This is a genomic window from Ancalomicrobiaceae bacterium S20, from assembly GCA_040269895.1.
Taxonomy (GTDB): Bacteria; Pseudomonadota; Alphaproteobacteria; order Rhizobiales; family Ancalomicrobiaceae; genus Methyloraptor; species Methyloraptor flagellatus.
Genome location: CP158568.1, coordinates 4,556,962 through 4,670,291 on the forward strand (window position 1 = coordinate 4,556,962; position 113,330 = coordinate 4,670,291).

101 protein-coding genes, 3 tRNA genes and 3 pseudogenes (1 of these 107 running past the window's edge) are annotated in these 113,330 nt (G+C 68.3%); 54 read left to right on the forward strand and 53 right to left on the reverse strand.

Annotated features, from left to right (window positions below; translation table 11 throughout):
- The first annotated feature begins 67 nt into the window (after positions 1-67).
- The 4 genes from ABS361_20610 to ABS361_20625 all read left to right on the forward strand — a co-directional run bounded on the left by ABS361_20610 (position 68) and on the right by ABS361_20625 (position 4,666).
- A complete protein-coding gene (locus ABS361_20610) occupies positions 68-1,387 on the forward strand; it encodes a pilus assembly protein (protein XBY44387.1) in 1,320 nt (439 codons plus the stop codon).
- 272 nt (positions 1,388-1,659) lie between these two features.
- The gene (locus ABS361_20615) at positions 1,660-2,835 is read left to right on the forward strand and encodes an acetyl-CoA C-acetyltransferase (protein ID XBY44388.1); all 1,176 of its coding nucleotides are present in this window, start codon (positions 1,660-1,662) and stop codon (positions 2,833-2,835) included.
- 171 nt (positions 2,836-3,006) lie between these two features.
- Positions 3,007-3,732: an acetoacetyl-CoA reductase gene (gene phbB, locus ABS361_20620; protein ID XBY44389.1), complete on the forward strand. Its 726-nt coding sequence runs from the start codon at positions 3,007-3,009 to the stop codon at positions 3,730-3,732.
- A gap of 160 nt (positions 3,733-3,892) precedes the next feature.
- Positions 3,893-4,666, forward strand: coding sequence for an alpha/beta fold hydrolase (locus tag ABS361_20625; protein XBY44390.1), 774 nt, complete (start codon positions 3,893-3,895; stop codon positions 4,664-4,666).
- A 113-nt stretch (positions 4,667-4,779) separates the two neighbouring features.
- On the opposite strand, the gene ABS361_20630 is transcribed toward ABS361_20625, so the two are convergent.
- The 6 genes and pseudogenes from ABS361_20630 to ABS361_20655 form a co-directional block, all read right to left on the reverse strand.
- Positions 4,780-5,964, reverse strand: a complete 1,185-nt coding sequence (locus ABS361_20630) for an ABC transporter substrate-binding protein (GenBank protein XBY44391.1) — start codon at positions 5,962-5,964, stop codon at positions 4,780-4,782.
- 87 nt (positions 5,965-6,051) lie between these two features.
- Positions 6,052-6,498: a cupin domain-containing protein gene (locus ABS361_20635; GenBank protein XBY44392.1), complete on the reverse strand. Its 447-nt coding sequence runs from the start codon at positions 6,496-6,498 to the stop codon at positions 6,052-6,054.
- 67 nt (positions 6,499-6,565) lie between these two features.
- Positions 6,566-7,807, reverse strand: a complete 1,242-nt coding sequence (locus ABS361_20640; GenBank protein XBY44393.1) for a flavin-dependent oxidoreductase — start codon at positions 7,805-7,807, stop codon at positions 6,566-6,568.
- Between the two features lie 133 nt (positions 7,808-7,940).
- Positions 7,941-8,930, reverse strand: coding sequence for an AraC family transcriptional regulator (locus ABS361_20645; GenBank protein ID XBY44394.1), 990 nt, complete (start codon positions 8,928-8,930; stop codon positions 7,941-7,943).
- 174 nt (positions 8,931-9,104) lie between these two features.
- Positions 9,105-9,832: pseudogene (locus tag ABS361_20650) on the reverse strand (VIT family protein).
- 219 nt (positions 9,833-10,051) lie between these two features.
- Positions 10,052-10,137: transfer RNA gene (locus ABS361_20655), tRNA-Leu, on the reverse strand.
- 324 nt (positions 10,138-10,461) lie between these two features.
- Between ABS361_20655 and ABS361_20660 the strand changes: the two genes are divergently transcribed.
- The 3 genes from ABS361_20660 to ABS361_20670 all read left to right on the forward strand — a co-directional run bounded on the left by ABS361_20660 (position 10,462) and on the right by ABS361_20670 (position 12,467).
- Positions 10,462-11,046: a YqaA family protein gene (locus ABS361_20660; GenBank protein XBY44395.1), complete on the forward strand. Its 585-nt coding sequence runs from the start codon at positions 10,462-10,464 to the stop codon at positions 11,044-11,046.
- Between the two features lie 73 nt (positions 11,047-11,119).
- A complete protein-coding gene (locus tag ABS361_20665; protein ID XBY44396.1) occupies positions 11,120-11,674 on the forward strand; it encodes a disulfide bond formation protein B in 555 nt (184 codons plus the stop codon).
- A gap of 262 nt (positions 11,675-11,936) precedes the next feature.
- Positions 11,937-12,467: a hypothetical protein gene (locus tag ABS361_20670; protein ID XBY44397.1), complete on the forward strand. Its 531-nt coding sequence runs from the start codon at positions 11,937-11,939 to the stop codon at positions 12,465-12,467.
- Between the two features lie 123 nt (positions 12,468-12,590).
- On the opposite strand, the gene ABS361_20675 is transcribed toward ABS361_20670, so the two are convergent.
- From ABS361_20675 to ABS361_20685, 3 genes are all read right to left on the reverse strand, one after another.
- On the reverse strand, positions 12,591-13,148 hold the full coding sequence (locus tag ABS361_20675; GenBank protein XBY44398.1) for an HNH endonuclease: 558 nt from the start codon (positions 13,146-13,148) through the stop codon (positions 12,591-12,593).
- 202 nt (positions 13,149-13,350) lie between these two features.
- Positions 13,351-14,001 (reverse strand): prolyl oligopeptidase family serine peptidase, encoded by a 651-nt coding sequence (locus tag ABS361_20680; protein XBY44399.1) that lies wholly within the window; start codon positions 13,999-14,001, stop codon positions 13,351-13,353.
- A 119-nt stretch (positions 14,002-14,120) separates the two neighbouring features.
- Positions 14,121-14,765 (reverse strand): DNA-3-methyladenine glycosylase, encoded by a 645-nt coding sequence (locus ABS361_20685; GenBank protein ID XBY44400.1) that lies wholly within the window; start codon positions 14,763-14,765, stop codon positions 14,121-14,123.
- 266 nt (positions 14,766-15,031) lie between these two features.
- Here ABS361_20685 and gluQRS point away from each other — a divergent pair, with 266 nt between their 5' ends.
- The gene (gene gluQRS / locus ABS361_20690; protein XBY44401.1) at positions 15,032-15,934 is read left to right on the forward strand and encodes a tRNA glutamyl-Q(34) synthetase GluQRS; all 903 of its coding nucleotides are present in this window, start codon (positions 15,032-15,034) and stop codon (positions 15,932-15,934) included.
- Between the two features lie 22 nt (positions 15,935-15,956).
- Here gluQRS and ABS361_20695 read toward each other — a convergent pair whose 3' ends face one another.
- The gene (locus ABS361_20695; GenBank protein ID XBY44402.1) at positions 15,957-16,916 is read right to left on the reverse strand and encodes an AEC family transporter; all 960 of its coding nucleotides are present in this window, start codon (positions 16,914-16,916) and stop codon (positions 15,957-15,959) included.
- A 178-nt stretch (positions 16,917-17,094) separates the two neighbouring features.
- On the opposite strand from ABS361_20695, the gene ABS361_20700 reads away from it, so the two are divergent.
- Entirely contained in the window at positions 17,095-17,520 is a 426-nt protein-coding gene (locus ABS361_20700) for a response regulator (protein ID XBY44403.1), read from the forward strand.
- Between the two features lie 30 nt (positions 17,521-17,550).
- Here the strand turns inward: ABS361_20700 and ABS361_20705 are convergent, their stop codons facing one another.
- Positions 17,551-17,961, reverse strand: coding sequence for a hypothetical protein (locus ABS361_20705; protein ID XBY44404.1), 411 nt, complete (start codon positions 17,959-17,961; stop codon positions 17,551-17,553).
- Positions 17,962-18,185: 224 nt separating this feature from the next.
- On the opposite strand from ABS361_20705, the gene ABS361_20710 reads away from it, so the two are divergent.
- Genes ABS361_20710 through ABS361_20720 form a run of 3 tightly spaced genes read left to right on the forward strand, consistent with a single transcriptional unit; the run spans position 18,186 to position 21,149 of the window.
- Complete coding sequence (locus ABS361_20710; GenBank protein ID XBY44405.1) at positions 18,186-18,566, forward strand: L,D-transpeptidase; 381 nt, start codon at positions 18,186-18,188, stop codon at positions 18,564-18,566.
- A gap of 52 nt (positions 18,567-18,618) precedes the next feature.
- Positions 18,619-20,001 carry a lipopolysaccharide biosynthesis protein gene (locus tag ABS361_20715; protein XBY44406.1) on the forward strand — a complete coding sequence of 461 codons (1,383 nt, stop codon included), beginning with the start codon at positions 18,619-18,621 and terminating at the stop codon, positions 19,999-20,001.
- Positions 19,989-21,149 (forward strand): GNAT family N-acetyltransferase, encoded by a 1,161-nt coding sequence (locus ABS361_20720; protein XBY44407.1) that lies wholly within the window; start codon positions 19,989-19,991, stop codon positions 21,147-21,149. Before ABS361_20715 ends, ABS361_20720 begins: the two co-directional genes overlap by 13 nt.
- A gap of 31 nt (positions 21,150-21,180) precedes the next feature.
- Here the strand turns inward: ABS361_20720 and ABS361_20725 are convergent, their stop codons facing one another.
- From ABS361_20725 to ABS361_20740, 4 genes are all read right to left on the reverse strand, one after another.
- The gene (locus tag ABS361_20725; protein XBY46973.1) at positions 21,181-22,866 is read right to left on the reverse strand and encodes an acyl-CoA synthetase; all 1,686 of its coding nucleotides are present in this window, start codon (positions 22,864-22,866) and stop codon (positions 21,181-21,183) included.
- A 142-nt stretch (positions 22,867-23,008) separates the two neighbouring features.
- Positions 23,009-23,083: transfer RNA gene (locus ABS361_20730), tRNA-Val, on the reverse strand.
- 146 nt (positions 23,084-23,229) lie between these two features.
- A complete protein-coding gene (locus ABS361_20735; GenBank protein ID XBY44408.1) occupies positions 23,230-23,460 on the reverse strand; it encodes a hypothetical protein in 231 nt (76 codons plus the stop codon).
- 77 nt (positions 23,461-23,537) lie between these two features.
- On the reverse strand, positions 23,538-24,536 hold the full coding sequence (locus tag ABS361_20740) for a DUF2125 domain-containing protein (protein XBY44409.1): 999 nt from the start codon (positions 24,534-24,536) through the stop codon (positions 23,538-23,540).
- Between the two features lie 279 nt (positions 24,537-24,815).
- Between ABS361_20740 and ABS361_20745 the strand changes: the two genes are divergently transcribed.
- Positions 24,816-25,379 (forward strand): gamma-glutamylcyclotransferase, encoded by a 564-nt coding sequence (locus ABS361_20745; protein ID XBY44410.1) that lies wholly within the window; start codon positions 24,816-24,818, stop codon positions 25,377-25,379.
- A 14-nt stretch (positions 25,380-25,393) separates the two neighbouring features.
- Here ABS361_20745 and ABS361_20750 read toward each other — a convergent pair whose 3' ends face one another.
- The 5 genes and pseudogenes from ABS361_20750 to ftsE all read right to left on the reverse strand — a co-directional run bounded on the left by ABS361_20750 (position 25,394) and on the right by ftsE (position 30,072).
- Entirely contained in the window at positions 25,394-25,744 is a 351-nt protein-coding gene (locus tag ABS361_20750) for a hypothetical protein (GenBank protein ID XBY44411.1), read from the reverse strand.
- Between the two features lie 251 nt (positions 25,745-25,995).
- Positions 25,996-26,781, reverse strand: coding sequence for a lysophospholipid acyltransferase family protein (locus tag ABS361_20755; protein ID XBY44412.1), 786 nt, complete (start codon positions 26,779-26,781; stop codon positions 25,996-25,998).
- Positions 26,782-26,886: 105 nt separating this feature from the next.
- Positions 26,887-27,519, reverse strand: coding sequence for a YdcF family protein (locus ABS361_20760; GenBank protein XBY44413.1), 633 nt, complete (start codon positions 27,517-27,519; stop codon positions 26,887-26,889).
- Between the two features lie 202 nt (positions 27,520-27,721).
- Entirely contained in the window at positions 27,722-28,621 is a 900-nt protein-coding gene (locus tag ABS361_20765) for an FtsX-like permease family protein (GenBank protein ID XBY44414.1), read from the reverse strand.
- 792 nt (positions 28,622-29,413) lie between these two features.
- Positions 29,414-30,072: pseudogene (gene ftsE / locus ABS361_20770) on the reverse strand (cell division ATP-binding protein FtsE).
- Positions 30,073-30,122: 50 nt separating this feature from the next.
- On the opposite strand from ftsE, the gene ABS361_20775 reads away from it, so the two are divergent.
- The 3 genes from ABS361_20775 (at position 30,123) to ABS361_20785 (ending at position 32,520) form a co-directional block, all read left to right on the forward strand.
- Positions 30,123-31,478, forward strand: coding sequence for an MJ0042-type zinc finger domain-containing protein (locus ABS361_20775; GenBank protein ID XBY44415.1), 1,356 nt, complete (start codon positions 30,123-30,125; stop codon positions 31,476-31,478).
- A complete protein-coding gene (gene hpt, locus ABS361_20780) occupies positions 31,459-31,998 on the forward strand; it encodes a hypoxanthine phosphoribosyltransferase (GenBank protein XBY44416.1) in 540 nt (179 codons plus the stop codon). Before ABS361_20775 ends, hpt begins: the two co-directional genes overlap by 20 nt.
- 126 nt (positions 31,999-32,124) lie before the next feature.
- A complete protein-coding gene (locus tag ABS361_20785) occupies positions 32,125-32,520 on the forward strand; it encodes a response regulator (GenBank protein ID XBY44417.1) in 396 nt (131 codons plus the stop codon).
- A 40-nt stretch (positions 32,521-32,560) separates the two neighbouring features.
- On the opposite strand, the gene ABS361_20790 is transcribed toward ABS361_20785, so the two are convergent.
- The 4 genes and pseudogenes from ABS361_20790 to argH all read right to left on the reverse strand — a co-directional run bounded on the left by ABS361_20790 (position 32,561) and on the right by argH (position 38,565).
- Positions 32,561-33,487, reverse strand: a complete 927-nt coding sequence (locus tag ABS361_20790; protein XBY44418.1) for an alpha/beta hydrolase — start codon at positions 33,485-33,487, stop codon at positions 32,561-32,563.
- 299 nt (positions 33,488-33,786) lie between these two features.
- Positions 33,787-36,722 (reverse strand): annotated as a pseudogene (locus tag ABS361_20795) (TIGR02302 family protein).
- 75 nt (positions 36,723-36,797) lie between these two features.
- A complete protein-coding gene (locus ABS361_20800; protein XBY44419.1) occupies positions 36,798-37,019 on the reverse strand; it encodes a lipoprotein in 222 nt (73 codons plus the stop codon).
- 145 nt (positions 37,020-37,164) lie between these two features.
- Entirely contained in the window at positions 37,165-38,565 is a 1,401-nt protein-coding gene (gene argH, locus ABS361_20805; protein XBY44420.1) for an argininosuccinate lyase, read from the reverse strand.
- 102 nt (positions 38,566-38,667) lie between these two features.
- On the opposite strand from argH, the gene ABS361_20810 reads away from it, so the two are divergent.
- Positions 38,668-39,327 carry a TlpA disulfide reductase family protein gene (locus ABS361_20810; protein XBY44421.1) on the forward strand — a complete coding sequence of 220 codons (660 nt, stop codon included), beginning with the start codon at positions 38,668-38,670 and terminating at the stop codon, positions 39,325-39,327.
- A gap of 75 nt (positions 39,328-39,402) precedes the next feature.
- Here the strand turns inward: ABS361_20810 and ABS361_20815 are convergent, their stop codons facing one another.
- The gene (locus ABS361_20815) at positions 39,403-39,603 is read right to left on the reverse strand and encodes a hypothetical protein (protein XBY44422.1); all 201 of its coding nucleotides are present in this window, start codon (positions 39,601-39,603) and stop codon (positions 39,403-39,405) included.
- Positions 39,604-39,799: 196 nt separating this feature from the next.
- On the reverse strand, positions 39,800-40,261 hold the full coding sequence (locus ABS361_20820; GenBank protein ID XBY44423.1) for a 4-oxalocrotonate tautomerase: 462 nt from the start codon (positions 40,259-40,261) through the stop codon (positions 39,800-39,802).
- Between the two features lie 116 nt (positions 40,262-40,377).
- Here ABS361_20820 and ABS361_20825 point away from each other — a divergent pair, with 116 nt between their 5' ends.
- Entirely contained in the window at positions 40,378-41,232 is an 855-nt protein-coding gene (locus tag ABS361_20825; GenBank protein XBY44424.1) for a LysR family transcriptional regulator, read from the forward strand.
- Here ABS361_20825 and ureG read toward each other — a convergent pair whose 3' ends face one another.
- Genes ureG through ABS361_20845 form a run of 4 tightly spaced genes read right to left on the reverse strand, consistent with a single transcriptional unit; the run spans position 41,233 to position 44,291 of the window.
- Positions 41,233-41,889 carry an urease accessory protein UreG gene (gene ureG, locus ABS361_20830; GenBank protein XBY44425.1) on the reverse strand — a complete coding sequence of 219 codons (657 nt, stop codon included), beginning with the start codon at positions 41,887-41,889 and terminating at the stop codon, positions 41,233-41,235.
- Positions 41,886-42,716: an urease accessory protein UreF gene (locus ABS361_20835; GenBank protein XBY44426.1), complete on the reverse strand. Its 831-nt coding sequence runs from the start codon at positions 42,714-42,716 to the stop codon at positions 41,886-41,888. Before ABS361_20835 ends, ureG begins: the two co-directional genes overlap by 4 nt.
- The gene (locus ABS361_20840; protein XBY44427.1) at positions 42,640-43,659 is read right to left on the reverse strand and encodes an urease accessory protein UreE; all 1,020 of its coding nucleotides are present in this window, start codon (positions 43,657-43,659) and stop codon (positions 42,640-42,642) included. Before ABS361_20840 ends, ABS361_20835 begins: the two co-directional genes overlap by 77 nt.
- A complete protein-coding gene (locus ABS361_20845) occupies positions 43,593-44,291 on the reverse strand; it encodes a DUF29 family protein (protein ID XBY44428.1) in 699 nt (232 codons plus the stop codon). Before ABS361_20845 ends, ABS361_20840 begins: the two co-directional genes overlap by 67 nt.
- 268 nt (positions 44,292-44,559) lie before the next feature.
- Between ABS361_20845 and ABS361_20850 the strand changes: the two genes are divergently transcribed.
- Positions 44,560-45,081, forward strand: coding sequence for a MarR family transcriptional regulator (locus ABS361_20850; GenBank protein XBY44429.1), 522 nt, complete (start codon positions 44,560-44,562; stop codon positions 45,079-45,081).
- Positions 45,071-46,327: an HlyD family secretion protein gene (locus ABS361_20855; protein XBY44430.1), complete on the forward strand. Its 1,257-nt coding sequence runs from the start codon at positions 45,071-45,073 to the stop codon at positions 46,325-46,327. Before ABS361_20850 ends, ABS361_20855 begins: the two co-directional genes overlap by 11 nt.
- A gap of 154 nt (positions 46,328-46,481) precedes the next feature.
- Here ABS361_20855 and ABS361_20860 read toward each other — a convergent pair whose 3' ends face one another.
- Positions 46,482-46,769, reverse strand: a complete 288-nt coding sequence (locus ABS361_20860) for a hypothetical protein (protein XBY44431.1) — start codon at positions 46,767-46,769, stop codon at positions 46,482-46,484.
- On the opposite strand from ABS361_20860, the gene ABS361_20865 reads away from it, so the two are divergent.
- From ABS361_20865 to ABS361_20875, 3 genes are all read left to right on the forward strand, one after another.
- The gene (locus tag ABS361_20865) at positions 46,753-48,231 is read left to right on the forward strand and encodes a DHA2 family efflux MFS transporter permease subunit (GenBank protein XBY44432.1); all 1,479 of its coding nucleotides are present in this window, start codon (positions 46,753-46,755) and stop codon (positions 48,229-48,231) included. The genes ABS361_20860 and ABS361_20865 overlap by 17 nt on opposite strands.
- Positions 48,232-48,540: 309 nt before the next feature.
- The gene (locus tag ABS361_20870) at positions 48,541-48,933 is read left to right on the forward strand and encodes a DUF805 domain-containing protein (GenBank protein ID XBY44433.1); all 393 of its coding nucleotides are present in this window, start codon (positions 48,541-48,543) and stop codon (positions 48,931-48,933) included.
- A 181-nt stretch (positions 48,934-49,114) separates the two neighbouring features.
- Positions 49,115-50,167 carry an aldo/keto reductase gene (locus ABS361_20875; GenBank protein XBY44434.1) on the forward strand — a complete coding sequence of 351 codons (1,053 nt, stop codon included), beginning with the start codon at positions 49,115-49,117 and terminating at the stop codon, positions 50,165-50,167.
- Positions 50,168-50,265: 98 nt separating this feature from the next.
- On the opposite strand, the gene ABS361_20880 is transcribed toward ABS361_20875, so the two are convergent.
- Positions 50,266-50,802, reverse strand: a complete 537-nt coding sequence (locus tag ABS361_20880) for a CAP domain-containing protein (protein ID XBY44435.1) — start codon at positions 50,800-50,802, stop codon at positions 50,266-50,268.
- Between the two features lie 79 nt (positions 50,803-50,881).
- Complete coding sequence (locus ABS361_20885) at positions 50,882-53,575, reverse strand: DUF3772 domain-containing protein (GenBank protein XBY44436.1); 2,694 nt, start codon at positions 53,573-53,575, stop codon at positions 50,882-50,884.
- Positions 53,576-53,852: 277 nt separating this feature from the next.
- Between ABS361_20885 and ABS361_20890 the strand changes: the two genes are divergently transcribed.
- The 5 genes from ABS361_20890 to ABS361_20910 all read left to right on the forward strand — a co-directional run bounded on the left by ABS361_20890 (position 53,853) and on the right by ABS361_20910 (position 58,765).
- Positions 53,853-54,773 carry a YihY/virulence factor BrkB family protein gene (locus tag ABS361_20890; protein XBY44437.1) on the forward strand — a complete coding sequence of 307 codons (921 nt, stop codon included), beginning with the start codon at positions 53,853-53,855 and terminating at the stop codon, positions 54,771-54,773.
- A gap of 227 nt (positions 54,774-55,000) precedes the next feature.
- Positions 55,001-55,786 carry a pentapeptide repeat-containing protein gene (locus tag ABS361_20895; protein ID XBY44438.1) on the forward strand — a complete coding sequence of 262 codons (786 nt, stop codon included), beginning with the start codon at positions 55,001-55,003 and terminating at the stop codon, positions 55,784-55,786.
- Positions 55,786-56,505: a DUF1194 domain-containing protein gene (locus ABS361_20900; GenBank protein ID XBY44439.1), complete on the forward strand. Its 720-nt coding sequence runs from the start codon at positions 55,786-55,788 to the stop codon at positions 56,503-56,505. Before ABS361_20895 ends, ABS361_20900 begins: the two co-directional genes overlap by 1 nt.
- Positions 56,506-56,520: 15 nt before the next feature.
- Complete coding sequence (locus ABS361_20905) at positions 56,521-58,206, forward strand: histidine kinase (GenBank protein XBY44440.1); 1,686 nt, start codon at positions 56,521-56,523, stop codon at positions 58,204-58,206.
- Positions 58,166-58,765, forward strand: coding sequence for a response regulator transcription factor (locus ABS361_20910; GenBank protein ID XBY44441.1), 600 nt, complete (start codon positions 58,166-58,168; stop codon positions 58,763-58,765). Before ABS361_20905 ends, ABS361_20910 begins: the two co-directional genes overlap by 41 nt.
- A gap of 80 nt (positions 58,766-58,845) precedes the next feature.
- On the opposite strand, the gene ABS361_20915 is transcribed toward ABS361_20910, so the two are convergent.
- Both ABS361_20915 and ccrA read right to left on the reverse strand, forming a co-directional pair.
- Positions 58,846-59,475: a DUF3280 domain-containing protein gene (locus ABS361_20915; protein ID XBY44442.1), complete on the reverse strand. Its 630-nt coding sequence runs from the start codon at positions 59,473-59,475 to the stop codon at positions 58,846-58,848.
- 119 nt (positions 59,476-59,594) lie between these two features.
- Positions 59,595-60,890, reverse strand: a complete 1,296-nt coding sequence (gene ccrA, locus ABS361_20920) for a crotonyl-CoA carboxylase/reductase (GenBank protein ID XBY44443.1) — start codon at positions 60,888-60,890, stop codon at positions 59,595-59,597.
- A 374-nt stretch (positions 60,891-61,264) separates the two neighbouring features.
- On the opposite strand from ccrA, the gene ABS361_20925 reads away from it, so the two are divergent.
- Positions 61,265-61,582, forward strand: coding sequence for a hypothetical protein (locus ABS361_20925; GenBank protein XBY44444.1), 318 nt, complete (start codon positions 61,265-61,267; stop codon positions 61,580-61,582).
- 289 nt (positions 61,583-61,871) lie between these two features.
- Entirely contained in the window at positions 61,872-63,851 is a 1,980-nt protein-coding gene (locus ABS361_20930; protein ID XBY44445.1) for a protein meaA, read from the forward strand.
- Positions 63,852-63,937: 86 nt separating this feature from the next.
- Here ABS361_20930 and ABS361_20935 read toward each other — a convergent pair whose 3' ends face one another.
- Positions 63,938-64,363 (reverse strand): MerR family transcriptional regulator, encoded by a 426-nt coding sequence (locus tag ABS361_20935; protein ID XBY44446.1) that lies wholly within the window; start codon positions 64,361-64,363, stop codon positions 63,938-63,940.
- A gap of 596 nt (positions 64,364-64,959) precedes the next feature.
- Here ABS361_20935 and ABS361_20940 point away from each other — a divergent pair.
- Positions 64,960-66,672 carry a HAMP domain-containing methyl-accepting chemotaxis protein gene (locus tag ABS361_20940; GenBank protein ID XBY44447.1) on the forward strand — a complete coding sequence of 571 codons (1,713 nt, stop codon included), beginning with the start codon at positions 64,960-64,962 and terminating at the stop codon, positions 66,670-66,672.
- A gap of 39 nt (positions 66,673-66,711) precedes the next feature.
- Here the strand turns inward: ABS361_20940 and ABS361_20945 are convergent, their stop codons facing one another.
- On the reverse strand, positions 66,712-67,212 hold the full coding sequence (locus ABS361_20945; protein XBY44448.1) for a hypothetical protein: 501 nt from the start codon (positions 67,210-67,212) through the stop codon (positions 66,712-66,714).
- 209 nt (positions 67,213-67,421) lie between these two features.
- On the opposite strand from ABS361_20945, the gene ABS361_20950 reads away from it, so the two are divergent.
- From ABS361_20950 to ABS361_20980, 7 genes are all read left to right on the forward strand, one after another.
- Positions 67,422-68,255 carry a MurR/RpiR family transcriptional regulator gene (locus ABS361_20950; GenBank protein XBY44449.1) on the forward strand — a complete coding sequence of 278 codons (834 nt, stop codon included), beginning with the start codon at positions 67,422-67,424 and terminating at the stop codon, positions 68,253-68,255.
- A 251-nt stretch (positions 68,256-68,506) separates the two neighbouring features.
- Positions 68,507-69,511 carry an inositol 2-dehydrogenase gene (gene iolG, locus ABS361_20955; protein ID XBY44450.1) on the forward strand — a complete coding sequence of 335 codons (1,005 nt, stop codon included), beginning with the start codon at positions 68,507-68,509 and terminating at the stop codon, positions 69,509-69,511.
- A 5-nt stretch (positions 69,512-69,516) separates the two neighbouring features.
- Positions 69,517-71,448, forward strand: coding sequence for a 5-dehydro-2-deoxygluconokinase (gene iolC / locus ABS361_20960; protein ID XBY44451.1), 1,932 nt, complete (start codon positions 69,517-69,519; stop codon positions 71,446-71,448).
- A gap of 12 nt (positions 71,449-71,460) precedes the next feature.
- The gene (gene iolD, locus ABS361_20965; protein ID XBY44452.1) at positions 71,461-73,284 is read left to right on the forward strand and encodes a 3D-(3,5/4)-trihydroxycyclohexane-1,2-dione acylhydrolase (decyclizing); all 1,824 of its coding nucleotides are present in this window, start codon (positions 71,461-71,463) and stop codon (positions 73,282-73,284) included.
- On the forward strand, positions 73,281-74,180 hold the full coding sequence (iolE, locus tag ABS361_20970; GenBank protein ID XBY44453.1) for a myo-inosose-2 dehydratase: 900 nt from the start codon (positions 73,281-73,283) through the stop codon (positions 74,178-74,180). The genes iolD and iolE overlap by 4 nt, the downstream gene beginning before the upstream one ends.
- 14 nt (positions 74,181-74,194) lie before the next feature.
- On the forward strand, positions 74,195-74,992 hold the full coding sequence (gene iolB, locus ABS361_20975) for a 5-deoxy-glucuronate isomerase (GenBank protein XBY44454.1): 798 nt from the start codon (positions 74,195-74,197) through the stop codon (positions 74,990-74,992).
- A gap of 70 nt (positions 74,993-75,062) precedes the next feature.
- The gene (locus ABS361_20980; GenBank protein XBY44455.1) at positions 75,063-75,689 is read left to right on the forward strand and encodes a flagellar basal body-associated protein FliL; all 627 of its coding nucleotides are present in this window, start codon (positions 75,063-75,065) and stop codon (positions 75,687-75,689) included.
- 59 nt (positions 75,690-75,748) lie between these two features.
- Here the strand turns inward: ABS361_20980 and ABS361_20985 are convergent.
- Positions 75,749-75,825, reverse strand: a tRNA-Arg gene (locus ABS361_20985).
- Between the two features lie 288 nt (positions 75,826-76,113).
- Between ABS361_20985 and ABS361_20990 the strand changes: the two genes are divergently transcribed.
- Complete coding sequence (locus ABS361_20990) at positions 76,114-77,022, forward strand: thermonuclease family protein (protein XBY44456.1); 909 nt, start codon at positions 76,114-76,116, stop codon at positions 77,020-77,022.
- Positions 77,007-78,524, forward strand: coding sequence for a M48 family metalloprotease (locus ABS361_20995; GenBank protein ID XBY44457.1), 1,518 nt, complete (start codon positions 77,007-77,009; stop codon positions 78,522-78,524). Before ABS361_20990 ends, ABS361_20995 begins: the two co-directional genes overlap by 16 nt.
- Positions 78,525-78,533: 9 nt before the next feature.
- Here ABS361_20995 and ABS361_21000 read toward each other — a convergent pair whose 3' ends face one another.
- The 6 genes from ABS361_21000 to ABS361_21025 form a co-directional block, all read right to left on the reverse strand.
- The gene (locus tag ABS361_21000; protein XBY44458.1) at positions 78,534-79,400 is read right to left on the reverse strand and encodes an RNA polymerase factor sigma-32; all 867 of its coding nucleotides are present in this window, start codon (positions 79,398-79,400) and stop codon (positions 78,534-78,536) included.
- 376 nt (positions 79,401-79,776) lie between these two features.
- A complete protein-coding gene (locus ABS361_21005; GenBank protein XBY44459.1) occupies positions 79,777-80,388 on the reverse strand; it encodes a CarD family transcriptional regulator in 612 nt (203 codons plus the stop codon).
- A 547-nt stretch (positions 80,389-80,935) separates the two neighbouring features.
- Positions 80,936-81,274 carry a ferredoxin FdxA gene (gene fdxA / locus ABS361_21010; GenBank protein XBY44460.1) on the reverse strand — a complete coding sequence of 113 codons (339 nt, stop codon included), beginning with the start codon at positions 81,272-81,274 and terminating at the stop codon, positions 80,936-80,938.
- Between the two features lie 207 nt (positions 81,275-81,481).
- On the reverse strand, positions 81,482-81,787 hold the full coding sequence (locus ABS361_21015) for an RNA-binding S4 domain-containing protein (GenBank protein XBY44461.1): 306 nt from the start codon (positions 81,785-81,787) through the stop codon (positions 81,482-81,484).
- Positions 81,784-85,035, reverse strand: coding sequence for a helicase-related protein (locus tag ABS361_21020; protein XBY44462.1), 3,252 nt, complete (start codon positions 85,033-85,035; stop codon positions 81,784-81,786). The genes ABS361_21015 and ABS361_21020 overlap by 4 nt, the downstream gene beginning before the upstream one ends.
- Positions 85,036-86,410: 1,375 nt before the next feature.
- Positions 86,411-87,325, reverse strand: a complete 915-nt coding sequence (locus ABS361_21025) for a DUF3108 domain-containing protein (GenBank protein ID XBY44463.1) — start codon at positions 87,323-87,325, stop codon at positions 86,411-86,413.
- Positions 87,326-87,819: 494 nt separating this feature from the next.
- Here ABS361_21025 and rpmB point away from each other — a divergent pair, with 494 nt between their 5' ends.
- Together rpmB and ABS361_21035 are read left to right on the forward strand one after the other, a co-directional pair.
- A complete protein-coding gene (gene rpmB / locus ABS361_21030) occupies positions 87,820-88,107 on the forward strand; it encodes a 50S ribosomal protein L28 (GenBank protein ID XBY44464.1) in 288 nt (95 codons plus the stop codon).
- A 260-nt stretch (positions 88,108-88,367) separates the two neighbouring features.
- A complete protein-coding gene (locus ABS361_21035; protein XBY46974.1) occupies positions 88,368-88,967 on the forward strand; it encodes a VUT family protein in 600 nt (199 codons plus the stop codon).
- Between the two features lie 87 nt (positions 88,968-89,054).
- Here the strand turns inward: ABS361_21035 and ABS361_21040 are convergent, their stop codons facing one another.
- From ABS361_21040 to ABS361_21060, 5 genes are all read right to left on the reverse strand, one after another.
- Complete coding sequence (locus ABS361_21040) at positions 89,055-89,939, reverse strand: DUF3108 domain-containing protein (GenBank protein ID XBY44465.1); 885 nt, start codon at positions 89,937-89,939, stop codon at positions 89,055-89,057.
- A 227-nt stretch (positions 89,940-90,166) separates the two neighbouring features.
- Positions 90,167-91,255: an esterase-like activity of phytase family protein gene (locus ABS361_21045; protein ID XBY44466.1), complete on the reverse strand. Its 1,089-nt coding sequence runs from the start codon at positions 91,253-91,255 to the stop codon at positions 90,167-90,169.
- Positions 91,252-93,168 carry a cobaltochelatase subunit CobT gene (gene cobT, locus ABS361_21050; protein XBY44467.1) on the reverse strand — a complete coding sequence of 639 codons (1,917 nt, stop codon included), beginning with the start codon at positions 93,166-93,168 and terminating at the stop codon, positions 91,252-91,254. Before cobT ends, ABS361_21045 begins: the two co-directional genes overlap by 4 nt.
- A gap of 155 nt (positions 93,169-93,323) precedes the next feature.
- Positions 93,324-94,310 (reverse strand): cobaltochelatase subunit CobS, encoded by a 987-nt coding sequence (cobS, locus tag ABS361_21055; protein XBY44468.1) that lies wholly within the window; start codon positions 94,308-94,310, stop codon positions 93,324-93,326.
- A 350-nt stretch (positions 94,311-94,660) separates the two neighbouring features.
- Complete coding sequence (locus ABS361_21060; protein ID XBY44469.1) at positions 94,661-95,119, reverse strand: DnaJ domain-containing protein; 459 nt, start codon at positions 95,117-95,119, stop codon at positions 94,661-94,663.
- Positions 95,120-95,503: 384 nt separating this feature from the next.
- On the opposite strand from ABS361_21060, the gene ABS361_21065 reads away from it, so the two are divergent.
- The 6 genes from ABS361_21065 to ABS361_21090 all read left to right on the forward strand — a co-directional run bounded on the left by ABS361_21065 (position 95,504) and on the right by ABS361_21090 (position 101,694).
- Positions 95,504-95,764: a BolA family protein gene (locus tag ABS361_21065; protein ID XBY44470.1), complete on the forward strand. Its 261-nt coding sequence runs from the start codon at positions 95,504-95,506 to the stop codon at positions 95,762-95,764.
- Positions 95,765-95,866: 102 nt separating this feature from the next.
- Complete coding sequence (gene cysQ / locus ABS361_21070) at positions 95,867-96,718, forward strand: 3'(2'),5'-bisphosphate nucleotidase CysQ (GenBank protein ID XBY44471.1); 852 nt, start codon at positions 95,867-95,869, stop codon at positions 96,716-96,718.
- A 257-nt stretch (positions 96,719-96,975) separates the two neighbouring features.
- Positions 96,976-97,884: a sulfate adenylyltransferase subunit CysD gene (cysD, locus tag ABS361_21075; GenBank protein XBY44472.1), complete on the forward strand. Its 909-nt coding sequence runs from the start codon at positions 96,976-96,978 to the stop codon at positions 97,882-97,884.
- The gene (gene cysN, locus ABS361_21080) at positions 97,884-99,833 is read left to right on the forward strand and encodes a sulfate adenylyltransferase subunit CysN (GenBank protein ID XBY44473.1); all 1,950 of its coding nucleotides are present in this window, start codon (positions 97,884-97,886) and stop codon (positions 99,831-99,833) included. Before cysD ends, cysN begins: the two co-directional genes overlap by 1 nt.
- A 27-nt stretch (positions 99,834-99,860) precedes the next feature.
- Complete coding sequence (locus ABS361_21085; GenBank protein XBY44474.1) at positions 99,861-100,406, forward strand: DNA-deoxyinosine glycosylase; 546 nt, start codon at positions 99,861-99,863, stop codon at positions 100,404-100,406.
- Between the two features lie 148 nt (positions 100,407-100,554).
- Complete coding sequence (locus ABS361_21090) at positions 100,555-101,694, forward strand: hypothetical protein (protein XBY44475.1); 1,140 nt, start codon at positions 100,555-100,557, stop codon at positions 101,692-101,694.
- A gap of 22 nt (positions 101,695-101,716) precedes the next feature.
- On the opposite strand, the gene aroB is transcribed toward ABS361_21090, so the two are convergent.
- Together aroB and ABS361_21100 are read right to left on the reverse strand one after the other, a co-directional pair.
- On the reverse strand, positions 101,717-102,868 hold the full coding sequence (gene aroB / locus ABS361_21095) for a 3-dehydroquinate synthase (protein ID XBY44476.1): 1,152 nt from the start codon (positions 102,866-102,868) through the stop codon (positions 101,717-101,719).
- Positions 102,865-103,515: a shikimate kinase gene (locus ABS361_21100; GenBank protein ID XBY44477.1), complete on the reverse strand. Its 651-nt coding sequence runs from the start codon at positions 103,513-103,515 to the stop codon at positions 102,865-102,867. The genes aroB and ABS361_21100 overlap by 4 nt, the downstream gene beginning before the upstream one ends.
- A gap of 259 nt (positions 103,516-103,774) precedes the next feature.
- On the opposite strand from ABS361_21100, the gene ABS361_21105 reads away from it, so the two are divergent.
- The 5 genes from ABS361_21105 to ABS361_21125 all read left to right on the forward strand — a co-directional run bounded on the left by ABS361_21105 (position 103,775) and on the right by ABS361_21125 (position 108,518).
- Positions 103,775-103,918 (forward strand): histidine kinase, encoded by a 144-nt coding sequence (locus tag ABS361_21105; GenBank protein ID XBY44478.1) that lies wholly within the window; start codon positions 103,775-103,777, stop codon positions 103,916-103,918.
- Positions 103,919-103,943: 25 nt separating this feature from the next.
- A complete protein-coding gene (locus ABS361_21110; GenBank protein XBY44479.1) occupies positions 103,944-104,873 on the forward strand; it encodes a site-specific tyrosine recombinase XerD in 930 nt (309 codons plus the stop codon).
- Between the two features lie 17 nt (positions 104,874-104,890).
- The gene (locus ABS361_21115; protein ID XBY44480.1) at positions 104,891-105,619 is read left to right on the forward strand and encodes a DUF6602 domain-containing protein; all 729 of its coding nucleotides are present in this window, start codon (positions 104,891-104,893) and stop codon (positions 105,617-105,619) included.
- Positions 105,620-105,860: 241 nt separating this feature from the next.
- Positions 105,861-106,814 (forward strand): acetyl-CoA carboxylase carboxyltransferase subunit alpha, encoded by a 954-nt coding sequence (locus tag ABS361_21120; GenBank protein ID XBY44481.1) that lies wholly within the window; start codon positions 105,861-105,863, stop codon positions 106,812-106,814.
- Between the two features lie 318 nt (positions 106,815-107,132).
- The gene (locus tag ABS361_21125) at positions 107,133-108,518 is read left to right on the forward strand and encodes a murein L,D-transpeptidase family protein (GenBank protein ID XBY44482.1); all 1,386 of its coding nucleotides are present in this window, start codon (positions 107,133-107,135) and stop codon (positions 108,516-108,518) included.
- 291 nt (positions 108,519-108,809) lie between these two features.
- Here ABS361_21125 and secA read toward each other — a convergent pair whose 3' ends face one another.
- Complete coding sequence (secA, locus tag ABS361_21130; protein ID XBY44483.1) at positions 108,810-111,641, reverse strand: preprotein translocase subunit SecA; 2,832 nt, start codon at positions 111,639-111,641, stop codon at positions 108,810-108,812.
- 502 nt (positions 111,642-112,143) lie between these two features.
- On the opposite strand from secA, the gene ABS361_21135 reads away from it, so the two are divergent.
- The gene (locus tag ABS361_21135) at positions 112,144-112,965 is read left to right on the forward strand and encodes a peptidylprolyl isomerase (GenBank protein XBY46975.1); all 822 of its coding nucleotides are present in this window, start codon (positions 112,144-112,146) and stop codon (positions 112,963-112,965) included.
- A gap of 109 nt (positions 112,966-113,074) precedes the next feature.
- Here ABS361_21135 and ABS361_21140 read toward each other — a convergent pair whose 3' ends face one another.
- Positions 113,075-113,330 carry the end of a citrate synthase gene (locus tag ABS361_21140; GenBank protein XBY44484.1) on the reverse strand. Its footprint extends 923 nt past the window's final position, so only the last 256 of its 1,179 coding nucleotides appear in the window; the start codon falls outside the window, past its right edge; the stop codon is at positions 113,075-113,077.

A 113,330-nucleotide genomic window follows, 5' to 3' on the forward strand; every position in this document is an offset into this window, starting at 1 on the left:
CAATTCCTGCGGCATCGTTCGACAACCAAAGTCGAAGACTAGTCCCTCCGTCGCCGGTTGCAACGCGATGAACGAGTGTCCGAGCCCAGTTCCCAACCGCGCCCCTTGGTGGCGTGCGGCGGCGCGCCTGCGCGGGGTGGTGCGGCGGGCCGCTTCGGACCGGCGGGCCACCGTCTCCGTCATCTTCGCACTCGCGGTCGTGCCGATGACCGTGTCGGTCGGCTGCACCGCCGACTATTTCCTGTTCGTCGGCCAGAAGGCGCGTTTCGACGAAGCTGCGGATTCGGCCTCGCTCGCGGCGGTCAGCCGGACCGCGTTGGCGTTGACCGCCACCGACGCCCAGGCGCTGGCGCTCAAGGTTTTCAAGGCGCAGGCGGCGGCAAATGCGAGCGTGCCGGTCGGAACGGCGACGGCGGTGGTGACCGACACCAACGGCATTCGTTCCGTCACCGTCAGCTACACGGCGACCGGGACGACGAGCTTTCTCGGCATTTTCGGCCTGAAGACGCTCAATCTCGGCGGCTCGGCTGCGGCGACGGGCGCGATGCCGACCTACATCGACTTCTATCTCGCGCTCGACAACACGCCGTCGATGGGCGTGGCGGCGACCACGGCGGACATCTCCAAGATGGAAGGGCTGACCGGCGGTTGCGCCTTCGCCTGCCACATCACCGGTTCGACCAACGACAACTACGCGATCGCCAAGAAGAACAACGTCACGACCCGGATCGACGTGCTCCGGACCGCGACGCAGCAGCTCATGGACACGGCCAAGAGCACGGCGGTGGTGACGGGTCAGTTCCGGATGGGCATCTACACGTTCGGGACGTCGGCGGACACGCTCGGCCTGACCCCGATCTATGCGCTGTCCTCGGATCTCGACAAGGCGAAGACCGCGGCGGCGACGATCGACCTGATGACCATGCCCTATCAGGGCTACAACAACGACATGACCACCGATCTCGACGGCGTCATGGTGCAGGCGAACAAGGCGATCCCGACGCCAGGGTCGGGGGCGTCGAGCTCGGTGACACCGCAGAAGGTGCTGTTCATCGTCTCGGACGGCCTCAACGACCACTACAACAACAGCTGCTCGCAAGCCCCGCTCGGCGGCGGTCGCTGCCAGGAACCGATCACGGTCGCGAACTGCACCACGATCAAGAACCGGGGCATCAAGATCGCGGTGCTCTATACGACCTATCTGCCGCTGCCGTCCAACGACTGGTACAACACCACGGTTGCGCCTTTCGCGTCGAAGATCGGCGCCAACATGCAGTCCTGCGCCTCGCCGGGCCTCTATTTCGAGGTCAGTCCGAGCGGCGGTATCGCGCAGGCGATGAGCGCGCTGTTCCAGAAGGCCGTCCAGGCCGCCCGCCTCACCAGCTGATCCCGGTTTTCGCGCTGAAACGTGCGCGGATCCCCCCTGCGGCAAGCCTGCCGCAGGGGCGTTCGGTCGCGCGCCGTCAGACGGATTGACGAGCCGCAAAGCCACTTGCTCGCATTGACACTAGGGTGTGGCCCGTCTCTATTCGCGCCGAAGAGGACGACCGCGCGCGGGTGCTTGCGACCATCGCGCGATCGATCGGCACCATACTCGTCAGGTGGGCTCGTCCTGTGGCTCGCCCATCCGGCGCACGAACGGGTTCGGAGGAGGAATTCATGGCCAAGGACATCGTCATCGTCGGCGCTGCGCGCACGCCGGTCGGAAGCTTCTCGGGGGCGCTCTCGACCCTGCCGGCCCACCAGCTCGGCGCCGTCGCGGTCAAGGCCGCGCTCGAGCGCGCCAAGGTCGAGGCAGCGGAAGTCGACGAACTGATCTTCGGTCAGGTGCTGACCGCGGCGCAGGGCCAGAACCCCGGCCGCCAGACCGCGATCGCCGCCGGCCTGCCGGAAGGCTCGACCGCGTGGCTCCTGAACCAGGTCTGCGGCTCGGGCCTGCGCACGGTCGCGATCGGCATGCAGCAGATCCTGGCGGGCGACGCGAACATCATCGTGGCCGGCGGCCAGGAGAGCATGTCGCTGTCGACCCACGCCGCGCAGATGCGCACCGGCACCAAGATGGGCAGCGTCGAGTTCATCGACACGATGATCAAGGACGGCCTCTGGGACGCCTTCAACGGCTACCACATGGGCACGACCGCCGAGAACGTCGCCACCAAGTGGCAGATCACCCGTGACGAGCAGGACCAGTTCGCGGTCGCCTCGCAGAACAAGGCCGAGGCCGCGCAGAAGGCCGGTCGCTTCGCCGACGAGATCGCGCCGGTCACCATCAAGGACAAGAAGGGCGACAAGGTCGTCGACCAGGACGAGTACATCCGTCACGGCGCGACGATCGACGCGGTCGCCAAGCTGCGTCCGGCCTTCTCCAAGGACGGCACCGTCACCGCCGGCAACGCCTCGGGCATCAACGACGGCGCCGCGGCGCTCGTGCTGATGACCGACGAGGAGGCGGCCAAGCGCGGCCTGACCCCGCTCGCGCGGATCGCCTCCTGGGCGACCGCTGGCGTCGATCCGGCGATCATGGGCTCGGGCCCGATCCCGGCCTCGCGCAAGGCGCTCGAGAAGGCCGGCTGGAAGGCCGACGACCTCGATCTGATCGAGGCCAACGAGGCTTTCGCGGCGCAGGCGATCGCGGTCAACCGCGACCTCGGCTGGGACACCTCGAAGGTCAACGTCAACGGCGGCGCGATCGCCATCGGCCATCCGATCGGCGCCTCGGGCGCGCGCATCCTCGTCACGCTGCTGCACGAGATGGCGCGTCGCGATGCCAAGAAGGGCCTCGCCACGCTGTGCATCGGCGGCGGCATGGGCATCGCGCTGACCGTCGAGCGCTGAGCGCGGGGCGGACGTCTCATCATCGCGGCGGGAGCGGCAGCGCTCCCCCCGCATCGGGGTGCGCGCGGGTACGTGGGTTACCCGTCGGCGCAACCCGCTAGACCGATCGTCTCGCTCGACATCAACCGTCGGCGTGGCCAAAAGAAGCCATAAAACTCCAGGGAGAACAGTATGAGCAGGGTTGCACTCGTGACGGGCGGCTCGCGCGGTATCGGCGCGGCGATCTCGAAGGCGCTGAAGGCGGCCGGGTACAAGGTGGCGGCGAGCTACGCCGGCAACGACGAGGCCGCGGCCAAGTTCACCGGCGAGACCGGCATCCCGACCTACAAGTGGGACGTCGGTGATTTCGACGCCTGCGCGGCCGGTGTCGCCCGCGTCGAGGCCGAGCTCGGTCCGATCGAGATCCTGGTCAACAATGCCGGCATCACCCGCGACGGCTTCTTCCACAAGATGACCAAGGAGCAGTGGTCGGCGGTCATCCGCACGAACCTCGACTCGCTGTTCAACATGACCCGTCCGGTCATCGAGGGCATGCGCAACCGGGGCTTCGGCCGCATCATCATCATTTCGTCGATCAACGGCCAGAAGGGCCAGGCCGGCCAGGTCAACTACTCGGCCGCCAAGGCCGGCGACCTCGGCTTCGTCAAGGCGCTCGCGCAGGAGAACGCGGCCAAGGGCGTCACCGTCAACGCGATCTGCCCGGGCTATATCGCCACCGACATGGTCAAGGCCGTGCCGGAAGAGGTGCTGAAGGCGAAGATCCTGCCGCAGATCCCGGCCGGCCGCCTCGGCGAACCGGAGGAGATCGCGCGCGGCGTGGTGTTCCTCGCCTCGGACGACGCCGGCTTCGTCACCGGCTCGACGCTGACCATCAACGGCGCGCAGTACGTCGTCTGATCGGGCGCGGGGTCGCGGAACGCCGGATCTCGACCCTCGACGGGGGCGACGACCGGAGCATTTCGCAACGCCGCACCTTGTTCTAAAACTCTCGACGGGGGCCTTCGCGGCCCCCGTCGCCGTTTTCGCCGTCCCGTTCGTCAGCGCCATCGGAGCCCTCATGTCGACGATCCTGCCGCATCTCTCCGCCGGCCCCGAGGGGCGGACCCCGATCGTGTTCCTGCACGGCTTCGCCGGCGATCGGGAGAGCTGGCTCGCCCAGACCATCGCCTTCGAGGCGCGCCGGCGCGTGATCGCCTTCGATCTGCCGGGCCATGGCGCAGCGATCGACTGGCCGGAAATCGGCCATGCCGGGGTCTCGGCCAAGGCCGTCATCGGCTCGCTGTCGGCGATGGGCGTCGGGCGGTTTCATCTGGTCGGCCATTCGATGGGCGGCGCAACCGCGACCATCGTCGCGCTGAAGCTCGCCGAGGCGGACCGGCTGGCGAGCCTGACCTTGGTGGCGCCCGGCGGCTTCGGCGCCGAGATCAACCATCGCCTGCTGCGCCGGTTCGCGACCGCGACCGAGGCGCACGAGATCCAGGCGTTGCTGGAACAGTTCTTCGGCTTCGAACGGCCGATCCCGCGCTCGGTCGCCGAGCGGATGGCGGAGCGGCGGCGCGATCCGCGCGTCACTGCGACGCTCGCCCGTATCGTGGAGTCCATCCTCGACGGCGAACGGCAGAAGAGTTTCGACCTCGGAGCGCTGGCCGGCCTACCACATCCGGTCCGGCTGATCTGGGGCAATCAGGATCGGGTGCTGCCGACCCGGCAGACGCTCGGCGTGCCCGGCACCGTCGGCGTCCATCTGTTCGCGGGCGTCGGTCACATGCCGCACCTCGAAGTGCCGCGCGAGGTGAACCGGATCATCGCCGAAGTCACGGCAGCGGAGTGAAGACCGCAGCGTCAGAGCATCTGGTTAGCCGGCTCATCCGTCCGGCGGCGGGTGATGACACCCGCCGCCGGACGAGGTGATCCCGCGCCGTCAGGGGCGGCGCGGGACCGGACTCACATCTTGCATTCGGCCGCGTAGTTGTCCTTGTATTCGGTGAAGATGGTCTTCACGTAGGACGTCGCGAACTGGCCATCGGGGCGCTTCACCACCTTGGTCAGGTAGAAGTCCTGAATGGGGAAGTGATTGTCGCCGAAGCGGAATTTTCCGCGCGGCGAGGTGAAGGACGCGGTCTTCAGCGCCGCGCGCAGGGCGTTCTTGTCCTTGAGGTCACCGCCGGTCTTCTTCAGCGCCGCGTCGATCATCATCGCCGCGTCATAGGCCTGCACCGCGAAGGTCGCGGGCACGCGGTTGAACTTCTTCTCATAGGCCGTGACGAAGGCCTTGGCGTCGGGCGTGTCGAGATCCGGCGCCCAGTTCGATCCGGCCATGAAGCCGAGGGCGGCGTCGCGCTGCGCCGACAGCGTGGTCTCGTCGACGGTGAAGGCCGACAGGAACGGGATCGTCTCCAGCCCCGCCTGGCGGTACTGCTTGACGAAGTTGACGCCCATGCCGCCGGGCAGGAAGGCATAGACCGCGTCAGGCTTGGCGGCGGCGATCTGCACCAGTTCGGCCGAGTAGTCGAGCTGGCCGAGCGGCACGTAGGTCTCCAGCACCGCCTCGCCCTTGTAGGAGTGCTTGAAGCCGGCGAGCGCGTCCTTGCCGGCCTGGTAGTTCGGCGCGATCAGGACGACGCGCTTGTAGCCCTGCGTCTCGGCATACTTGCCCGAGACCTCGTGGATCTGGTCGTTTTGATAGGACGTCACGAACAGGTTGGCGTTGCAGTCCTTGCCGGCGAGGTTCGAGGTGCCGGCGTTGGTGCTGATCATGAACGTGTCGGCGCCGGTGACCGGCTTCACGATGGCGCCGAGCACGTTGGAGAAGATCGGGCCGATGACGAAGTCGACCTGGTCGCGCTGCAGCATGCGCTTGACCTTGGTCACGCCGACATCGGGCTTCTGCTCGTCGTCCTCGACGATGATCTCGGCGTCGAGGCCGCCGAACTTGTTGCCGAGCTTCTCGGCGGCGAGCAGGAAGCCGTCGCGGGCCTGCTCGCCGAGCACGGCGGCGGGGCCGCTCAGCGTGTAGATTAGGCCGATCTTCACCTTGCGGTCCTGGGCGTCTGCGCCGGTCGCGGCGGCACCGGTCATGAGGGCGCTCGTCGCGAGCAGCGCCAACAGGGCTTTGGTCGTCGTCTTCATCGGATACTCCACCTCGATCGGCAGGATGGGGCGCGTTCGATTCCGGTCGAGGCCGGATCCGACGCCGGGGCGTGTCGGGACGGGCAGTCAGCCTTGCGGCGGCGGCAGGAAGTCGACCTCGTGGAGGCCGGCGAGCCGGACCACCTCGGCCGGGTCGGGCACGCCGTCGATCTTCACGAACAGATCCCACAGCTTGGCGGTCGGCGAGACCCAGAAGATGCACTTCACCGGCTGATCGGACTTGTTGAAGATGCCGTGCGAGACGTTGCGCGGCAGCTTGATCAGCGCGCCGGCCTCGGCGACGACCTCCTTGCCGTCGAGCAGCAGGTCGAAGCGGCCCTCCAGCATGTAGATGAACTCGTCCTGCGTCGTGTGGATGTGGGGCGGCACGAAGGTGCCGGGCGGAAAGGTCGCGTGCCAGGACATCGAGCTGTCGCAGACGTGCTTCGGCACATAGGTCTGGCCGAGGATGTGCCAGACGATGCCGTCGACCGACTGGCCGGGCGCCGTCACGCCGGCTTCGAGAATGGTCATTGTCTTCCCTCCGTTGGATCAAGGCCCGATCGGAGCGCGTGCTCGGATCGCAGGCCGCGATTGATGGTCAGGCGCGTGCCCGATTGACCTGGGTGGTCGAGAAACCGGCAGTCGAGGCGTAGCCGCGCACGATCGCCTCGCGCTCGGCGAACGAGATCACCGCGTCGAGATCGGCGCAGCCGTCCGGCGCGCGCCGCTCGACCTCGTCGATGACGCCCTCCGGGCCGCCCTTGCGATTGAGGCGCACGATCTCCGCGGTCATGGGCAGCCGCGTCGCCTGATAGGCGGCGAGGCCGGCGCGGCCGTGCTCGGCGCCGGCGAGGCAATCGGCGAGCACGCGCGCGTCGATGATCGCCTGGCTCGCGCCGTTGGAGCCGACCGGATACATCGGATGCGCGGCGTCGCCGAGCAGGCCGACGCGGCCGTCGACCCACCACGGCAGCGGGTCGCGATCGCACATCGGATATTCGAAGAAGGTCTCGGTCGCGCGGACGAGGCCGGCGAGGTCGACGATGTCGATGCCGAACTTCTCGACATGCGGCATCAGTTCCTCGATCGTGCCGCGCCGGTTCCAGTCCTCGCGCTTCGGCGCCGGCGTGTTCTCGGTGCCGGGGCGATAGGTGACGACCCAGTTGTTCAGCACCTTGCCGGGCGTGGAGCCGGCGGCGATCGGATAGAGCACGAGCTTGTAGGTGAAGCCGCCGGCGACGATCATGGTGCGGCCGTCGAGGAACGGCTCGCTCTCGACCGCGCCACGCCACATCATGACGCCGTTCCACTTGAGCCCCGGCTCGTTCGGGAACATCTGCTTGCGGATGACCGAATGGATGCCGTCGGCGCCGATCAGGATATCGGCCTCGGCGCTGCGGATGGGCGCGGTGTCGGCGAAGCGGGCGACGGCGCGGCCCTCGTCCTGCGCGTAGCCGACGCAAGGCTGACCGGTCGCGATCGCGCCCGGACCGAGGCGCTCGACGACCGCATCGTAGAGCAGCTTCTGCAGATGGCCGCGGTGGATCGAGAACTGCGGCACGTCATAGCCGGCGTCGACCCCGCGTGGCTCGCGCCAGATCTCCTGACCGCGGCGCGTCGAGTAGATCAGCTCGCGGGTTCTAATGGCGACCGCGTCGAGCGCCGGCAAAAGCCCGATATCGACCAGTTCCCGGATTGCATGGGGCAGGACGTTGATGCCGACGCCGAGCTCCTTGACTTCCGGTGCGGCCTCGAAGATCTGACAGTCTATTCCGCGGGCGTGCAGCATCAGCGCCGTCGTCAGGCCGCCGATACCTCCGCCGATGATTGCCACGCGCATGCCGGCCTCGTTCGATGGGGATTTGCTTCGATGGGCCGATGCTATAGGAGCAAATACGTAACTCTATCGCCGGACCGCCACTCTATCGATGGGCCGCCAGAAAAAGCGGCATGCCCGATTTCGATGCGCCATTTCAGTGGGTGCGGCTGAGGCGGATGGTGTCCGACGGCAGCAAGCCGAAGCGGCTGCGGTAGTCGGCGGCGAACAGGCCCATGTGGTTGAAGCCCAATTCGGTGGCGATGCGGGTGACGTCGCCGTTGCCGGCCTTGCCGCTCGTCAGGCGGGCGTGCACGGCATCGAGCCGCATCGTCTTGAGGACCCCGAGCGGCGTGTCGCCGCGCACCTCACGGAACATCCGGTGCAGCGTGCGGGCACTGGCGCCGGAGGCGGCGACGATGTCTGTCAGCTTGACCGGCCGGGTCAGGCTTTCGGCCATGAAGGCTTCGGCACGCCGGATGATCGACGGCGCGATGGCGATGCGGCCACCCGTATGGGCACCCGTCCGGCCCTCGACAGGCGCGGCGATGTCGAGCGCGGCTTCGAGCGAGGCGATCAGCGTATCCTCGAGGTGCTCGGCGAGGCCGCCTTCGAAAAAGCCCTGTTTGCGGATCTCCAGCTCGCGCGTGGCGAAGACCGCGAGCTTGAAGAAGGCGCGGCCCACGCCGCTGTCGAGCGTCACCAGCCGGCTCGTGTGGGTGAAGCCGTCGACGCGCGTCTTGCCGCCCAGGATGTCGATCTGGCGTCGATCGAGATTGAGGATCAGCATGCTGGTGTCGGGTTCGAATTCGAGATCGATCGGCGCGTTGGCATTGACGAGCTGGGCGCTGGCGCCGGCGCGGCAGACGAGATCGCGGCCGCGCGGCTCGCGGGAGACGAAGGCGCCGGCGAGCGGGATCTGCAGGAGCGTCATGTCCTCGTGGGCATCGACGCCGATCCGGGCGGTCTCGCCCATGCGCACGAAGGTCAGCCCGAGCGAGGGCATGCGGGCGTGGAAGACCTCGGTGCGGTAGTCGCGCCCGAGTTTCCGCCCGAAACGGCACGGCCGCAGCAGGCTCGACATGGTCGCCTGGAACGCTTCGGGAGACGTCGAGAGCCGATGCGAAAAGCCGTTGTCCGCCATCATGACAGTGCCCCTCCGTCATAATTTAGATATAAAGTATCATCGGGTTTTCGCGTTGGAAAGCGGGAGAGAAACGGGGCAATACGGCGCAGTGTCTCGGCGCTCTTCCCGTTGCGAGAGCGTCGAGTTGCGGGTGTGATCTCGATGGCCGAGGCGCGCGCCGGCTTGTGTTGCTTGTCAGGTGGCCTTGCCGATCAGGGCTCCGACCCCGGCTGTGACACCCATCGCGAAGGCGCCCCAGAACGCGACGCGTACGGTCGGTTTCAGGATGTCCGCGCCGCCCGCCCGGGCACCGGCGGCGCCGAGCAGCGCCAGGAAGGTCAGTGACGTGCCGGGAACGGTATAAACGGCCACATGCGACGGCGACGCCATGGCCGTCAGCAGCGGGATCGTGGCTCCCAGCGCGAAGGTCAAGGCGGAGGTCAGCGCGGCCTGGATCGGCCGGGCCGTGGTGATTTCGTTGATGCCGAGCTCATCGCGCGCATGCGCTTGCAAGGCATCCTTGGCCATGAGCTGCTTGGCCACTTCCAGCGCGAGATCTGGAGCGACGCCTCGCTCGACATAGATGTCGGCGAGTTCCCGGGTCTCGAACTCGGGCTGGGTCCCCAGCTCCTGCCGTTCCCGGGCCAGATCGGCCTGTTCGGTGTCGGCCTGCGAGCTGACCGAAACATATTCACCGGCAGCCATCGCCATCGAGCCGGCGGCGAGGCCCGCGGCGCCGGCGACCAGCATTTCGCTCAGCGACGACGAGGCCGACGCCACGCCGACCATGAGGCTGGCCGTGGAAATGATGCCGTCGTTCGCGCCGAGGACGGCCGCACGAAGCCAGCGTTCGCGCCGAGGACGGCCGCACGAAGCCAGCCGATGCGCTCGACGAGATGACGCTCCGGGTGCAGATGATTCATCAGACGATCCAGGCTGTTAGGGATATCCGTAGGGTTGAAGGCGGCGAAGCGACACCATCATCGCTCCGGGCGATGACGTCCTGTCGGCAAACTTATCTTAAATTAGAATAATTCTAAAATTAAAAATGGTCGCAGGCGCATGATTGAGAACCTGGGCGATCCGCGGTTCGGCGGTTCCCCGGATTTCCAAAATGTCCGAACTGGTCGAAAATCGTGGTGTGGTGCCCCAGGCCGGACTCGAACCAGCACGTCGTCGCCGACAACAGATTTTGAGTCTGCCGCGTCTACCATTTCGCCACTGGGGCCCGGCCGGTATCGCGCAAGGCGACCGGAGGCTTTTGGCAAAGCGGGGCGCATCTTATCGATGGTCGGCGCCCCGTCAACGCGTCCGCGCGGACCGCCCACCGGAAAGTCGGGGCGCGGGTGCCCTGCCTTTCTGCCTCCCCGACGCCTGCAGATCGTTCGCCTTGGACCGTCCCGCGATCCGGACGCGCGGCCGCCGTAGACTGTCCCGCCGCCCTGGCGTTCCGCCGGCGCCGTGGCGACCGGCGGTCGCTCGCGGGCACCGACATCGTCGGGTCATCGCCGCCCGGTAGACGCAGCCCGATCGCTCCTGTAGATCGAGCCCCATGCTGAAACGCCTCTACGACTGGACCCTTTCGCTCGCCGCCCGCAAGTCCGCCGAGGTTTGGCTCGCCGTGATCGCCTTCGTGGAGAGCTCGGTGTTCCTGATCCCGGCCGACGTGCTCGTGCTGCCGATGACGTTGGCGCGGCCGGAGCGCGCCTATCGCTATGCGCTGATCGCGACCGTCGCGTCCGTGCTCGGCGGCATCGCCGGCTGGATGCTCGGCTACTACGCCTTCGACACGCTGGCGCGGCCGATCCTCGACTTCTACGGCAAGGCGGCGGCGTTCGAGCGGCTCAAGGACGAGTGGGGCAGCTCGGTTCTCCTGCTGCTGATCACCTCCGGCCTCGCGCACCTGCCGCCGATCAAGGTCGTGACGATCCTGTCGGGCGTGGTGAAGGTCGATCTCTGGCTGTTCATCGTCTCGGCGATCGTGGCGCGCGGCGCGCGCTTCTTCCTGATCGCCTTCCTGCTCCGCCGTTATGGCGAGCCGATCCGCGCGTTCATCGAAAAGCGATTGGGTGTGATCGCCGGCGCCGTTGCGGCCGCCGCAATTCTGATCTACGTCGGGCTTAAGCTCGCCCACTGAAGAGCTAACGATCCGGGCGCTCCGCCAGGGTGATCCGCCCCGATCCCGTCGAGAAGGCATGAAGCCGATGACCATGGCGTCCTCCCCCCTTTCGGGCACTCCGATGGGCGGCTTCGTTGCCCGTGCGTTTCGCGATCGGCCGACGCTGGCGTCGCTCGTGCTGCTGATCGGGCTTGCGACCATCGCCGGCGCCTGGGGCTTCGAGCTGATCGGCGGCTATGTGCCATGCAAGCTCTGCCTCGAGCAGCGCGATCCCTATTATTGGGGGCTGCCGCTCATCGCGATCGCGATCATCGCCGACCGGTTCGGCGGTCCGGCGTGGCTCGCCCGTGTGGCGCTCGTCGCCGGCGCGGCGATCCTCGTCTATGGCGCCGGTCTCGGGGTGTACCAGTCGGGGGCGGAGTGGGGGTTCTGGGCCGGGCCGACCGATTGCGGCGCCACGCGCGGCGGTACGATCCCGGGCTCGGCGACCGATCTGCTCGGCAGCCTCGACAAGGTGAAGATCGTCGACTGCACCAAGGTGCAGTTCCGCCTGCTCGGCCTCAGCTTCGCCGGCTGGAACGTGGTCGCAGCCTCGATCGTGGCGTTGGGCGCCCTGCGGGCCGCGATGCTGCCGCGCCGCGGCTGATCATCCGGGCTCCGGAGGGCTGTGGCATCGCGTAGCGAATGCTACGCAATGATTTTGCTTCAATCGTTACCTACATGTCATATCGGCGCGAGCCCAACGCTTGGGAACACGCCGATTGGACGCGCGTTCGCGACAGGGACCCCGAACCGGGATCCCGGACAAGGCCCCGGACCATGCCCCCGGACAAGGCCCCTGCGAAGGTGGTCGGGCAGAGGAGGGCCGGTCGCGACATCGCGATCAGGAAATTTCACTGGAGGATTCGATGAAGAAAATCGTTTCGACCGCCATCGCGTCGTTTGTCGTCGCGGCGGCGGGCCTGGCGATGGTTTCGCCGGCGGCGGCGCAAAAGTGCCCGCCGTCCTGCACGCCGACCAACCAGGACCGCATGCTGCCGGTGCCGCAAGACCAGAACCGCCGCCCGCCGCAGGTGAACCGCCCCTATGTGCCGCCGGCGCAGACCTATCATCCGCGCCCGAACTATGGCAGCCGCCCCTATTATGGCGGTGGGCCCTACTACAATCGCCCCTACTACAACAGCCGCCCGTATTATCACCGCCGCTATGACGACGACGGTGCGGGCGTCGCGGCGGCGATCATCGGCGGCGCCATCATCGGCAGCGCGATCACGCAGAACCAGGCGAACCAGCGCTACTACGACGACACCTACGAAGAGGAAGAGGTGATCGTCCGCCGTCCGCCGCCGCCGAAGCGGCAGGTGCCGGGCGCGATCTGCAAGACGATCATCAAGCACGACATGTACGGCAAGCCCTACGAGTACAAGGACTGCCACTGATCGCACGGCGGGTCGATCGGTGCATCGGTCGGCCATGAACGGCAAGGCCGCCGTCCCGGCAAGGGGCGGCGGCCTTTGCATTTCCGTGGTCCGGCCGGCGCGCCGCGCGCCCTGCGGTTCGCCTCACGGCTCCAGTTCGGTATCCCAGTAGAGATAGTCGAGCCAGCTCTCGTGCAGGAAGTTCGGCGGGAACATGCGGCCGTTGTTGTGCAGGTCGTGGACGCTCGGCCGGTAGGGCATCTGGAACGGATGCATGCCGATCTCGTCGGTCGACTTGTTGCCCTTGCGCAGATTGCACGGCGAGCAGGCGGTCAGCACGTTCTCCCACGTGGTCGCGCCGCCCTTGGAGCGCGGGATCAGGTGGTCGAAGGTCAGGTCCTCGCGCGAGCCGCAATACTGGCACTGGAAGCGGTCGCGCAGGAACACGTTGAAGCGGGTGAAGGCCGGCGTGCGCGACGGCTTCACATAGGCCTTGAGCGATACGACCGACGGCAGCCGCATCACGAAGGTCGGGCTGCGGACCATGAAGTCGTATTCGGAGACAATATTGACCCGATCCAGGAACACCGCCTTGATCGCGTCCTGCCACGACCAGATCGACAGCGGGTAGTAGCTCAAGGGACGGAAGTCCGCATTGAGTACGAGGGCTGGATGAGCTTCCGGCGAAACGTGGATCGTCAAGAGTACGCTCCTCGTTCCCGGCTCCCTGCAGGGGATGCCGGACGCGCTGGAGCGGTCCTCTCCGTACCGGTTCGGGCGCAGCGGACCGCTCGACCACGAACACGAGGGATATTGTATAGGCGCTGTGTCAGCCTTGTGAAGCCGGTGTCGTACGCAGCAGCCGGTGATTTTCTGCGTCCCGAAGCGGCCGATTTGTCACGGGTCACGCCAACACGCGCTCGAGGAAGCGTCCCGCGATCGCCAAGCCGACGTCGTCGATGCCGTGGCCGAGGCGATCGCGCGTGTGCCATTCCGCAGCGATACCGATTCGCGTCAGCGCCGCCACCGCGGCCGGCAGATGCGCGGGATCGACGACATCGTCGGCGCTGCCGTGGACGAGCAGGACCGGCGGGCTCGCGAGGGCCTCGGCCTCGATCGTCTCGGGTCCGGGCAGCAGGCCCGAATAGCCGACGATGCCGGCGACGCCGCCGATGCGGCGCAGGCCGACATGCAACGCCATCATCGCGCCCTGGCTGAAGCCGACCAGCGCCGTCGCGCGGTCGTCGAGGCCGAGACGCATCTGCTCGCCGTCGAGGAAGGCATCGAGCAGCGGCGTCGCGGCCTCGGCGCCGCGCCGATACTCGTGCGGATCGCGGAAGCTGAGCGGGAACCACTGATAGCCGAAGGCCGAGGCATCGCAGCGCTCGGGCGCATTCGGCGCGACGAAAGCGGTATCGGGCAGGCGCGGCGCCCAGGCGCGGGCGAGATCGATCAGATCGAGGCCATCGGCGCCGTAGCCATGCAGCAGCACCACCAGGCTGCGGGGCGGGCGGCCGGAGGCCGGGGCGACACGGGGACCGTCGAGAAGGGTCATCGGCTGCTCGATGTGGGAGGGCGGGGCTGAGCTTGCGGGACGTTCTGCGCGGGACTGGCGGCTGGGTGACGATGCGACGGCACACGACAAGGCGGTGCCGCCGTCTCGCCGTCGTCCATTCAGGTGGGCAGAACCTCGCGGCCGCCCTTGCGGACGCGATAATAGGCCCAGAACAACCGGGCCGCGACCCCGCGCCACGGCGCCCACGGCTCGGCGAGAGCGCGACACAGTTTCTCCGCCGGCCGGGTCTCGAGGCCGAAGGCGTCCTGCATCGCGTTCTGCAGCGCGACGTCGCCGCCGGGCCAGATGTCGGGATGACCGGCGCAGAACAAGAGGAAGATGTCGGCCGTCCAGGGACCGACGCCCTTCAGCGCAGTCATCTGCGCATGGGCCTCCTCGGCGGTCAGGCCGGCGACGGCGAGGAGATCGATCCCGCCGCTCGCGCAGGCCTCCGAGATCGCCTGCAGGGTGCGGATCTTCGGCTGGCTGAGGCCGGCGGCCTTCAGGGCTTCCGGGGCGGTCGCGAGATAGGCCGCGGGCGTCATCGCGCCGATCGCGGCTGCGAAGCGCGCCCAGATCGCGTCTGCCGCGGCGACGGAGATCTGCTGGGCGACGATGATGCGCGCCAGTCCCTCGAAGCCGGGCTCGCGCCGGCGCAGCGGTACCGGGCCGGCGACCTCGATCACGGCCCCGAGTCGTGGGTCCAGATCGCGCAGGGCCGCAATGCCGGCTTCGATGTCGTCGATGGTGTCGATCCGTCGCATGGGTTCAGGTGCTCTTCTTCTTGCTGGTCTGCGGTTCCCCGAAGCGAGTGTGAACCAGGGCGCCGCGACGCGCATCCCGAAAACGAACGAGGGCTCGTGGCTCCGCGCGGGCACATTCGCGCGAGCGGTGGCTGCTCGACGAGGGTACGGGTTCTCTTTCGCTCCGAGCCGGCCTAGTGCTTCGGTCGAAACGGGTTTGTCCGCCCGCGTCCGGAATCAGAAGATCGATCGCCGCCCCGTCGCGGTCGATCCGCCGAGTGTCGTCGATGACCGCCGAGCCCCGTCCCGTCTTCCGCTTCGCGCCGAGCCCGAACGGCGATCTCCACCTCGGTCACGCGCTCTCCGCGCTGGTCGACCACGCCATGGCGCGCGCCGCGGGCGGGCTGTTCCTGTTGCGCATGGAGGACATCGACGTCACGCGCTGCCGGCCGGAGTACGAGCGCGGCATCGTCGAGGATCTCGCCTGGCTCGGCATCACCTGGGACGGTCCGATCCGTCGGCAGTCGGAGCATTTCGACGCCTATCGCAAGGCGATGGACCGGCTGTGGGCGCGCGGGCTTGTCTATCCGTCGTTCCTGACCCGCACCGAGATCAAGGCGCGGGTCGAGGCGGCCGAGGCGCAGGGGCGGATCTGGCCGCGCGATCCGGACGGCGCGCCGCTCTATCCGGGCGACGATCGCGGGCTCGACGAGAAGGCGGTCGAGGCGGCCATGATCGCCGGCAAGCCCTATGCCTTCCGGCTCAAGATCGCCGAGGCGATCGCGGCCGCCAATGCGCTCGCCGGGCCGCTCGACTGGACCGAGACGGGCGTCGGGCCGGACGGCGAGGCCGGCACGATCGCGGCGCGGCCGGAGCGCTGGGGCGATGTCGTGATCGCGCGCAAGGAGGTGCCGACCAGCTATCACCTGTCGGTGGTGGTCGACGACGCGCTCCAGGGCGTGACCCATGTGGTGCGCGGGCTCGACCTCTTTCACGCGACCAGCGTGCACCGGCTGTTGCAGGTGCTGCTCGACCTGCCGGCGCCGGTCTATCATCACCACCGGCTGGTGCTCGACGAGACCGGCCGCAAACTGTCGAAGTCGTTCGGCGACACGAGCCTGAAATCGCTCCGGGCCGGCGGCGCGACGCCGGCGGACATTCGCAAGCTGGTCGGCCTGCCGCCGGGCTGAGGCGCGTGGCGGACCTTGCGGGTCAGTGCGGCAGGATCGCCAGCCAGAGCGTGATGGTGACGACGGCCATGAGCGTCGACAGGGCGATGGCGCTCGACGCGAGCGCGTGGCCGACGCGGAAGCGGACCGCGAACAGGTAGCTGTTCGCGCCCGACGGCGCGGCGGCCGAGATGGTTGCGACATTGACCCAGAGCTCGGGCAGGTGCGCGACCTTGGCGGTCAGGACCCACACGGCCAGCGGCATGACCGCGAGCTTCAGGGTCGAGCTCATCAGCGCGAGCGGCAGCGCGCCGCGGAGCGAATAGCGCGCGAGGCCCATGCCCATCGACACCAGCGCCAGCGGCGTCGCCGAGGCGGCGAGGCCGTCGATCATGCCCTTGGCGACCGGGCCGAACTCGAGACCCGAGATGCGCCAGAGCCCGCCGGCGAAGACCGCGATCACGATCGGACTGGTCGCGAGGTTTTTCACGATCCGACCGAGCAGCCGGCCGATCGACAACGGTGTCGCGTCGCCGGCATCGCGGCGGACCGCATGCTCGGTCATCAGCGTGCCGGCGGTCATCATGATCGGCAGATGGATCGAGACGATCACGAACAGCACGACCACGCCGGCCTCGCCATAGGCCGTGGTGAGCAGCGGCACGCCGATCACCAGCAGGTTCGAGAACGAGGCCGAGAGGCCGGCGATCACGCCCTCGCCGTGCGAGCGGCCGGCGAGGCGCGTCGTCATCATCTGCGCCAGCGCCCAGACCAGGCCGGCGCCAGCGAAATACGAGAGCCAGAGCGGGATCGGCGAGCCTTCCGGTAGGTGTGCCGTGCCGATGGTCCGGAACATCAGCACCGGGATCGGCAGCTGGAACACGAATTCGCCCAGCGCCTCGCCGACGCCCTCGCCGAACCAGCGCAGCCGCCCGGCGACCCAGCCGAGCAGGATCAGCCCGAACACCGGCAGGACGATTTCGGCGACGGTCGCGATCGGCAAGGCGCGGCTCCGGAAGGCGGGCGATGCCGGCTCGGCGCGCCCGGGATTGCGGCCGGCGCGGCGCCGGCCGGAGAAGGCGCCTGTTTAGTCGAGGATTAAGGGGAGTTCGATAGGAAAGTCGGGAGCGTGCCGCGTCCGGCCTGGACGGGGCGGGCGCGGGCATCACGGAGTGTCGAGTATGGTGCGCGGATATGAGCCGGCGGGACTGGCAAGGCGCGTCGGCGGGCTCGCCCCGCTGACCGGGCTCTGCGTCCTCGCGGTCGACGACCACGAGGTCGGGCGGTCACTCCTGAAAGCCATGGTCAGCGGCACGGGGGCCGACGTCGATGTGGTCGGCTCCGCGGAGGAGGCGATGCTGGCGGCGGCGCAGCGGCGCTATGACGTGGTGCTGGTCGATCTCGGTCTGCCGGACCGGCCGGGCGACCGGCTGGCCGAGGAGATCGCCCGGCTGCCGACCATGCGCGGCGTGCCGATCGTCGCGGTCACCGGCCGCGATCGGCCGCCGGTGGTGCCGCCCATGTTCGTGGACTGGATGACCAAGCCCTACGGCGTGCGCGATCTCTACCGCCTGCTCGCCGGCGTCTCGGGTCGCGCGGGCGTCTGAAGCCCGCCGCGACCTGACAAGCGAGGACCATCAGCCGCCGAGGCGCTTGCCGTCGATGGTGAGCGCCGCCTTGCCTTCCGCCTTCTCGACCCGCCAGCCGCGCGCGTGGCCGTCGTAGACCTTGCGCCAGGCGCCCTTGTCATTGGCGTAGACCCGGATCAGGCAGCCCGATCCGTCGCAGAACGACTGCGGCACGCCCCCGCACATGGCATCCGAATAATCGAGCAGCACACCGCGCCGGCCGTCGCCGCGGACGTCGACGAATTGTACGAAGCGCTGGCCGTAGCCGACCGAGGTGCGGCACAGCGCATGTTCGGTCGCGATCAGCTCGGGCAGCAGTGCCTTCGGCATGTCTTCGGCACGGGCGGGACGGGGCGCGAGAGCGACGATCAGGACGCCGAGGGCGACGATCGGAGCGCCGAGGGCGACGGGGAGGCGCATGGGGGATCGGGGTTTCATCGATAAAGGTTACTTTTCGATTGTTCTCGTGATTCGTCACAGTCAGCGTTATTAAGCTCGCAATGACGGCGTTGTCACGACTTTCCAGTCGATAATGTCCGTCTGTATTGAGGCGGTGAACACCGCGTTCGTTTCAGTCCATGTGTGGAAGGCGGGCTCAGATGCGCGTTTTCGGTCTTCTGCTTGTCGTTTTCGGATTGTTGTTCATGGTGCCGCGCGCCGCGGAAGCGGCGGTCGAAGCACGGATCGACGTGTCGTCGCAGCGTATGCGCGTCGTCGTCGACGGTCGATCCACTTACGAATGGGCGGTTTCGACCGGTCGGCGAGGCTACGACACGCCGCGCGGGGCGTGGAGGCCACAGGCGCTGCACGCGAAATACTATTCGCGCAAGTATCACAATTCGCCGATGCCCCATTCGATCTTCTTCACCGGCGGCGTTGCGATCCACGGAACCTATGAGACGCGCAATCTCGGCCGGCCGGCATCACACGGCTGTGTCCGGCTGGCGCCCCAGCACGCCGCGGTTCTTTACGGTCTCGTGCGGAGTCACGGGTTAAACAACGCCAGGATCGTGGTCTACGACTGATCGACGACGATCCGACCGTGCGTGGCCCTGTCAGGGCCGAAGGGGAGGATCGATGCCGATCCCGGGCGAGACAGCCGAGGACGACAGGACCGCGAACGGCGGGGCCGAACCGGCCCGGCGCATGGCGCTTGCTGCCTTCGCGGTCCGCGTTGCGGCAGCCGGGCTCGCCTATGGCCTGCAGGTCGTGCTCGCTCGCTCGATGGGGGGGCACGACTATGGCGTCTATGTCGTCGTCTGGACGGCGGTGACGCTGATCGGCCCGGTCTCCGGCCTCGGTTTCGAAACGCTGGTCGTCCGCTCGACGCCGAAGTTCATGGCCGCGCGCGCCTTCGCCTCGCTGCGCGGGATGATCACCGCGGCGCGGCTCATCGCCTTCACGGTCGCCTCGGCCTTTGCGCTCGGCGCGGTGGTCGTCGTGCAGGCGTTGCCGACGCTGATCGATCCGGATTGGCGGGTGCCGATCATGCTCGGCGCGGCCTGCCTGCCGCTCTTTGCGGTGACGGAGATCCAGGATGGCACCGCGCGGGCGCAGGACTGGCCGGATCTGGCGCTCGGCCCGACCTACATCCTCAGGCCGCTCCTGATTCTGCTCCTCGTCGTCATGTCGCTGGCAGCGGGCTCCGTGATCTCGACCGAGAGCGCGCTGATCGCCGCGATCGGCGCGACCTGGATCACCGGCGGTCTGCAGCTGTTGTTCCTCGGTCGTCGGCTTCACGTCACCGCACCGACCTATACGCCCGAGATGCGCATGGTGCGCTGGACGGGCGAGGCGCTGCCGATCCTGATGGTCGACATCGCCTTCGTGCTGATCACCGGCGCCGACGTGCTGATGGTCGGTCTCATAGCGGAGCCGAACGACGTTGCGGTCTATTTTGCGGCGGCGAAGTCGCTCGCGCTGGTGCAGTTCGTCCAATACGCGGTGCGCACTGCGGCTGCGCGCGAGTTCGCGACCCGGGTTCACGACGGTGATCGCGCGGCGCTGGCGGCGGCCGCGCTCAGGGCGAGCCGCTGGACGTTCTGGCCGGCGGCCGGCTTCGCGGCCGTGACGCTGGCGGCGGCGCCCTGGATGCTGGCGCTGTTCGGCCGCGATTTCGCCGGCGGCGAGATCGTCATGGCCGTGCTGGCGCTCGGGCTCCTGGCGCGCGCCTCGGTCGGGCCGGCCGAGACGCTGCTGACCATGTCCGGTCGGCAGGGACTGGCGGCGCTGGTCTATGCGGGTTCGCTCGCGACCATGCTCGGCTTCGGGGTCGTGTTGACGCCGATGTTCGGCATCGTCGGTGCGGCGACCGCGGCGGCGCTCGGCATGGGCGTCGAGGCGATCGCCTTCTCGGTCGCGGCGCGGTTCGCGCTCGGGCTCGACGTTTTCGTCTTCGCCGGCGCCCGGGTGGCGCCGCATGTTTCGCTCGCCAGGGAGGCCGAACCATGGGCCGGTTGAGTCCGGACTTCGTCGTTTCGACCGGGGGCCTCGGCGGCGAGGTGCATCACCTCGGCCTCGAAGCGGCCGCCGACGAGGCGGCTGCGATCGCCGATCTCGCCGGGCGTGCGCTCGAATACAACGTGTTCCGCGAGCCGGAATTCATGCTGCCGGCGCTCGGCTGTTTCGCGCCCAAGGCCGAGATCCTGACCGTGCGCCGCACCGGTCGGCTCGACGCGGTGCTGCCGCTCGCCCGGCAGCCCGGCCTGTTCGCCGGCGGGCGCGTGCCGACCGTGTTCGCCAATGAATTCCAGCCGCTCGGCACGCCGCTGATCGACCGCCGCGCGCCGGAGGATCTCTGGACCATGGCGCTCGATGCGGTCGCGGAGACCGCCTCCGCGCTGGTCCTGCCGCATCTGAGGCTCGACGGCCCGGTCTATGCGACGCTGGAGGCCGCGGCGCGGCGGCACGGGCGCTCGCTGTTCCTGACCCGCGGCGAGAGCCGGGCGGTCCTGACGGGCGGCCGCAGCTTCTCGGACTGGTGGAACGCGCACCCGCGCCATCGCCGCAAGGAGGATGCGCGGCTCTGGCGGCGGCTGCTCGAGCGCGGCGTGGTCACGAGCGGCGTGGCGACGGGGGAGGGCGCGCTGCTCGCCTTCCATGAATTCCTCGCGCTTCGAGGGCAGCGGCTGGAAAGGGCGGGGGCCACCGCGCTACGCGACGATCCGCGCGTGCGCGCCTTCGCCGAGACCGCGATCAAGGGGCTCGCGCGCCGCGGCCTGATCGCGATCGACCGGATCGATCTCGACGGACGGCCGATCGCCATGCTGATCCGGCTCGGCGGTCCGGTGCAGTTCGTGGCCTGGAAGATCGCCTATGACGAGGCCGAGAGCGTGTTCTCGCCCGGCGTGCGCGTGTTCGAACAGGCGACGCAGCGCATGCTCGCCGACCTCCGCTTCGCCGAGGCCGACTCGCTCGCGGTGGCGACGCATCCGCTCGCCGGCAGCCGCTGGCAGGAGCGGGCGCCGATGGGCACGGTGATCGTCGGGCTCGATCGCTCGGGGCATCGGGCGCGGCTCGCGGCGGCGGAGCTCGGCGCGGCGGCCGCGCTGAAACAGGCGGCCAAGGGTGTCATCGGCGAAATGCGCCGGCTCGGCGACCGCCGCTGAGGCCGGTCGCTCGGCCGGTGCGGGTGTCGCTTCAGCCGACGGAGACGGGCGCCCCGGTCACCTTGGCTTCGGGGACCTCTGCCTCAGTGACCTCAGCTTCCGTCTGCGCCCGTTCGCGGAAATGCCGGCGGATGACCTTGCCGGTCGTGGTCAGCGGGATCTCGTCGACGAACTCGATCTCGCGCGGATATTCGTGCGCCGAGAGGCGCGTCCGCACGTGGTCGCGGATCTCGGCCGCGAGCGCCTCGCTCGGCTCGTGGCCGTCGACCAGCCGCACGAAGGCCTTGACGATCTCGGTCCTGAGCGGGTCGGGCTTGCCGACCACGGCGGCGAGCGCGACCGCCGGGTGGCCGATGATGCAGTCCTCGATCTCGGCCGGGCCGATGCGATAGCCCGACGAGGTGATCACGTCGTCGTCGCGGCCGACGAAGTGGATGTAGCCGTCCTCGTCCATGACGCCCTGGTCGCCGGTGGTCATCCAGCGGCCGACGAACTTCTCCGCCGTGGCTTCGGGGCGATTCCAGTAGTTCAGGAACATGACCGGGTCGGGACGGGCGACGGCGATCTGGCCGAGCGAGCCGGTCGGCAGGACCGTGCCGTCGGCGGCGATGATCGCGACCTCGTGGCCCGGCGTGGTGCGTCCCGTCGCGCCGGCGCGCGTGACGCCGAGCCGGCCGCAGGAGCCGATCACGATGTTGCACTCGGTCTGGCCGTAGAACTCGTTGACGACGATGTCGAGTTCGGCCCGCGCCCACTCGTAGGTCTCGCGCCCGAGCGCTTCGCCGGCGGAACCGACCGTGCGCAGGTTCAGCGGGTATTTTTCGCGCGCGTTCGGCACGCCGCGCAGGATCTTCAGTGCCGTCGGCGGGATGAAGGCGTTGCGCACGCCGTATTGTGCCATCAGCCAGTAGGCGAGATCCGGATCGAACTTCTCGAACCGGCAGGCGACCACCGGCACGCCGAGCGCGAGCGACGGCAAGAGCGCGTTGAGCAGGCCGCCCGCCCAGGCCCAATCGGAGGGCGTCCACATCAGGTCGCCGTCGACGGGCAGGAATTCGTGTGCGAACTGCACGCCCGGGATATGGCCGAGCAACACGCGATGGCCGTGCAGCGCGCCTTTCGGCGGGCCGGTCGTGCCCGAGGTATAGATCATCAGCGCCGGATCGTCCGGCCCGGTCGGCACCGGCCGGAAACTCTCGGAGGCGCGGGCGAGCAGCTTGTGGAAGTCCGCCGCGCCGTCGGTCGCGCCGTCGACCGAGAGCACGGTCAGCGGTGCGACACGGTCGCGGATCGCGGCGAGCTTGGCGGCGCCCGCCTTGTCGGTGATGACCGTGGTGGCGCCGGAATCGCCGAGCCGATAGGCGAGCGCCTCGACGCCGAAGAGGTTGGCGAGCGGCAGCGCGATGGCGCCGAGCTTGTAGACGGCGAAATGGGCGATCGCGGTCTCGGGCGACTGCGGCAGCAGGATCGCCACGCGGTCACCACGGCGGACGCCCAGATCGACCAACGCATTGGCGAGCCGGTTCGAGGCGCGCGCGAGCCGGTCGTAGGACCAGCGGTCGGTGCGGCCGTCGGCGCGGCGGTGGATCAACGCGACGCGGTCCGGCTCGATCGCCGCCCACTTGTCGCAGGCGTCGACGGCCATGTTGTATCGCTCGGGCACGACCCAGCGGAACCGTGCCATGAGCTCTTCATAGGAGGACGCGTCGGGGAGCATCATGTGCCGCAACAGGTCGGTCGGGGAGGCGGACCTTATCCGATTTGATGCCGCGGTGCAGCATGACGTTTTCGTGTTTGCGCCAGACGCAGATCACGCTCGGATACGGTCTGTGGGACGACAGCTTGAGGCTTGGGTCGAATGGTGGGCGCGACAGGGATTGAACCTGTGACCCTTCGCGTGTGAAGCGAATGCTCTCCCGCTGAGCTACGCGCCCGATACCATCGGCGGCGCCCGCGAAGGGCGCCTCGGGAATGCGGCGATATAAGGGGGCTCGACCCTGCAAGTCAAGCGAGGCGGTGCGGCCATCCCCGAGCTTCGCGCCGGTCGCGGTTCAGCGCGGTCGCACGCGCCCGAAAATCGTCAGGCGGCGAAGGAGATCGACACGTCGGCGGCGGCGAACATGGCGATGATCTCCTGCCGCTCCGTCTCGGTCATGTGATGGCCGGCGTCGACCTGATCCATGATGTCGAGCAGGCGCTGAAGCTGCGGGACGCCGAGCCGGGACAGCACGTTGTCCCAGTCGATCTCCTGCTCGTCGCGGAAATCGAGTGTCGCACCTTCGAAAATCCGCGCTTCCGGCATTACGAACACGGCCCATCTCCTGAGATACCCGTGTTCCGATCGTGGCGCTGAATGGTTAACGCTAGCTTTATGACTTTACTGCAATATTAGGGATTGTAGACCGCCGGCAGCGTGCCGAGCGCCATCTTGCCGAGCTTCAGACGGCCCTGTTCGATGACGAGATCGAGGGCCCGGCCGCGCTTGTCGCCGGTCTCGACCGGCGCGCCCATGAACAGGAAGCCCGTGGCGACCGCGGCCAGTTCCGGCGAGAGCTTGCCGCCGCTCGCGACCCGCTCGAGGCCCGATGCGGTCAGCCGGATCCGGCCATCGACCAGGCCGTCCGGACGCGGGCCGAAGCTGCCGGTTCCCTCGACTTTCATCTCCTTCGACGTGACGAGCGACAGGTTGCGCAGTTCGACCTTGCCGCCGTTTGCTGCCCAGGCTTTGCCCGGCTCCGGCGCGCCCGGCGCGGGCACGCCGAGCACGGTCGCGTCGAGCGTGATGTCGAGTTTCTCGGGGCCGAGCGGCTTCGCGGCCTCGGTCAGGGTCGCGCGATCGAACTGGGCGGCGAGGTCGGCATCGAAGGGGCCGGTCGCATCGGCCGCATGGCGGGCATGCAGCTCGCCATGGGCCGCGACGAGCTTCACCGGCGGGCGATCGCCGCCGCTTGCGGCGATGTCGAGATCGTCGGCCGCGATCGAGACCCGCTCGGGTCCGCTGGAGCCGAGCCGGATGCTCGCCTGCAGCACCTTCCAGGACGCATCGACCGCAACGCCGTCGGGCCGGCGCAGGGTGAAGGGGCCGTCGAGTTCAACGATGACCAGGAACGGATTGTAGAGCAGCGTCACCGCGCGCAGCGCCTTGGCCGACACCGTGGTGCCGTCCTTTGCGGTCAGGCCGGGATCGGCGCAGGCGAGCTCGATCCGGAACGGGAAGCCGTAGACCGTGCGGTCCTTGCAGGTGACTGCGACGCCGCGCGCGGCCATGAGGCCGATCTGCCGGTCCATCTCCTCGACCACGCGCGTCCGGATCTGGCTCCAGGCGACGGACACGCCGATCGCGACGACAACGACGACGGCGCTGATGATCTTCGCGCGCTTGCTCATGCGGCCTCCCGGTTCGCCCCTCTGATACGAGGGCGCGACGACTTCAGTCCAGCGCCGCGATCACGGTCGCGAGATGCGGCGTTTCGAAGGCGGCGGCACGTGCCCCGGTCGTGGCCGGGAAGCAAGGCCGTGCCGACGCCGGCCTCGTAGCATCGGGCCGCTGCGGTTCTTGCACAGTCCGTCGCCGATCGGCGCGTTTCACTCCGACCGGACCTTGCTCTAAGAACGAAGGCTTGGGCGGGTGCCGGCCGCCGCGCACGACGGAGGACAGTCGCGCCGATGCAGGATCTCTGGGTGTTCGGATACGGGTCGCTGATGTGGAACCCGGGCTTTGCCTTCGCCGAGCAGGCGCCGGCGCGGCTCGCCGGCTGGCACCGGGCGCTGTGCATCTATTCGACCGTGCACCGCGGCACGCCGGAGGCGCCGGGGCTGGTGCTCGGGCTCGATCGCGGCGGCAGCTGTCGCGGGCTGGCGTTCCGGGTCGAGCCGGCGAACCGTGGGGCGGTCATCGACTACTTGCGCGAACGCGAGCAGGTGACGGCGGTCTATCGCGAGATCCACCGCCCAGTGCGCCTCGACGACGGCTCCGGCCGGGTGGTCGAGGCGGTCACCTATGTCGCCGACCGCGGCCATCCCCAATACGCCGGCCGGCTCGACGAGGACGAGGTGCACCGGCTGGTCAGCCGCTCGCGCGGCAAGTCGGGCATCAATCCGGATTACGTGCTGGCGACGGCCCGGCATCTGGTCGGGCTCGGCATCGCCGATCCGACGCTGGCGCGGCTGGCGGCGCGGCTCGAGCGGGAACAGGCGACGCCGGTCGTCGAACACGACGATATCGAGTGAGGGCCTCGGCTGAATCAGGCGCGGCCGGCGGTGAGGTCGAGCAGGATGGCGCGGCGCTCGTCGTCGGAGCCCGCGAGCAGGTGGACATAGGCGCGGGTCGGCCGGTCCTTGGCCTGGCCGACCGGCTGGCCGGACCGGACGCCCTCGCCATCGATCTCGCCGAGCCAGACGACCTGGTGCTCGCCGCGCATGTCGGTGGCGACGAGCAGCACCACGACATTGGTGAGGTCGTCGAGCGCCGCGGTCGACATCGAGGAAAACAGATAGCGACGGCCGCTCGCTCCGCTCCAGTAGCGGAAACGTTCGCCGAGCCCGATCGAACGGGCACTCATGGGCTGACCGACCATCTGCAACAAACCGCGCATCGCCCTCTCCAGGCGTCCCGTTCCAATCGGATGACTGGAACAAAGATAGAACATCATCGCATCCGGCCGCAAGGCCCATGGCGGGCAAGGCGGTCGGGGAAGCCGCGGGTCACGATTTGAACGAGGCCGAAACCGTGATTCGTGCCGACTTCCGCTATGACAATGATGTGGTGACGCAACGGGTCGGCCGCAAAGTGGCCACAAGGGTGCGGCGAGTTGTCGCAGGTCTGTGGATAATGGGTGGACCGTGATCAGGAGGCTTGCGTCAGCGCCGCGATCCGCGCCCTGGCGTCGGGGCCGAGCGGAAGCGCCGGCGTGGCCGCGACCGCTTCGAGCAGCAGGCGATCGGACGCGGTCTCGATCTCGCGCTGCATGCGCTGAAAAACTTCATCTGGCGCAAGGGCTTCGGGGATCGGCTGCAGGAACTCGACCACGATGGTTCCGGGGTAGCGGCGGAAGGTCCGGCGCGGCCAGAACAGGCCCGCGTTGAGCGCCATCGGCACGATCGGGACGCCCAGAATGCGGTAGAGCAGCATGATGCCGGTCTTGTACGCCGGCTCGGCGCCGGGGGCGCGCCGGGTGCCCTCCGGGTAGATCACGATTTGGCGACCGACTGCCGCCTCCTTGCGCGCGCGCTCGGCCATGGCGCGCAGCGCATCGCGGCCGCGGCCGCGATCGACCGGGATGCTGCGGCCCTTGGCGGCCAGCCAGCCGAACACCGGGATCCACATCAGCTCGCGCTTCAGGATGAAGGCGGGATCGTCGAAATAGTCGATCAGGCAGAGCGTCTCGAACATCGACTGGTGCTTGGATGCGACCAGCACGCCGCGCGGCGGCAGCCGTTCCGGATGGCGCACCTCGACACGAATGCCGGCGATTACGCGCAGCAGGAACCGTGTCGTCTTCGAGAAGGCGCGGATCATCGCCCACATGACCGACGCGGGCAGCAGCAGCGTCGGGATCAGCGCGATGAGCCAGAGGATCAGCGCGGCATAGAAGACGAGGTTGAAGGCGAACGAACGGATCAGCAGGATCATGGGCCGGGATCGTGAGCGCGAGGCGTCGGAGAGGGGCGTCGGGCGGGGGGCGTCGGGAGAGGGGGGCGTCGGTAGGCGATGCGCCGGCGGGTTCCCGCCGGGTGATCACCCGGCCGGCGCCGCCGAGGCCTTCGACATGGCCGGTCGCTCGATCGTCTCCACGCCCAGCCGAAGCCGGGCGAGCATATACTTCAGGTATTCGGCAGTGAGAAGCTTCAGCGTCCGCGGATGCACGTACCAGGTATCGAGATTGAGGTCCGTGCGCTTGACCGGGAACGGGATCAGCGTGACCTCCGGCATCGCCTGGCCGAGTTCGGCGAGCGAGCGCGGCATGTGATAGGCGCTCGTGACCACGATCAGGCTGCGGAAGCCCTGGCGGCGGACCCAGTCGGCGGTCTCGCGCGCGTTGCCGACGGTGGTCTCGGCCTTGAAGCCGAGGTCGACGCAGCAGCGGAACAGGGTCGGGTTCGATTCCGTGGCGCGCTGGATGTCCTCGGCGCGGGTCAGCGGGTGGACGCCGGAGATCAGCAGCCGCTTGGCGCGGCCCTCCTCGAGCAGGTCGATCGCGCCGTGGACGCGGTCGCGGCCGCCGGTCAGCACGACGATGCCGTCGGCGCCGACATCGGCCGGCGCCCGTGTGCTCGCCACCAGGGCGGTGAAGTGCAGGAAACTGCCGGCACCGAAGGCGATCAGCAGGAAGCCGGTGAAGAGCGTCATCTTGGCGACGAAGCGCAACAAGCCGCCGCTCCGCGCGCGGCGCGGAGCGGGGCCGATCATCCGGTGGGCCTGTGCCTCCCGGGCACAGGCGGCCCCGAATCGGGCTTCGGTTCCGCTCTCGATCGTCACAGGCAGGTCCAAACGTCGCTCCTGTCGGTGATTCTACTGTTCTCGCCGCCGCCGGTCGACTGCGCGACCGCGCCGCGGCGCGCATGGCGGCTCTTCATTCCAGTTGGCGCAGGTAGCTGCGCACGGTCCAACGGGAGGTCAAGGCGGTCAGGCCGGCGACCACGCCGACCACCACCAGGGCTCCGGCATAGCCCTCGAGCCCGACCGCGAAACCGCCGAACAGCGCGTGCGCCTGATCGCTGAGCGCGAGGCCGGGGGTCTCGCGCGTGAACCAGTCGGCGAGCAGGAACGAGACGAGCGCCGCGGCGCCGCCGATCGCGCCGCCCTTGAGGCCCATCATCAGGAAGTGGCGCTGGAACTCCTTGGCGATGAAGCGATCCTCGGCGCCGACGAAATGCAGCACCTCGATCACGTCCTTGTTGCCGGCCATGGCGGCGCGGGTCGCGAACACGACCGACAGCACCATGGCGACCAGCACCAGCACCACCACCGTGACACCGGCCGCGACCATGGCGCCGGCCATGGTCCTGAGCCGCCCGGACCAGACGCTGTGATCGTCGAGGACGGCGTTGTCGACCTCGCGCTGCAGCCGCGTGCGCAGGCCCTTGAGATCGGCGGCTTCCGGATCGGAGAGCTCGATCACGATCAGCCGTGGCACCGGCAGCGCGCCGAGATCGAGGCCCGATCCGAGCCAGGGTTCGAGCAGCTTGGCGCTGTCGCGGTCCGACATCAGCCGCACATTGCGGATGCCGGCCGTGTCGCGGGCGATCGTCATCGCCTTCTGAAGCTGCGGTTCGAGCGGCACGCCGTCCTGCGGCTTCACCTGGATGGTGATCTCGCGCGAGATGTCGAGCTGCCAGTCGCGCGCGGCCGAGGAGACCAGCGCCAGGCCGCCGACCGCCAGACAGGCGAGAAAGCACATGATCGCCACGACCAGCACCAGCGCCCGGCCGGCCACGGCCTGGGGCGGCACGATCGGGGTCGGCGAGGTCAACCGGTCGCCGAGCGCCTGCCTCGCGCCGGCGAGCCTCGCCTTGGCGGCGGCCTTCGCTCCGCTCTTCGCCCCAGTCTTCGGCTGCGGCCGGCGTGCCGGTTCGGCCGGATGGGTGCGGGCGAGCGCGGCGTCGGTACGCTGCGCGGGCTGGCCACGGTCGCCAGGGGGCGTGTGGGGCGCGGCAGCGGGGCGCGCCTGCGCCGGCTGGGCCTGGGGCGGATGGACCCGAGCCGACTGCGCTGGCGGGGCGGGGGAAGCGGCGGCGGGGCGCCGACCGGCCGTGCGGTCGGGCGTGACGGATCTTCAACCGTACCGGCGCGCGTCGGGTCCGGTCGGGCCTGATCGCCCCGAACCTGATCGTTCCGGCCCTGATCGCTCCGGGGTGTTTCGGGCCGGGGGCGGGCTCGGTCCGTTGCGGGGCGCCGGACGGCGCCTGAGGCCGTGCCTCCGCTGCGGTCGGGGCAGCGCGCGGCGCGGCGGCGGGTGGATCGAAGGTGACGGGCCCCGGCTCCGGCCTCGGCGCCGGCCGCGCGCCGTGCTGTTGACCGCCGCCGCGCAGGATCGTGGCCGGCCCGGCCGGCGAGCGCGGCGCGGCCGTCGTGACGCGCGCGGCCGGTCCCCGCGGCGCAGCCGGGACACCTCGCTGCGGCTCGGACGCGCCGCCGGGATGCGATGGGCGCTGCGGCTCGGGCCCGTCTCGTCTCTCGGGCCCGTCTCGTCTCTCGGGGCCGTCTCGTCTCGGTGGCGGCGCGCTGCGAGGGGCGCCGGGATCGTCCGCGGTCATTCGGCGCCTCAGTCGTAGATCTGGATCCGGCCTTCGGCGAGCACGAGCCGGCGCGCGTCGACCTGGTCCATCAGGGTGAGATCGTGGGTCGCGATCACGACCGACGTGCCGAGCCGGTTCAGCTCGATGAACAGCCTCAGCAGGCGACGGGCGAGCGGCGGGTCGACGTTGCCGGTCGGCTCGTCGGCCAGCAGGATCTCGGGCTTGGTGATCAGCGCGCGGGCGATCGCCGCGCGCTGCTTTCGCCGCCCGACAGGACCGGCGGCAGCACGTGCATGCGGTCGCCGAGCCCGACCCATTGCAGGAGATCGATCACGTCCGGACGGTAGTCGCTCTCGTTCTTGCCGAGCACACGCAAGGGCAGGGCGACATTGTCATAGGTGGTCAGATGGTCGAGCAGGCGGAAGTCCTGGAACACCACGCCGATCCGGCGGCGCAGCGGCGGCAGATCCTCGCGCGGCACGCGCGCGGTGTCGCGGCCGAACACCGAGATCAGGCCGCGCGTCGGGCGCAGCGACAGATAGAGCAGGCGCAGGAGGCTGGTCTTGCCAGCGCCCGAGGGGCCCGTCAGGAACTGGAACGTGCGCGGCGCGATCTCGAAGGTGAGATCCCGCAACACCTCCGGCCCCATGCCGTATCTGAGCCCGACGTTCTCGAACTTGATCACCTGTCGCCCACGCTCCCGCGCGCCATCGAACGACCTCGCGCCGGCGCCTGGTGGTTCGCTGGAAGCGGCGGGATCGGGCCCGCCGCGGTTGCTGCCGGCTTCCGGCGCCCGGCGTCTTCCGCCGACCAGTCGGCCTCGCGACCTCGCATCGGCCAAACGGCAGCCGACGCGAATCGCGCGTCCGATTCGCCGAGCCTGCGCCCCGCGGCGTTGACGTTTCATTAACGATACCGCATCGCGCCTCCGCCGACGGCCCGGAGTTTACGCGCCATTCAGCCCGACGGGCGCATGGTCTCGCGCAGAACACCGGCGTTTTCGAGGCCATGCGCGCAAGCTGTCCCAACTGCGGCACCACCTATGTGATCCCCGACGACCGGATCGGTCCGAAGGGGCGCAAGGTCCGTTGCGCCAAGTGCGAGACGCAATGGGTCGCCACGCGCGAGCTCGATCCGGCGCTCGCCGATGCCTTCGAAGCCGTCGGGGTCGACCGCCCGGTTCGCGCTGCCGCCCCGCCGCCCGCCGAGCCGCCGCGTCCCGCCACGCCGGTGATGGCGGCGCGCGCGAGCGCGGAGGAGGCGGAGCCGGCACCGATCCGCGTCGAGACACCGCCGGGCGCCGGCAGCTTCTTCGCCTCGGACGACACCTGGCCGGGCGCGAACGCGGATCCGTTCGCCGATGCGGGCTCGTCGGCGGCGACCGGCACGGACGAAACCGGTGGCGAGGACGCCGCCGCTCCGACCGCCGCCGAGGCGCCGGCCGCGGGCGAGGGCGGCATCGGTCGAAAACTCACGCGCCTGGCGACCAAGGCCGCCCCCGACATCGAGTCGCTGGCGCGCATCCGCTCGATCGGCGCCAAGGCGACCCGCAAACGCCGCCGTGTGAGCGACTTCATCCAGATTTCCTCACGGGTTCGGCCGTTCCTGGGCATGGCGGTTCTGGTCCTGTCGCTCGGCGTTGCGGCCGCATCGATCCTGATGCGCGAGGCGCTCGTCGCCCGCTTCCCCGATCTCGCCGGGCTCTATCGGACGATCGGCTTCGATGTGAACCTGCGCGGGCTCATCTTCGACAAGGTCGAGACCCTGCGCGAAATGGACAATGGCCAGCCTGTGCTCGTCGTCGAAGGCATCGTCGAGAACATCACCACCGGCTATCGCGCCGTGCCGGCGCTGCGCCTGGCGCTGCGCGGCGACGATCAGCAGGAGATCTATGCTTGGTCGATCGAGCCGAGAGCGGATAGGCTGGCCCCCGGCGAGACGGTGCGGTTCCGCAGTCGTCTCGCCTCTCCACCCGAGCAGGCGGCGGATCTCGCGATCCGCTTCACCGACCGCCGGTCCAAACCGGCAGCGCCGCATGCCGCCCCGAAGCCGACAGCCGACGAAGCCCCACATGACGCTCCCCACCATTGATGTACTCTTCGATGCCGACGCGATCGCGCGGCGGAACCGGGAGCTCGCCGCCGAGATCCGCGCTGCCGACTTCGTCGACAACGTGCTCGTCGTCGCCGTGCTCAAGGGCAGTTTCGTCTTCGCGGCCGACCTGATCCGCGCGCTGCATAGCGCGGGAATCTCGCCGCAGGTCGATTTCATCTCGCTGTCGAGCTACCGCGAGGCAACCACGTCCTCGGGCGTGGTCACGGTGGTCAGGGATCTGGAGACGGATGTCGCCGGGCGCGACGTGCTGCTGATCGACGACATTCTGGAGTCCGGCCGGACGCTGTCCTACGCCAAGTCGCTGGTGCTGGAGCGCGGCGCACGGCGCGCGGCGGTGGTCGTGCTTTTGGACAAGCCGGGCCATCGGGTCGCGGATATCGAAGCGGAGTTCGTCGGCTTCGAGTGTCCGGACAAGTTCGTGGTCGGTTACGGCATGGACGCGGCACACGCGTTTCGCGAATTGCCCTTTATCGGTTATGTAGTCGATAAGGGCTGATTCGCGCGGGGCATCGTTCGCGACTTTCCTCTACTCGTGGCTAAGTCGCGGATACTGAAGATCTGGGCTTGAGGACCCACGGAAGGCTACGCCCGAGCTGGCGGGCCGCCGGTCCGGGAGGACAGCATGGCGCGCATTCTGCTCGCGGAAGACGATGATTCGGTCAGGGCGTTCGTGAAGCGGGCGCTCGAGTTCGACGGGCACGAGATCCTGCCGGTCGAGGACGGCGCGACCGCGCTCGAAGTGCTCGCGCGCGAGAACGGCCGCTTCGACCTGATCGTCTCCGACATCAAGATGCCGGTCATGGACGGCATCGCGCTGGCGCTCAATTCGGCGCGCGACTATCCGACCCTGCCGATCGTGCTGATGACCGGCTTCGCCGATCAGCGCGAGCGCGCCCATGGGCTCGATCATCTGGTCCGCGACGTGGTGCTGAAGCCGTTCACGCTGGCCGACATCCGCAGGACGGTCGGCAGCGCGCTCGCGATCCAAGGCGAGGGCGAGGCGCGGCTGGCGGGGTGAGACCGGGAGGGACCTCGGTCGGCCCGGATCGCATGTAGGATCAGCCGCTGTTTTCGATCGGATTCGTCTCGAACTCGGATGCCCGTCGGGCCGTTCGGTTGATCGCTTCGATGATCGTCTGATCGAGCGTGCGCGGCAGGTCGTGTCCCATGCCGTCGATCACCATGAGCTCCGCATGGGGAATCGACGCGGCGGTATCTCTTCCGCAGGCGGGTGGTATCAGGGGATCGTCCTCGCCGTGAATGACGAGGCTCGGCGCCCGGATGGTCGCCAACCGCGCGCGCCGGTCGCCGGCACAGGCCATTGCTGCGAGCTGCCGACCGAAGCCTGCGGGATCGTAGGCGCGTCGGGCTTCCTCCCGAACCAGATCACAATGGGCTTCGTCGTCGAACGGGTAGCCCGTTCCCGCTAGGCGACGCGCGAAGGCGAGCCTGTGCGCGACGAAGGCGGCTTCGTCCGTGATGGGGTCGGGCGCCGGTCGCATCATCATCGCCATGACATCCGGCATGGCCTGCGGGAGCGCCGGATTGCCGGTGCTCGACATGATGGACGTCAAGGATCGTACCCGGCCCGGATGGTCGCTCGCCATGATCTGCGCGATCATCCCGCCCATTGATCGTCCGACCACATGGGCCTGCTCGATGCCGAGCGCGTCCAGCAGGGCGACGGCATCGGCGGCCATATCGGGCAGCGCGTAGGCGAGTTCGGGCTGACGCCCGGCCATGAGCGCGGCGACCAGAGCTGCGAAGTCAGGGGGCTGGTGTTCGCTCAGGTGGCTCGAGTAGCCGGCGTCGCGGTTGTCGAAGCGGATCACCCGATAGCCATACGCCGCCAGGGTCTCGCAGAAGGGCGTCGTCCAGCGAACCATCTGGGTGCCCAATCCCGCAATCAGCAGGATCGCGGCGTCGTTCGTCTGGCCGAAGCTCTCGCAGGCGAGATCGATCCCGTTCGCTTTCACGATGTCCATGGCATAGCCTCGCCGGCTCATGCCGGATGTCGTCGATCGGGAAGGCGAACGCATCGGCCTGGTCTCGTCAACCAATGGGCGGGGTGCCCGCTGAACCATCAGAAGGCCGAGCCACGACGCGATGCGGTTCGGGCGCGTCGAACCGTTGTTCGAATTCGGCTCCGGGGCCGATCGGTCGACGTCCGATATTAATATCCGGATAAAAATGAAAGTCAATATTACCCGTGTAATATTGCCGCCTGATCCCGTCGGTGATCGGGCTCGGAGTAGGCGGGACGACCGGCGCCGCGCGCCTCTCCTCACCGCATCTGCAGCAGTCGCTCCAGATAGTCGAGTTCGATGCGCGGCCGCGACGGGTCGCTCAGGCGACGGCGGATGTCTTCCAGCACGCGACGGGCGCGCTGGACGTCGATCTCGCCGGGTACGAGGTTCTTGCCGGGATCGATGTTGCCGGTGCGGTTCGGGCGGCCGAGCGGGTCTTCGTTGCTCGGGGCGTCGCCGGCCTGCATGCCGCCGGGCTGGCGGCCGGGCTGCTGCATCATCTGGTCGGCGAGCTGGCGGGCGCCCTGGCGCAGCGCGTCGAGCGCGCGGCCCTGGGCGTCGACGGCGTCGCCCGTCTCGCCCTGGCCGAGCGCCTCGCGCGCCTCGCCCATGGCGCCCTCGGCCTGGCCGAGCTGGCCTTCCGGGCCCTCGCCCTGTTCGCCGCCTTCGCCCTGCCCGCCCTGGCCTTGTTCACCGGGCCGGCCCTGGGCCTTGCCCTTGCCGCGCTGGGCCTGCTGGCCCTGTCCGTCCTGACCCTTGCCGTCCTGACCCTTGCCGTTCTGGTTCTTGCCGTTCTGGCCCTTGCCCTGTTTGCCCTGCTGGCCTTCGCCGCGCTGTTCGCGGCCCTTGGCCATCTTGTCGCGCAGCTCTTTCAGCGCCTGCTGCAGGTCGCCCTGGTTCTTCTGCAAGTCTTCGAGCGCCTGCTTCAGCTCCTCGTCGGACATCGGACCCTGGTCGCCCTGCTGACCGCGCTGCCCCGGCTGGCGCTGCGCGCCGTCGCGGCGGTCGAGCCGGTGGGTCTTGTCCATCAGCTGCTGCTGGCGCTGGATCATCTCGCCGAGCTTGTCGAGCGCCTCGGACTGTTCGCTCTGCTCGCCCTGCTGCTGGCCGCTCGGGTTGCCGGCTTGCAGGTTCTCGAGCATCTGCTGCATTTCGGCGAGCAGCTGGCGCGCGGCGTCCTTGGATCCGGTCTTCGCCAGATTCTCGATCCGGTCCAGCATCTTGTCGAGATCCTGTTTGCGCATCGTGCGCGCGTTCGGATCCATCGGCGAGCGCGCCTGCGGGTTGTTGCGCTGCTTCTGCGCCAGTTCGGCGATGTAGCGGTCGAGCGCCTTGCGCAGCTCCTGGGTGAGCTTGGCGATCTCCTGTTCGGACGCGCCGTTCTCGAGCGCCTTGCGCAACGCCTCCTGTGCGTCGCGCAGCGCCTTCTCCGCCAACGACAGGTCGCCGTCCTCGATCGACAGCGCCACGGTCCAGAGGAGATCGACGACGTCACGGAGCTGGTCGTCGGATGTGGCGCCGACGATGCCCTCATAGGCCATGCGCAGGCCGAAGTAGTGGCCGGACTTCTCGATGAAATGCTCGGCGCCGAGCGTCAGCGCGTCGAGCGCGGTCGCGACCTTTTGCGCGTCGTTGGCGTCGGTCGCGAGGATGCGGCGCTGTTCGACCAGGGCGCGGGCGAGCGGCTTGCGGAACGGCTTCGACGGCAGCGTGATCTCGACCGTGTCGGAGCGGCCCTCCTGACCGGCCTCGTCGCGGGCGACCAGGGTCACCCGCACCATGCCGCCGGCCCAGGGATGCGAGGTCAGGTCGCGAAACACCTGCGCCTGACCGGATTTCATGCGGCCCTGCGGCAGCGCGAGCGGGAAGTCCGGCGCGCCGACCAGCGGGCGCGGCGCGGCGCCGGTCGCGGTCTTGGCCTTGTCGGCCAGCGGCTCGATCTTCGCTTCCGCCGCGACGACACCGTAGTCGTCCTGGACCTCGTAAGCGAGCTTGATCGTGCCGGAGAGCTGCACCTCCGGCTCGGCGACGAAGCGGATCTTCGGCGGCAGATCGGGTTCGACCACGAAAGTCCAGTTGCCGATCTTTCGGCCGCCCGAGACGACGGTGATCGCGGCGTCCTTCCCCAGGGCATAGGTGTGTTCGACCGGCTGGCCCGGGCGCGGGGCGGCCGGCGCCTCCGCCTTGCCGGCCTTGGGCGCGGCGGCGGGCCGGCCGTTGCCGGGGGAGACCGGGGTCGCACCCTCGGCCGTGACGGTCGAGACCGGCACGGATCTGCTCTTGCCGGCGACGGTGGCGGTCACGTCGGTCGGATCGGCGGGCTTGTCGGCGGTCGGCGGCGAGGTGCGGACCACGACGACGCTGCCCTGCGGCACGCGAATCGCGCCATCCTTCTCGACCGGCACCCGGTTCTCGCCGGTCAGGAACAGGGGGCGCGGCCGGTGTAGCCGGGCGGTGTCACCCAGGCATCGACGCGGCTCGCCAGCGCGACCGGCAGCGGCGCGCCGCGAAACGCAGCCGCGATGCGGTCCCGATATTCACCGGCGCCGGCGAACAGGCCGACGAACAGCACGAGGCCGAGTGCGACGCGCAGGCCGTAGCGATCCGAGCGGGCGAGATCGGGATGCGGCACGCCGGGCGCCAGCGTCGCGATCGAGCGGGCGATCCGGGCGCGATGGGCGTTCCAGAGCGCGCGGGCGACCGGATCAGACGTGTCCGCGAGGTGGTCCTCGTAGGTCTCGAGCGGCCGATGGGGCAGGCCGCTCTTCAGTTCGACGCGATGCAGCGCCTCGTGGCGGGTCGGCCAGCGGAAATCCCGAAAGACGGCGAAGGCGCCGAGGAAGGCGAGCCCGAACAGGGCGACGAGCCCGAGCCGAAGCCCATCGGGCACGGCGGTCCAGAGGCCGAGCCAGGACACCGCGCAGAACAGCGCCGCGACGCCGAGCGGCCAGGCGAGCCGCGGCCACAGCCGCTCCCAGCCGATCGCCAGCCGCGCCCGATCGGCGGCGACCGCGATGCGCCGGCCGAGATCGTCGGCGCCGGGTTCGTTCGTGCGGGGATCGTTCGACGCTGTCTTGTCCAAACCCGGGGTCTCCGCGACCGTTCGGCCGTATGCGTCCCGCGGTCCCTCGGACCCGGACGTCTTCCCTCTCCCCCTGACCGAAACTGTCCCACGGCCGCGCGGTCTCGGCAAGCGCGAGCACGGCGCGACCTCGGGCCGCGCATCAAAGAAATGTGGGGAAGGGCGTTCGGGCCCGGCTCGACCGGCTCAGAGCAGCGGGTCGAGGAAGAAGTCGCGCTTCGGCTTTTCCGTCTTCTTCTGCACGGGAGCCGGGGTGCCGAAGCCGATCAGCGGATTGGCCTCGGCCGGCTGTTCGGCCTTGGGCACCTCGGGCAGCGCCTTGCGGCCGCAGCCGGATAGCATGGCGCCGGCGGCGAGCGCGACGACGACGGGCAGCAGGCGGTGCCGGAGCGAAACGGGGCGGGCCAAGTGACGATCCTCGGGATGTCTGTCGTGGTGCACGGGCCTCGCGGGGCGCGCTCCCCCCGCGTGCGTCGGGTGTGGGTGGAGCGGGCGCTCGAAGCGGGCGCATGATAGCGAGCCGATCCGCGCCCGTCTCTCTCTCGTTGGCCGTTCAGGCCTTCTTCGCGCGTTCCTTGGCGAGGCGGGCGATCCAGCGCTTGGCCTGGGCGCGGACGTTCTTCGGTGCGGTACCGCCGTAGGAGGTCCGGCTCGCGACCGACTTCGCCACGCTCAGCACCGAATAGACGTCCTCGGTGATGCCGGCATGAACCGCCTGCAGGTCGGCGAGCGGCACCTTGTCGAGCGTGATGTCGCGCTCCGCGGCGATCGCGACGATCCTGCCCGTCACGTGATGGGCCTCGCGGAACGGGATGCCGAGCGTGCGCACGCACCAGTCGGCGAGGTCCGTCGCGGTGGCGAAGCCCGAGCCTGCGGCCTTCTTCATGCGCGCCTCGTTCGGTGTCAGGTCGCGGACCATGCCGGTCATGGCGGCGAGCGACAGGGAGAGCGATTCGAGCGCGTCGAAGATCTGCTCTTTGTCCTCCTGCATGTCCTTCTGATAGGTCAGCGGCAGGCCCTTCATGACCATCAGCAGCGCGTTGAACGAGCCGGAGATGCGGCCGGTCTTGGCGCGCACCAGCTCGGCCGCGTCGGGGTTGCGCTTCTGCGGCATGATCGACGAACCGGTCGTGAACTTGTCGGACAGCTTCACGAAGCCGAACTGCGCCGAGGTCCAGATCACGATCTCCTCGGCGAAGCGCGACAGATGCACGGCCGCGATCGAGGCGGCGGCGAGCGCCTCGAGCGCGAAGTCGCGATCGGCGACGCTGTCGAGCGAGTTGGCGGTCGGCCGGTCGAAGCCGAGCAGCGCCGCGGTGGTCTCGCGCGCGATCGGGAACGAGGTGCCGGCGAGCGCTGCGGCGCCGAGCGGGCACTCGTTGAGACGGGCGCGGGCGTCGGCGAAGCGCGAGCGGTCGCGCGCGAACATCTCGACATAGGCGAGCAGATGGTGGCCGAAAGTCACGGGCTGCGCCGACTGCAGATGTGTGAAGCCCGGCATGACGGTCGCGGCATGGTCGAGCGCGCGGGTCGCGAGCGCTTCCATCAGCTCCTCGAACTGCGTGTCGAGCTGGTCGAGCGTGTCGCGCACCCAGAGGCGGATGTCGACGGCGACCTGATCGTTGCGCGAGCGGGCGGTGTGCAGCCGGCCGGCCGACGGGCCGATCAGTTCGGCGAGGCGCGCCTCGATGTTCATGTGGATGTCTTCGAGGCTGCGCTTGAACACGAAGGCGCCGCTCTCGATCTCTGACAGGATCGTGTCTAGACCACGGTCGATCGCTGCCGCATCGTCCGCGCCGATGATGCCCTGCTCGGCGAGCATCTTGGCGTGGGCCTTGGAGCCGCGGATATCCTGGGCGTAGAGCTTCTTGTCGAACCCGATCGAGGCGTTGATCTCTTCCATGATGGCATCCGGCCCTTCCGCGAACCGTCCGCCCCACATGCGATTGGACATGATCTTCAACCCCGAAATCTGATAGGCCGCTCGACGGCCTTCCGCCCTGCTCGTCCTGTCCGACGCAGCCGACCCGACCCGAATGCGACCCGAGTGCACGCCATGACCGAGACCGAACCGAAATCCGCCCCGCGCACCGCGACCATCGTATCGGTCGCCGTCGTCGCGGGCCTCGGGCTCGGCCTCGCGGCGGTATACGGGATCGGCGGCTTGCAGCGCAATGCGGGCGCGGCGGGAAACTGCTCCGCCTCGATCGCGGCGGCGGCGCGGATCAAGCCCCTCGTCAAGGGCGAGGTCGCCGCGCTGATCCCGGCCGATGCGCAGCCGCTGCTCGTCTCCGGGCTCGCCTTCAACGGCTCGGACGGCAAGCCGGTGGCGCTGTCGGCCTGGAAGGGCAAGACGCTGCTCGTGAACCTGTGGGCGACCTGGTGCGTGCCGTGCCGCAAGGAGATGCCGGCGCTCGACCGGCTGCAGGCCTCGTCGGGCTCGGACAAGTTCGAGGTGGTCGCGATCAACCTCGACACCAAGGATCCCGAGAAACCGAAGCAGTTTCTCTCCGAGATCGGCGTCGCCGCGCTCGGCTACCACGCCGACCCGACCCTCGGCGTGTTCAAGGCGCTGCAGCAGAAGGGCAAGAGTCGCGGCCTGCCGACCACCATGCTGGTCGGTCCGGACGGCTGCGAGATCGGCACCATGAACGGCCCGGCGGAATGGGATTCCGCCGACGCCAAGGCCGTGATCAAGGCGGCAATGGGGAATTGACGGCGCGGTCGGGCGATGCTGCGGCTGAAGGCAGAGACCTCCCGAGCGGGGCGATCGTGACAGGCGGGGATCGGCTCAGACGGTGACGTCGAGATTGCCGCCGATACCGGCGGCGAGGTTGGCCAGCTTGTCGGACTGGGTCGAGGCGGCCTGGACGAGGTCCGCGACGGCGCGATCGCTGGCGGCGTTCTGCTGGAGAAACTTGGCGGCGAGCGCGTCGGCCTTGAACGAGGCCTGCGCGGCGATCAGGCCGGTCGCGATCGAGACGGAGTCCATGCCGGAGGTCTTCTTACGCGGCGGGCGCCTGAAACGCGGCGAGCCCGGTTGGGGCGGGGGCACGCAGAACCTTCGAACCCCGCGAGAAGGACAGTCGCACGGGGGAGTAAACGAAGTGTTTCCCTCGGCAAACATTCTCAGGTGTTTCGCGCGACTGCGTCATCCTCCGCCCGTGACCACGGGTCTGCTCGGCGGATCAGCGGATGCCGAACTTCCGGAACGCATCGAGCGAGGCCGTCTCGCGCTCCGCCTGTTCGATCCGATCGGCGATGAACCGGTACTCCTGCGTCCGGCCGCCATAGCCATAGGCTTCGGCGCGGACATCGTGGACATGGATGTAGCTCTCCTCGTGGAGCGGGCCGAGCAGGCGGCTCATCCGATCGAATACGTCGGCGATGAAGGCTTCCTTCTCGGCCTTGGTGTTGGTGCCGTCGGTGACCCGGATCTCGACGAAGACGCTGGCCTTGTTCCAATCCGCGAGGCTGCGGCCGGCGATGAACCAGGCCTCGGGATCGATCCGGTCGGCGACGACGGCGGTCACGGTCGGCTTCTTGCCGAGGATATCGACCGTCGGCTTCATGACCGCGGCGACGATCGCGGCGCGGGTCGGTTCCTCGGCGCTGTTCGGGGTGGCGTAGCGAACCTGGATGATCGGCATGGGAGCCTCCTTGGCCGGCGTGATTGCCGTCTGGAGAGACGATGCCGCGGGCTCGATCATTTCTGAAACGAATGATATAGATATCTGAGATTTGAAATTGAAATGGGGCGCCGGCGATGACCGTGCTCGATATCGATCTCCTGCGCACGTTCGCCGCGGTGGCTGACCTCGCCAACTTCACCGAGGCGGGCGATCGGCTCGGCGCGACGCAGTCGGCGATCAGCATCAGATTGAAAAAGCTCGAGGATCGCCTCGGCAGGCGCCTCCTCGACCGCACGCCGCGGGCGGTGGCGCTGACGCCGTTCGGCGAGGCGTTTCTGCCGGACGCGCGCCGGATCCTCGCCGCGCATGATGCGGCGATCGCCCGGGTCGTCGAGGACGATCGGCCGCGGCATCTGACGTTGGGCGTCAGCGAGCACGCCGCCGGGCTGCGGTTGCCGGCGGTGTTCTCGGCGTTGCGCCGGGCCTTGCCGGGGGTGCGGGTGTCGATGACGCTCGGCCTGTCGGCGCCGATCCTGGCGGAGTTTTCGGCCGGCAAGCACGACGCGGTGCTGATCCGGCGGATCGGCACCGGCGGCGAGGGGCGGGTGGTCTATCGCGACGACCTCGCCTGGATCGGCGGTCGCGACCTCGACTGGCGGCCGGGCGAGACGGTACCGCTCGTCTCGGTCGCGCGGCCCTGCGCCGTCTGCAGCACGGCCGACTCGGTGCTCTCCGAGGCCGGCATCGATCATTTCGACGCGTTTTCGAGCCCCGGTCTCGCGGCGGTGCAGGCGGCGGTCTCGGCCGGATTGGGCATTGCCTGTCTCGGCCGTTCGGCGATCCCGCCGGATTGCCGCGAGCTCGATCCGGAGATGGGCCTGCCTGCCCTGCCGCCGAGCGAGATCGTCATGATCGCGCGCCGCGGGGATCGCGGCACGGCGGCGGCGCTCGATCGCGTGTTCGAGGCGTTCCGGAGCGGCGCGGCCTGATCAGGTCGACAGGCCGCCGGCGGTCTCGATGAAGCGGGCGACGGTCTCGACGCCCTCGCCGGTCTTGATGTTGGTGAACACGAACGGCCGCTCGCGGCGCATGCGCCGGGCGTCGCGGTCCATCACCTCGAGCGAGGCGCCGACCATCGGGGCGAGGTCGATCTTGTTGATGACCAGCAGGTCGGAGCGGGTGATGCCCGGTCCGCCCTTGGAGGGGATCTTCTCGCCGGCGGCGACGTCGATGACATAAATCGTGATGTCGGCGAGTTCGGGCGAGAAGGTCGCGGCGAGATTGTCGCCGCCGGATTCGATCAGGATCAGATCGAGGTTCGGAAAGCGCGTGCGCATCTCGGCGACCGCGGCGAGGTTGATCGAGGCGTCCTCGCGGATGGCGGTGTGCGGGCAGCCGCCGGTCTCGACGCCCATGATCCGGTCGGCGTCGAGCGCGCCGGAGCGGACCAGATAGTCGGCGTCCCACTTGGTGTAGATGTCGTTGGTGATCGCGGCGATGTCGTAGCTCTCGCGCAGGCGCTTGCAGAGCACGTCCATCAGCGCGGTCTTGCCGGAGCCGACCGGGCCGCCGACGCCGACGCGCAAGGGGCCGTGCGGCGACTTCGACAGCGGACGGCGGGCGGCGGATGCGTCGGCAAGGGTCATGAGCGGAACAGTCTCGTGTACTGGGTTTCGTGTTTCATCGAGGCGATGTCGGCGCGCAATACCGCGCCGCCGAGATCGTCGACGGATGCATGAAGCGCGCCGGACGCGGCCGCCTCGATCATCGGGCGCAGGGCCGCGACCAGGCGCAGGCCGTCGGTCTGGCCGAGCGGCACGGCGCGGACGCCGGCGGAAATGACGTTCTGCACGAAGGCCTGCAGGTAGGCCGGCAGCGCGAGATCGAGCGCGATGCCATGCGCGGCAGCCGCGACGCCGACCGCGACCGGGTAGGTCCAGGGCACGGCGCCGTCGAAACGAGCAGCGAGCAGGGGGAGCAGCCGGTCGAGCGGCTCGGCAGGGGCGGTGTCGAGGATCGCGCGCATGAAGGCAGCGCCTTGCGCGGTCGCCTCGAGCCGACGTTCCTTCGACGGCTGGAAGGCGGCGGCGCGCTCGACTGTGTCCGAGAGCGCGTCGAGGTCGCCGGCGGCCATGGCACGGTGGGCGAGCGCGAAGAAGATCGCGTCGTTGCGGCCGGCGCCGTGGCGGACGATGTCGGCGAGCCAACGCTCGAGGCCGGCGGTGGTCGTCACCGTACCGTCCTCGATCGCCCATTCCAGTCCGTGCGAATAGGTGAAGCCGCCGACCGGGAAGGCCGGCGACAGCCAGACCATGAGCTTCAGCACATCGTCGGCGCCGCGCCCGGACGGGCCGAGACCCGTGTCCGAAGTGGCTTCATCCGGCGAACGGCCGCCGTCAGCCATGACGATGGCCGTGCTTGCGGTCGTCGTGATGGTGCCCGTGATCGTGATCATGACTGTGGGCGTGGTCATGACCATGGGCATGATCGTGGCCGCAACCGCAGCCCGGGCCGTGCTCATGGTGCTCGTGGCCATGATCGTGGCCATGGGAGTGGGCGTGCACGTGATCATGATCGTGGTGGTGATCATGGTGATGATGGCCGTGCGCATGGTCATGATCATGAGCGTGATCATGACCGCAACCGCAGTCCGGGCCATGGACATGGGTATGCGCGGTGGCGGCGCGGGCGGCCTGCCGGGCCTTGCGCCGCTCGATCGCGGCGGCCAGTTCGGCATCGTCGATCGGCGCCTCGCCCGCGTGGGCGTGGCCATGATCGTGGTCGTGGTCGTGGTCGTGGTGATGATGACCGTGATCGTGATGATCGTGGCCGTGATCATGATCGCGGCCATGCGCATGACCGTGATCGTGATGGTCATGCCCGTGCTCGTGGTCGTGCTCGTGGCCCTGCACCTGGCCGTGGCCGTAGGCGCCGCCTTCCGGCACGAAGGCGGCCTCGACGAAGCCGATCTGGGCGGTGCCGAGCTTCTTCACCATCTCGACCAGCACGTAGTCGTCGCGGATGCGCAGCACGTCCGCGCGGATCTCCGTCGGGGTGTGGCGGTTGCCGAGGTGCCAGGCCACGCGGGTGAGCGCGAGCGGATCGGTGAAGCGGAACTCGACCAGCCGCTCGGGCTTCGCCTCGATCGTCACGACGAGGCCGTTGTCGAGCCGGTAGCCGTCGCCGTGCCCGATCGCGGGAACCTCGGCGAGGTCGACCAGGAATTCGAGGCCGTTCCTGCCCTTCATCGTCATGCGGCGGCGGCGGCGGTCCTCGAAATCGAGTTCGACGCTGTCGACGACCTGATCGGCGGCGAAGCTGCCGGCGAGAGCGGTGGCGGTGGCGCGCATCATGGGGAAGTCATGCCTTTCGGAAGAAAGCCCGGATCGAGCAGGCGCTCGAGAGGATAGGGACATTCCGCCGGAAACATGTCGAGGGCAAGGGCCGTCTCGCGCGCCGCCTGTTCCGAGGCTTCCGCATAGGTCCGCGCCAGAGAAGCGATGAGATGGTCGTGCAGCGACGGGCTCTCGGCGATCTTGGCGAGGATGCGCGCGCGCTCGGCCGTGACCACGCCGATCGTGCTCTCGGAGGTGCGTTCCGGCTTCATGCGCCACTTGAGCAGGCGGACGATGATCACCCGGAGCCGGCCGACCACCTCGCCGCGCAGCTTCAGCGCGTCGGCCTCGACCAGATCGGCGAGCGCCTCCCGGTCGATCGCTGCGACCGGGCCGCGCCTCAGTACGCGCGCCTGCGCCTCGGCCCAGGCGACCCGGTCCTCGGCGCGATCGGGCATCGTGGGCAATTCGGGTATGGCGCCGTCGGTCTCGGCCGCTTCGTAGAGATCCGGGCGCAGCGCCGCGCGCGAAATGCCGGTCGCGGCGGCGATCTCGGCGACGCGATCGGCCGGGATCTCCTTCCACTGGTAGATGGCCTGGCGCGTGAGTCCCAGCCGGCGGGCCAGGATCGGTACGCCTCCGACGGATTCGGCCGCGATTCGGATGATCTCGAGCATCGCCGCGGAAGGTAAGCGGTGGTTGGCGCCTGTCAACGACCGTCCGCGGAGCGAAGTCCGACGGCCTCGTGATCGGCGCCGCCGGGACGCGGTTGGCGAGGACGGGATCGCGGACCGTTCGCTCCCGCGACCGTCCCCGCTCGGGGGAACATGGCGGGATCGCGGACGTTGCACGGGCTGATCCGGCCGTCGATCGGCCCGCCGCGGCCCGCAGTCGGTCGTCCGCCGTCATCACGCAGCTGTGACCGGTGACGCCTGCGGAAAGCATCTTGTCCTTATCATAAGCATGCTTATTATAAGGTCCATGAAACACGCACACTGCACGCCGTCCGGCGATCCGCGCAAGGAGACACTCGTCCTGATCAAGGACGTGTCGCGGCTGATGGGAACCTACTTCGACCAGCGTGCCACCGAACACGGCATGACACGGGCGCAATGGGTGCTGCTCGGCCGTCTTTCGCGGCAGGAAGGCCTCACGCAGACCGAGATGGCCGAGATCCTCGAGATGCAGCCGATCTCGCTCGTTCGTCTGGTCGACAAGCTGACCGAGCAGGGGCTCATCGAGCGGCGGCCGCATCCGACCGACCGGCGCGCGAACCTCCTGTTCATCACGGATGCCGGCCGGGCGACGCTCGAGGCCGTGCAGCCGACCGCCGACGACATGCTCGGCCGGATCTTCGACGGCTTTTCGCCCGCCGATCTCGACCGCCTGAGTGTCGAGCTCGAACGGGTCAAGACCAACATCAAGGACGCCATGGCGCATTTCGCGGCTCAACGCGCCGCGCCGCGCCGGCACGAAGAAGAGAGAGAAGCCCATGTCCGCTGACGGCAATCCCGCCCGGGAGACCGTGCCCGCGGCGCCCGCCCCGAACAATCCGCCCTCTACCGATCGGGCTCCGAATGCGCCCGCTTCGGCGCCCGGCGCCGTCGCGCCGAGCGCGGTGGCGGCGGAGCCCTCCGGCACGCCGCCGGTGAAGCGCAGCAAGCGTTCGCCGGTCCGGTTCCTGCTGATGGTGGCGATCCCGCTCGCGGTCGTTGCCGGTGGCGCCTGGATGTATCTCCAGGGCGGCCGCTACATCACGACCGACAACGCACAGGTCGGCGCCGAGAAGGTGCTCATCACGCCGGACGTCTCCGGTCGGGTGATTTCGGTCGCCGTCACCGAGGGTCAGGCGCTGAAGCCCGGTGATCCGCTCCTCGCCATCGATCCGGTGCCGTATCAGATCGCCGTCCGCGAGGCGGAAGCCAAGCTCGACAGCGTCCGGACCGACTTCGCCAACCTGAAGGCCTCGTTCGGCAGCCTCGATCGCCAGATCGCGCTCGCCGACGAGACCATCAAGCTGCGCGAGGCCGATCTCGACCGCAAACAGCAGCTCGCCGGCAACCGCGTCGGCACGCAGGCCGATGTCGATCAGGCGCGGCTCGCCGTGACTGCCGCCCGCACCCAGGCCGAGTTGCTGCGCCAGCAGCGCGTCAATGTGCTGAACCAGATCGTCGGCGATCCGAACCTGCCGATCGTGAAGTTCCCGGCCTACATGCAGGCGCAGGCCGAGCTCGACAAGGCGCGGCGCGATCTCGACAACACGACGATCCGCTCGCCGATCGCCGGCACGGCGACGCAGGTCGCCTCGATCCAGCTCGGTCGCTATCTGACCGCCGGCACGGCGATCTTCGCGATCGTGGGCCGCGACGATACCTGGGTCGACGCCAATCCGAAGGAGACCGACCTCACCTACGTGCGGCCGGGACAGGCGGCGACGGTGACCGTCGACGCCTATCCGGATCGGGTCTGGCACGGCACCGTCGAGGCGATCGCGCCGGGCACCGGCGCGCAGTTCTCGATCCTGCCGGCGCAGAACGCCTCGGGCAACTGGGTGAAGGTCGTGCAGCGGATCCCGGTCCGCGTCGCCTTCGCGCCCGGCGAGGACGTCGGCGCGCTGCGCGCCGGCATGAGCGCCTATGTCTCGATCGACACCGGCCGGCAGCGTTCGCTGCAGGGCGTGGTCGGCGGCCTGTTCGACTTCGGAACCGCCCATGCGCAAGACGTGGCGGAGGCGGCCCCCCACCGCTGACGCCAACGCCGGCCGGTCGTCTCGCTGACCCCGAGCGATCCGGTCCGAACGGTTCCCCCGCACCGGTCGGCTTCTCCGAGCCGGCCGGAGCCTGGTTCGATCGAAAACGGTGATCGCCGTTTCGATCGAACCCCTTTCTCGAGTCGTGGTCAAATCAATCAAACGGATGCAGGAAGCATCCGTCTGATTTTGACCACCGGCGAGGTCCGCGCGCCCCCACCCGCGGACCTCGCCATTTTTCTTCTCGCATTGCCGAGCGCGCCGGCGAGCCGACGTCGCCCCCGACGAAGGTGATGACACCCATGTCTTCAACTGACACGGCCTCGACCGAGACCTCCGCATCTGCGGCTTCCTCAACCCGGCCTTCTGCCGCCGCCCCCAAGCGCAGCGCGTCCTCGACGCGGGCGCTGCTCACCGTCTGTCTGATGACGGCGACGATCATGCAGGCGCTCGACACCACGATCGCCAACGTCGCGCTGCCCTACATGCAGGGTTCGCTGTCGGCGACGCAGGATCAGGTCAACTGGGTGCTGACCTCCTACATCGTCGCCGCCGCGATCATGACCGCGCCGGTCGGCTGGCTGTCGGGCCGGTTCGGCCGCAAGAAGGTGTTCATCATCTGCGCGGCCGGCTTCACCGTCGCCTCGATGCTGTGCGGGCTCGCGCAATCGATCACCGAGATGGTGCTCTACCGCCTGCTCCAGGGCGTGTTCGGCGCCGCGCTGGTGCCGCTGTCGCAGTCGGTGATGATGGACATCTACCCGGCCGAGAAGCGCGGTCAGGCCATGGCGATCTGGGGCATGGGCGTCATGCTCGGCCCGATCATGGGACCGACCCTCGGCGGCTGGCTGACCGACCAGTATTCCTGGCGCTGGGTGTTCTTCGTCAATCTGCCGTTCGGCATCGCCACCGTGCTCGGCCTGATGGCCTTCATGGAGGAGAGCGAGACGCGCGCGACCGTCCGGTTCGACTGGCTCGGCTTCGCGACGCTGTCGATCGGCATCGGCGCGCTGCAGCTGATGCTCGATCGCGGCGAGAGCATCGGCTGGTTCGAGGCACAGGAGATCTGGATCGAGGCGATCATCGCCGCCTTCGGGCTCTACCTGTTCATCGCGCACTCGCTGACCGCCGAGCGGCCCTTCATCCCGATGCAGATCTTCAGGGATCGCAACTTCGCGATCGGCGTGCTGTTCATGTTCGTGGTTGGCATCATCCTGCTCGCCACCATGGCGCTGATCACGCCCTATCTGCAGAACCTGATGGGCTATCCGGTGCTGTCGGCCGGCTTCCTGCTCGGCACGCGCGGCGTCGGCACACTGGTCGCGATGATGGTGGTCGGGCGTCTGCTCGCCTTCATCGATGCGCGAATCCTGATCTTCCTCGGCCTCGTCGCGCAGACCGTGTCGATCTACGAACTGGTCTGGATGACGCCGGAGACCTCGGCCTTCACGATCGTGTGGACCTCGGTCGTGCAGGGCGTCGGCCTCGGCCTCGTGTTCGTGCCGCTCAACACGGTCGCCTTCGCGACGCTGCCGGCGCAGTACCGCACCGATGCGACCGGCGTGTGGACGCTGATCCGCAACATGGGCAGCGCGATCGGCGTCTCGATCGTGATCGCGGAGCTGACCTCGACCGCGACGCTGATGCACGCGCGGCTGACCGAACTGGTCACGCCGTGGAACCTCGGCCTCGCCGCGATGAAGGGCACGTTGCTCGATCCTGCGACCGATACCGGCCGCGCCCTGCTCGATCAGATGGTGACGCTGCAGGCGACGATCATCTCCTACTCGAACGACTACCTGCTGATGACGCTCATCGGTCTGGCGACCTTCCCGCTGCTCCTGCTCATGAAGGGCTCCAAGCAGAGCGGCAAGATCGACACCAGCCACGCCATCGCGGACTGACAGTGATCGCTCGCCGATACGGCCCGCGCGCCGGCCCTTGTGGCGCGGCGCGTGGGCCGCTTTGTGTGGCCGGAACGGCGGTGTTTGGTCGAAGGTCGATCTCCTGCGTCATCTCGCCAATATTTTCAGGTGCTTCTCTGTTTGCTCTTGCGAAAATCGATCATTCCTGACGAAACGTGATTGAAATATTCGCGGGGTGATGTCCTGCGGAATTGCTTTCGGCAATTGTCAGTTCGGCGACATCTTCGTTCTGTCGTAGTTCTGAGTGCGCCCTTGAGCAAAATTGCATCTTCTAATGGCGAGGTCTCGATGATCAACGTTCTTTTTTCCTTTCAGGGTCGTATCAACCGCGCGAAAGTCTGGCTGGCGTTTCTGGCCTGGATCGTAATTTCGGCGGTTGCCGGCGCGATCATCATGGCGGTGATGCCGGCGATCCCGGCCGATGGCGGCGAGGAAGCGCTCGCCAGCATGGGCGGCGCGCTGATCCCGGCCGGCGTGGTCGGCTTCATCTATGTGATCGTCGCGGTCTGGTCGGGCCTCGCCATCGGCATCAAGCGCTTCCACGATCGCGACAAGTCGGGCTGGTGGGTGCTGATCCAGTTCGTGCCGATCGTCGGTCCGATCTGGTACTTCGTCGAGGTGTTCTGCCTGCGCGGCACGCCGGGCCCGAACCGCTTCGGCCTCGATCCGCTGCAGATGTGAGCCGGCACTCCGGCATCACGTGAAACGACAGGAAGGCGCTCCCGCGAGGGGGCGCCTTTTTTGCACGGCACCGCGGCGTCGGTGATGCAGCACCGCGGCCGACGGCCTGCTATAGCTCTGCGGCAACTCCCCTTCTTCGGCCTGCTCTGCCGGGCCATCCCCCACCCATCGAGGTCTTCCCATGGAACGTCGCCGTCTCGGCCGTACGGATCTCCACGTCAGCGCGATCTGCCTCGGCACCATGACCTGGGGCGAGCAGAACACCGAGGCCGAGGGCCACGAACAGCTCGACCACGCCTTTGCCCGCGGCATCAACTTCCTCGACACCGCCGAGATGTATGCGATCCCGCCGAAGCCGGAGACGCAGGGGCGGACCGAGGAGATCATCGGCACCTGGCTGAAGAAGCGGGCCAAGCGCGACGACGTCATCGTCGCGACGAAGATCGCCGGTCGCTCCGACATGAACTGGATGCGCGACGCCAAGGAGCCGGCGCGGCTGACCAAGGCGCATGTCGACGAAGCGGTATCGAAGAGCCTCAAGCGGCTGCAGACCGACTACATCGACCTTTATCAGGTGCACTGGCCCGAGCGTCGGGTGCCCACCTTCGGATCGAATTCGATGGTGTGGCGCGATTCGGGCCGCGATGCCGACGAGACGCCGATTGCGGATACGCTCGCCGCTCTCGATGTCCATGTCCGCGCCGGCCGCATCCGCCATGTCGGCCTCTCCAACGAGACGTCCTGGGGCGTGATGAAGTGGCTGGCGGCATCTGACGCGGCCGGCCAGGCGCGCGTCCAGTCGATCCAGAACGCCTATTCGCTGGTCAACCGCACCTTCGAGGTCAATCTGGCCGAGACCTGCCTGCGCGAGGAGGTCGGCCTGCTCGCCTATTCGCCGCTGGCGCAGGGTTACCTGACCGGCAAGTACCGGGACGGCGCGCTGCCGGCCGGTGCGCGCAAGACGCTGTTCAACCGGCTGCAGCGCTATGAAAAGCCGGGTTCGCAGGAGGCGATCGCGGCCTATTGCGACCTCGCCGCCGAGCTCGGCCTGACGCCGACCGCCCTGGCGCTGGCCTTCGTGACGTCGCGGCCGTTCGTGACCTCGAACATCATCGGCGCGACGTCGATGGCGCAGCTCGAGGAGAACCTCGCGACGCTCGACGTCAAGATCACGCCCGAGATCGAGGCGAGGATCGACGCGATCCATCTGCGCTGGACCAATCCCTGCCCGTGATCGGGTGCGGGCACGATTGCTGATCACAACGAGAAGGCCGGCCGCGGGGAACGCGGCCGGCCTTGCTGTTTCGGCTCGTAGAGCGGGGTGTGCCCGACTTACTGCGGGTCGACGACCACCAGGGCCCAGAAGATCTGGTACTTCGAGCTCGGCGCGTGCGAGATGGCGAGGCCGATGCGGGTCGCGCGGCTGTCGAGCATGGTGGCGTTGTGGACCTTGGAGTCGCGCCAGCCGGAAAAGGCCTCGGCGAAGGTGCGATAGCCGGCGGAGAAATTGGCGGCGAAGGTCTTGTAGGGCACGCCGGCGGCTTTCAGCGCCGGACCGAGCTGGCCTTCCTCGACCGAATGGACGCGGTCGTTGGCGGCCATCCGATCGGCCTGCGCCTTGGCGACGCGGGTCAGCGTCTCGTCCCAGACGAGCGGGCGCAGGCCGTTGTTGGCGCGGTACTGGTTGATCATCGACAGCGAGGAGCCGGGATCGAGCTGCCGGCCGCCGATGTCCAGGCGCTGGTAGAACGGCGGGATCTGCGCCGGTTCGACGGGCGAGCGCGAGCAGGCGGCGAGCGCGAGGCCGGCGGCGACGAGGGCGAGCACCGCAACCGTGGGGGCGGCGCGGCGGGTCGGCTTGGTGTCCATCGGACGAAATCCTGATCAGCGGGGGATGGGGCGCCGCGGGCGGGTCGTCCGCGGGGATCTCTTCGATACGCGTGTGTCGTCAGCCGGCCGGCTTCTCCGGCTCGACCGGCGGACGCGGGGCGAGGCTCGACAGCGGTCGGCCGAGGTAGGCGTCGGCGAGTTCGCGCAGGTGGTCGAGCTGGGCGATGTGGATGTCGCGCTGGGCGAAGGGGATATCGATGCCGCCTTCGCGCAGGCGGCGGACGATCTCGAAGCGCAGATCGCTCTCGACGCCGAAACTGTCGTTGACGTTGCCGACCGTACAGATCAGCCGGAACTCGAGCGAGCTCTCGCCGAAGGCGGTGAAGAAGCACGACGGTCCGGGGAACGGCAGCACCAGCTTGTGGCCCTTGGCGGAGGCGATCAGGATCTCCTTCACCTTGTCCGGATCGGCGTCATAGGTGACGCCGACGTTGACGACGGCGTTGCCGGTCAGGTCGCGATGCATCCAGTTCTTGACGTTGCCGGAGATCAGCGACGAGTTCGGCACGATCAGGCTGGCGCGGTCGCCGGTCTCGATCTCGGTCGAGCGGACGTTGATCTTGCGGACGAAGCCCTTGTCCTTGCCGATCTCGACCAGATCGCCGGCCTTGATCGGACGCTCGACGAGCAGGATCAGGCCGGAGACGAAGTTGTTGACGATCGACTGCAGGCCGAAGCCGATGCCGACCGACAGGGCGCCGGCGACGATGGCGAGGTTCTGCAGGTCGAGGCCGGCGGCCGAGAAGGCGAACATCACCGCCAGCACGACGCCGACATAGCCGAACGACGTGCGGATCGAGTTCTTCAGGCCGGAATCGAGCCGGGTGCGCGGCAGGAAGCGGGTGTCGAGCCAGCCCTGGATGCCGCGTGTGACGCCGATGCCGATGGCGAGCAGCGCAAGCCCGGTCAGGATGGTCGACAGCGAGATCGTCAGGCCGCCGATCTTGAAGCCGAAGAAGGCGGTGCGCGCCTGCGACATCACATCGTCGGACGAGACGCCCCACGGGGTCAGCAGCAGCAGCGCCGCGGTCGCGATCAGGAGCAGGCGGACGATGCCCGACAGCACGACGCCGATCTGCTCGACGGTCTCGCGGGCGAGGCCCATCGAGCGCGTCAGCATGTGCCCGAGCGCGGTCTGCGGCCGGAACACCGAGATCAGCAGCTCGTCGGCGAGCAGCAGCAGCAGGTAGAGCAGGGCGAGGATCGCGCCGGCGCGGATGATCTGCGTCGCCATGAAATGGGCGAGCGCGACATAGCCGATGGCGCTCGCCGTCACGGTCACGGCCGCGGCGATCCAGGCGATCGGCACGATCCAGCGCCAGAACACGCTGCGCGGCTTGTCAGAGGCGACCGGGGCCGAGCCCTCGGCCGCCGTTTCGTCGTCCCCGGACAGCGCGCCGGCGAGCGTGCGCAGCGCGATCATCACCAGCATCGTGTCGATCAGCGCGACGATGCCGGTCACCGCGATGATGCTGGTCACGGGTGCGAACAGGACGTCCAGCAGGCGGGTCAGGAAGATGCCGGTGCCGTGGACGACCGAGATGCCGATCAGGATCGTCTGCAATCCCTGGGCGGCGCCGTCGCGCAGCGGCAGCATGCGCCAGGCGGCCTTGCCGGGCGCGAGCAGGCCGAGCCCGAGCCCATAGATCGACGCGGCCGAGCCGAGGCTGAAGGCGAGCGCGGTCAGCAGCGCCGACACGCGCGAGGGGCTCAGCTCGAAGGCCTCCAGCGCCTGCGACACCGCGATGATGGTGACGACCGGAACGGCGACGTTGAACGCCACGATACCCGTCGCCTTGGCCGAGCGCGCGAGCAGCGAGGGCGCGGCGACATCGCTCTCCCGGACCGTCAGGCGGATCAGGGTGCGGCGGGTCAAGGCCACGACGGCGAAGATCGCGACCAGCGTGCCGCCGAACACGGCCGTCGTCTCCATGCCGCGCACGGCGAGCAGGCGCAGCCAGTCGCCGAGCAGCAGACCGAAGGCGTTGATCAGCCCCGGCACCGCCTGCAGCGTCGACAGCCACAGCGTCGGATCGAACACCGAGCGCGAGCGTTCGAGCAACTCCTGCGCAAAGCGCGCCCGGCGGCGGTCGCCGATCTGCTTGACGATCTCGTCGGAGCGCAACATCACGAGTTGCGCCTGCTTGACCCGGCCCTGGACGTCGGCGAGCGCCTTCTGCTGCTGCTCGCGATCCTGGCGGATCGCTTCGGATTCGGCGTTGTCGTCCTCGTTCTCGGGAGCGGGGCCGATCTGCTTCAGCCGGGCCTCGATGCCCTGCAGGGTCGGGCTCAAGCTGTCGACGACCTCGTTCGCCTGGACCTTGATCGCGTCGGTGCGATTGCGCAGGTCGGCGAGTGCGCGGTCATTCAGCGAGTTGCGCTGGAGCGCGGCGACGATCTGGTCGAGTTCGGCCTTCCAGGCGTCGAGCTTCTGCTGCTGCGCGTCGTCCGGCTTCTTCGGCGCGGGCGGTTTCGGCGGCTGCGCGGGTTGGGGTTGGGCCGGCGCGGGTTGGGCCTGGGGCGGCTGGGCTTGCGGCGCATGCGGCTGTGCGCCGGGCGCGGTGCGGGGCGCGCCCTGCTGCGCCGGTGCCTGCTGGGTCGGTGCCTGTGGGGCCGGCGCCTGCTGGGCCTGGGCGGCACCATCGGGCACCGTGCCGATCATCGTGGCGGCGCCGACCATGCCGGCGACGATCGCGGCGGCGACAGGGGCGGTCGGAACGAGGCGGCTCAGCACCCGGAGGAAAGGCGTCATCGGCAAGGCGGTCCATTTGGAACGGGCGCGGCCCGAATCGGGCGCTGCGCAGGCGAGGCGAAGCAATCGTCATCTTGCTTACACCAGAATGAGGCGAAAGAGGCGCAATCCGTGCCGTTCGCGGTCGAATGCGGCGTGCGTCGCCTGAGGCGTCGGCCGCGGAACCACAGTGGTCGGAGGGCGTTCCGACGGGGGGCGGTGGGTAAACCGTACCTCCGGTCGATTGCGCGGAAACGGGCCGTTGTGCCCCGAGGTCTCGTTCAATATGTTGCGCGCCATGACTGAAACGACCGAGACCCCGCCGGGGCAGCGGCCCGCAGGGGCAACCCCGCCCAGCCGCGGGCTCAGGGCGATCGGCTGGATCATCTGGGATGCGATCTACTGGGGGCTCCTGCGCAACGAATCCTTCGCGCACGCCTCCAACATCGCTTTCTCGATCCTGTTCTCGCTGTTTCCGTTCATGATCCTCGTCACCGGCCTCGCGGGCTACTGGGGCGGGTCGGAGCTCGCCAAGGCGGCCGAACAGGGCACGGGCGGCATCTTCTCCGTCCTGCCGGACGAGATCTCGAAGATCCTGCGACCCGAGGTCTCGGCGGTTCTGTCCGGCTCGCAAGCGCAGGTGCTGACCATCGGCGCGGTCCTGCTCGGCGTGATCGTCACCGGCCTGGTCGAGGCGCTCCGGATGGGGCTCAACTATGCCTATCGCGCGTATGACGCCCGCCACTTCCTGATCCGGCGGCTCGAAGGCACGTTTTTCATGCTGATCGGCGGTATCGTGATCCTGGGGCTCGGCTTCCTGGTCGTGGTGCTGCCGGTGGTCTGGGATTTCCTGATCCCGCATGCGCCCGAATTGTCGCCCTACTGGTCCTACTTCAATCGGCTGCCGCTGGTGTTCTTCAGCTTTGCGGTGTTCCTGTTCCTGCTGTCGGCGCATCTGTGGCTGCCGGCGCGGCGGCAGAGGCCGAGCTCCGTGCTGCCGGGCGTGCTGGTCACCATGGCGCTGTGGTTCGTCGCCGGCCTGGTGTTCTCCTATTATCTCTCGCACTTCTCGAGCTACACGCGCACCTATGCCGGTCTCGGCGGCGCGATTGCGGCGATGCTGTTCTTCTACATCATCGGCCTGATCTTCCTGCTCGGAGCGGAGATCAACAACGCGATCGGCGAGTGGCGCGCCGGCCTGCCGGTATCGGATCGTTGATCGGTTTCGCTCACTGAGACAGCTTGCCCGGCTTGCCGGGGGAGGGCGATCTCGGGCACTCTGTTCAATCGATTGAGGTCGCATCGATCGACGCTCGAGCGCCGGGAGGCGGTGGTGACCGTCGCCCGTGTGCAGCCGGGCTCGCTTCGTTGATGCCACAAGGTTGGGAGACGTCCATGGGTCGCGTCCGGGCCTCGGCCACCGGAGGCCTTTGTCGCCGTTGCGGCGTGGCTGCGGGAGCGGCGGCGCTCTCGGTGCTGGTCGCGCTCGGGGCCGACGCGGCCGATCTCTCGGACAATCAGGTCGCGCGGATGCTCGCCGGCGCCGATCCGGCCCGGCCTGTCGACCTCGCGGCCAAGGATCTGAGCTTCCTCGACCTCTCCGGTCTCGATTTCAAGCGGGCCCGGCTCGGACGGGCGAACCTGCACGCGACCGATCTCGCCGGCGCGGATCTGTCGGGCGCCGACCTCGCGGGGGCGCATCTCGATCGATCGACCGTGCAGAAGGCCAATTTCACCGGCGCGGATCTGCATGGCGCGAGCCTGCTCAGGCTCTCGGTCACGTCCGAGATCGACGTCTCGCCGCGCATGTTCGAGGACGCGCCGAATTTCGAGCGCGCCAATCTCTCCGGCGCGCGCATTTACGCGCGGCTCTCGGGCGCGAACTTTCGCGGCGCCAATCTGACCCATGCGAGCTTTTCCAACTACCGCATGACCATCATCGAGCTGCATCCGCTGACCGTGCTCGATTCCGCGGTGTTCTCCGGCGCGGATCTCGAAGGCGCCGATCTCTCGCATGCGCGTCTCGCCTTCGCTCGGCTCGACGGCGCACGGCTCAGGGGCGCCGTGCTGCGCGAGACCGACCTGACCGGCGCGGATCTGACCGGGGCGGACCTGACCGGCGCCGATGTCACCGGCGCCAACTTCGATCAAGCGGTCCTGCGCGACGTCAAAGGTCTCGGCACGGTCGTCGGCCTCGACCGCGCGGTGAATGTCGACCGGGTGCGGCATTGATGCGCGGCTGGCGCGCTGCCCGCCTCGCGGTCCCCCTCGCCCTTTCCTTGGCCGGCATGGCGGCGATGGGCTCGGTCGATCACGCCTGCGCCGCCGATACCGGTCCGGGCGTCGATACCGCGCTGGTGCTCTCCGTCGACGTGTCGGACTCGGTCGACGAGACGCGGTTCCGGCTGCAGATGCAGGGGATTGCCGAGGCGCTCGAGGATCCGTCCGTCGAGCGGGCGATCCTGGCCGGTCCGCGCGGTGCGATCCTGCTGATGCTGGTCGAATGGGCCGACAAGCCGTCGGTCGCGGTCCCGTGGATGCGGATCGGCAGCATCGAGGATGCCAGACGCGCGGCGGCACGCATCCGCAACACGCCGCGCCGGACCGGCGACTTCACCTGCGTGGCGCAGATGTTCCGTTTCGTGACCGACAAGGTGGTCGCGACATTGACCGTGCCGGCCGACCGGCTGGTCGTCGACGTTTCGGGCGACGGTCGCGAGAATTGCAATCCGGCCGTCCCGACGCCGGCGGCGCGCGACGCCCTGGTGGCGAGCGGCGCGCAGATCAACGGCCTGCCGATCCTGGAGGGCGACGAGGCCGCGACGCTGAAGGCCTGGTACGAGAAGAACGTCATGGGCGGGGAGGGCGCCTTCGTCCTCCCGGCGCTGGGCTTCCAGGATTTCGGCCGCGCGTTCCGGCAGAAGTTCATCACCGAGATCAGCATGCGGTGAGGGATATCGGGCATCTTGCCCGAGATCGCCCGACCGGTCTTGTCTTCCCGCCGTTTTCACGGTCGACTGATGTCGCAGGCTCGCGTCGGCGCGGTCGGCCTGTGCAGGACGTGCGCGGCGCCTCGTCCAGGTCCAAGGCGCAGAGCCCCGGCGTCCGGAGCTTCGAGGGAATCGTCGACGCCCTCGATGTCACGTGGGCGGAGGGACGTGGCGATGCCCTTGTGGTTCGTATTCACGGGTCGGCTCGCGGCCGTCGCTGCGATCCTGGCCGTCGGGGTGGCGCTGCTGCTGGCCGGGTTCGCCGCGCGGGAGCTACATGCCGAGGCCGTCACCGTTCTCCACCTCGCCGAGCGGCAGATCGGATTGCAGACGATATCGTTCTCGGCGGGAGCGCGCGCCGCGCCGTTCGCGCCGGATCTCCAGGCGCTCTCGGTGGCGCCACCGCCGGGCATGTGTCTCGTCTATACGCCGGCGGCCGAGGCCGGTTCAGGACCGACCGAGGCCGGCAGATCCCGGACCTGTACCGGAAGCGAGACCGGCCGCGCGGCGCCCGGCTGGTTCGCGGCGGTTTTCTCGCTGTTCGACGATCCCGGCCTGCCGATCGGTATCGATCTGACCTCGCGCGGCCGCACGCTCGGCCGGCTGTCGCTCGGGGCCGAGCCCGGCGCGGCGGTGGCGCGCGCCTGGGGGCGGATCGAGGGCCTGATCGCGCTCGCGATCCTCGCCGTTCTGGTCACCGCCGCGGTCGCGCTGCCGATCCTGCGCGCGGCACTCCGCCCCGTCGATGTGATCACCACCGCGCTGGCGGATATCCCGTCGGGCGCGCCGGCACGGCGGCTGCCGGTCTTTGGCACCCGCGAGTTCCGCCGTATCGGCGAGGCCGTGAACCGGATGACGGACCGCCTTCGCGAGAGCGAAGCCGAGCGCGCCGTGCTCACCCGACGGCTGTTCGAGGTTCAGGAGCAGGAACGCGCCGCGATCGCCCGCGATCTGCACGACGAGGTGGCGCAGGCACTGACCGCCATTCGCGCGCTCGCCCACGCCGCCGGTGCGGCGCCCGAGGACGCGCAGGCGGTCGGTGCGGCCGCCGGGGCGATCGAACGTACGGCGGCCGAACTGACGGCGACTCTGCGCGAGGCGTTGCGCCGGCTGCGCCCGCCCGATCTCGATCAGCTCGGCCTCGCCGCATCCATCGCCGGTCTCGCCGAGAGCTGGAACCGCACGCTCGGCTCGGCCACGCATGTCGCCGCCCGACACGAGGGCGCGATCGATCCGGTCGATCCGACGGTCGCGGTCAATCTCTACCGGATCGCTCAGGAGGCGCTGACCAATGCGGCTCGTCATGCCGGAGCGAAAAACATCGTCGTGACGCTCGGGCGCGCGGCCAGGGGCGACGAAGGCCCGGCCGCGCTGCGGCTGGTCGTGGCTGATGATGGGGCGGGGTGGCGGACCGCGACGGCGTGCCGGTCGGCCGAGACGCGGCGAGCGCCGGCGCCGGCATGCTGGGAATTCGTGAGCGGGTGCGCGCCCTCGGCGGCCGGCTCTCGGTCGAGGCGGGGCGGCCCGGCACCATCGTCACGGTGGAGATCCCGGTCGGAGCCCCCGCGGCGGAGTTCGTGGCGGCATGAGGACGGTTCTCTTGGTCGACGACCATCCAATCGTGCGCGAAGGCTATCGTATGCTGTTGTCGCGCCGACGTGACCCGTGCGCGGTGGTCGAGGCCGGCTGTGCCGCGGAGGCCTACCGCGCCTATCGCGACCACGCACCCGACATCGTGCTCATGGACGTCGCCCTTGCGGGCCCGAGCGGTATCGAGGCCGCCCGGCACATTCGGCAATGGGACCGGTCGGCGCGGATCCTGATGGTCAGCATGCATCTGAATGCGACCATTGCCGCCCAGGCGTTCCAGGCCGGTGCCATGGGCTACGTCACCAAGTCGTCACCGCCGCCGGTCCTCTTGCGGGCTGTCGATGAGATCCTCGCTGGCAGGAAGGCCATGAGCGACGACATCGCCCAGGAGCTCGCGCTGGACCGGCTCGACGGCAATGACGACCTCGCCGGTCAATTGTCGCCGCGTGAGTTCGAGGTGTTCGTCCTGTTGACCGGCGGGGCGCCCGAGACCGAGATCGCCGATGCGCTCGCCATCGAGTTGAAGACCGTGCGCAACATTCACTACGCGATCAAGTCGAAGCTCGGCGCCCGCACTGACTTCGATCTGACGCTACGGGCGCTACGGGCCGGGGTCCTTGTCATTCCCTGAGGGGCAGGAAGCCGACGGCAGCGTTTCCCCGTCGAAGGCGCTCCCGCCGGACAGATACGCCCGGGATCGACTTCCCGGGCTCAATGCGTCTTCCCGTCAGCGAAGACGCGGTTCTTGATCAGCCATGTGGCGGCTCTCGTCCAGGATTCGTCGGTCTCGCCGCGCAGATCGGTCTGCATCTGGGCGATGATTCGGCCTGTCTTCGCATCGCGGATCCGGAACTCGAGCATCTGCTGCATGACGCTGAGCTTGCGGAAGATGCCGAGCAGCGATTGCTCGGCGCCGGCCGCCAAGGCGATGTCGGCCTCGCAGGCATTGCAATTGCGCAGCCAGTGTTGCCGCATCGTCTCGGTCTCGACCGCTGTCGGGTCGACCAGCCGATACCGCCCGCTCGCCGCGAGCGCTTCGCGCACGTGGAGCGTCACCCGCTCGAGTCGGGCGGTCTCTTCGGCGCTTTCGCCCGCGATCGGGCCGCCGGCGGTGAAGTCGTCGAGTTCGAAGCCGAATACGACGATCGGGATCGGCCGGGTGGGCTCGGTGGCTGCGGCCGGCACAGGGGCGACGCCAAGAGATGCCAGCAGGGCGGCGAGGCCAAGGATCTTTGCACGGATCATCGGATGGGGCTCCGGTCGGTTATGGGACCGGGGGCAGTCTCGCCCGCCCGCGTCGCGCGGCCGAGAGCGCGGTGCCTGCCAAGGGCCGGGCATCATGCCCGTGGGCCGGGGCGGGCCATGACACGAAAACGCCGGACGCGGTCGAACCGCGCCCGGCGCATTCCGTCCCGGTTCCGGTCGGGCGCTGGCCCCCTCGGACCCATCCTCTGCCCAGATCAGGCCTGCCCGCTCGCCTCCAGCACGTCCTCGAGGCTGCGGAGTCCGGTGGTCGGCGCGGAGACGAGCACGGCCATGTTGCCGGGCTGGTGCTGGTTCTTCCACATCTTGGTGTGCGCGTGCGGGATCTTGTCCCACGGGAACACTTCCGACATGCACGGGTCGATGCGGCGGTCGATCACGAAGCGGTTGGCCGCGGCTGCCTGCTTCAGGTGGGCGAAGTGCGAGCCCTGGATGCGCTTCTGGTGCATCCAGACGTAGCGGGCATCGAAGGTGATGTTGAAGCCGGTCGTGCCGGCGCAGAACACCACCATGCCGCCGCGCTTCACCACGAAGGTCGAGGTCGGGAAGGTCGACTCGCCCGGGTGCTCGAACACCATGTCGACGTTGACGCCCTTGCCGGTGATGTCCCAGATCGCCTTGCCGAACTTGCGGACTTCCTTGAACCAGGTGTCGTATTCGGGGCTGCCGACCTTGGGCAGCTGGCCCCAGCAGTCGAAGTCCTTGCGGTTGATGACGCCGCGCGCGCCGAGGCCGAGCACGTAGTCGCGCTTGGTCTCGTCGGAGATCACGCCGATCGCGTTCGCACCGGCGGCGGCGCAGAGCTGGATGCCGAACACGCCGAGGCCGCCCGAGGCGCCCCAGACCAGCACGTTCATGCCCGGCTTCAGCTCGTGCGGCTCGTGGCCGAACAGCATGCGGTAGGCGGTCGCCAGCGTCAGCGTGTAGCAGGCGGCCTCTTCCCAGGTCAGGTGCTTCGGCCGCGGCAGGAGCTGGCGCGCCTGCACCCGGCAGAACTGCGCGAAGGAGCCGTCATTGGTCTCGTAACCCCAGATCCGCTGCGAGGTCGACAGCATCGGATCGCCGCCGTTGCATTCCTCGTCGTCGCCGTCGTCCTGGTTACAATGGATGACGACCTCGTCGCCGACCTTCCAGTTCTTCACCTTCGAGCCGACCTTCCAGACGATGCCCGAGGCGTCGGAACCGGCGATGTGATAGGGCTGCTTGTGCCCGTCGAACGGCGAGATCGGCTTGCCGAGGCCGGCCCAGATGCCGTTGTAGTTCACGCCCGCGGCCATCACGAGCACGAGCACCTCGTTGTTGTCGATCTCCCAGGTCGGCACGACCTCGAGCTTCATGGCGTCTTCCGGGGGGCCGTGCCGTTCGCGGCGGATCGCCCAGGCGTACATCTTCTCCGGCACATGGCCGAGCGGAGGGATTTCGCCGATCTCGTAGAGATCCTTGATCGGTCGCTCGCCCGAGGCGGCGGTGGTCTGAGCGGCAGTCGAGGCCATTTGGTCTCCCTTCCCGGCTGGCCGGCCGCCGCGTCTTCCCACGCGAGGGCCGTCGCCTTTCCCTTGTTGACGGCGTTTCTTCGTTGCGTCGCAAAAGCCCGGACCGCGAGGCGGCCGGGCGTCTGACGTGACTATCAACCGGTCCGGACCGGTTTCGCCATTGTCCAAAGGATGGAAATCGGCACGCCGCCTGTCGACTGCGACCGTTTGCCGTAGCTTTGCGCGGTGCAGCATGAATCGGTTCGATCGACCACCTTCCGGTAGCGTCGCTGGCGGCCTCGCTGGATCTGGCGTGGCGTTATGCATTCAGCGGTACTTGAAAAAGGGCCGATACACGGCATTGTGCCGCCCAGCTGCCGCACGAGGCCGATTCCATGCTGTCTTTGCTGTCTCCTTACACGATGTCGCCCGCCGCTTTGACGACCATGGCGGTGGCGGTGCTGATCGGCGCCGCGGTGATCGGCTGGATCGTCGACGAGGTGCTTGACGACCGGGCCTTCGGCGTCCTGGTGAACACCGTGCTGGTCGCGATCGGGATCGTCATCGGCCTCTACGTGTTCGACTATCTGATGACGACGCACCGGCTCTCGATCCGCTACGCCAATCCGTACGGCTGGCTGGTTGCCGGCATGGGCGGCGCGACCTTCACGCTGCTGCTGTTCTGCGGTCTCAGGGCGGCCATCGGCCGCTAGAGCGGCATCCGATCAGATTGGATCGGATGCCGCTCTAGCCTACTTGTAAACGCAAGCCTTTTCCGATCGGAGTGAATCACTCCGATCGGGCCTTGCTCTAGGCCGATCCGCCGGGGCCGGGGCTGGAGGCGCCCGGCGCAGGCGCGCGCGCCGGGCCCCTGCGACATCGCGGTCCCATGCTCCGACGTTTTGCGGTGCTGACAGGATGGCGGCGGACCGCTATCGAATCGATCGAACGCAAGCTTTTTCCGCCTTTTGACGTTTTCGTCCGGGACAAGGATCGATCGACATGCCGCTGACCGAGCGCGACCGGCCCTGGATCTTCCGCACCTACGCGGGTCATTCGACCGCGGCGGAATCCAACAAGCTCTATCGCACCAACCTCGCCAAGGGGCAGACCGGCCTGTCGGTCGCCTTCGATCTGCCGACGCAGACCGGTTACGATCCCGATCATGCGTTGTCGCGCGGCGAGGTCGGCAAGGTCGGCGTGCCGGTCGCTCATCTCGGCGACATGCGGGCGCTCTTCGACGGCATCCCGCTCGAGAAGATGAACACCTCGATGACGATCAATGCCACCGCCCCGTGGCTGCTCGCGCTCTATGTCGCGGCGGCCGACGAGCAGGGCGCGGATCGCAGCCTGCTCGCCGGCACGACGCAGAACGATCTCATCAAGGAATATCTGTCGCGCGGCACTTACGTGTTCCCGCCGGCGCCGTCGATGCGCCTGACCACGGACGTGATCGCCTGGACCTACCGGGCGATGCCGAAGTGGAACCCGATGAACGTCTGCTCCTACCATCTGCAGGAGGCCGGCGCGACGCCGGTGCAGGAACTCGCCTTCGCGCTCGCCACCGCCATCGCGGTGCTCGACGGCATGAAGGCCTCCGGCGCGATCCCGGCCGAGGAGTTCGGCGAGGCGGTCGGGCGCATCTCGTTCTTCGTCAATGCCGGCATGCGGTTCGTGACCGAACTGTGCAAGATGCGCGCGTTCGGCGTGCTCTGGGACGAGATCACGCGCGATCGCTACGGCGTCGCCGACGCCAAGAACCGCCGGTTCCGCTATGGCGTGCAGGTCAACTCGCTGGGGCTGACGGAATCGCAGGCCGAGAACAACGTCTACCGCATCCTGATCGAGATGCTGGCCGTGACGCTGTCGCGCGATGCGCGCGCCCGCGCCGTGCAGCTGCCGGCCTGGAACGAGGCGCTCGGCCTGCCGCGGCCGTTCGATCAGCAATGGTCGCTGCGCATGCAGCAGATCCTGGCCTACGAGACCGACCTGCTCGAATACGCCGACATCTTCAATGGTTCCAAGGAGATCGAGGCCAAGGTCGAGGCGCTGGTCGCGGAGGCGCGAGAAGAACTCGCGCGCATCGAGGCGATGGGCGGCGCGGTCGCGGCGGTCGAGTCGAGCTACATGAAGCAGAAGCTGGTCGAGTCCAACACGCGCAGGCTCGAGCAGATCGAGAAGGGCGAGGCGACCGTCGTCGGCGTCAACCGGTTCCGCGAGACGGAGGCATCGCCGCTGACCGGCGGCGACGGCTCGATCCTGACCGTGCCGGAGCATGTCGAGGCCGAGGCGGTCGAAGGGCTGAAGGCCTGGCGCGCGCAGCGCGATGCCCGCGCGGTCGAGAAGGCGCTGGCGGAGCTGCGGGCCGCCGCCGCCGAGGGGCGCAACATCATGGAGCCCTCGATCGTCGCGGCCAAGGCCGGAGTCACCACCGGCGAATGGGGCGAGACGCTGCGGGCCGTGTTCGGCGAATACCGCGCGCCGACCGGCGTCGGCCGCGCGGTGCGCGAGACGGGCGGCGATCTCGGCGCGGTGCGTACCGCGGTCGAGGCGGTGTCGACCAAGCTCGGGCGGCGCCTGAAGTTCCTGGTCGGCAAGCCGGGCCTCGACGGCCATTCGAACGGCGCCGAACAGATCGCGGTCCGCGCCCGCGATTGCGGCATGGAGGTCGTCTACGAGGGCATCCGGCTGACGCCGGCGCAGATCGTCAACGCGGCGCTCGAGGAGGGCGTGCACGTGGTCGGACTGTCGATCCTGTCCGGCTCGCATCTGGCGCTCGTGCGCGATGTCATGGACCGGATGCGGGCGAGCGGCCTCGACGACGTGCCCGTCGTGGTCGGCGGCATCATTCCGCCCGAGGACGAGCGTTCGCTGAAGGCGATGGGGGTCGCGGCGGTCTATACGCCGAAGAACTTCCAGCTCACCGACATCATGGCCGACGTGGTGCGGCTGGTTGATGCGGGCGCTGAAAAGGCCGCGTGAGGACGTGACGGGCGGTCCGCATTCCGGCCCCCCGACCGGAACGCGGCCTTCGGCTGCCGCGACGTGTCGTCATCGAGCCGAGGGTCTCAGCTCGTCAGCGCCTTGCGGGCGTCGCCGAGACGGCTGTTGATGCGCGTCAGCTCGTCGATACGCGCGGAGTTGTCGGATTCCAGCGCGGCGAGGATCTGGGTCAGCTCCGGGCGGACATCGCGGAGCGAGCCGGTCTGGTCCATCGAATGCAGCAATCGCTTGATCGCGGGGACCGACACTTCCAGCTCGCGCAGCGTCACGATCACCGACAGCCGCTCGGCGTCTTCAGGCGAGTAGAGACGCCGCGAGCCCTGCCGGGTCGGTTTCAGCAGGCCGCTCTGCTCGTAGAAGCGGAGGGTCCGCAGCGAGACATTCAGGAACTCCGATAGTTCGCGGATCGAGTAGCTGTCCGCGTCGGGAAGATCGTGGAAGGTCATCGTCTCACGCAGGAGCCGCCGAAGCTCGGTCACTGGCCCAGTCATTCTTGTCACCGTCGTTTTTGTGTTTGCCCTCGAAGGCCCCCCGCGTCGAGACCGGGAGCCAAATCCGACAACGCGGAAATCGGCCGAATGTTCGATGCGTTTCGGTCGACCCTGCGATGTTCCGAGAGTGGAGTGACGCGAGAATCTCCCCTGCTGTCACGATGGCCGTGTCGTCGCTGAATTCAAACAGAGAAAAATGAGAAACTGAGTCCCAATTTATCGAAAAGAGATCCCGAAAAGCTACATATCCTAAGGGAAGGTATCGCGCAGAAGTCCGTTGCAGTCTTGACTAGATTGAAGCGCAATATTCCGTGATCAGTTATTTTCATTGTTGCTGGAATATTCCCTGAGCTGATTCTCGCGGACGATCGTTCATACGTCCGGAACTTTCGTCCTGTGTCTTCATGCTGCCGTTTCCTGCTCCAGATGAAGGCCGGGACTAGGATCGCGTCTGCGTGTATTGGCGCGTGTCTCGGAAAGCGGTCATCGGTGGATGCGCTAGAGGGCGTCCTCGTCTTTTTGGATCGTTAAGAAATTTCAGTTCATAACTATTTGGTCAGCCCCGCAGCAAGGCCGGATGGGGGCGTGGAGGCTCAATGCAACTCAAGACGAAGATTCTTGTCGTCGCCTTCGGCACGCTGCTCGGCATGGCGCTGCTCGGCGGTGTTTCGCTGATCGGTTCGCGGCAGTTCGCGCTGGCGAGCGACGAGGCGTCGCAGACGGCGGTGGCGCTGCGCCGTCAGATGCAGGGCGACATGATGCATGACGCGCTGAACAGCGGCGTCTATCGCGCTCTGCACGCGGCCGCCGCAGGCGTGGAGGCAACGGAAGGCGCGGAGATCCTCGAGGACGCCAGGAAGAATGCGGCATCCTTCGGCGACTCGCTCGACGCCCTCGCGGCAGCCGGGTTGCCGGCGGAGATCCAGGCCAAGGTCCAGCACGTCCGCCCCGTCGTCGATCGCTACCGCGCGCTTGCGGTCTCGCTGGTCGAGACGGCGCTCAAGGATCGCGGCATTGCCGAGGCGCGGCTCGGCGAGTTCTCGAAACTGTTCGACGCCCTCGAAACCGATCTCGAAAAGCTCGGCGATGCGCTCGAGGAACATGCCAAGGCGCAGAATGAAGCCGTCGGCACGATCCGCACCTGGCTGGACCGGGTGATCATCGCCACGCTGGTGATGGGTGTCGGCGTCGTCGCCGCCATGGTGCTGTTCTTGTCGCGCGGGGTGGTGGTGCCGATCCGGGCGATCGAAACCGCGATGCGCCATCTCGCCGGCGGCGGGCGACTGGAGGTCGTTCCCGGGGTCGGGCGTCCGGACGAGATCGGCCGGATGGCCGAGGCGCTGGAGACGTTCCGCTCGGCGATGGGCGCGCTTCACGATGCCGAGGGCGCGCGGGCGGCCGATCGGGCGCGCGCGGAAGCCGATCGCCGCGAGGCGCTGATGGCGATGACGCGCGGCGTGTCGACAGCGGCCGGGGAGGGCAAGCAGGCGATCGCCGCGAGCGCCTCGGAAATCCGTTCACGCTCCGAGACGATCCGGTCGGCCTTTGCCAGGGTCTCCGGTGCGCTGCAGGATGCGCTCGGCGACGCCGCGACGTCCCGGCGGCTCACCGGCGAGGTCGCCGCGCTGTCGCGGCGGGCGGAGGGCGTGATCCAGACCGTCTCGCAGACGGTCGAACAAGGCGCGAGCCTCAATCGCGATGCCGTGCAGCGCGCCCGGCAGTCGCGGGAGACGGTCACGGCCCTCGCTCAGGCGGCGGACGACATCGGCGCGATCGTCGGCGTGATCACCGAGATCGCCGGCCAGACCAACCTTCTGGCGCTCAACGCCACGATCGAGGCGGCGCGGGCCGGCGAGGCGGGCCGCGGCTTTGCCATCGTGGCGAGCGAAGTGAAGTCGCTCGCGACCCAGACGGCCAAGTCGAGCGACGAGATCGGCCGCAAGGTCGGCGAGATCCAGACCGCCACCCGCCAGGCCGTCGACAGTCTCGCCTCGATCGCGGAATCGATCGAGGCGGTCGAGCAGGTCATGACCGCGATCACCGAGGCGATGGGCGACCAACGCGGCATCACGGCCGAGCTCGGCGGCCTCGCGGCCGAGACCGACGGCGCTGTCCGGTCGATGGACGCGGGCGTCGGCGAGATCGCGACGCTGGCCGAAGCGACCAGCCGCGACGTCGCCGACATGAACCGTGCCGCCGATGCCGTGCTCACCCGGGCGACCGGCGTTCTCGAGGAACTGCCGGCGATGGTCGAACGGGCGACCCGGGCGGCGGATCGTTCGGACCAGGGCGGCGCGCGGGCGGCCTGAGGCACCGTGCGACAGGTCGGCCCTCGCGGCTCCTGCCGATCAATCGGTGAGTTCGCGGGCGAACCAATAGGCCATCTTGTCGACCAGCTCGTGCATGCGCCGGTCCTCGTCCTGCAGCAGCATGACCGGCGGCCCGTTGACGCCGCGGTTCGAGATCGAGAGCGGCACCCGGCGCAGGACGGCGCCGTTCGGCCCGACCAGCAGGCCCGCGCCGGAGATCCAGTCGTCTTCGCCGTCGAGCATGCGGAACGAGCGCCCCGGATTGCTCGACAGGCTGATCGAGGAGATCTGCAGGACCGCTGTCGGCGCGCGGCGATCGGCTGTCATTAGTCCGGCGAACTGCGCGCGCATGGCGGGTTCGGCCGCGGCGGCGACGCGCGCGGCATAACGACTGACGCCCTTGGCGGCGAGCGGCGCGGCGTCAACCCGGACGGCTCGGACACGCTGCGCCGGGGCGGCCAGGGCGCTGCCGGCCATGGCGCCGAAGCCGATCAAGCCGACGAGAACGGCGCGGCGATGGGGATGAGTGTGTTCACGCATGACGGTTCCGGATGGTGGTGCGCCGGTCGCGGCGCGAGCGTCATCATAACGCCGAAAGACGGCAACGGGGTCGTCACGCGTGATCAGATCCGATCGATCGCGTGCAGGGCTTCGGCGAGGAATGGATGGAATTTTCCATCCGAGTTTGGTTCATTGCGTTCTGTTCCAGATGTGCGACCGATCGTGTCGTTCCGCGGGAGAATGAGCGCATGGACCAGGTCGTCGCGCCGACGTCCTATGACGAGTTGCAGTCCCGGCTGATCGAGCGGCTGCCGAACCTGCCGAAGCGGCTGCGGCAATGCGCGGAATTCGTGGCGGCGCATCCTGACCGAATCTCGTTCGCGACCGTCGCGGAGGTCGCCGAGGCGGCCGGCGTGCAGCCCTCGGCGGTGGTGCGGTTCTGCCAGGAACTCGGCTTCAGCGGCTATGGCCCGTTCCAACAGCTGTTCCGCGATCGGGTCGCCCGGCCGCTGCCGGACTATGCGACCCGGATCGCCGAGTTGCGCGCCATGGGGCGGGACAGTCCGCACGCGCTGCTGGTCGAGTTCGCCGAGGCCGGGCGCCTGTCGCTGCAGCAGCTCGTGCTGCAGGTCGGCGACGACCAGCTCAATGCCGCGGTCGCGGTGCTGGCCGCGGCGCGCACCATCCATGTCGTCGGCTATCGGCGGGCGTTTCCGGTCGCGGCCTATTTCGCCTATGTGCTCGAAAAGCTCGACGTTCCGGTGATGCTGCATGCGGGAACCGCCGGTTTCGTGCCCGCGACCGCGATCCAGCCGGACGACGCGCTGCTCGCAATCACCTTCGCGCCCTATACCCAGGCGACCGTCGATCTCGCCGAGGCGGCCCTCAAGCGAGGTGCCAAGGTGGTCGGCATCACCGACTCGCTCGCCAGCCCCCTGCATCAGATTGGCGCGCTGGTGCTGCTGGCGTCCGAGGTGTCGGTCGGCGCGTTCCGGCCGCTGTCGGCGCCGCTGACGCTCGCCATGACGCTCGCCGTCTCGCTCGGCGGCGCGCGTGCGCCGAGGCCGGATCCGAGCGTCTGAACGGGTCCCGCGCAAGGCCGGGTTCTCGATTGCCATTCCTCTGGATTTGGATTAGACGTTCCATTTAAGAAGAATATGGAACGACGCTCGGGCGAACCGCCTCGCGGCGAGCGCCGGCAGCGCCCCGTCTTCCAGGACGGACGGCGGTTGTCGGCGACGACCGATCGGCAGCACCGACATCCAACGAGCGACGGACCCGATCCGGCCTCCACGCAGGACGGCCGATCACCAGGGCAGAGGGAGACGCAGCAGTGACCGTCAATTTCGCCGTTCTCGGCGCCGGCCGTATCGGCAAGGTGCATGCCCGCGCGATCGCCGGCAATCCGGATGCCCGCATCGTCGCCGTCACCGATGCGCTGCCGGCGGCGGCTGAAGCGCTCTCGGCTTCGACGGGGGCGGAGATCCGCTCGATCGAGGCGATCGCCAAGAGCGCCGACGTCGACGCGGTGGCGATCTGCACGCCGACCGACACGCATGCGGACCTGATCGAGCTGTTCGCGCGCGCCGGCAAGGCGATCTTCTGCGAGAAGCCGGTCGATCTGTCGCTCGCCCGCGTGCAGGCTTGCCTGAAGGTCGTCGACGAGACGAAGGCGCCGCTGATGCTCGGCTTCAACCGGCGCTTCGATCCTGACTTCCGCGCCGTGAAGGCCGCGGTCGACCGCGGCGACATCGGCACGGTCGAGATGGTGACGATCGTGTCGCGCGATCCGGCGCCGCCGCCGGTCGAATATATCGGCCGTTCGGGCGGCATCTTCCGTGACATGACGATCCACGATTTCGACATGGCGCGCTGGCTGCTCGGCGAGGAGCCGGACACGGTGCTCGCCGCGGCCTCGGTGCTGGTCGATCCGGCGATCGGCACGGCCGGCGACTTCGACAGCGTCAACGTGATCCTGCGCACGGCCTCGGGCCGGCAGGCGGTGATCACCAACACGCGCCGCGCGGCTTACGGCTACGATCAGCGCATCGAGGTACTCGGCTCGCAGGGTGCGGTGTCGGCCGACAACACCCACCAGGCCAATATCCAGATCGCGACCGCCACGGGCTACGGCCGGCCGCCGCTGCTCGACTTCTTCATGACGCGCTATGTCGCGGCCTATGCCAACGAAATCGCGGCCTTCATCGCGGCGCTGCGCGACAAGACGCCGATGCCGGTCTCCGGCCATGACGGCCTGTTGGCGCTCGCGCTCGCCGAAGCCGCGCTGAAGTCGGTCGCCGAGGGTCGCGCGGTCACCGTCGCCGAAGTGACGGGCTGACCGCCATGGCGAAGCCGCTCGACGTCATCACCATCGGCCGCTCGTCGGTCGACCTCTACGGCGCGCAGGTCGGCGGCCGGCTCGAGGACATGCGGTCGTTCCAGAAATACGTCGGCGGCTCGCCCACCAACATGGCGACCGGCGCGGCACGGCTCGGGCTCAAATCCGCGCTGATCACCCGCGTCGGCGACGAACACATGGGCCGGTTCCTGCGCGAGGAACTGGCGCGCGAGGGCGTCGATGTGCGCGGTGTGGCGACCGACCCGGAGCGGCTGACCGCGCTCGTCATTCTCGGCATCCGTGACGACCGGCAGTTCCCGCTGATCTTCTATCGCGAGAACTGCGCCGACATGGCGCTGTGCGAGGCCGACATCGATCCGGCCTTCATCGCGGAGGCACGCGCGGTCGTCGCGACCGGCACGCACCTCAGCCATCCGCGGACCGAAGCCGCCGTGCTGAAGGCTCTCCGGCTCGCGCGCGAGACCGGTGCCCGCACGGCGCTCGACATCGACTACCGGCCGAATCTCTGGGGTCTTTCCGGCCACGGCGATGGCGAGAACCGGTTCATCGAGAGCGCGGCGGTCACCGCGCGGCTGCAGGCGCATCTGCATCTGTTCGACCTGATCGTCGGCACGGAAGAAGAGTTCCACATCGCCGGCGGCTCGACCGATACGATCGCCGCGCTCCGCGCCGTGCGCGCGCTGACGCCGGCGACGCTCGTCTGCAAGCGCGGCCCGATGGGCGCCAGCGCCTTTGCCGGGCCGATCCCCGACAGCCTCGACGCGGGCGAGGTCGGGCCGGGCTTCCCCGTGGAGGTCTTCAACGTGCTCGGCGCCGGCGACGGCTTCATGGCCGGGCTGCTGCGCGGCTGGCTCGACGACGAGCCTTGGCCGGTCACGCTCAAATACGCCAACGCCTGCGGCGCCTTCGCGGTCAGCCGGCACGGCTGCACGCCGGCGTATCCGAGCTGGGACGAGCTGCAGTTCTTCCTGAAGCGCGGCGTCGTCACGCCGGCGCTGCGCCACGATCCGGCGCTCGAACAGATCCACTGGTCGACCAACCGGACGCGCGAATGGCCGGAAATGCGGGTGTTCGCCTTCGACCATCGCCGGCAGTTCGAGGATCTGCCGGGCTTCACGCCCGAGAAGGCCGGCGCGTTCAAGCTCCTGTGCCTGCAAGCGGTCGAGACGGTCGCGGCCGGGCGTACCGGCTACGGCCTGCTCTGCGATGATCGGTTGGGTCGCGCGGCGTTGCAGCGGGCTGCCGGCAAGGGGCTCTGGATCGGCCGCCCGGCCGAGTGGCCCGGCTCGCGGCCGCTGACGCTGGAGCCCGATCTCGGTCCCGATTGTGGCGGCCTCGCCGAATGGCCGGCCGAGCACGTGGTCAAGGTGCTGTGCTTCTGCCATCCGGACGACGACGCGGCGACCTGGGAGGACCAGATCGCCACCGTCGAGCGGCTCTACACGAGTGCGCGGCGCAACGGTCTCGAGCTGCTGCTCGAAGTGATCCCGTCCAAGGTCGGGCCGGTCGACGACCGGACCACGGCGACGATCATCGAGCGCTTCTACGATCGCGGCATCTTCCCCGACTGGTGGAAGCTCGAGCCGCTCGAGACCGAAGCGGCCTGGGCGAATGCCTGCGCGGCGATCGCGCGCCACGATCCGCACTGCCGCGGCATCGTCGTGCTTGGGCTCGACGCGCCCGAGGTCGAGCTGATCCCGCGCCTCGAAGGCGCGGCCGCGCATGATCTGGTCAAGGGGTTTGCCGTCGGCCGGACGATCTGGGGCGCTTCCGCGCGCGCCTGGCTCCTCGGCGAGATCGACGACGCGACCGCCGTCGCGCAGATGGTCCAGAACTATGCGCGTCTCGCCGCCGTTTGGGACGGCGCGCGCCAACGCGCCGCCGCCTCCAGTGCTTCCGCCCCTGTTCCCGCCTGAGGTTTCGAGCCGATGACGACCGTTCGACTGACTGCCGCGCAGGCGATGGTGCGGTATCTCTCCGTCCAGATGAACGAGGACGGCGTGCCGTTCCTCGCCGGCTGCTGGGCGATCTTCGGCCATGGCAATGTCGCCGCGATCGGCGAGGCGCTGCATGGCGTCCGCGACGTGTTCCCGACCTGGCGAGGCCAGAACGAACAGACGATGGCGCATGCCGCGATCGCCTATGCCAAGCAGCTCGGCCGCCGCCGCGCCATGATGGTGACCTCGTCGATCGGACCGGGCGCGACCAACATCGTCACCGCCGCCGCGCTCGCGCATGTGAACCGCCTGCCGATCCTGATCGTGCCCGGCGACGTGTTTGCCGGCCGCGGTCCTGATCCGGTGCTGCAGCAGATCGAGGACTTCGGCGACGGCACGGTCAGCGCCAACGACTGTTTCCGACCGGTCAGCCGCTATTTCGATCGCATTATGCGACCGGAGCAGCTTCTCGCCGCGCTGCCGCGCGCGCTGGCGACCCTGACCGATCCGGCCGATTGCGGGCCGGTGACGCTCGCCTTCTGTCAGGACGTGCAGGCCGAGGCGTTCGACTGGCCCGAGGCCTTCTTCGAGCCGCGTGTCTGGCGGCAGCGGCGCGTGCGGCCGGACACGGCGGAGCTCGACGCGGTCGCGGCGGCGATCCGCGCTGCGTCGAAGCCGGTGATCGTCGCGGGCGGCGGCGTGCATTATTCCGGCGCGACGGCCGAACTCGCCCGTTTCGCCGAGGCACACGGCATTCCGGTCGTGGAAACCCAAGCCGGCAAATCATCGCTCCCCTGGGATCATCCGCTGAACCTCGGGCCGATCGGCGTGACGGGATCGTCGTCGGCCAACGCGGCGGCCGCCGAGGCGGATCTGGTGATCGGCGTCGGTACGCGGTTCCAGGATTTCACCACGGGCTCGTGGGCGCTGTTCCGGCGGCCGGGGCGCAAGCTCGTCAGCATCAATGTGGCGGCCTACGACGCGGTCAAGCATGGCGCGCTGCCGCTGCAGGCCGATGCGCGCGTCGCGCTCGGCGAACTCGATGCCGCGCTCGGCGATCATCGTTTCGCACAGCCCCCGGCGTCGCTGAAGGCGGACTGGTTCGCCGCCGTCGATCCGCTGACCGCCGTGCCGGCCGACGGCAACCAGCTTCCGACCGACCAGCAGGTGATCGGCGCTGTCCAGCGCGCGAGCCACCGCGACACGGTGGTCATGTGCGCGGCCGGCACCATGCCGGGCGAGCTGCACAAACTCTGGAAATCGCCGCGGCCGGGCGGCTACCACATGGAATACGGCTACTCCTGCATGGGCTACGAGATCGCCGGCGCCATGGGTATCAAGATGGCCGAGCCGGACCGCGACGTCGTCTGCATGCTCGGCGACGGCAGCTACCTGATGGCCAATTCCGAGCTGGTGACCGCGGCGATGATGGGCATCGCCTTCACGGTCGTCGTCACCGACAACCGCGGCTTCGGCTGCATCAACCGCCTGCAGCGGGCGACGGGGGGCGCGGAGTTCAACAATCTGCTCGCCCACACCGTCCACGAGACACTGCCGGCGATCGATTTCGCCGCCCATGCGGCTTCGCTCGGGGCGCAGGCGGTCAAGGTCGGCTCTGTCGCGGAGCTCGAACGCGCGCTCGCCGGTCGCAGGCAAGCGACCGGGCCCTATGTGATCGTGATCGACACCGACCCCTATCCGTCGACGCCGCATGGCGGCCACTGGTGGGATGTGGCGGTGCCGGAAGTCTCCACGCGCCGCGAGGTGCGCGATGCGCGCGCGGCTTACGAAAACGAACGCGGGAACCGGTCATGATCCTCTATGGCACCAATCCCATCGCCTGGTCGAATGACGACGATCAGAGCCTCGGCGCCGACATCAGCCTGGCGCAGTGCCTGGACGAGGCGAAGGCGATCGGCTTCGACGGCATCGAGAAGGGCCACAAGCTGCCGACCACGCCCGAGGGCATCGCGCGCGAGCTCGGTGGCCGCGGCCTGAAATACGTCTCCGGCTGGCACTCGCTGAACCTCCTGAAGAACAGCATCGAGGACGAGAAGGCGGCGATGAAGCCGTTCCTCGACCTGCTCAACGCCGTCGGCTCGAAGGTGATCATCACCTGCGAGACGTCGAACGCGATCCATGGCAACGACGCGGTCGGGCTCGCCGACAAGCCGGTGCTGAATATGGTCGACTGGCCGGCCTTCGGCGCCGGCGTCGAGGCGCTGGCGGCCTTCGCGGCTGAGCACGGCATCACGCTCGTCTACCACCACCACATGGGCACGATCGTCGAGACGCCGGAGGAGATCGACCTGTTCATGACCCACACGGGTCCGCACACGCATCTCCTGTTCGACACCGGCCATTGCTTCTTCGGTGGCGGCGACCCGGCGGTGGTCGCGGCCAAACACATGGCGCGCGTGAAGCACATCCACGCCAAGAACGTGCGGCCGTCGGTCATGGCCGAGGTGAAGGCCGGCAACCTGTCGTTCCTCGAGGGCGTGCGGCGCGGCGTGTTCACCGTGCCGGGCGACGCCGAGGGTGGCGTCGATTTCGTGCCGGTGCTCGCGACGGCGGCCAATCACGGTTACCAGGGCTGGCTGGTCATCGAGGCCGAGCAGGATCCGGCGGTGCGCAATCCGTTCGAGTACCAGAGCCTCGGCCTCGCCTCGCTCAAGGGTTTTGCGCGCGAAGCCGGCCTCGATCGGGCCTGAGGGGAGGGCGTCCCATGTCGAAGCTCCTGGTGAAGCCGTCGAGCACGACCGGCAAGGTCCATGACATCACGCCGACCTCGGCCGGCTGGACCTATGTCGGGTTCGAACTCCACCGTCTCGCGCCGGGCGAGACCGCGACCGGGTCGCTCGGCGCGGACGAAGCGATCCTGGTCGTGGTCGAGGGCAAGGCCGCGATCACCGCGGCGGGCCAGGACTGGGGTGTGCTCGGCGACCGGATGAATGTGTTCGAGAAGACGCCGCCGCATGCGCTCTACCTCCCGAACGGCAGCGACTGGCGGGCCATCGCCGAGACCGCGCTGACGCTCGCCGTCTGCAAGGCGCCGGGCAAGGGCGGCCACGCCGCGCGCCGGCTCGGGCCCGAGGGCATCACGCTGACGCAGCGCGGCACCGGCTCGAACACGCGCTGGATCAACAACATCGCGATGGAGGCCGAGGACGTCGCCGACAGCCTGCTGGTCACGGAGGTGTTCACGCCGGCCGGCAACTGGTCGTCCTACCCGTCGCATCGCCACGACGAGGACCGGTTTCCCGAGATCACCTATCTCGAGGAGACCTATTATCACCGCCTGAACCCGCCGCAGGGCTTCGCGGTCCAGCGCGTCTACACCGAGGACGGGTCGCTCGACGAGACGATCGCGGCGAAGAACCACGACGTGGTTCTGGTGCCGCGCGGCCACCACCCTTGCGGCGCGCCGCATGGTTATGAGCTCTATTATCTCAACGTGATGGCGGGACCCTTGCGGAAATGGCGGTTCATCGCCGATCCGGATCACGCCTGGTTGATGGGGTGACGGGGTGACGCTGCGTCCGTGCCGTGTGACGCTTGCGCGACATGATCTCCTACCTGCATGAGGGTCTTCCATGCTGAATCGGATCGGTGCGCTTCTCGTCTGTGGCTTGACCGCCTTGGCCCTGATCGTCGGCGATGCGACGGCGAAGGATCATGCCAAGATCGCGCCGATCACCGACGCGCGCGGCCCGGCCGGCGCGACCGTTGTGCTCGTGCGCCATGCCGAGAAGCCGGACGCCGGGCCGGGTCTCTCGCCGGCGGGCGAGGTCCGGGCCCGGAACTACGCCGATTATTTCCGCCGCTTTCAGGTCGACGGCCGGCCGCTCACTTTCGATACGCTGGTCGCCACCGCCGACAGCAAGAACAGCGCGCGGCCGCGCCTGACCATCACGCCGCTGTCGCAGGCGCTCGGCCTGCCGATCGAGCACGGTTTCGCCAATGCCGACGTGGCGGGCATGGTGCGCTGGCTCGGAGAGACCCAGCAGGGCCGGACGGTGCTGATTTCCTGGCACCACGGCATGATGCCGACGCTGCTGGCCAATCTCGGGGTCGAGGTGGCGCCGCTGATCCCGGGCGGCAAATGGCCGGGCGCGGTGTTCGACTGGGTGATCGTGCTGAAGTTCGACGCGCAAGGAAAGGTCGCCGACGCGCGCCGGATCGTCGAGCCGGCGGCGGTGGGTCAGGCAAAGGGCAACTGAGCCCGAGCAGTCCAAAGACCGGAGGGACTGACGCAGCAGCGCATCGGGCGTCAGAAAACTGGTGTCCCGGAAGGGATTCGAACCCCTGACCTACGGTTTAGGAAACCGTTGCTCTATCCTGCTGAGCTACCGGGACATGCGCTCCGCATAGCATGATTCAATCCGGCTTGCGAGATCGGCCCGGCGGGTCTCGCGGCTCGGTTTCGGCTGCTGTTTCAGCGCGGCGGTCCTGCCATCGTCGTGCTTCACAGATCCGTCGCGGCGCGGCCACAATGGTCCCGGAGCCAGCCACAATGTCGGCCGGCCGAGGTGGAACCTTGTTGCCGGAGCGTCGGTTCGCCGGCGCATCGCGGTTGCGCGGGCATGCGCGACCCGGTGCCGGGACCGGGAGATTTGGGGGCGATCGGTGATCGCGAAGGGGCCAATGTCGGAGCCGGGATACCGCCGCGGGGCTCGGCTCGCCGGCGTGCGTCCGGTCGCGGCGCTCGGTCGCGCGCGCCGCCGGCTGCTCGGCTGTGCTATCGTCCTCCTGTGCTTTGGTGTGTTGTGCTGCGTTTTGGACTCGGCCGGCGCGGAGCCCGTGCGCGCCGATCCGCGCTGCCTCGGGGCGATCGAGCCCGAGCCCGTGCGGATCGCGGCCGCGCTCGGGGCTGATACGGTGCGGCTCGGCGACGGGCGTGTCGTGCGGCTCGCGGGGATCGTGGGGCCGAGGCCGCCGCTCGCGGGGCGTGGCCGGGACCTCGATCTCGGAGAACTCTCCGAGACGGCACGCGCCCGGCTCGCCGCGCTCGCCTCCGATTGGGAATTCTCGCTGGCGGGGCGCGGCACCGACCGGCATGGCCGGACGGTCGGGCATCTCGTCCGGGTGGTCGATCGCGTCTCGCTTGCCGCCACGCTGGTCGGCGAGGGGCTCGCGAAGGTCGTGCCGGACGGCGATGCCTGTGCGCGCGGGCATCTCGATCTTGAAGCGCGGGCGCGCGCGGCGGAACGCGGGCTCTGGCGCGAAGCCGCGCTGAAGCCGTTTGCCGCGGTCGACCACGGGCTCGCGGGCGAACAGGGAAGCTATGCGATCGTGGAGGGGCGGGTCGTCTCGGTGGGACGTTCGGGAACCCGAACCTATCTCAATTTCGGTACGGATTTACGGCGTGACTTCGCGGTTGTCATCGACGATAAGAGCCGGGCCGCGATCGAGGCGGCCGGCTTCGGACCGGCGAAACTCGACGGCAAGACGATCCGGGTCCGTGGTCTGGTGACGGCGCTCGATCCCTCGGGGCGAGATGGCGCCCGCATCGCGATCACGATGCCGGAACAGATCGAATGGGTGAAGCGGTGAGCGTCGCGAGGCGGATCTGCGGGTGGACCGAAGCGCTGGGCCGGATCGTTCCGGCGACCGGCGTCTTGGTCGCGACCGCGATCGTGCTGGCGGCCTGCTCCTCGGTCGGCGGTTCGGTCGACACGATGATCGAGCCGACCGCGGCGCCGTCCAACGTCATCTCCCCCGGCCTCAACCCGCCGAGCACCGACCCCGAGCACGATCGCATCGTCGCGAGCTACGGCGGGGTCTACGACGATCCGGCCGCCGCTCAGGCGCTCGCGCGCGCCGTCGGCCGGCTGGTCGCGGCCTCCGACGACCCGTCGCAGGCCTATCGGATCACCATCCTCAACGCCTCGGTCGTGAACGCCTTCGCGCTGCCGACCGGCAATCTCTATGTCACGCGCGGTCTGCTCGCGCTCGCCAACGATACGTCCGAAGTCGCGGCGGTGATCGCGCACGAGATGGCGCATGTCACCGCGCGCCATGCCATCGCCCGCCAGCGCCGGCAGGAAGCGGCGCTGGTGGTCAATCGCGCGCTCAGCAATGCGCCGGCGGATTCCGACGCCCAGCGGCTGGCGCTGACCACGACGCAGCTGTCGCTCGCCCGGTTCAGCCAGGTGCAAGAACTGGAGGCCGACGCGATCGGTGTGCGCACACTGGCGCGCGCCGGCTTCGATCCGTTCGCCGCCTCGCGCTTCCTGTCGAGCATGGCGCGCTATGCCGAATATCGCGCCAACCGCGCCGGCCAGCAGGGGGAGAAAGGCCGACCCGACTTCCTGTCCTCGCACCCCTCGACGCCGGAGCGCATCACCTTCGCGGTCCGGGCGGCGCGCGAGATCGCGGCGCCGGGCATCGGCGAGCAGGAGCGCGAACGCTACCTGCAGGGCCTCGACGGCATGATCTTCGGCGACAATCCGTCCGAAGGGTTCGTGCGCGGGCGCAACTTCCAGCACAAGGCGCTCGGCATCCAGTTCACCGTGCCGCAGGGCTATACGCTGGAGAATTCCTCGGTCGCGGTCCACGCCACCGACGCGCAAGGCACCGCCATGCGCTTCGATGGCGTCGCGGTGCCGCAGGCGACCGCGCTGACCGACTATCTGGCCTCGGGCTGGATCAACGGGCTGGTGCGCGACAGCATCCGGCCGATGCAGGTCGGCGAGTTCCAGGGCGCGGCGGCGACCGCGATCACCGATGGCTGGACCTTCCGGGTCGGCGTGGTGCGCTATGGCAAGACCACCTACCGGTTCATCTTCGCCGCCCAGGATCAGGGCGTCTCGCTCGACGAGGCGTTCCAGCAGACCTTGCAGAGCTTCCGGCGCCTGACGCCCGAGGAATCCGCCCGGCTGAGGCCGCTCAGGCTGCGTCTGGTCAAGGTGAAGATGGGCGACACGGTCGACAAGCTGGCGGAGCAGATGTCCGGTGTCGATCGCAAGAGCGAGCTGTTCCGTGTCCTGAACGGGCTGGAGCCCGGCGAGCAGCCGGATCCGGGCAAGCTGATGAAGGTCGTCACCGACCAGTGACGGCCGGCCTCACACGAAGGCGGCATGGTCCGGCTGCTGGCGCAGCAGCGCGACCTTGAGCTTCTCGAGCGCGCGGTTCTCGATCTGCCGGACGCGCTCTTTGGAGATGCCGAGCTTCTCGCCGAGGGCCTCGAGCGTCGCGCCGTCGTCTTCGAGCCGGCGCTCGCGCACGATGCGCAGTTCGCGCTCGGACAGCACCTTCAGCGCGCCGCGCAGCCAGATGGTCCGCCGCTCGCCGTCGATCTGCTCCCCCACCATCTCGTCCTGCAAGGGCGCATCGGCGACGAGGAAGTCTTGCCGATCCGAGCCGCCGCCGTCGGCTTCCGAGAGCGGCGCATTGAGCGAGGTGTCGGGCGCCGAGAGCCGGGCGTTCATCGCCTCGACATCGGCGCGCGAGACGCCGACCGCGTTGGCGATCTCGGTGAACATCTCTGTTTCGGTCAGGTCGGAGGTGCCGCGGGCGAGCTTGGCGCGCAGGCGGCGCAGGTTGAAGAACAGCGCCTTCTGCGAGGACGACGTGCCGCCGCGCACGATCGACCAGTTGCGCAGGACATAGTCCTGGATCGCGGCGCGGATCCACCAGGTGGCGTAGGTCGAGAACCGCACTTCGCGGGCCGGCTCGAAGCGGGCGGCGGCCTCGAGCAGGCCGACATGACCTTCCTGGATCAGGTCGGAGGCCGGCAGGCCGAAATGCTTGAAGCGCGCGGCCAGCGCGATGACCAGGCGCATGTGCGCGGCGGTTAGGCGGTGCAGCGCCGCCTCGTCGCGGCCGTCGCGCCAGCGGACGGCGAGGTCGTGCTCCTCCTCGCGGCCGAGGTACGGAGCCTCCATTGCCGCCTTCACGAACCGCCGTCTGGCGTTCATCGGACTCGTCATGACCAGTCCCTCTCGCTTCCTCCCGGCATCTCATACGTAGACGCCCCGATGTCGGATCTGAAGACCATCGTCGTCGCACCTTGGTCTATGCCGAAAAACCCCCTGGTGATTTGCTCCGATGGTCGGCAAAGACGCTTACGCCTCCGTGACATCGGCCGATGTCGCCTGAGAGGCGCGTGAAACGCAGCGGGACCTTGCGGCACCGTCCGATACGTCGTCGACGACGGGCGTCACCGACAACCCCCCGATGCTGCAATGCAAAGCGAGCGACTCGGTTCCGTCACGTCGCGCGTCACGAAAAGTTGACGTCAGGGCACAAAAAAACCCGGAGGCTTTCGCCTCCGGGCTGGTCGACTGCGAGCGACGCAGGGACGGCTTACGCCGCCTCTTCCTGCTCCTCGTCGATGAACTCCTGATCGGTCTCGGCCTCGGCCTCGACTTCCTCGCCCTTGGCGACGCGCCGCGGGCTCTTCATCAGGTTCTGTTCGATCTGGCGGATCGCCTCGGTCTCGGAGATGCGGTTCACCGCGCCGACCTCACGGGCCATGCGATCGAGGGCGGCTTCATAGAGCTGGCGCTCCGAATAGGACTGCTCGGGCTGGTTCTCGGCACGGAACAGGTCGCGGACGACTTCCGCGATCGCGACGAGATCGCCGGAGTTGATCTTGGCTTCGTACTCCTGCGCGCGGCGCGACCACATGGTGCGCTTCACACGGGCGCGGCCCTTCACCGTCTCGAGCGCCTTCTTGACCACGGTCGCCTCGGAGAGCTTGCGCATGCCGACCGCCGCGATCTTGGAGACCGGAACGCGCAGCGTCATCTTGTCCTTCTCGAAGGAGATGACGAAGAGTTCGAGCTTGTAGCCCGCGATTTCCTGCTCTTCGATGCTCGTGATCTGACCGACGCCGTGCGCCGGATACACGATGTGCTCCCCCGCCTTGAACCCATGACGCGTCTGCGACGTCTTCTTGATGGTGGTGGTGGCCATACGCCCGATACTCCTGCCCGTGTTCGGCCCCGCCGGCGGGGCCTTGCGAGAGACACCATCCTCGATCGTCGGCGCGGGACGCCGTCGGTCAGCGCGGTTCGACACGAAAGTGGCGTCCGCAGCGACGCCGCAGGACGCTCAACTCGAGCCGCTCGGATGTTCAGTCGGTCCGGAAGGACACTCTCCGCCTCGGCGTGGGACATGTCATGGCTTCGTGCTGAGCAGTAAGGCAGCTCAAGCAGACCATTCTTGACTCCCTTTGGGAGGTGCCGGCGGGGGAAAACTTCGACTGTCTGTACTGCATACCACAAAATACGCGGGTGTGAAAGCACCAGCGTCGGAGGACAGTCGTTGAAAGTTAAATACTTCAGGGGCCGGTCGGGCCGGTGCCCGACCGCTTCATGTCCCGGTCTGACGCGTTGCCGCGGTCACGGCATCGCAGGGCCGATCGAGCCGCCGCGACCGCCGCGCGCACAAGCAACCAGGCCCACGGCGGGCCGGGTCATCGGATGCGGATCGCGGTGATCGGTCCGGTGCGGTCGCGCGGTCAGTCGCCCTTGCCGGGCTTCGGCGAGAAATGGCTCTCGAGCTTGTTGGCCACGCCGTCCCATTCCTTGGCGTCGGCGGGCGCGTCGCGCTTGGAGGTGATGTTCGGCCACTGCGCGGCGTATTCCGCGTTCAGTCCCAACCACTTCTCGAGGCCGGCCTCGGTGTCGGGCTTGATCGCCTCGGCCGGGCATTCCGGCTCGCAGACGCCGCAGTCGATGCATTCGTCGGGATGGATGACCAGCATGTTCTCACCCTCGTAGAAGCAATCCACGGGGCAGACCTCGACACAGTCGGTGTACTTGCACTTGATGCAGTTGTCGGTGACCACGTAGGTCATGGCGCGATCCTCTCGCCTTCCGCCGCCGGCGGGACAAGCTCCGCTGGACGCGGGGCGGCCTTTCACGGGGCACGGGTTAGCCAATGTCCGGCAGGAGCGCAAGCGCGGACACCGTCCGCCCTTGCGCTACCGGGTGAATTACGCGGCGCATCCCAGCCATGCGCGACCGTCCCTGCCGCCGCGCGACAAGGAAGGGCGCTCGATGGTTCAGGTCTGCCCCGGCGGGGTCGGCGGCGCCAGATCCTCATAGAGCAGGCGGGCCGCCGACGCCGGGCCGCGGCGATCGGCGAAGCCGAGCACCTTGAGCACCAGCACCTGCCGCGCCAGCGTGACGGTCAGGACGTCGCCGATCCTGATCGGGTGGGCCGCGGTGTCGATCCGGGCACGGTTCAGCCGGACGTGGCCCGAACGCACGAGATCCTGGGCGGCGGTCCGCGTCTTCACGACGCGGGCGTGCCAGAGCCATTTGTCGATGCGTTGTCGGTCCTCGGCCGGTGCCGCGTCTCTCGTCACCGCACGTCCTCGCGACGGCCGGTCACTTCTCCGGCTTCTGCTTCTGCTCCATCGACGCCTTCAGTGCGGCGAGCGCGGCGAAGGGCGAATTCGGATCGAGCGGCTTCTCCGGGCGCTTCGGCTTGTCGTGGCCGGATCGGCGATCGGCGCCATGGCCACCACCGAAACCGCCACCGTGCCCACCACCATGGCCGCCCCGATCCGGCCGGTCGCGACGCTCGCCGTGCGGCCGATCGCCACGCGGGGGCGATCGCCCTGCGGACGACCGCCTTCACGCGGCGGGCGGCCGCCGTCGCCGACCGGGGCTTCGAGGCGCGGCGCTGGGCTGCGTTCGGCTCGCGCGGCGGACGACGGTCGTCGCGCCGCTCGTCACGGCGCGGACCGCGATGCTGGTGGTCGCCGCGCTCGAACCGGCCGGGCCGCCACACGTCGACTTCCAGAAGCTCCGGCTCGGTCGGCGGCTCGGCCGGCGCGTCGCTCGTGGCAGCAGCTTCCTCCGCGGGGGCGGCGGCTTCGGCAGAGGCCTCGGTCTCGACGGCCGGCGCTTCGGCATTCGCCTCGGCAGCCGGCGTCGTCTCCGACGCCTCGATGGCCACGGGCGTCTCGGGCGCGGCCTCGATCGTGGCGACGATCTCGGCCGGCGCCTCGGAGGCATCGGTCGCGGCCTCGGTGGTCTCCGATGCCTCGGCGCTCGCCGACGCAGCGGCAGCGGCCTCGGCATGGGCCGCGGCAGCCACGGCCGCCGGCTCCAGACGGACCGGACGCGGCGCGGGCTTCGGCAGCTTGCGCTTCTCGACCCGATAGCCGAGCGACTTCAGGATCGAGGCGAAGTCCTCTCCCGAGCAGCCGAGCAGCGAGGTCATGGCGACCGTTACCGTGAAGGCGCCGCCGCCGGGCACCGCACCCTCGGGCGGCGTCACGGTCGGATCGAGCGGCTTCCAGGCGATCAGCGGCCGGATGATGTCGGCGAGACGCTCCAGGATGTCGATACGCACCGCGCGCTCGCCGCAGACGCGGAAACCGCCGAGGCGGTAGAGCGCCTTCGGCATCGCCTTGTCGACCGGGATCGAAGTGCGGCCCGAGGCCGAGAGCTGGTGCAGCTCGGCGATCTGCTGCGGATCGGCATCGGCGTGCTGCAAGGACCACAGCAGCGCGATGAGCCCGCTCGGCGCCGGCTTCAGGAGCAGCGGCACGAACACGTGGTAGGCGCCGAAGCGGACGCCGTACTTGCGCAGGCCGGCGCGCATCGGCTGATCGAGCGACTTGATCTCGTCGGCGATCTGCGACCGCTCCAAGACACCGAGGCCCTCGACGAGCTGGAAGGCGACGCCGCGGGCGATGCCTTCGAGATCGGGGGCGTCGCGCAGGTCGGTCAGCGGCTTCAAGAGCGTCTCGACGTGGGTCTTCACCCACTGGTCGAGCCGCGCCTGCACCTTGTCGCGGGCCGGACCGGTCAGCTGCTCGTCGGCGAGCAGCAGCACGGCGGGCCGCAAGGCGTCGTCGGCACGGGCGAGCTTGCCGACCGTTTCGCCGAGCCAGCGCAGCGTGCCGTCGGCGGCGAGGGCGATCTCGCCGGCGCCGGCGCGTGACAGTTTGTCCGCGCGGGCTTCGAATTCGGTGGCGAGCACCTTCGAAGCGGCGTTGCGGACGGCTTTGGCATCGGGTCCTTCGGCCGTGGTGTCCGGTTGGAACCGGAACCCTTGAAGGTGGCCGACACGATGACCCTCGACGACGACGTCGCCGGCGGGGGTGATCTCCGCTTCGAGCATAGCGTTCTCTCTCAGGCGTCTCATCAAGACGGAAGTCCTGCGATCCACGAAACGCTGTGTGAGGCGTTCGTGCAAGGCGTCGGACAGCCGATCCTCGATCGCGCGCGTCTTGTCGCGCCAGTGGACGGGGTCCGTCAACCAGTCCGGACGATTTGCGATGAAGGTCCAGGTACGGATATGGGCGATTCTGTTCGACAGTGTGTCGATATCGCCATCGATCTTGTCCGCTTCGGCGACCTGCCGGGCGAACCAGTCGTCCGATATCGTGCCGCGTCGAACGAGAAAATCATAGAGCGTCGTGACCAGTTCCGCATGGTTTGCCGGCGCTATCTTGCGATAATCGGGCACTTGGCAGACGTCCCATAGCAGCGTGACCAGCGCTTCGCCCTTGGCATTTGGCGCGATGTCGCCGTCGCGGGCGGCGAATTCGAGCGCGGTCACATCGTCGGCCGGGGGCGCCTTGGCGAGGCCTTCCTCGGCCGGCGCGCGGTCGAGCGACCGGCGCAGCGCGTCGATCGAGCTGAAATCGAGCTGCGGATTGCGCCACTGCAACACTTTCAGCGGCGCGAACTGGTGGGTTTCCAGCGCCTGGACCAGCTCGTCGTCGAGCGGATCGACCCGACCCGTCACACCAAAGGTGCCGTCGCGCAGGTGCCGGCCGGCGCGGCCGGCGATCTGGCCGAGCTCGGCGGCGGAGAGGTTGCGATATTGATAGCCGTCGAACTTGCGGTTCCCGGCGAAGGCGACATGGTCGACATCGAGGTTGAGCCCCATGCCGACCGCGTCGGTCGCGATCAAGAAATCGACGTCGCCGGACTGGAACAGATCGACCTGTGCATTGCGGGTGCGCGGGCTGAGCGCGCCGAGCACGACCGCGGCGCCGCCGCGCTGGCGGCGGATCAGCTCGGCGATCGCGTAGACCTCGTCGGCCGAGAAGGCGACGATCGCGGAGCGCGCGGGGAGGCGCGTGATCTTTTTGGACCCGGCATAGGTCAGCTGCGACATGCGCGGCCGCGTCACGACATTGAGGCCGGGCAGCAGTTTCTCGAGCAGCCCGCGCACGGTCTGTGCACCGAGCAGCAGGGTTTCGCCTCGGCCGCGCAAGTTCAGGATGCGGTCGGTGAAGACATGGCCGCGCTCGAGATCGCCGGCGAGCTGGACCTCGTCGATGGCGACGAAGTCGACGTCGGTCTCCTTCGGCATCGCTTCGACGGTCGAGACGAAATAGCGCGGATTCGGCGGGATGATCTTCTCTTCGCCGGTGATCAGCGCGACCTGATCGGCGCCGGCACGCGCCGCGATCTTCTGATAGACCTCACGCGCGAGCAGGCGCAGCGGCAGTCCGATCAGCCCCGACTTGTGCGCGAGCATGCGCTCGATCGCCAGATGGGTCTTGCCGGTGTTGGTCGGCCCGAGCACCGCGGTCACGGTTTTCGCTCGGATCGAAGGGGGCAGGGGCGCGCGAGACAGCGGGTTCATGGCCGTATGTGCGAGGAGGCGGTCCCGGAACGGTGTCGACCGCGATGGTGACCATCATGGCGACCGGCGTCCGGCTCCGCGGCGGATCACGTCGGCTCGGCCGGTGATCGCTGGGAATCGTGAAGATCGACGGCGGGCATCGATCGCTTGGGGGTCGATGGTGCGGGGCGCGGCTCCAGACAGGGGGAGGCGGAGGACCCGGAAGGGCGGATCCCGGGGCGGGGGCCCGCGTTCCTAGCACAGGTGGCGCGCGGATGCGTGCCTTTTCAAGGGGGGCGCGTGGAATTGCCGTGGCGCCGATCCCGCCGCCGTGGGCGCGACGGGTGTCGCCTTTTGAAGGATGTTCGGGACAACTGGAACGAGTCTCGAACGAATCGCGTCCGAATCGCTGACTTCAGACGATTCAGGATTCGTTCACGGCTCGATCTAGCTCGAGCAGCGTCTCCGGCTACCAAATCGTGATTCAAGGCAAGGGCTTGACTCGGCCGTGTCTCAATTCTTGTTAACGACTTCGTCCCCGGATGGCGCACGCGACTCGGCGACTGTCAACCGCAACTTCGCCGAGTCTCGGTCTCGACTCGTTAACGAACGCCGGCCGCCGTGAACGACTCACGGACGACTCGGGCACGAATCGCGAGATCGACGCCTTTCGCGTTTCGTTCACGGCCAGATCTGGTGGTCCGAGCGGATCGCAGGCCCAAGCGCGAAGCCGGTTGGCGTGCGAAGGGCCTAGTTTCGCGGCTCGGCCGGTCAGCATCTCGTATCGTTTCGGGACGCGGTTCGTCGGTTCGCGCGATCGGCGTCGGATTGAAAAAAGGTAAATTCTCTTAAAGCGTTGGGCGACACGCGCCTTCACCTCTCGACGAGAGCGGGAACGGGCGGGGCACGAATCGGCGTCCGATGTCGATTCGCATTTTGTTCTCGCTCGATGTCGTGAGGCAGCGGCCCGGCCACGCTAGATCTGGGCGGTTCGGAAGCCTCCGGAGCGGCGCGTCCCGGCCTGATCTTCATCATTCCGTCCCGCATCGGGATGGGATTAACGACAGGTAAATCGACGGCGTGTCGGGGTTTTCATGCTTCGGCGAAACAGCGAACGATGCGGCGACGAATCATCGACGGCGCGGCGTTTCCGGATTTGTTCTCGCCGGATGTGGTGGCGCCGGTGCGCGCTGACTCAACATCTAGCGCAGCGGTCTGCGCGCGGGCGCCCGCGAAGGCGGTCCGGGTTAAGAGCCTTGTTCCTTAGCGGGACGGGTATGGCGGCGTCGAACTCCAGCCCCGCGGTTGCGGAGACGGCAAGGCAAAGCCCCGGCGGGCAGGGCCGGCCGGCGCTTGAGGAAAAGGCCAAGAAGCTGTGATGTGCGGCGTCAGGCGGTCACTTGACCGCCTGGGTCTGGTTGCCGGCGCCGTTCTGCGCGGTGCGCGTCACCTTCTCGAGGTCGACGACCACGGTACCGACCATGGTGCGGACCGAGATCTTGACCGGAATATAGAGCCCGACGTCCGAGGCGAGGCCGAGGGTGACCGACAGGTCCTTGTTCTCGGACATGAACTTGGTGCCCTTGGCGTCCGGCTTGTGGCCGGCGACCGGGATCCAGCGGGCCGAGCAGGTCACGAACGGACCCGAAATGCCGTCGCGCTTGCCCTCTTCGGATGCCGCGTAGGAGAGCTTGACGTCGTAGCGCGTCCAGCCGTCGAAGACCGGGAAGCTGCGCTCGCAGACGCTCTCGGGCTTCTGGTCGAGTTTGCGCACCGGCATCAGGATCGCGCTCAGCGGATCGACGATGTTCTTCTGGTGCTCCGGACCGATCGGGATGCGGTCCGGCTGCGGCTTGGTCGGCGGCTCGACTTCCATCGCCTTGATCGTGCCGGCGTTCATGGCCAGCACGACCTTCTGGCTCTTGCGGTCGTCGCGGGCGTCGAGATTGTAGGTGACGGGCAGCGGCTTGCCGTCCTTGATCGCGCCGGTCGACATCGCCTCGCCCTTGGCGGTGACGATCGCCTTGGCGACGCCGGCGGTGCGATAGCCGACCTTGGCGGTGTAGAGGTCGTTCTGCGTCTTCACGAGCAGATTGGCGCGCGCCAGTTCGATCCCGGCGATGGTCACCTCGTAGGAGGCCTTCAACTCGCCGTCGGGCTGGGCGTGGGCGGTCGAGGCGGCGCCGGCCGTCGCCGCGGCGGCGATCGCACAAGCGGCGGCGCGGGCGCGGATCGCGCCTGACGCGGCCGAAGCCCTAACGATCCGGGCGCCTGCTGTCTTCGCGGGGCGGGCCTTCAGAATGCGGACCACGGACGATCTCCGTTCAAGCGAGGTCGACGGCTCCGGCGACGACGGTGCAATCCCGAACACTGTTGATCCCGAGACTGCGGCCCCGAGACCGCGGCCCCGAGACTTCGTCAGCCGGGACGGGCCCGACCACCGAGCGGCTTCGGTACGGGGCCTCTGCGGTCGGGAATCGGCGGGCATCCGGATCGAGCGTCACGCTGCGAGCGGATTAGGACGAATGTTTGTCGGGTCGCGCAAGCCGTGTCATTCTACGGTCGTCGATTCCGGGGGACAACGCATGCCATGGCCCCTGGCAGGTTGCCGAAGCCGATCCGCGCGCGAGGCCGCGCTTGCGGGGATAGCCGTCTGTTGTACGAGCCTGAAATCGCGTGCGGGCTTGACGCCGGGCGGGCGCCCGCCTATACGAACCCAACTTTTCCGACACCTCGTGAGACGTACGATCCGGTGTCACCGGGCGAGAGCCCGTGCGGACACGGACGACAAGAAGGACTTTTGCCATGGCTCGGCGCTGCGAACTGACCGGCAAGGGCGTGCAGACCGGACATAACGTCAGCCACGCCAACAACAAGACCAAGCGGCGCTTCCTGCCGAACCTGGTCAATGTGACGCTGATCTCCGACTCCCTCGGCCGGAACGTCAAGCTGCGCATCTCGGCGAACGCGCTGCGTTCGGTCGAGCATCGCGGCGGCCTCGACGCGTTCCTGGCGAAGGCGGACGATCGTGAGCTGTCGCCGCGCGCGCAGCTCATCAAGCGCGAGATCGCCCAGAAGGCCGCCCAGGCCTGACGAGCGGGCCCGGCGGGCTCTCCCGCCGGCGCTTCCGGTCCGCGGCTCCTTCTCGAAAGGGGCGGCAGCGGATCGTTCCTCGAAGACTTTCGTGAACCGGCTGGATCCCCGCGATCCGGCCGGTTTGCGCTCGTCTTCACGTCGCGTGGCCTGTTTTGCCGCGCTTGCATCCGGAGACTGAACCCATGTCCCGTTCTTCTACATCCCGCCTTGGCTTGAATGCGGTGCCGCGAACGGCACTGCTCGTCGCCGTGGCGGCGATGACCGCCGTGGTCGTCGCCTCCAACGTGCTGGTGCAATATCCCGTCGCGGCCAGGATCGGCCGGATCGACCTCGCCGATCTGCTGACCTGGGGCACCTTCTCCTATCCGCTCGCCTTCCTGGTCACCGACCTGACCAATCGGCGCTTCGGCGCGGCGATCGCCCGGCGCGTCGTCCTCGCCGGCTTCGCGGTCGCGGTCGTGCTGTCGCTGGCGCTGTCCTCGCCGCGCATCGCGATCGCCTCGGGTCTGGCGTTCCTGATCGGCCAGCTGCTCGACGTAACGCTGTTCGATCGGCTGCGCCGGTCGGTTGCCTGGTGGAAGGCGCCTTTCGTCGGCTCGGTCGCCGGATCGATCACGGATACCGCCGTGTTCTTCTCGCTCGCCTTCGCGCCGGTGTTCGGCTTCATCGCCGCAAGCGACGCCTTTGCGATCGAGACCGCGCCGTTCCTGGCCGGCCTCGCCTTCGATGCGCCGCGCTGGATCAGCTGGGCGGTCGCCGACCTCAGTGTGAAGCTCGTCTTCGCGGTCGCGCTGCTGGTGCCCTACCGCCTGATCATGAATGCGCTCTGGCCGATGCCGGCCGCGCAGACCGCCTGATCGGCGCATCCTGCAAAAATGAAGAAGCCCGGTGCGGAGGTCATCCGCACCGGGCTTTTCTCTTTCGATCCGAGGTCGATCCGAGGCTCAGCGCTCGGCGCCGTCGTCGCTGCGGGCGGCCTCGCCGCGGGCCTCGGCCGTGCGCGTTGCGCCGGAGACCTTGAAGCGGCTCGCGGTCACGACCAGCTTGCCCGACGGCGTGCCGATGACGACCTTGTGCGGGATCAGGATGTTGGTCGAGGCGACCGGCACGAACACGATCGAGAACTCGATGTTGCGCTCATACTCGAGCTCGGCCTGCGACAACGGCCGGAAGCCGGCGATCGGGCGATAGGCGACGGCGCAGATCAGCGCCGGGCCCGAGTAGGAGCCCGGTTCGCCCTTCACCTCGGTCTTGGCGCCATAGATCATGTGCAGGTCGTAGCGCGCCCGGCCGTCGAACACCTTGACCGTGCGATTGCAGACCTCGGCGCTCAGCGGGTCGCGCGCCTTGCCGGCCGAGATCACGAAGGCGCCGAGCGGATCGACGATGCCGCGCTTGTGCGCGGGCGTGACGGGCGTGCGCCGTTCCCAGCCGGGGATGCGGATCTCGGAGGCGGAGACGTTGGTCACCGCATTGTTGGCGAGTGCCATCTCGACATGGTTCGGCACCGGGCCGCCCGCGATGTCGAGCATATAGGCCTTTGGCGAGATCTGGCCGCCGTAGAGGGCGCGACCGGCGGTAGTCGCGGTCGCCTGCCGGTTGGCGATCAGGGCTGCGAGGCCGGTCACCTGCGCGCCGATCGAGGCGGCATATTCGCCGTTGCGCGCGACGCTGAAGGAGAGCGTGCCGGCGCCGATCGGGAAGCCGCCGATCGTCGCGCCATAGGCGGCGTCGACAGTCACCTCGGCTGCGCGGGCGGGTGCAGCGCCGGCCATCAGCGTGGCGGCGAGGCCGAGCGCGGCAAGGCCGCGGGCAGCGGTCCGGGACATGGGCGAACGAGCGGTCGACATGGTTGTCGGGACCATGGCTGTCGAGACCTCCTGGGCCGAGCGGGGGATGGAGCCGGGCGAAAACCCGACGACGCTCCGGCACCGAATGAATGGACGGCCGCCCGGCGGGCGGTCCCCGATCCTTTGAACAGGATTAACCTTAGCGATCCCTTAATCCGGTACGGATTTCCGGGACTTCGTCAAGTGCGATGCAGCATGGCGCGGGTTCATTCGCCCTGCAACCGGAACCGCAACAGCACGGTGCGCTGGAGCGAGGACTTGTTGTCGTCGGAGATCAGCGTCAGGATCGTGCCGCCGTCGGGCGCGCGATCGACCGCGAGACCTTCCATGTTGTCGATCTCGCTGCCCATGTCGGCCTCGATCAGCACCTCGCCGTCGACGATCCGGCCGGGAAGCAGAGACGCGGCGGGGATGCGCCGCATGCGCATGCGGACGCCGTCCGTCCAGCGGAAGCGGCGTTCGAGCACGAGGAGATCGCCGGAGGGCAGAAAGGCGGCGTCGGTGATCGAAAAGCCGTCGATGCGGCGGAGCGACAGCCGGCCGGCGTGGGGTCCGCCGACGATCCAGACCGGATGATCGGGTTCGGTGCCGATCGGCTCCTCGCCGATCAGGACGAGCGCCGGGCCGAGCGGGTGGCCCGCGGGTGCGCAGGCGATCGCCTCGAGGCCGGAATTGAGCTTGAGGCGCGTGATCTCGGCCGGTATGCCCGGCGCCGGTTGCGGCTTAGCCAGATAGACGTCGTCGAGGCCGCCTGGCGCCGGATAGGCGAGCACGCGGTGGACCTGCTCGAAGCCGACGAACACCGCCGTGCGGCCGCCGATCCGGCACAGCGCGAAGCTCTCGCTGTCGGAGAGGCGCTTGCCCTCGAAGGGCTTGCCGTGCTCGTCCAGCAGCGGCGCGGTCTCGGGCGAGCCGATCGTGCCGGTCGGCCGGCCCTTGGCGTCGGTCTCGATCGTAAAGCGCAGCCAGTCGGCCTCGTCGGAGAGCGTCACCAGCGCGCGGCCGGCGTCGCGGCTCGCGAGCGACGAATAGCCGCCGAAGCGGGAATCGCGGCTCCACAGCACGAGACCGCCGAGCCACTCGAGCCTGCCGAAGATCCGGCGGGTCGGATCGCCAGCGGAAAAGCGGTCGAGCGCGCGGGCCTGGACCGCGATCGGGGCGAGACCCGGCTGCCGCGGCTCGGCGATGGCGTCTTTCGCCAGCGACAGCGGCACGAGCGCGATGACGAGGAGCCGGACCGCCGCGATCAGACGGCGGCGCCGGGATGGCCTCGGCGCGTCGCGCCGTTCGCTCATGCGATGACCTTGCGGACCGAAAGACCGCCGCGCGCGCGGCCGGCGGAGGGTGCGGCGGCGCGTTCCTGCTCGTCGAACAGGGAGGCGAGCTGCTCGGTCATGGCGCCGGCCAGTTCCTCGGCATCGACGATGGTGACGGCGCGCCGGTAGTAGCGCGTCACGTCGTGGCCGATGCCGATCGCGATCAGCTCGACCGGCGAGCGGGTCTCGATCTCCTCGATCACCCAGCGCAGGTGCTTCTCGAGATAGTTGCCCGGGTTCACCGACAGGGTGGAATCGTCGACCGGCGCGCCGTCGGAGATCATCATCAGGATGCGCCGGCTCTCGGGCCGGGCGAGCAGCCGGCGATGCGCCCAGTCGAGCGCCTCGCCGTCGATGTTCTCCTTGAGCAGCCCCTCGCGCATCATCAGGCCGAGGTTGCGCCGGGACCGGCGCCAGGGCGCGTCGGCGGCCTTGTAGACGATGTGGCGCAGATCGTTGAGGCGGCCCGGCGCGACCGGCTTGCCGGCGGTCAGCCACGCCTCGCGCGACTGGCCGCCCTTCCAGGCGCGCGTCGTGAAGCCGAGGATTTCGACCTTCACGCCGCAGCGCTCCAGCGTGCGGGCTAGGATATCGGCGCAGGTCGCGGCGACCGTGATCGGGCGGCCGCGCATCGAGCCGGAATTGTCGATCAGGAGCGTCACGACCGTGTCGCGGAAGTCGGTGTCCTTCTCACGCTTGAACGACAGCGGATGCATCGGGTCGATCACCACGCGGGTCAACCGCGCGGTGTCGAGCACGCCTTCTTCCAAGTCGAACTGCCAGGAGCGGTTCTGCTGCGCCATCAGCCGGCGCTGCAGGCGATTGGCGAGCCGCGACACGGCGCCCTGCAGGTGGGCGAGCTGCTTGTCGAGGAAGCCGCGCAGCCGGTCGAGCTCCTGCTGGTCGCAGAGTTCCTCGGCCGTGACGACCTCGTCGAACTTGGTCGAGAAGACGCGGTAGTCGCTCTCGGGCGCGCGGTTCGGGAACGGCTGGTCGGGACGGCGGGCCTCGCCGGACTCGTCGCTGTCGGCGGCGTCTTCTTCCATTGCCTCTTCGGCGAAGGCCTCGGACGTATCGGTCTCGCTCGCTTCCTGCTCCTCGCCTTCGCCCTCCGAGGCCTCGGTCTCGGTCTCCTGGTCGCCTTCCTGCTCCTCGGCGTCGCCGGGGTTCTGGTCCTCGCTCTGCTCGCCCTGGTCGCCCTGATCTTCTTCCTGGTCGTCGTCCTCGGGCTCGCCGCCGAGTTCGTCGGCCATGTCGAGGGCGCCGAGCAGGTCGCGAACGGCGTTGGCGAAATCGCGCTGGTTCTCGATCGAGCTCTCCAGCTTGTCGAGCTCGCCGCCGGCCTTCTCCTCGATCCAGTCGCGCCAGAGCGAGACGAGCTTCTCGGCGCTCTTCGGCGGCGCCTCGCCGGTCAGGCGCTCGCGCACCATCAGTGCGACGGCGTCCTCGAGCGGCGCGTCGGCGCGGTCGGTGATCTCTTCGTACTGGCCGCGGTGGTAGCGGTCGTCGAGCATGGCGGCGATGTTCTTGGCGACGCCGTCCATGCGGCGGGCGCCGATGCTCTCGCAGCGCGCCTGTTCGACCGCCTCGAACACCGCGCGGGCATTGCGGCCCTCGGGCAGCAGCGTGCGGTGGACACGGGCATCATGGGCGGCGAGCTTCAGCGCCATACTGTCGCCGAGGCCGCGGATGATCGCAGCCTCGCGCGCCGAGAGCTTGCGCGGCGGCTCGGGCAGGCGCGCGGTGTCGCCGGTCAGCGACGGGCGATCGGCGGCGTAGGCGACCTCAAGGTTCGGCCGCTTGGCGATCGCGCGCATGCAGGCGGCGATCGCCTGCTTGAACGGTTCGTTCGGAGCATCCTTGGCTCCGGCCTTCGGCTTCTGGTTCGACAAGACCGTCCGTCCAATTCGAGCGGCATCCGATCGGATCCCGCTCTCTTGTTCCTGATGACGCAGACCTTTCCCGATCGGCGCTGTTCGCGCCGGTCGGGCCTTGCTCGCATGGCCCGGCCGTATCGGCCGGGCGACCCGTCAGACCCGCAAGCGGCTCAGCTCAGCACGACGTTGACCGCGCTCTCCGGCAGGTCCTTGCCGAAGCAGCGCTGGTAGAACTCGGCGACCTTCGGCCGCTCGGTCTCGTCGCACTTGTTCAGGAAGGTCACGCGGAAGGCGAAGCCGACGTCGCCGAAGATCTCGGCGTTCTCGGCCCAGGTGATCACCGTACGCGGGCTCATCACGGTCGACAGCTCGCCGCCGATGAAGGCGTTACGGGTCATGTCGGCGAGGCGGACCATGCGCGACACGACGTCCTTGCCTTCCGGGTTCTGGTAGTGCTTGGCCTTGGCCTGCACGATGTCGACCTCGCGGTCGTGCGGCAGGTAATTCAGCGAGACAATGATCGACCAGCGGTCCATCTGCGCCTGGTTGATCTGCTGCGTGCCGTGATAGAGGCCCGAGGTGTCGCCGAGACCGATCGTGTTGGCGGTGGCGAACAGGCGGAACGCCGGGTGGGGCTTGATGACGCGGCTCTGGTCGAGCAGCGTCAGGCGGCCGGAGGACTCCAGCACGCGCTGGATCACGAACATCACGTCCGGACGGCCGGCGTCGTATTCGTCGAACACGAGCGCGATGTTGTTCTGGTAAGCCCAGGGCAGGATGCCGTCGCGGAATTCCGTGACCTGCATGCCTTCGCGCACGACGATGGCGTCCTTGCCGATCAGGTCGATACGGCTGATGTGGCTGTCGAGGTTGACGCGCACGCAGGGCCAGTTCAGACGCGCCGCGACCTGCTCGATATGGGTCGACTTGCCGGTGCCGTGGTAGCCGGTGACCATCACGCGGCGGTTCTTGGCGAAGCCGGCGAGGATGGCGAGCGTGGTGTCGCGGTCGAACAGATAGTCCGGGTCGAGATCGGGGACGTGCTCGTTACGCTCGGAATAAGCGGGCGCTTCGAGATCGCTGTCGATCCCGAACACCTGCCGCACGGAAATCTTCAGATCGGGCAGGCCGTTGTTGGCCTTCTCAGTCGCTACCATCTCGCCTCCGTCCCGGCCCGGATCGGGCAGGGCCTCACTTCGTTCTGCGACGTACGTCCGTCGCGGTGTTGTTACGACGCGCGTCCGTCGCGGTCGCACCACCGGCCTCGCTTCGCGGCGCTGCACTCTAACCAACCCCTTCCGGCCGCACCAGTTCTGATCACGACGGAAATGCTGCGCCGGCTGCATGGCGGGCAGGGCGAATGCGAGGAGCGGCGCAGGGACGCAGGGGCGGCGGAGGGGGGCCCCGCAATCTCCGGCGGGGAGCAGTGTCGATGGTCGGGCGCTGCCGTCGAAGGTTTCGCCGTCAGCCGGTCACGTGCAGGGACTCGATGCTTGCTGCGCGTTCCTCAGCACAGCCCCGCCTGCCGAAGCAGGTTGTAGGCCTCGATCACCTGCTGGAGGCGGCCTTCGGTCGAGCGGTCGCCGCCGTTGGCGTCGGGGTGGTGGCGCTTCACCAGTTCCTTGTAGCGGGTCTTGATGTCCTGCGCGGTGGCGGTTTCCGGCAGGTCCATGGTCTCCAGCGCGCGCGCTTCGAGCCGCTTCAGCTTGCGGCGCGGCTCGGGCACGGCTTCGGCACGGAAGCGCCGGGCGCGGAAGTAGAGCCGCGCCGAAGCCGCCTGTCGGGCCCAGGAGGCGCGCTCCTCGGTTACATCCTCGGCGCGGCGCGGGCCGGCGCCGGGGTTCATGCCCATGGCCCAGGTCGGCCGATGACCGGTCGCGGCGTCCTTCTGGTAGGCCGCGACGGCATCCTCGGGGAGACCGGAGAAGTAGTTGTAGGTCTTGTTGTACAGCCGGACGTGGTCCATGCAGAATTTGTAATACTCACCCTCCCGGTGCCGCCCCTTCGGCGCCGGGTGAGTGCCCGCGTTCTCGCATCCTTCCCATTCGCACGGAGGCTCCTGATCGCGCAGGATTTTCTCGACGTCGGGCTTGATGCGGATGCGGTCGAACAGTTTTGAATCGAGTTTCATCGCGCGGAGTATGGGTGCTTCGGGGAGGGGGGACAAGGCGCCCGGCCGGCATGTCGGCTTTCACCCCGCCTGCGGTCGATCGCCCCTTGCCATCTGCATTGCTGCCCTATTCCGGTGCGCCGGAGCGGGGCTTGTGTCGTTTCGCCCGGCGCCTTATCCCTCCTGCCTGGAGCGGGCCAGCTCGAGGCGGGCCGGCTCGACCCAGGAACGGGGCACGCCATGGTCTATCGCGAACGTATCATCGCCAAGTTGACCGAAGCCTTCCATCCGGCCGAGCTGGAGGTGATCGACGATTCCGGCAAGCATGCCGGTCACGGCGGCCATCATCCCGAGGGCGAGACGCATTTCACCGTGCGGATCGCGGCGGAGGCGTTCCGCGACACGACGCGGCTCGCCCGGCACCGGATGATCAACGAGGCCTTGAAGGCGGAACTCGCCGAGCGGGTTCATGCGTTGGCGATCGAGGCCGACCCGGCCTGATCGCCTCGGCGACGCGCGGAACGCCTGACGACGGGGGCGAGCATCCCCATATAGCGAAGAGCGGCCGTCCCGTTATCCGAAGGCGGCCCCGGACGGTGTGAGATGGTGTTCGACGAGGCGCTTCGCCAGGGGTTGATCGATGCGGCGCTCGCCGCGGGCCGCGAGATCATGGCGATCTACGCGACCGAGTTCGCGGTCGCGAGCAAGGGCGACGCAAGCCCGGTGACCGAGGCCGATCAGCGCGCCGAGGCGATCATCCTCGAGCGGCTGGCGGTCCTGATGCCCGGGGTGCCGGTGGTCGCCGAGGAGCAGGTCGCGGCGGGGCAGGTGCCCGAGGCGCTCGGCGAGCTGTTCGTGCTGGTCGATCCGCTCGACGGCACCAAGGAATTCGTCTCCCGCAACGGCGAGTTCACCGTCAACATCGGCGTCGTGCAGCATGGCCGCCCGGTCGCGGGCGTGGTGGCCGCGCCGGCGCTCGGCGAGATCTTCGAGGGCGTCGTCGGGCAGGGCGCGCGGGCGGCGCGTATTGTCGACGGCAAGGCGGTCGACTGGCGGCCGATCGCGGTCCGCGCCGAACCGGAGACGGGGATCGTCGTGCTGGCGAGCCGCAGCCATGCCGGCGAGGATACCGAGACGCTGCTCGGCAAGTGCCGGGTCGCGACCCGCGTCGCCGCCGGCTCGTCGCTGAAGTTCTGCCGTCTCGCCGAGGGCCAGGCCGATCTCTATCCGCGCCTCGGCCGCACCATGGAATGGGACACCGCGGCCGGCGATGCGGTGCTGACCGCGGCGGGCGGCACCGTGGTCCGCGCCGACGGCAAGCCGTTCGTCTACGGCAAGCGCGATCAGGCCGACACGGCCGACTTCGCCAATCCGTGGTTTCTCGCCTCCGGGGGCTACGATGTCGGTGCCCTCGTGGTGGGGGACGGGGCCGCCACAGACGTCAAATCCGAGTAATCGAGTAGCAATTTCTTGCGCGAAACGCGCAAAAAAACATCTGATTTCCCCAAATCGACGATCCGCGCGATAGGCGCATCGCGCGGGGATGGCGCTTCGATGCCGGCATTTTGCGTGCGGCGCCATCGTTGGCATGGCGGCAGCCGCCGCGCGGGGCGCGAGACGCCCCGCTTGCTTGCCCCGTCCCGTCGATCCGCATAGATCGGGCCGAAATCCCGCATCACGCACCGTGTCTCCGGTGCAAGAGGGCCCGTGCCTTGTCGATCGATCGCCAATCCCACCTGAAGCGTCTCGAGGCGGAATCGATCCGCATCATTCGCGAAGTCGCGGCCGAGTTCCGCAATCCGGTCATGCTCTATTCGATCGGCAAGGACTCCTCGGTGATGCTGCATCTGGCGATGAAAGCCTTTTATCCGTCGAAGCCGCCGTTCCCGCTGATGCACATCGACACGACCTGGAAGTTCCGCGAGATGATCGCGTTCCGGGACGAGACGGCGAAGCGGCTCGGGCTCGACCTGATCGTGCACACGAACGAGGATGGCGTCGCGCGCGGCATTACGCCCTTCGCGCACGGCTCCAACACCTACACGCATGTGATGAAGACCGAGGCGCTGAAGGCGGCGCTGACCAAGTACGGCTTCGACGCGGCTTTCGGCGGCGCGCGCCGCGACGAGGAGAAGAGCCGTGCCAAGGAGCGCGTGTTCTCGTTCCGCACCGCGAGCCACGCCTGGGATCCGAAGAACCAGCGGCCGGAGCTCTGGCAGCTCTACAACGCCCGCGTTTCCAAGGGCGAGTCCATCCGCGCCTTCCCTCTGTCGAACTGGACCGAGCTCGACATCTGGCAATACATCATGGCCGAGAACATCCCGATCGTACCGCTCTATTTCGCCGCGAACCGGCCGGTGGTGAACCGCGACGGGCTCCTGATCATGGTCGACGACGAGCGCCTGCCGATCGCGCCCGGCGAGACGGTCGAGGACAAGCTCGTGCGCTTCCGCACGCTCGGCTGCTACCCGCTGACCGCGGCGGTGGAGTCCGACGCCGCCAGCCTGCCCGAGATCGTGCGCGAAATGCTGATCGCGCGAACCTCCGAGCGCAGCGGCCGGCTCATCGACCATGACGAGTCCGGCTCGATGGAGAAGAAGAAGCGCGAGGGCTATTTCTGATGAACATGAAGGCCACTGTCGCCGTCGCGCAGGAAATCCGCGCCGACGTGCCGCTCGCGCATGATCCGGTCGCCTTCGCGGCCTATCTCGACGCGCAGGAGAAGAAGAGCCTGCTCCGGTTTCTGACCTGCGGCTCGGTCGACGACGGCAAGTCGACGCTGATCGGGCGGCTGCTCTACGATTCCAAGCTGGTGTTCGAGGATCACCTGTTCACGCTCGCCAAGGACTCGCGCCGGCACGGCACGACCGGCGAGGAGGTCGATCTCGCGCTGCTGCTCGACGGGCTCGAGGCCGAGCGCGAGCAGGGCATCACCATCGATGTCGCCTATCGGTTCTTCACCACCGAGAAGCGCAAGTTCATCGTCGCCGATACGCCCGGCCACGAGCAGTACACCCGCAACATGGCGACCGGCGCTTCGACCTCGGACCTCGCGGTCCTCCTGGTCGACGCCCGCTATGGCATCGTCACCCAGACGCGGCGCCACGCCTTCATCGTGTCGCTGCTCGGCATCCGGCACGTCGTGCTGGCGGTCAACAAGATCGACCTCGTCGGCTTCGATGCGGCGGTCTACGATCGGATCCGCGCCGAATTCGAGACGCTGACCGCCGGCTTCGGCTTCGAGACGCGCGCGGCGATCCCGCTCTCGGCGCGCTACGGCGACAATGTCACCGGCCGGTCCGAGCGCATGCCCTGGTATCAGGGTCCGACGCTGATCGAGCATCTGGAGACGGTCGAGGTCGCCGAGCGGCTCGGCGACAAGCCGTTCCGCATGGCGGTGCAGTGGGTCAACCGGCCGAACCTCGATTTCCGCGGCTTCTCGGGCACGATCGCCTCCGGCCGTGTCGCGCCCGGCGATCGGGTCGTGGTGGCGAAGTCAGGCAAGGTCTCGACCGTGGCGCGAATCGTCACTTATGACGGCGATCTCCCGGAGGCGGGCACCGGCGAGGCCGTGACCCTGACGCTCGCCGACGAGATCGACATCAGCCGCGGCGACGTGCTCGCTGCCGTCGATGCGCGGCCGGAGGTCGCCGACCAGTTCGCGGCGCGACTCGTCTGGATGAGCGAAGAGCCGCTCTATCCGGGCCGCTCCTACCTGTTGAAGTGCGGCTCGAAGACGGTCACCGCCAACGTGACCGAGCTCAAGCACAAGATCGACGTCAACACGCTCGCCCACCAGCCGGCGAAGGATCTGCAGCTCAACGAAGTCGCGGTCGTCAACGTCGCGCTGTCCGAGCCGATCGCCTTCGATCCCTATGCGGAGAACCGCGAGACCGGCGCCTTCATCCTGATCGACCGGCTGTCGAACGCGACCGTCGGCGCCGGCATGATCGACTTCGCGCTCCGGCGCGCAACCAACGTGCATTGGCAGTCGATCGATGTCGACAAGCAGAGCCGCGCCAATCTGAAGAACCAGCAGCCCGCGGTGGTCTGGTTCACCGGCCTGTCCGGCTCGGGCAAGTCGACGATCGCCAATGTGGTCGAGAAGAAGCTGCATGCGCTCGGCATGCACACCTATCTGCTCGACGGCGACAACGTCCGCCATGGCCTCAACCGCGATCTCGGCTTCACCGAGGCCGACAGGGTCGAGAATATCCGCCGCGTCGGCGAAGTCGCGAAGCTGTTCGTCGATGCCGGCCTGATCGTGCTCGTGTCGTTCATCTCGCCGTTCCGCGCCGAACGGCAGATGGCGCGCGATCTGGTCGGCGAGGGCGAGTTCGTCGAGGTGTTCGTCGATACGCCGCTCGAGGAATGCGAGCGGCGCGACGTGAAGGGGCTCTATGCCAAGGCGCGGTCCGGCGCTTTGAAGAACTTCACCGGTATCGACAGCCCCTATGAGGCGCCGGAGAACCCGGAGATCCATATCCGGACGCTGGACGTCGATCTCGAGGCGGCCGCCGACCGCGTCGTGCGCCGGCTGGTCGGCGACACGCCGGATTGGCAGATCTGAGGGGAGCGGCATGGCGCGGACGGCCGGTTGTGGCGGCGAAGAGGCTTCGCCGGCTCGCGTCGGCCCGCCGCATATCGGCCTGCCGCCGGTCGTGGGGGCGAGCCGCGGATCCTGATCCTCGGCTCGCTGCCGGGCGCGGAGTCGCTCCGCCGCCAGCAGTATTACGCCCATCCGCAGAACGGCTTCTGGCGCATCATGGGCGCGCTGTTCGGCGCCGGGCCGGTTCTCGGCTATCCGGCGCGGCTCGATCGGCTGATGGCGGCGGGCGTCGCGCTGTGGGACGTCTGTGCGGAGGCCGAGCGCGAAGGCAGCCTCGATGCGGCGATCCGGGCGCCGCGTGCCAATGACTTAGCCGGCTTTCTTTCTCTTCATGGCGGGGTCGAAGTCGTGGGCCTCAATGGTGGCACGGCAGCGAAACTGTTCGATCGGCTGGTCGCGCCGACACTCGGGGATACGCTGCCCGCGAGCCGGGCGATACGGATCGCCCGCCTGCCCTCGACCAGCCCGGCGCATGCGCGGATGCGGCTCGAGGAAAAGGTCGACCGTTGGCGCGAGGGGTTGGGCGCTGGTTGACCCTTGAGCGCGCCCGCGTCCTATGACCGGTTTTACCGGCGGCTAGCGTGGAATTATCGCGAGATCTCTTCGTGTGAGGGTTGAAGCCCGGGCACATTTTTGTCAGATTTCACGCGAATGCGCTCGTTATCCTGCCGGTTCATTTAAAATGCCGCGTTATCTGAAAAAGCTCATTGTCTGCTTTGCTTTGAGCAGTGCCGCGGTCGCGGCTCTGCCCAGTTGCGCTTCGGCCGGCGGCCAGCAGGATGCATCCGCGACGCGGCCGGATTCGCGTGATGCGGATGCGCTCAGGGTAAAACCGGCACCGAAGAAGATCCGCTCGGCGAAGCCCCCCTTCCGTCTGCCCGCACAAGCAGCATTGGGAAACGCCGCGCCGGGCGTGCTTGGCCCGGGCACATCTGTGCCGCCGGCGTCGGCCGTCGGCACGACCGGATCAAATCCGGCGCTCGCCGAGCCACGCGCGACGAATGCCTTCGACGGCTTCTATGTGCTGGCTTCGGTCGGCTTTCAGAACGGGTTCGGCCCGAGCGAGAGCAGTGCCGGCTACGGCTATCTGGCGTCGGGCTATGTCGGCGCGCCCGATTATGATCCGTCGACGTTCAGCTACACCCGTCTGTCGGGATATGAACTCGGCCTGTCGGCCGGTTTCAACAAGACCGTCGGGAACACGCTCGTCGGCATCGAAGTGTCGGGCCGTTATGAGCCGTCGAGCAATCAGAAAAAATCCGGCAGCGTGTCGTACGCCGGTACGCTCCCTGCTTCTTACCCTGCGGGCGTTGTTGCCGGAACCTATAGCTATCTGACGGGTTACTCGTCATCGGGCGAGATCGAGCGGACCGCGAGCGTGGATGTGGCCGGACGCCTCGGCACGATTATCGAGGATTGGCTTCTTTTCGGGAAATTCGGTGCTGGTGCGTCGCTTTTTCAGGCGCGCCAGACGACCACCAGGACAGACCGCACCTGCGTCAATCCCACGATCAATCCGCCCCCTGCGGCCGTTGGATCATTCGTGCCCGGCTCGGGGTCCATCCGGGGTTCGGCCTTCGTGTCCACCCCGATCTTGGGTTGTGAATCCTCTTCCGACTCGGCGACGCTGGTCAACTCTGTCAAGAGAACGGCACTTCTGCCGTATCTCACCTTCGGTGGCGGCTTCGAACGCAACATCGGCGATTGGTTCTTCAGAGGCGACTTTTCCGTCAACACCTACCTGCCGATGGACAACAGCCTGTCCATCACGGCGACGTTCGCGACGTACTCGGCTCATGTGGGTCTGGGCTACCGCTTCTGACCTCGCCGCAGGCCGGGGAGCCTCAGCCGCGAAGCTTCTCGCCCAAGAACGCCTTGACCACATCCGGGGCGACGTCGTCGGCGATGAAGCTCTTTCCGACACCGCGGGTGAGGATGAAGGTGAGCCTGCCGCGCTTGACCTTCTTGTCCTGATAGATGGCCTGCATCAGCTCCTCGGCCGTGCCGACGCCGCCGGGCACGTCCTGCAGGCGGGTCGGCAGACCGACCGCTTCGAGATGGGCTTTCACGCGCGCCGCGTCGTCGGGCGAGCACAGGTTCATGTGCACCGAGAACTCGTGGGCGAGCGCCATGCCGATGGCGACGCCCTCGCCGTGGACGAGGCGGGTGCCGTCGTAGTGTGTCACGGCTTCGAGCGCGTGGCCGAAGGTGTGGCCGAGGTTCAGGAGTGCGCGCGGGCCGGTCTCCTTCTCGTCGATTTTGACCACATGCGCCTTGGCCCGGCAGGCGGTCGCGATCGCCTCGATACGGCCGGGGCCACCCGAGAACACGTCGCGCCAGTTCGCCTCCAGCCAGGCGAAGAAGGCCGGATCGTCGATCAGGCCATATTTCGCCACCTCGGCGTAGCCGGCGCGGAAATCGCGGGGGGCGAGCGTGTCGAGCGCGCTGGTATCGGCCAGCACCAGGCTCGGCTGATGGAACACGCCGACCAGGTTCTTGCCGTGGCGGGTGTTGATGCCGGTCTTGCCGCCGACCGAACTGTCGACCTGGGCGAGCAGGGTGGTCGGCATCTGCACGAAGCGCATGCCGCGGCGGACGACGCCGGCGACGAAGCCGACGAGGTCGCCGATGACGCCGCCGCCGAGCGCGATCAGGAGATCGCCGCGCTCGAGCCGTGCCGACAGCACGCAGTCGATCGCGCTCTCGAACACCGGGAAGCTCTTCGAGCCCTCGCCGGCGGTCAGTTCGACGGTGGTGAAGTCGAGCCCGGCGTCGGTCATGCTGCCGGTCAGCCGGTCGAGGTGGTGCTCGGCGACCGTCTCGTCGGTGATGATCGCGTAGCGGCTGCCGGGAAAGCGCCGGGCGAGCTCCTCGCCGGCGCCGTCGATCAGGCCGGGGCCGATCAGGATGTCGTAGCCGCGCTTGCCGAGGGCGACCGGCACCACGGTCGGAGCCGCGACGGTGGTGGTCGCGGTGGTGGCCTCGGTCGAACTCATGCGATGTCTCCGGAAGGGCAGGAATGGGAGGGCTCGGCCGCCGTCGGCTCGGCATTCGGGCGGCTGCCCGCGGGCGCCGGCTTCAGATGCGCGACGAGCGCGTCGATGATTTCGGCGACCATCACGTCGTGATGGACCTCGCGCGAGCGCACGGTGATGTCGGACTGGGCGTAGACCGGATAGCGCTCCGCGACCAGGCGGCGGATGGTGCCTTCCGGATCGGGGGTCGCGAGCAGCGGCCGGTTGGTCTTGCGCCTGAGCCGGGTGATCAGCACCTCGGGCTGGGCTTCGAGCCAGATCGAGACGCCCTTGTCATGGATCGCCGCGCGCGTCTCGGGGTTCATGTAGGCGCCGCCGCCGGTCGCCAGCACCTGCGGGCCGTCGCCGAGCAGGCGCGCGATCACCCGGCGCTCGCCGTCACGGAAATAGGCCTCGCCGTGCTCGGCGAAGATCTCGGGAATGGTCTTGGCTGCCGCGCGCTCGATCTCGACATCGGCGTCGACGAAGGGCAGGTCGAAGCGGTGGGCGAGGCGGCGGCCGACGGTGGTCTTGCCGGCGCCCATCATGCCGACGAGCACGATCGAGCGATGGCCGAGCGCCTGCTTCAGACGCCCTATGGTTTCCTCTCCGCGCTCTGTCTCGTGCATTTTGCCGGCATCCCGTTCCGGCGGGTTTCATCGCATCGGCCGGGCCGCGTCAAGGGGCGTCACACAAGACGTCGACGCATGCTCGCGGGCGCCGGGGTCACGACCGCGGCCCCTCCCGCTTCTTCTTGCATCGCAGCGCGGCATCGGTGAAAAGGAGACGGTCGCCCGCGGCATCTGATACCGGATGGGCGATCCGGCGCCGCCGCCCGAGGCCACGGGCGTCCGGCGCTCGCCCCTCTGGTCGCGGCCCCCTCGTTACATGCCGAGCTTGATCCGGTTTCTCGTCGTGGTCGGCGTCCTCGCGGGGCTCGTCTACGGCGGCCTCTATGCCTTGGCCACCTTCGTCGAGCCGAAGCCGCGCGAGATGACCATCCGCGTGCCGCCGGAAAAGTTCGAGCGCTGAGATCCCGTCGGGCGAGGATGGCCCCATGCGCGGCCGACACCATCTCGAAGCCTTTCTCGAAATGCTCGCGGCCGAACGCGGCACCGCGCTCAACACGCTGGAGGCCTATCGGCGCGATCTCGACGACTTCGCGCTGCATCTCGCCGGCGCGGGCCGGGCGATGCACGAAGCGACGACGGCGGATATCGGCAGCTATCTGGCCGATCTGACCGCGCGCGGCTTCAAGGCGTCGAGCCAGGCGCGGCGGCTTTCGGCGCTGCGGCAATTCCACAAGTTTCTCTATGCCGAAGGCGTGCGACCCGACGATCCGACCGGGCCGATCGACAGCCCGAAGAAGACGCGGCCCTTGCCGAAGATCCTGTCGGTCGCGGAGGTCGACCGGCTGATCGAGGCGGCGCGCGCCGCCGCGCTCGCCAACGATCTGACCGAGGCGCAGCGCTTTCGGGCGCAGCGGCTCTACGCGCTGCTCGAGATCGCCTATGCGACGGGCCTGCGCGTCTCCGAACTGGTCGGCCTGCCGGCCTCGGCGGTCAAGGCGCGGACGCCGTTCCTGACCGTCAAGGGCAAGGGCGGCAAGGAGCGCCTGGTGCCGCTCTCCGACCGCGCGCGGGCCGCGATGGGCGAGCATCTGGCGCTCGCGCGGGCCTCGGGACGGGCGGGCGCGGAGAAGTGGCTGTTTCCATCCTGGGGCGACAGCGGCCATTTCACCCGGCAGGCTTTCGGCCGCGACCTCAAGGCGGTCGCCGCGACGGTCGGCATCCCGGCGGCGAAGATCTCGCCGCATGTGCTGCGTCATGCCTTCGCCAGCCACATCATGGCCAATGGCGCGGATCTGCGCATCGTCCAGCAACTGCTCGGACACGCCGACATCGCGACGACGCAGATCTATACGCATGTGCTCGATGAGCGTCTGAAAGCGCTGGTCGAGCAGCATCATCCGCTGGCCGAGGATTGACCTGCAAGAGAACGACCATGACATCGTTGTTTTTCAATCATATTACTCAAAAAATAAGAGGTGCCAAAGCGGCAGCTGATACGTTGAGCTCCGGGACACCTCATCGAGGAATAGCAGGGCTAATTAGAGAAATCGCTATAAAGGACTGCATAAGACCGTTCTTAACTCAAAGCTATCTATGCAGTAGCGGGATCGTCATCGACTCTCTCGGGAACAGATCGGATCAAATTGATGCGATAGTCTATGATCGCAGGCAGGTTCCTGAAATTTTAATCGGCGATGGAGTTGGCTTTCATCCTGTTGAGTCAGTCCGGTATATATTTGAGATAAAGACACGTTTAACAGCTGCTGGCGTCAAAGATGCAAAGAAAAAATTCCACAGCATGCGGCGTCTTGCATCATTTCCTCGGGAAACGTCTGATGGCCGAATTGAGTCCTCAGTGCTGCCGGCGGCGGTACTGTTTGCATTCGGGTCGGATATAAAGGGCTCCGAAATCGAGAGATTTTTACATTACAATCCGGAAGAGAACGTGCCGTGCAGCGCGGTCTGCGTTTTGGGAAAGGGCTATTGGGTGCAGTCGCCTGATGGGCGATGGGTCGGGCGTGCAACAAGAAGCGGTACGCCGGAATTTTTGGAGTTCTGCCAGTTTGTAACGGGATTGATGAATACTCTTGCCTCCAAGGAGTTCGAGTTCCGCCCATTTAAACCCGGGCGATACGTAAACGCTGATGGGACTGTAGATTAGCTCTCATATCGACCGGGCGCATTCCTCCATCAAGCTGCAGCGCGGTCATCATCCCGCCTTGACTTTCGTCGCGCTCCGTGTCGATTTGCCGCCCGCCGTCCCCGCGGCGCCGAGGCCGCCCTCTTTCGGGCGCGATCCCTGTCAAGCCCGGCGCGCCGCCGCCGACCGCCCGTCGCGGTCGCGAGATCCCGAGACGCCGCCGTCGACCGCGTGCCCGCGGTCGCGAGATCCCGAGAGACGAATGCGCAGCTACCTCGAATTCGAAAAGCCCGTTGCCGACCTCGAAGGCCAGATCCAGGAACTGCGGGCGCTTTCCGACAAGGGCGAAGCCGTCGACGTTCATGAGGAGATCGGCAAGCTCGAGGCCAAGGCCGCTCAGGCGCTGATCGATCTCTACCAGAAGCTGACGCCCTGGCAGAAGACACAGGTGGCCCGCCACGTCGACCGGCCGCACTGCGTCGACTACGTCAAGGCGCTGATCGAGGACTTCACCCCGCTCGCCGGCGACCGCGTGTTCGGCGAGGACGCGGCGATCGTCGCCGGCTTCGGCCGCTTCCGCGGCCAGTCGGTCGCGGTGCTCGGCAACGAGAAGGGCTCGGACACGGCGACCCGGCTCAAGCACAATTTCGGCATGGCCAAGCCCGAGGGCTATCGCAAGGCCGTGCGCATCATGGAAATGGCCGACCGTTTCGGCCTGCCGGTCCTGAGCCTCGTCGACACCGCCGGGGCCTATCCGGGCATCGGCGCGGAGGAACGCGGCCAGGCAGAGGCGATCGCCAGCTCGACCAACGCCTGCCTCGCGCTCGGCGTGCCGAATGTCGCGGTGGTGATCGGCGAGGGCGGTTCGGGCGGCGCGATCGCGATCGCCACGGCCAATCGCGTCTACATGCTCGAACATGCGATCTATAGCGTCATCTCGCCGGAGGGCGCCGCCTCGATCCTGTGGCGCGACTCGACCAAGGCGCAGGACGCCGCGACCGGCATGAAGATCACCGCGCAGGATCTGCTCCGGCTCAAGGTGATCGACGGCATCATCCCGGAGCCGGTCGGAGGCGCCCACCGCAACGCCGAGGCGGTGTTCCAGGCGGCCGGCGACACGATCGCCGCCGCGCTCGCCGAACTCGGCCAGATGGGCTCGGACGAGGTGCGCCGCGCCCGGCACGACAAGTTCCTCGCGATCGGCCGCACGCTCTGATCACGTCTCGGTCCAGCAACGGAACAGATCTTAACCATCTGCTAACCATGTTGGACTCGATTGCAACAGATCTCCGCGAAATCGCCTCGATTGCACGGTGAGGCTATGCCCGAGGCGCACGAGGCGCTATCCTGTTCGACGCCTTGCTTAAGGTCCGATAAAGGATAACGGCTTATTGGTCGCCTACCGGTCGTCGCCCTCGGGACAGGATCCCGGGCATCGGCCGCGTGGCGCCCGGCGCCGCGGATAAGCCAAGGTACGGCGGGCGACGGCCCGCGCTTCTTTCGGGCGCCGGTTCCGCGCCCCTCGGGTGGCACAATGGTTCGCAAGACCGCGCTGCGTTTGGTTCTTCTCGCGACTGTCGGCCTCGGCCTGGCGTCCTGCCAGGACGAGGTCATGCAGGCGAGCCTCGGCATCAAGCACCTCCGGCCGCTGTCGCCGGAGATCGTCAAGCTGATGAACGAGAAGGGCATGCGGAAGGACGATCCGATCCTGATCCGCATCTTCAAGGAAGAGTCGACCCTCGAGGTCTGGAAGCGGGACAAGACCGGCCGCTACGCCTTCCTGAAGGACTACAGGATCTGTGCCTGGGGCGGCACCGTCGGCCCGAAGATCAAGCAGGGCGACAAGCAGAGCCCGGAAGGCTTCTACATGGTGACGCCGGGGCGGATGAATCCGAACTCGGCCTATTATCTGTCCTTCGACATCGGCTTCCCGAACGCCTTCGATCGCGTCTATGGCCGTACCGGCACCGACATCATGGTGCATGGCGCCTGTTCGTCGGCCGGCTGCTTCGCGATGACCGATGCGCAGGTCGCCGAGATCTATGCGCTCGCCCGCGATGCGCTCGCCGGCGGCCAGAAGGCGTTCCAGGTGCAGTCGTTCCCGTTCCGCATGACCGCGCAGAACATGGCGAAGCACCGCAACAATCCGAACATGGCGTTCTGGCGCAACATCAAGAAGGGCTACGACCACTTCGAGGTGTCTCGCCTGGAGCCGAAGGTCGACGTCTGCGATCGCCGCTATGTGTTCGACGCCCAGCCCAAGGATCCGGTCGCCTCGACCTTCAATCCGGCGGCCGCCTGCCCGGCCTACGACGTGCCGCAGCAGATCGCGAGCCTGGTCGCCGAGAAGGAGAAGAAGGACGACGAGCAGTACAAGATCGTCGTCGCCGAGCTCGACGAGAAGGATCGCGCCTCGGCCACGGCCGAGCTCGAGCGCAAGCTCGAGAAGTCGAAGCCGCCCCAGCCGAGCATGATCGCCTCGATCTTCGGCAACGACGCGAAGACCGCCGCCGAGCCGGCCATGACGCCGATCCCGATCAATGCGCCGGTGCCGCGTCCGGCCCCTGGCCGCGTGTCGGCGCCGCAGTCGGTCGCCGTCGCCATGGTGCAACCGGTCGAAGCCGCGCCGGCGCCGACCCGCGGCGGCATGATGGATCGGCTGTTCTCGTTCGGCTCGTCGTCCGAGCCGTCGCCGAGCGCTTCGGCCGCGGCGGCGGCTCTGGCCGAGACGCCGGCTCCGACCGGCGCGGTGCCGGTCGCCGCGCCCGTGCCGGCCGCGAAGCCGATACAGGCCGCGGCGGTCGCGCGTCCGGCCGCCGAACCGATCACCGTGACGCCGGTCTCGGCGCAGGCTCCGGCCCCGGCCGCCGCGCCGGCCTCGCCGTCGTTCTGGCAGAAGATCAATCCGTTCGGCGGCTGATCGGCATCCGCCGATTGCCCCTTCAGGCGATAGGGAGCCGCCGCGACGTGTCGCGGCGGCTTTTGCTTGCGCCGGCGCTACGTGTAGCCGGTGTGTGGCGTGTGACCGTGTCCCGGGCATGTTGCTGCGGCCGCGCGAGCCCGGCGGTCGGGTCGCGGCGCGGGATCGCGCCGTTCGGTGGCCCTTCAGAATATCCGGTGTTTGCTCCCGATCGCGCGCGCTCTTGAACGTCAAAGGCCGCCGGCATTCCTGCCGGCGGCCTTTGTGCATTCAGTCGACCGGTGCACTGCCTCAGGCGAAGGTGCCGTGGCAGTGCTTGTACTTCTTGCCCGAACCGCAGGGGCAGGGCGCGTTGCGGCTGACCTTGCCCCAGGTGGTCGGATCGTTGGGGTCGATGGCCTCGGCGACCATCTGGTCGCCGTCGCCGAGCTGGGCGCGTGCGGTCGCAAAGGGATCGGCGCCGAACGCGCCGCCGACCGGCATCGCGCCGCCGAACTCGTCGGTGCCGGACATCGGGTCGAGGTGATGACCCTGCATCGGCGGCAGTTCCGGCGTCTCCAGCGTGGCGTCCTGCTGGACCAGCTCGACGCGCATGAGCTGTGCCGTGACGGCCTGACGCAGATTGGTCAGCATCGCCTCGAACAGCGTGAAGGCCTCGGTCTTGTACTCGTTCAGCGGATCGCGCTGGGCGTAGCCGCGGAAACCGATCACCTGACGCAGATGGTCGAGCGTGACCAGATGCTCGCGCCAGAGCTGGTCGAGCGTCTGCAGCAGCACCGCCTTCTCGATGTAGGACATGACCTCGGCGCCGAACCGCGCCTCCTTGTCGGCCATGATCGCGTCGCCGGCCTCGGTGATGCGGTGGATCACCTCTTCCTCGGCGATGCCCTCTTCCTTGGCCCAGATGTCGACCGGCAGGTCGAGGGCGAGCGCCTCGCCGACCTCGACCTTGAGACCGGCCGTATCCCACTGTTCCGGATAGGCATTCTCGGGAATGTGCTTGCGCACCACGGCCGAGATCGTGTCGTGGCGCATGCCGGTCACGGTCTCGCGCACGATCGCGCCGTCCATCAGCTCGAGACGCTGTTCGAACACCACCTTGCGCTGGTCGTTCATCACGTTGTCGAACTTCAGGATGTTCTTGCGGATGTCGAAGTTGCGGGCCTCGACCTTCTGCTGCGCCTTTTCCAGCGCCTTGTTGATCCAGGGATGGACGATCGCCTCGTCCTCCTTGAGACCGAGCTTTTGCAGCATGCCGTCCATGCGGTCGGTGCCGAAGATGCGCATCAGGTCGTCCTGCAGCGACAGGAAGAACTTCGAGTGGCCGGGATCGCCCTGACGGCCCGAGCGGCCGCGCAACTGATTGTCGATGCGGCGGCTCTCGTGACGCTCGGTGCCGAGCACGTAGAGGCCGCCGGCGGCGAGCGCCTCGGCCTTCAGCCGGGCCACCTCGGCGCGGATCGCCTGCGCAGCGGCGTCGCGCTCCGGGCTCTCGGGCACCTCGGAGAGCTCGTAGCGGATGCGCATGTCGGCGTTGCCGCCGAGCTGGATGTCGGTGCCGCGGCCGGCCATGTTGGTCGCGATGGTGATCGCGCCCGGCACGCCGGCCTGGCTGACGATCGCGGCTTCCTGCTCGTGGTAGCGGGCGTTGAGAACGGTGAAGACCTTCTCGCCGTTCGAGCCGGCATAGACCGCGCGCATCGCCTTGGGATCGGCGACGTCGAGCTGGCGGTAGCCCTTCTTCTTGAGCTCCTCGGCGAGCAGTTCCGACTTCTCGATCGAGGTGGTGCCGACCAGGATCGGCTGGCCGCGACCGTGGCACTCCTCGATCAGGCGAATGATCGCGCGGTACTTCTCGGCGTTGGTCCGGTAGACCTCGTCGTCGTCGTCGATACGGGCGACGCCGATGTTGGTCGGGATCTCGAGCACTTCGAGGCCGTAGATGTCGAGGAACTCGTCGGCCTCGGTCAGCGCCGTGCCGGTCATGCCGGCGAGCTTGCCGTACATGCGGAAATAGTTCTGGAAGGTGATCGAGGCGAGCGTCTGGTTCTCGGGCTGGATCTGGACCTTCTCCTTGGCCTCGAGCGCCTGATGCAGGCCTTCCGAGTAGCGGCGGCCCGGCATCATGCGGCCGGTGAACTCGTCGATGATGACGACCTCGCCGTTCTTGACGATGTAGTCCTTGTCGCGCTGGAACAGCGTGTGGGCGCGCAGCGCCTGATTGACGTGGTGGACGACCGTGACGTTCTCGACGTCGTAGAGGTTGTCGCCCTTGAGGAGCCCGGCCGCCTCGAGCGCGCGCTCGATCGTCTCGGTGCCGACCTCGGTGAAGCTCACCGTGCGCTGCTTCTCGTCGACCTCGAAGTCCTGCTTGGGCTTCAGCGACGGGATGAAGGCGTCGATGGCGTTGTAGAGATCGGAGCGGTCGTCGAGCGGGCCGGAGATGATCAGCGGCGTGCGCGCCTCGTCGATCAGGATCGAGTCCACCTCGTCGACGATCGCGTAGGCATGGCCGCGCTGGACCATCTGCGCGAAGTCGTACTTCATATTGTCGCGCAGGTAGTCGAAGCCGAGCTCGTTGTTGGTGCCGTAGGTGATGTCGCAGGCATAGGCCGCCTTGCGCTGCTCGTCGTCGAGGCCGTGGACGATCACGCCGGTCGTGAGACCGAGGAAGCCGTAGACCCGGCCCATCCACTCGGCGTCGCGCGAGGCGAGGTAGTCGTTGACGGTGACGACGTGCACGCCCTTGCCGGCGAGCGCGTTCAGGTAGGTGGCGAGGGTCGCGACCAGCGTCTTGCCTTCGCCGGTCTTCATCTCGGCGATCTTGCCGTCGTGGAGGACCATGCCGCCGATCAGCTGCACGTCGAAGTGCCGCTGGCCAATGGCGCGCTTGGCGGCCTCGCGGACTGTCGCGAAGGCCGGGACGAGCAGGTCGTCCAGCGTCGCGCCGTTGGCGAGCTGCTCGCGGAAGGCCGCGGTGCGGGCCTTCAGGGCCTCGTCGCTCAGTGCGGCCAGTTCGGGTTCCAGCGCGTTGATGGCCGCGACCCGGGGCCGGTAGGCCTTCACCTTGCGATCGTTGGACGATCCGAACAGCTTCTTCGCGAAGTTTCCGAGGCCGAGCATGAGGCCTTCCCCAATCCGATGTCGTGCGGCGCGCTGCTGTCCAGACAGGACACGCGGCCGCAAAAAAGGTTTCCGCAGGCGGGGAACGGGGGATCTGTAACGATCCGGACCGCGCCTTCCGCCTCCGAATGCTTCGCGATAGCCGGTGGGCGTGAACGCTCGATGTCCGAAAACGCTCTTTCAGGCCTGGAGCCGATGCCCCGCGGCGTCGGTGACGGCGCGTCCAGGGCCTTGGCTTCCCGGAACGGGCGAGCGGTCTCGACCTCGAGGGGATCCCAGGCGGACGCGAGGCGGGCTCGGGACAGATAAGAGTGGGGGACATGGTTGTCAACGCCGCGGCTTTGGACCAATGTCTCGCGCCGAACCACGGGTCCGCCGCAGTTTTGGGAGAGACTGGCGGCGAAGCGTTCGTGTTCCCCGATACGATCGTTCCCACCCGGACCCCGCGCCCAGCCCGGCGGGCCCTTGCGGGACGAAAAATGAAGAAGGCTCTAGAGTGATCATGAAGAAGGCGTTTCTCGGCGCAGGCGTTGCCGCGCTCGTCATTTCGGCCGTGCTGGCCGGCCCGGCCCTGGCTGATCCGACCGTGCTGGCGCGCGTCGATGGCCAGCCGGTGACCGACCAGGACGTCGCACAGCTGATGGCGACCATGGGCCAGCAGCTCGCCCAGCTCCCCGAGCCGGCCCGCAAGCGCGCCGTGCTCGACCGGCTCATCGATATGAAGGTCGTCGCCAATCAGGCGGCCAAGGACGGGCTCGACAAGAGCGAGGACGTCCAGAAGAAGCTCGAGCAGGTGAAGCAGCAGCTTCTCATCAACGAGTTCGTCAAGCAGAAGGTCGATGCCCCGATCACCGAGGCGATGCTGAAGGCGCGCTACGACAAGGACGCGGCCGCCTACAATCCGCCGGACGAGACCCGCGCCCGTCACATCCTCGTGAAGACGAAGGAAGAGGCTGTCGCGATCATCGCCGATCTCGGCAAGGGCGGCGACTTCGCCAAGATCGCCACCGAGAAGAGCCAGGATCCGGGCTCCGCCAAGCAGGGCGGCGATCTCGGCTACTTCGGTGCGGGCGACATGGTGAAGCCGTTCGAGGACGCGCTCACCGGGCTGAAGCCGGGCGAGTACACCAAGACCCCGGTCGAAACCCAGTTCGGCTTCCACGTCATCAAGCTCGAGGACCGGCGCAAGCCGAAGGTGCCGGGCTTCGACGAGGTCAAGGACCAGGTCCGTCAGGCCGTGGTCGGCGACCGTTTCTCCGAGATGCTCGGCGAAATGAAGAAGGGCGCCAAGATCGAGGTCGACGAGGCCGCGCTCGCCAAGTGAGCCGACGCCGCCGTCCGGTCTGTTCGGATGCATGATCGAGGCCGAGGCCGGTGTCCCGACGGGGCGCCGGCCTTTGTCGTTTCCGGTCCTCGGCTCGTGGCGAGCGGCCTCAATCCGGCCGGCGCCCGATATAGGTCGCGCGGATGCGGATCAGCTTGCCGACCGCAGACTGTTCGATGACGTGGCCGATCCAGCCGACCGTGCGGGCGATCGCGAAAAGGGTGATCGGCGCCTCGGCCGGCAGTCCGATCGCTCGGGCCGCGACGACGAGGCCGAAGTCGAGATTGGGGTGGCGGCCGGTCAGCCGTTCGGCCGCGGCGGCGATCGCGTCGGCGCGGGCGATCACGCGGGCCGCCTCCGGCCGG

What these genes read in the sequence shown, in the direction of transcription:
- ABS361_20610 (XBY44387.1), top strand. Translation starts at nt 68, where the DNA reads ATGAACGAGTGTCCGAGCCCAGTTCCCAACCGCGCCCCTTGGTGGCGT.
- ABS361_20615 (XBY44388.1), top strand. Translation starts at nt 1,660, where the DNA reads ATGGCCAAGGACATCGTCATCGTCGGCGCTGCGCGCACGCCGGTCGGA.
- phbB (XBY44389.1), top strand. Translation starts at nt 3,007, where the DNA reads ATGAGCAGGGTTGCACTCGTGACGGGCGGCTCGCGCGGTATCGGCGCG.
- ABS361_20625 (XBY44390.1), top strand. Translation starts at nt 3,893, where the DNA reads ATGTCGACGATCCTGCCGCATCTCTCCGCCGGCCCCGAGGGGCGGACC.
- ABS361_20630 (XBY44391.1), bottom strand. Translation starts at nt 5,964, where the DNA reads ATGAAGACGACGACCAAAGCCCTGTTGGCGCTGCTCGCGACGAGCGCC.
- ABS361_20635 (XBY44392.1), bottom strand. Translation starts at nt 6,498, where the DNA reads ATGACCATTCTCGAAGCCGGCGTGACGGCGCCCGGCCAGTCGGTCGAC.
- ABS361_20640 (XBY44393.1), bottom strand. Translation starts at nt 7,807, where the DNA reads ATGCGCGTGGCAATCATCGGCGGAGGTATCGGCGGCCTGACGACGGCG.
- ABS361_20645 (XBY44394.1), bottom strand. Translation starts at nt 8,930, where the DNA reads ATGATGGCGGACAACGGCTTTTCGCATCGGCTCTCGACGTCTCCCGAA.
- ABS361_20660 (XBY44395.1), top strand. Translation starts at nt 10,462, where the DNA reads ATGCTGAAACGCCTCTACGACTGGACCCTTTCGCTCGCCGCCCGCAAG.
- ABS361_20665 (XBY44396.1), top strand. Translation starts at nt 11,120, where the DNA reads ATGGCGTCCTCCCCCCTTTCGGGCACTCCGATGGGCGGCTTCGTTGCC.
- ABS361_20670 (XBY44397.1), top strand. Translation starts at nt 11,937, where the DNA reads ATGAAGAAAATCGTTTCGACCGCCATCGCGTCGTTTGTCGTCGCGGCG.
- ABS361_20680 (XBY44399.1), bottom strand. Translation starts at nt 14,001, where the DNA reads ATGACCCTTCTCGACGGTCCCCGTGTCGCCCCGGCCTCCGGCCGCCCG.
- ABS361_20685 (XBY44400.1), bottom strand. Translation starts at nt 14,765, where the DNA reads ATGCGACGGATCGACACCATCGACGACATCGAAGCCGGCATTGCGGCC.
- gluQRS (XBY44401.1), top strand. Translation starts at nt 15,032, where the DNA reads ATGACCGCCGAGCCCCGTCCCGTCTTCCGCTTCGCGCCGAGCCCGAAC.
- ABS361_20700 (XBY44403.1), top strand. Translation starts at nt 17,095, where the DNA reads ATGGTGCGCGGATATGAGCCGGCGGGACTGGCAAGGCGCGTCGGCGGG.
- ABS361_20705 (XBY44404.1), bottom strand. Translation starts at nt 17,961, where the DNA reads ATGCGCCTCCCCGTCGCCCTCGGCGCTCCGATCGTCGCCCTCGGCGTC.
- ABS361_20710 (XBY44405.1), top strand. Translation starts at nt 18,186, where the DNA reads ATGGTGCCGCGCGCCGCGGAAGCGGCGGTCGAAGCACGGATCGACGTG.
- ABS361_20715 (XBY44406.1), top strand. Translation starts at nt 18,619, where the DNA reads ATGCCGATCCCGGGCGAGACAGCCGAGGACGACAGGACCGCGAACGGC.
- ABS361_20720 (XBY44407.1), top strand. Translation starts at nt 19,989, where the DNA reads ATGGGCCGGTTGAGTCCGGACTTCGTCGTTTCGACCGGGGGCCTCGGC.
- ABS361_20725 (XBY46973.1), bottom strand. Translation starts at nt 22,866, where the DNA reads ATGCTCCCCGACGCGTCCTCCTATGAAGAGCTCATGGCACGGTTCCGC.
- ABS361_20740 (XBY44409.1), bottom strand. Translation starts at nt 24,536, where the DNA reads ATGAGCAAGCGCGCGAAGATCATCAGCGCCGTCGTCGTTGTCGTCGCG.
- ABS361_20745 (XBY44410.1), top strand. Translation starts at nt 24,816, where the DNA reads ATGCAGGATCTCTGGGTGTTCGGATACGGGTCGCTGATGTGGAACCCG.
- ABS361_20750 (XBY44411.1), bottom strand. Translation starts at nt 25,744, where the DNA reads ATGCGCGGTTTGTTGCAGATGGTCGGTCAGCCCATGAGTGCCCGTTCG.
- ABS361_20755 (XBY44412.1), bottom strand. Translation starts at nt 26,781, where the DNA reads ATGATCCTGCTGATCCGTTCGTTCGCCTTCAACCTCGTCTTCTATGCC.
- hpt (XBY44416.1), top strand. Translation starts at nt 31,459, where the DNA reads ATGACGCTCCCCACCATTGATGTACTCTTCGATGCCGACGCGATCGCG.
- ABS361_20785 (XBY44417.1), top strand. Translation starts at nt 32,125, where the DNA reads ATGGCGCGCATTCTGCTCGCGGAAGACGATGATTCGGTCAGGGCGTTC.
- ABS361_20790 (XBY44418.1), bottom strand. Translation starts at nt 33,487, where the DNA reads ATGGACATCGTGAAAGCGAACGGGATCGATCTCGCCTGCGAGAGCTTC.
- argH (XBY44420.1), bottom strand. Translation starts at nt 38,565, where the DNA reads ATGTCCAATCGCATGTGGGGCGGACGGTTCGCGGAAGGGCCGGATGCC.
- ABS361_20810 (XBY44421.1), top strand. Translation starts at nt 38,668, where the DNA reads ATGACCGAGACCGAACCGAAATCCGCCCCGCGCACCGCGACCATCGTA.
- ABS361_20815 (XBY44422.1), bottom strand. Translation starts at nt 39,603, where the DNA reads ATGGACTCCGTCTCGATCGCGACCGGCCTGATCGCCGCGCAGGCCTCG.
- ABS361_20820 (XBY44423.1), bottom strand. Translation starts at nt 40,261, where the DNA reads ATGCCGATCATCCAGGTTCGCTACGCCACCCCGAACAGCGCCGAGGAA.
- ABS361_20825 (XBY44424.1), top strand. Translation starts at nt 40,378, where the DNA reads ATGACCGTGCTCGATATCGATCTCCTGCGCACGTTCGCCGCGGTGGCT.
- ureG (XBY44425.1), bottom strand. Translation starts at nt 41,889, where the DNA reads ATGACCCTTGCCGACGCATCCGCCGCCCGCCGTCCGCTGTCGAAGTCG.
- ABS361_20835 (XBY44426.1), bottom strand. Translation starts at nt 42,716, where the DNA reads ATGACCACGCCCACAGTCATGATCACGATCACGGGCACCATCACGACG.
- ABS361_20840 (XBY44427.1), bottom strand. Translation starts at nt 43,659, where the DNA reads ATGTCCCTATCCTCTCGAGCGCCTGCTCGATCCGGGCTTTCTTCCGAA.
- ABS361_20850 (XBY44429.1), top strand. Translation starts at nt 44,560, where the DNA reads ATGAAACACGCACACTGCACGCCGTCCGGCGATCCGCGCAAGGAGACA.
- ABS361_20855 (XBY44430.1), top strand. Translation starts at nt 45,071, where the DNA reads ATGTCCGCTGACGGCAATCCCGCCCGGGAGACCGTGCCCGCGGCGCCC.
- ABS361_20865 (XBY44432.1), top strand. Translation starts at nt 46,753, where the DNA reads ATGACGGCGACGATCATGCAGGCGCTCGACACCACGATCGCCAACGTC.
- ABS361_20860 (XBY44431.1), bottom strand. Translation starts at nt 46,769, where the DNA reads ATGATCGTCGCCGTCATCAGACAGACGGTGAGCAGCGCCCGCGTCGAG.
- ABS361_20870 (XBY44433.1), top strand. Translation starts at nt 48,541, where the DNA reads ATGATCAACGTTCTTTTTTCCTTTCAGGGTCGTATCAACCGCGCGAAA.
- ABS361_20875 (XBY44434.1), top strand. Translation starts at nt 49,115, where the DNA reads ATGGAACGTCGCCGTCTCGGCCGTACGGATCTCCACGTCAGCGCGATC.
- ABS361_20880 (XBY44435.1), bottom strand. Translation starts at nt 50,802, where the DNA reads ATGGACACCAAGCCGACCCGCCGCGCCGCCCCCACGGTTGCGGTGCTC.
- ABS361_20885 (XBY44436.1), bottom strand. Translation starts at nt 53,575, where the DNA reads ATGACGCCTTTCCTCCGGGTGCTGAGCCGCCTCGTTCCGACCGCCCCT.
- ABS361_20890 (XBY44437.1), top strand. Translation starts at nt 53,853, where the DNA reads ATGACTGAAACGACCGAGACCCCGCCGGGGCAGCGGCCCGCAGGGGCA.
- ABS361_20900 (XBY44439.1), top strand. Translation starts at nt 55,786, where the DNA reads ATGCGCGGCTGGCGCGCTGCCCGCCTCGCGGTCCCCCTCGCCCTTTCC.
- ABS361_20915 (XBY44442.1), bottom strand. Translation starts at nt 59,475, where the DNA reads ATGATGCCCGGCCCTTGGCAGGCACCGCGCTCTCGGCCGCGCGACGCG.
- ccrA (XBY44443.1), bottom strand. Translation starts at nt 60,890, where the DNA reads ATGGCCTCGACTGCCGCTCAGACCACCGCCGCCTCGGGCGAGCGACCG.
- ABS361_20925 (XBY44444.1), top strand. Translation starts at nt 61,265, where the DNA reads ATGCTGTCTTTGCTGTCTCCTTACACGATGTCGCCCGCCGCTTTGACG.
- ABS361_20930 (XBY44445.1), top strand. Translation starts at nt 61,872, where the DNA reads ATGCCGCTGACCGAGCGCGACCGGCCCTGGATCTTCCGCACCTACGCG.
- ABS361_20935 (XBY44446.1), bottom strand. Translation starts at nt 64,363, where the DNA reads ATGACTGGGCCAGTGACCGAGCTTCGGCGGCTCCTGCGTGAGACGATG.
- ABS361_20940 (XBY44447.1), top strand. Translation starts at nt 64,960, where the DNA reads ATGCAACTCAAGACGAAGATTCTTGTCGTCGCCTTCGGCACGCTGCTC.
- ABS361_20945 (XBY44448.1), bottom strand. Translation starts at nt 67,212, where the DNA reads ATGCGTGAACACACTCATCCCCATCGCCGCGCCGTTCTCGTCGGCTTG.
- ABS361_20950 (XBY44449.1), top strand. Translation starts at nt 67,422, where the DNA reads ATGGACCAGGTCGTCGCGCCGACGTCCTATGACGAGTTGCAGTCCCGG.
- iolC (XBY44451.1), top strand. Translation starts at nt 69,517, where the DNA reads ATGGCGAAGCCGCTCGACGTCATCACCATCGGCCGCTCGTCGGTCGAC.
- iolD (XBY44452.1), top strand. Translation starts at nt 71,461, where the DNA reads ATGACGACCGTTCGACTGACTGCCGCGCAGGCGATGGTGCGGTATCTC.
- iolE (XBY44453.1), top strand. Translation starts at nt 73,281, where the DNA reads ATGATCCTCTATGGCACCAATCCCATCGCCTGGTCGAATGACGACGAT.
- iolB (XBY44454.1), top strand. Translation starts at nt 74,195, where the DNA reads ATGTCGAAGCTCCTGGTGAAGCCGTCGAGCACGACCGGCAAGGTCCAT.
- ABS361_20980 (XBY44455.1), top strand. Translation starts at nt 75,063, where the DNA reads ATGCTGAATCGGATCGGTGCGCTTCTCGTCTGTGGCTTGACCGCCTTG.
- ABS361_20990 (XBY44456.1), top strand. Translation starts at nt 76,114, where the DNA reads ATGTCGGAGCCGGGATACCGCCGCGGGGCTCGGCTCGCCGGCGTGCGT.
- ABS361_20995 (XBY44457.1), top strand. Translation starts at nt 77,007, where the DNA reads ATGGGTGAAGCGGTGAGCGTCGCGAGGCGGATCTGCGGGTGGACCGAA.
- ABS361_21000 (XBY44458.1), bottom strand. Translation starts at nt 79,400, where the DNA reads ATGACGAGTCCGATGAACGCCAGACGGCGGTTCGTGAAGGCGGCAATG.
- ABS361_21005 (XBY44459.1), bottom strand. Translation starts at nt 80,388, where the DNA reads ATGGCCACCACCACCATCAAGAAGACGTCGCAGACGCGTCATGGGTTC.
- fdxA (XBY44460.1), bottom strand. Translation starts at nt 81,274, where the DNA reads ATGACCTACGTGGTCACCGACAACTGCATCAAGTGCAAGTACACCGAC.
- ABS361_21020 (XBY44462.1), bottom strand. Translation starts at nt 85,035, where the DNA reads ATGAACCCGCTGTCTCGCGCGCCCCTGCCCCCTTCGATCCGAGCGAAA.
- rpmB (XBY44464.1), top strand. Translation starts at nt 87,820, where the DNA reads ATGGCTCGGCGCTGCGAACTGACCGGCAAGGGCGTGCAGACCGGACAT.
- ABS361_21035 (XBY46974.1), top strand. Translation starts at nt 88,368, where the DNA reads ATGACCGCCGTGGTCGTCGCCTCCAACGTGCTGGTGCAATATCCCGTC.
- ABS361_21040 (XBY44465.1), bottom strand. Translation starts at nt 89,939, where the DNA reads ATGTCCCGGACCGCTGCCCGCGGCCTTGCCGCGCTCGGCCTCGCCGCC.
- ABS361_21045 (XBY44466.1), bottom strand. Translation starts at nt 91,255, where the DNA reads ATGAGCGAACGGCGCGACGCGCCGAGGCCATCCCGGCGCCGCCGTCTG.
- cobS (XBY44468.1), bottom strand. Translation starts at nt 94,310, where the DNA reads ATGGTAGCGACTGAGAAGGCCAACAACGGCCTGCCCGATCTGAAGATT.
- ABS361_21060 (XBY44469.1), bottom strand. Translation starts at nt 95,119, where the DNA reads ATGGACCACGTCCGGCTGTACAACAAGACCTACAACTACTTCTCCGGT.
- ABS361_21065 (XBY44470.1), top strand. Translation starts at nt 95,504, where the DNA reads ATGGTCTATCGCGAACGTATCATCGCCAAGTTGACCGAAGCCTTCCAT.
- cysQ (XBY44471.1), top strand. Translation starts at nt 95,867, where the DNA reads ATGGTGTTCGACGAGGCGCTTCGCCAGGGGTTGATCGATGCGGCGCTC.
- cysN (XBY44473.1), top strand. Translation starts at nt 97,884, where the DNA reads ATGAACATGAAGGCCACTGTCGCCGTCGCGCAGGAAATCCGCGCCGAC.
- ABS361_21090 (XBY44475.1), top strand. Translation starts at nt 100,555, where the DNA reads ATGCCGCGTTATCTGAAAAAGCTCATTGTCTGCTTTGCTTTGAGCAGT.
- aroB (XBY44476.1), bottom strand. Translation starts at nt 102,868, where the DNA reads ATGAGTTCGACCGAGGCCACCACCGCGACCACCACCGTCGCGGCTCCG.
- ABS361_21100 (XBY44477.1), bottom strand. Translation starts at nt 103,515, where the DNA reads ATGCACGAGACAGAGCGCGGAGAGGAAACCATAGGGCGTCTGAAGCAG.
- ABS361_21105 (XBY44478.1), top strand. Translation starts at nt 103,775, where the DNA reads ATGCCGAGCTTGATCCGGTTTCTCGTCGTGGTCGGCGTCCTCGCGGGG.
- ABS361_21110 (XBY44479.1), top strand. Translation starts at nt 103,944, where the DNA reads ATGCGCGGCCGACACCATCTCGAAGCCTTTCTCGAAATGCTCGCGGCC.
- ABS361_21115 (XBY44480.1), top strand. Translation starts at nt 104,891, where the DNA reads ATGACATCGTTGTTTTTCAATCATATTACTCAAAAAATAAGAGGTGCC.
- ABS361_21120 (XBY44481.1), top strand. Translation starts at nt 105,861, where the DNA reads ATGCGCAGCTACCTCGAATTCGAAAAGCCCGTTGCCGACCTCGAAGGC.
- ABS361_21125 (XBY44482.1), top strand. Translation starts at nt 107,133, where the DNA reads ATGGTTCGCAAGACCGCGCTGCGTTTGGTTCTTCTCGCGACTGTCGGC.
- secA (XBY44483.1), bottom strand. Translation starts at nt 111,641, where the DNA reads ATGCTCGGCCTCGGAAACTTCGCGAAGAAGCTGTTCGGATCGTCCAAC.
- ABS361_21135 (XBY46975.1), top strand. Translation starts at nt 112,144, where the DNA reads ATGAAGAAGGCGTTTCTCGGCGCAGGCGTTGCCGCGCTCGTCATTTCG.